This is a genomic window from Merdimmobilis hominis, from assembly GCF_016901855.1.
In the GTDB taxonomy this organism is placed as follows: Bacteria; Bacillota; Clostridia; order Oscillospirales; family Ruminococcaceae; genus Paludihabitans.
In genome coordinates this window covers 1-115,343 of record NZ_JACJKY010000007.1, presented here as the reverse complement: position 1 = coordinate 115,343, position 115,343 = coordinate 1, and the positions used below count along the sequence as shown (strand labels likewise).

At 46.4% G+C, this 115,343-nt stretch carries 103 protein-coding genes, 5 tRNA genes, 1 pseudogene and 2 other annotated features (1 of these 111 running past the window's edge); of the genes and pseudogenes, 47 read left to right on the top strand and 62 right to left on the bottom strand.

The window, feature by feature from the left end; all coding sequences use genetic code 11:
- Together H6A12_RS06095 and H6A12_RS06090 are read left to right on the top strand one after the other, a co-directional pair.
- Positions 1 to 499, top strand: partial view of an RluA family pseudouridine synthase gene (locus tag H6A12_RS06095; protein WP_204445899.1) — the 3' portion only. The gene continues 461 nt to the left of window position 1, outside the view; the window shows 499 of its 960 coding nt (coding positions 462-960); its start codon lies off the left edge, out of view; the stop codon is at positions 497 to 499.
- A 25-nt stretch (positions 500 to 524) separates the two neighbouring features.
- A complete protein-coding gene (locus H6A12_RS06090) occupies positions 525 to 1,175 on the top strand; it encodes an SGNH/GDSL hydrolase family protein (RefSeq protein WP_204445897.1) in 651 nt (216 codons plus the stop codon).
- Positions 1,176 to 1,233: 58 nt separating this feature from the next.
- Here the strand turns inward: H6A12_RS06090 and H6A12_RS06085 are convergent, their stop codons facing one another.
- The 8 genes from H6A12_RS06085 to H6A12_RS06050 all read right to left on the bottom strand — a co-directional run bounded on the left by H6A12_RS06085 (position 1,234) and on the right by H6A12_RS06050 (position 9,628).
- A complete protein-coding gene (locus H6A12_RS06085) occupies positions 1,234 to 1,794 on the bottom strand; it encodes a nucleotidyltransferase family protein (protein ID WP_204445895.1) in 561 nt (186 codons plus the stop codon).
- On the bottom strand, positions 1,791 to 4,070 hold the full coding sequence (locus H6A12_RS06080) for a xanthine dehydrogenase family protein molybdopterin-binding subunit (RefSeq protein ID WP_204445893.1): 2,280 nt from the start codon (positions 4,068 to 4,070) through the stop codon (positions 1,791 to 1,793). The genes H6A12_RS06085 and H6A12_RS06080 overlap by 4 nt, the downstream gene beginning before the upstream one ends.
- 3 nt (positions 4,071 to 4,073) lie before the next feature.
- The gene (locus tag H6A12_RS06075) at positions 4,074 to 4,532 is read right to left on the bottom strand and encodes a (2Fe-2S)-binding protein (RefSeq protein ID WP_204445891.1); all 459 of its coding nucleotides are present in this window, start codon (positions 4,530 to 4,532) and stop codon (positions 4,074 to 4,076) included.
- A gap of 3 nt (positions 4,533 to 4,535) precedes the next feature.
- Positions 4,536 to 5,294 (bottom strand): FAD binding domain-containing protein, encoded by a 759-nt coding sequence (locus tag H6A12_RS06070; protein WP_204445889.1) that lies wholly within the window; start codon positions 5,292 to 5,294, stop codon positions 4,536 to 4,538.
- 13 nt (positions 5,295 to 5,307) lie between these two features.
- A complete protein-coding gene (locus tag H6A12_RS06065; RefSeq protein ID WP_204445887.1) occupies positions 5,308 to 6,072 on the bottom strand; it encodes an ABC transporter ATP-binding protein in 765 nt (254 codons plus the stop codon).
- Positions 6,069 to 7,067, bottom strand: coding sequence for a FecCD family ABC transporter permease (locus H6A12_RS06060; protein ID WP_204445886.1), 999 nt, complete (start codon positions 7,065 to 7,067; stop codon positions 6,069 to 6,071). The genes H6A12_RS06065 and H6A12_RS06060 overlap by 4 nt, the downstream gene beginning before the upstream one ends.
- A 34-nt stretch (positions 7,068 to 7,101) precedes the next feature.
- The gene (locus tag H6A12_RS06055) at positions 7,102 to 8,136 is read right to left on the bottom strand and encodes an ABC transporter substrate-binding protein (RefSeq protein WP_204445885.1); all 1,035 of its coding nucleotides are present in this window, start codon (positions 8,134 to 8,136) and stop codon (positions 7,102 to 7,104) included.
- A 139-nt stretch (positions 8,137 to 8,275) separates the two neighbouring features.
- Complete coding sequence (locus tag H6A12_RS06050; protein WP_204445980.1) at positions 8,276 to 9,628, bottom strand: solute carrier family 23 protein; 1,353 nt, start codon at positions 9,626 to 9,628, stop codon at positions 8,276 to 8,278.
- Between the two features lie 273 nt (positions 9,629 to 9,901).
- Here H6A12_RS06050 and H6A12_RS06045 point away from each other — a divergent pair, with 273 nt between their 5' ends.
- The 4 genes from H6A12_RS06045 (at position 9,902) to H6A12_RS06030 (ending at position 11,463) form a co-directional block, all read left to right on the top strand.
- A complete protein-coding gene (locus H6A12_RS06045; protein WP_204445884.1) occupies positions 9,902 to 11,101 on the top strand; it encodes an MFS transporter in 1,200 nt (399 codons plus the stop codon).
- 126 nt (positions 11,102 to 11,227) lie between these two features.
- Positions 11,228 to 11,303, top strand: a tRNA-Phe gene (locus H6A12_RS06040).
- 6 nt (positions 11,304 to 11,309) lie between these two features.
- A tRNA-Gly gene (locus H6A12_RS06035) sits at positions 11,310 to 11,385 on the top strand.
- 4 nt (positions 11,386 to 11,389) lie between these two features.
- Positions 11,390 to 11,463: transfer RNA gene (locus tag H6A12_RS06030), tRNA-Cys, on the top strand.
- A gap of 78 nt (positions 11,464 to 11,541) precedes the next feature.
- Here H6A12_RS06030 and H6A12_RS06025 read toward each other — a convergent pair.
- Both H6A12_RS06025 and H6A12_RS06020 read right to left on the bottom strand, forming a co-directional pair.
- Positions 11,542 to 12,714, bottom strand: a complete 1,173-nt coding sequence (locus H6A12_RS06025; RefSeq protein WP_204445883.1) for an ABC transporter permease — start codon at positions 12,712 to 12,714, stop codon at positions 11,542 to 11,544.
- A gap of 1 nt (position 12,715) precedes the next feature.
- Positions 12,716 to 13,699 (bottom strand): efflux RND transporter periplasmic adaptor subunit, encoded by a 984-nt coding sequence (locus H6A12_RS06020; RefSeq protein ID WP_204445882.1) that lies wholly within the window; start codon positions 13,697 to 13,699, stop codon positions 12,716 to 12,718.
- A gap of 131 nt (positions 13,700 to 13,830) precedes the next feature.
- On the opposite strand from H6A12_RS06020, the gene H6A12_RS06015 reads away from it, so the two are divergent.
- The gene (locus H6A12_RS06015) at positions 13,831 to 13,980 is read left to right on the top strand and encodes a hypothetical protein (RefSeq protein ID WP_204445881.1); all 150 of its coding nucleotides are present in this window, start codon (positions 13,831 to 13,833) and stop codon (positions 13,978 to 13,980) included.
- 34 nt (positions 13,981 to 14,014) lie between these two features.
- On the opposite strand, the gene H6A12_RS06010 is transcribed toward H6A12_RS06015, so the two are convergent.
- From H6A12_RS06010 to H6A12_RS05920, 19 genes are all read right to left on the bottom strand, one after another.
- Positions 14,015 to 14,728 (bottom strand): peptidylprolyl isomerase, encoded by a 714-nt coding sequence (locus H6A12_RS06010; protein ID WP_204445879.1) that lies wholly within the window; start codon positions 14,726 to 14,728, stop codon positions 14,015 to 14,017.
- A 20-nt stretch (positions 14,729 to 14,748) separates the two neighbouring features.
- Complete coding sequence (locus H6A12_RS06005) at positions 14,749 to 15,486, bottom strand: peptidylprolyl isomerase (protein ID WP_204445877.1); 738 nt, start codon at positions 15,484 to 15,486, stop codon at positions 14,749 to 14,751.
- A gap of 152 nt (positions 15,487 to 15,638) precedes the next feature.
- Positions 15,639 to 17,036, bottom strand: a complete 1,398-nt coding sequence (gene cysS / locus H6A12_RS06000; RefSeq protein WP_204445875.1) for a cysteine--tRNA ligase — start codon at positions 17,034 to 17,036, stop codon at positions 15,639 to 15,641.
- A complete protein-coding gene (gene epsC / locus H6A12_RS05995; RefSeq protein WP_204445873.1) occupies positions 17,023 to 17,709 on the bottom strand; it encodes a serine O-acetyltransferase EpsC in 687 nt (228 codons plus the stop codon). The genes cysS and epsC overlap by 14 nt, the downstream gene beginning before the upstream one ends.
- 37 nt (positions 17,710 to 17,746) lie before the next feature.
- Positions 17,747 to 17,952 (bottom strand) — a binding site (T-box leader).
- 54 nt (positions 17,953 to 18,006) lie between these two features.
- On the bottom strand, positions 18,007 to 18,576 hold the full coding sequence (pgsA, locus tag H6A12_RS05990; protein WP_204445871.1) for a CDP-diacylglycerol--glycerol-3-phosphate 3-phosphatidyltransferase: 570 nt from the start codon (positions 18,574 to 18,576) through the stop codon (positions 18,007 to 18,009).
- A gap of 12 nt (positions 18,577 to 18,588) precedes the next feature.
- On the bottom strand, positions 18,589 to 19,929 hold the full coding sequence (gene rimO / locus H6A12_RS05985; RefSeq protein ID WP_204445869.1) for a 30S ribosomal protein S12 methylthiotransferase RimO: 1,341 nt from the start codon (positions 19,927 to 19,929) through the stop codon (positions 18,589 to 18,591).
- 20 nt (positions 19,930 to 19,949) lie between these two features.
- Positions 19,950 to 20,579, bottom strand: coding sequence for a regulatory protein RecX (locus H6A12_RS05980; RefSeq protein ID WP_204445867.1), 630 nt, complete (start codon positions 20,577 to 20,579; stop codon positions 19,950 to 19,952).
- Positions 20,576 to 21,730 (bottom strand): recombinase RecA, encoded by a 1,155-nt coding sequence (recA, locus tag H6A12_RS05975; RefSeq protein ID WP_204445865.1) that lies wholly within the window; start codon positions 21,728 to 21,730, stop codon positions 20,576 to 20,578. The genes H6A12_RS05980 and recA overlap by 4 nt, the downstream gene beginning before the upstream one ends.
- A 32-nt stretch (positions 21,731 to 21,762) precedes the next feature.
- A complete protein-coding gene (prmC, locus tag H6A12_RS05970; protein WP_204445863.1) occupies positions 21,763 to 22,608 on the bottom strand; it encodes a peptide chain release factor N(5)-glutamine methyltransferase in 846 nt (281 codons plus the stop codon).
- 1 nt (position 22,609) lies between these two features.
- Positions 22,610 to 23,566 (bottom strand): DUF1385 domain-containing protein, encoded by a 957-nt coding sequence (locus H6A12_RS05965; protein ID WP_204445861.1) that lies wholly within the window; start codon positions 23,564 to 23,566, stop codon positions 22,610 to 22,612.
- A 5-nt stretch (positions 23,567 to 23,571) separates the two neighbouring features.
- On the bottom strand, positions 23,572 to 25,062 hold the full coding sequence (locus H6A12_RS05960) for a sensor histidine kinase (protein ID WP_204445859.1): 1,491 nt from the start codon (positions 25,060 to 25,062) through the stop codon (positions 23,572 to 23,574).
- 24 nt (positions 25,063 to 25,086) lie between these two features.
- Positions 25,087 to 25,782 (bottom strand): response regulator transcription factor, encoded by a 696-nt coding sequence (locus H6A12_RS05955; protein WP_204445857.1) that lies wholly within the window; start codon positions 25,780 to 25,782, stop codon positions 25,087 to 25,089.
- A gap of 15 nt (positions 25,783 to 25,797) precedes the next feature.
- Positions 25,798 to 27,141: a hypothetical protein gene (locus H6A12_RS05950; RefSeq protein ID WP_204445855.1), complete on the bottom strand. Its 1,344-nt coding sequence runs from the start codon at positions 27,139 to 27,141 to the stop codon at positions 25,798 to 25,800.
- A 248-nt stretch (positions 27,142 to 27,389) separates the two neighbouring features.
- Complete coding sequence (locus H6A12_RS05945) at positions 27,390 to 29,231, bottom strand: TasA family protein (protein WP_204445853.1); 1,842 nt, start codon at positions 29,229 to 29,231, stop codon at positions 27,390 to 27,392.
- A 166-nt stretch (positions 29,232 to 29,397) separates the two neighbouring features.
- The gene (locus tag H6A12_RS05940) at positions 29,398 to 30,741 is read right to left on the bottom strand and encodes an HdeD family acid-resistance protein (RefSeq protein WP_204445851.1); all 1,344 of its coding nucleotides are present in this window, start codon (positions 30,739 to 30,741) and stop codon (positions 29,398 to 29,400) included.
- A 12-nt stretch (positions 30,742 to 30,753) separates the two neighbouring features.
- The gene (locus H6A12_RS05935) at positions 30,754 to 31,518 is read right to left on the bottom strand and encodes a Nif3-like dinuclear metal center hexameric protein (RefSeq protein ID WP_204445848.1); all 765 of its coding nucleotides are present in this window, start codon (positions 31,516 to 31,518) and stop codon (positions 30,754 to 30,756) included.
- Positions 31,515 to 32,210 (bottom strand): class I SAM-dependent methyltransferase, encoded by a 696-nt coding sequence (locus tag H6A12_RS05930; protein WP_204445846.1) that lies wholly within the window; start codon positions 32,208 to 32,210, stop codon positions 31,515 to 31,517. The genes H6A12_RS05935 and H6A12_RS05930 overlap by 4 nt, the downstream gene beginning before the upstream one ends.
- A gap of 82 nt (positions 32,211 to 32,292) precedes the next feature.
- Entirely contained in the window at positions 32,293 to 32,493 is a 201-nt protein-coding gene (locus tag H6A12_RS05925; RefSeq protein WP_204445844.1) for a DUF1858 domain-containing protein, read from the bottom strand.
- Between the two features lie 136 nt (positions 32,494 to 32,629).
- On the bottom strand, positions 32,630 to 33,904 hold the full coding sequence (locus H6A12_RS05920; RefSeq protein WP_204445842.1) for an MFS transporter: 1,275 nt from the start codon (positions 33,902 to 33,904) through the stop codon (positions 32,630 to 32,632).
- A 122-nt stretch (positions 33,905 to 34,026) separates the two neighbouring features.
- On the opposite strand from H6A12_RS05920, the gene H6A12_RS05915 reads away from it, so the two are divergent.
- Positions 34,027 to 34,230, top strand: a complete 204-nt coding sequence (locus H6A12_RS05915) for a hypothetical protein (protein ID WP_204445840.1) — start codon at positions 34,027 to 34,029, stop codon at positions 34,228 to 34,230.
- 76 nt (positions 34,231 to 34,306) lie between these two features.
- Here H6A12_RS05915 and H6A12_RS05910 read toward each other — a convergent pair whose 3' ends face one another.
- Complete coding sequence (locus H6A12_RS05910; RefSeq protein ID WP_204445838.1) at positions 34,307 to 35,554, bottom strand: hypothetical protein; 1,248 nt, start codon at positions 35,552 to 35,554, stop codon at positions 34,307 to 34,309.
- Positions 35,555 to 35,709: 155 nt separating this feature from the next.
- On the opposite strand from H6A12_RS05910, the gene H6A12_RS05905 reads away from it, so the two are divergent.
- The gene (locus tag H6A12_RS05905) at positions 35,710 to 36,477 is read left to right on the top strand and encodes a zinc-ribbon domain-containing transport protein (RefSeq protein ID WP_204445835.1); all 768 of its coding nucleotides are present in this window, start codon (positions 35,710 to 35,712) and stop codon (positions 36,475 to 36,477) included.
- Positions 36,478 to 36,740: 263 nt separating this feature from the next.
- On the opposite strand, the gene H6A12_RS05900 is transcribed toward H6A12_RS05905, so the two are convergent.
- Positions 36,741 to 36,817: transfer RNA gene (locus tag H6A12_RS05900), tRNA-Val, on the bottom strand.
- A gap of 119 nt (positions 36,818 to 36,936) precedes the next feature.
- Here H6A12_RS05900 and H6A12_RS05895 point away from each other — a divergent pair.
- Positions 36,937 to 37,452 (top strand): cysteine hydrolase family protein, encoded by a 516-nt coding sequence (locus tag H6A12_RS05895; RefSeq protein WP_204445833.1) that lies wholly within the window; start codon positions 36,937 to 36,939, stop codon positions 37,450 to 37,452.
- Between the two features lie 173 nt (positions 37,453 to 37,625).
- Here the strand turns inward: H6A12_RS05895 and yihA are convergent, their stop codons facing one another.
- The 4 genes from yihA to H6A12_RS05875 all read right to left on the bottom strand — a co-directional run bounded on the left by yihA (position 37,626) and on the right by H6A12_RS05875 (position 42,903).
- The gene (yihA, locus tag H6A12_RS05890) at positions 37,626 to 38,240 is read right to left on the bottom strand and encodes a ribosome biogenesis GTP-binding protein YihA/YsxC (RefSeq protein WP_204445830.1); all 615 of its coding nucleotides are present in this window, start codon (positions 38,238 to 38,240) and stop codon (positions 37,626 to 37,628) included.
- A gap of 14 nt (positions 38,241 to 38,254) precedes the next feature.
- Positions 38,255 to 40,672 carry an endopeptidase La gene (lon, locus tag H6A12_RS05885; protein ID WP_204445828.1) on the bottom strand — a complete coding sequence of 806 codons (2,418 nt, stop codon included), beginning with the start codon at positions 40,670 to 40,672 and terminating at the stop codon, positions 38,255 to 38,257.
- A 31-nt stretch (positions 40,673 to 40,703) separates the two neighbouring features.
- Positions 40,704 to 41,159, bottom strand: coding sequence for a GNAT family N-acetyltransferase (locus H6A12_RS05880; protein ID WP_204445826.1), 456 nt, complete (start codon positions 41,157 to 41,159; stop codon positions 40,704 to 40,706).
- Between the two features lie 256 nt (positions 41,160 to 41,415).
- Complete coding sequence (locus tag H6A12_RS05875) at positions 41,416 to 42,903, bottom strand: DUF1846 domain-containing protein (RefSeq protein WP_204445824.1); 1,488 nt, start codon at positions 42,901 to 42,903, stop codon at positions 41,416 to 41,418.
- A gap of 250 nt (positions 42,904 to 43,153) precedes the next feature.
- Here H6A12_RS05875 and H6A12_RS05870 point away from each other — a divergent pair, with 250 nt between their 5' ends.
- The 6 genes from H6A12_RS05870 (at position 43,154) to H6A12_RS05845 (ending at position 50,954) form a co-directional block, all read left to right on the top strand.
- Positions 43,154 to 43,750: a hypothetical protein gene (locus H6A12_RS05870; protein WP_204445822.1), complete on the top strand. Its 597-nt coding sequence runs from the start codon at positions 43,154 to 43,156 to the stop codon at positions 43,748 to 43,750.
- 32 nt (positions 43,751 to 43,782) lie between these two features.
- Entirely contained in the window at positions 43,783 to 45,063 is a 1,281-nt protein-coding gene (locus H6A12_RS05865) for a DUF1015 domain-containing protein (RefSeq protein WP_204445820.1), read from the top strand.
- 187 nt (positions 45,064 to 45,250) lie between these two features.
- Positions 45,251 to 47,188 (top strand): aconitate hydratase, encoded by a 1,938-nt coding sequence (locus H6A12_RS05860; protein ID WP_204445818.1) that lies wholly within the window; start codon positions 45,251 to 45,253, stop codon positions 47,186 to 47,188.
- A 28-nt stretch (positions 47,189 to 47,216) separates the two neighbouring features.
- The gene (locus H6A12_RS05855; RefSeq protein WP_204445816.1) at positions 47,217 to 48,425 is read left to right on the top strand and encodes an NADP-dependent isocitrate dehydrogenase; all 1,209 of its coding nucleotides are present in this window, start codon (positions 47,217 to 47,219) and stop codon (positions 48,423 to 48,425) included.
- Positions 48,426 to 48,456: 31 nt separating this feature from the next.
- A complete protein-coding gene (locus tag H6A12_RS05850; protein WP_204445814.1) occupies positions 48,457 to 49,110 on the top strand; it encodes a redox-sensing transcriptional repressor Rex in 654 nt (217 codons plus the stop codon).
- A gap of 122 nt (positions 49,111 to 49,232) precedes the next feature.
- The gene (locus H6A12_RS05845) at positions 49,233 to 50,954 is read left to right on the top strand and encodes an ABC transporter ATP-binding protein (protein ID WP_204445813.1); all 1,722 of its coding nucleotides are present in this window, start codon (positions 49,233 to 49,235) and stop codon (positions 50,952 to 50,954) included.
- Positions 50,955 to 50,962: 8 nt separating this feature from the next.
- Here H6A12_RS05845 and H6A12_RS05840 read toward each other — a convergent pair whose 3' ends face one another.
- On the bottom strand, positions 50,963 to 51,544 hold the full coding sequence (locus H6A12_RS05840) for a GNAT family N-acetyltransferase (protein ID WP_204445812.1): 582 nt from the start codon (positions 51,542 to 51,544) through the stop codon (positions 50,963 to 50,965).
- Between the two features lie 138 nt (positions 51,545 to 51,682).
- Between H6A12_RS05840 and H6A12_RS05835 the strand changes: the two genes are divergently transcribed.
- The 3 genes from H6A12_RS05835 to H6A12_RS05825 all read left to right on the top strand — a co-directional run bounded on the left by H6A12_RS05835 (position 51,683) and on the right by H6A12_RS05825 (position 54,184).
- Positions 51,683 to 51,759: transfer RNA gene (locus H6A12_RS05835), tRNA-Val, on the top strand.
- Positions 51,760 to 52,228: 469 nt separating this feature from the next.
- Positions 52,229 to 52,786, top strand: a complete 558-nt coding sequence (locus H6A12_RS05830) for a flavin reductase family protein (RefSeq protein ID WP_204445811.1) — start codon at positions 52,229 to 52,231, stop codon at positions 52,784 to 52,786.
- A gap of 201 nt (positions 52,787 to 52,987) precedes the next feature.
- Entirely contained in the window at positions 52,988 to 54,184 is a 1,197-nt protein-coding gene (locus H6A12_RS05825) for a radical SAM protein (protein WP_204445810.1), read from the top strand.
- Positions 54,185 to 54,322: 138 nt separating this feature from the next.
- Here H6A12_RS05825 and H6A12_RS05820 read toward each other — a convergent pair whose 3' ends face one another.
- The 13 genes from H6A12_RS05820 to H6A12_RS05760 all read right to left on the bottom strand — a co-directional run bounded on the left by H6A12_RS05820 (position 54,323) and on the right by H6A12_RS05760 (position 67,746).
- Positions 54,323 to 54,541 (bottom strand): hypothetical protein, encoded by a 219-nt coding sequence (locus H6A12_RS05820; RefSeq protein WP_204445809.1) that lies wholly within the window; start codon positions 54,539 to 54,541, stop codon positions 54,323 to 54,325.
- 286 nt (positions 54,542 to 54,827) lie between these two features.
- A complete protein-coding gene (locus H6A12_RS05815) occupies positions 54,828 to 57,215 on the bottom strand; it encodes an endonuclease MutS2 (RefSeq protein ID WP_204445806.1) in 2,388 nt (795 codons plus the stop codon).
- Positions 57,212 to 57,985 (bottom strand): DNA repair protein RecO, encoded by a 774-nt coding sequence (recO, locus tag H6A12_RS05810; protein WP_204445801.1) that lies wholly within the window; start codon positions 57,983 to 57,985, stop codon positions 57,212 to 57,214. The genes H6A12_RS05815 and recO overlap by 4 nt, the downstream gene beginning before the upstream one ends.
- Positions 57,930 to 58,100 carry a hypothetical protein gene (locus tag H6A12_RS05805; protein WP_204445797.1) on the bottom strand — a complete coding sequence of 57 codons (171 nt, stop codon included), beginning with the start codon at positions 58,098 to 58,100 and terminating at the stop codon, positions 57,930 to 57,932. The genes recO and H6A12_RS05805 overlap by 56 nt, the downstream gene beginning before the upstream one ends.
- A 91-nt stretch (positions 58,101 to 58,191) precedes the next feature.
- On the bottom strand, positions 58,192 to 59,103 hold the full coding sequence (era, locus tag H6A12_RS05800) for a GTPase Era (protein ID WP_204445795.1): 912 nt from the start codon (positions 59,101 to 59,103) through the stop codon (positions 58,192 to 58,194).
- Positions 59,090 to 59,596: a diacylglycerol kinase family protein gene (locus H6A12_RS05795; protein ID WP_204445792.1), complete on the bottom strand. Its 507-nt coding sequence runs from the start codon at positions 59,594 to 59,596 to the stop codon at positions 59,090 to 59,092. The genes era and H6A12_RS05795 overlap by 14 nt, the downstream gene beginning before the upstream one ends.
- A gap of 3 nt (positions 59,597 to 59,599) precedes the next feature.
- Positions 59,600 to 60,094, bottom strand: a complete 495-nt coding sequence (gene ybeY / locus H6A12_RS05790) for an rRNA maturation RNase YbeY (RefSeq protein WP_204445787.1) — start codon at positions 60,092 to 60,094, stop codon at positions 59,600 to 59,602.
- Between the two features lie 3 nt (positions 60,095 to 60,097).
- Positions 60,098 to 61,060, bottom strand: a complete 963-nt coding sequence (locus tag H6A12_RS05785) for a PhoH family protein (protein WP_204445782.1) — start codon at positions 61,058 to 61,060, stop codon at positions 60,098 to 60,100.
- A gap of 222 nt (positions 61,061 to 61,282) precedes the next feature.
- Complete coding sequence (locus tag H6A12_RS05780) at positions 61,283 to 62,374, bottom strand: hypothetical protein (RefSeq protein ID WP_204445778.1); 1,092 nt, start codon at positions 62,372 to 62,374, stop codon at positions 61,283 to 61,285.
- Between the two features lie 13 nt (positions 62,375 to 62,387).
- On the bottom strand, positions 62,388 to 63,398 hold the full coding sequence (locus H6A12_RS05775) for a phosphodiester glycosidase family protein (protein WP_204445775.1): 1,011 nt from the start codon (positions 63,396 to 63,398) through the stop codon (positions 62,388 to 62,390).
- Positions 63,395 to 64,747 carry a PIG-L deacetylase family protein gene (locus H6A12_RS05770; protein ID WP_204445773.1) on the bottom strand — a complete coding sequence of 451 codons (1,353 nt, stop codon included), beginning with the start codon at positions 64,745 to 64,747 and terminating at the stop codon, positions 63,395 to 63,397. The genes H6A12_RS05775 and H6A12_RS05770 overlap by 4 nt, the downstream gene beginning before the upstream one ends.
- 119 nt (positions 64,748 to 64,866) lie before the next feature.
- The gene (locus H6A12_RS05765) at positions 64,867 to 65,613 is read right to left on the bottom strand and encodes a hypothetical protein (protein ID WP_204445770.1); all 747 of its coding nucleotides are present in this window, start codon (positions 65,611 to 65,613) and stop codon (positions 64,867 to 64,869) included.
- 231 nt (positions 65,614 to 65,844) lie between these two features.
- A complete protein-coding gene (locus H6A12_RS05760) occupies positions 65,845 to 67,746 on the bottom strand; it encodes an alpha-L-arabinofuranosidase C-terminal domain-containing protein (protein WP_204445768.1) in 1,902 nt (633 codons plus the stop codon).
- Positions 67,747 to 68,124: 378 nt separating this feature from the next.
- Here H6A12_RS05760 and lexA point away from each other — a divergent pair, with 378 nt between their 5' ends.
- From lexA to H6A12_RS05740, 4 genes are all read left to right on the top strand, one after another.
- Complete coding sequence (gene lexA, locus H6A12_RS05755) at positions 68,125 to 68,703, top strand: transcriptional repressor LexA (protein ID WP_204445766.1); 579 nt, start codon at positions 68,125 to 68,127, stop codon at positions 68,701 to 68,703.
- A gap of 76 nt (positions 68,704 to 68,779) precedes the next feature.
- Positions 68,780 to 69,007: a hypothetical protein gene (locus H6A12_RS05750; protein WP_204445763.1), complete on the top strand. Its 228-nt coding sequence runs from the start codon at positions 68,780 to 68,782 to the stop codon at positions 69,005 to 69,007.
- Positions 68,988 to 69,299: a YbjQ family protein gene (locus tag H6A12_RS05745; protein ID WP_204445761.1), complete on the top strand. Its 312-nt coding sequence runs from the start codon at positions 68,988 to 68,990 to the stop codon at positions 69,297 to 69,299. Before H6A12_RS05750 ends, H6A12_RS05745 begins: the two co-directional genes overlap by 20 nt.
- Positions 69,300 to 69,353: 54 nt before the next feature.
- Positions 69,354 to 69,606 (top strand) — a binding site (T-box leader).
- 86 nt (positions 69,607 to 69,692) lie between these two features.
- The gene (locus H6A12_RS05740; protein WP_204445759.1) at positions 69,693 to 72,224 is read left to right on the top strand and encodes an AMP-binding protein; all 2,532 of its coding nucleotides are present in this window, start codon (positions 69,693 to 69,695) and stop codon (positions 72,222 to 72,224) included.
- A gap of 91 nt (positions 72,225 to 72,315) precedes the next feature.
- Here H6A12_RS05740 and H6A12_RS05735 read toward each other — a convergent pair whose 3' ends face one another.
- From H6A12_RS05735 to H6A12_RS05715, 5 genes are all read right to left on the bottom strand, one after another.
- Entirely contained in the window at positions 72,316 to 72,549 is a 234-nt protein-coding gene (locus tag H6A12_RS05735; RefSeq protein WP_204445757.1) for a hypothetical protein, read from the bottom strand.
- A 17-nt stretch (positions 72,550 to 72,566) separates the two neighbouring features.
- Positions 72,567 to 74,300 carry a hypothetical protein gene (locus H6A12_RS05730; protein WP_204445755.1) on the bottom strand — a complete coding sequence of 578 codons (1,734 nt, stop codon included), beginning with the start codon at positions 74,298 to 74,300 and terminating at the stop codon, positions 72,567 to 72,569.
- Positions 74,301 to 74,589: 289 nt separating this feature from the next.
- On the bottom strand, positions 74,590 to 75,498 hold the full coding sequence (locus H6A12_RS05725) for an ROK family protein (RefSeq protein WP_204445753.1): 909 nt from the start codon (positions 75,496 to 75,498) through the stop codon (positions 74,590 to 74,592).
- Positions 75,499 to 75,673: 175 nt separating this feature from the next.
- Positions 75,674 to 81,601: an endo-beta-N-acetylglucosaminidase gene (locus H6A12_RS05720; RefSeq protein ID WP_204445751.1), complete on the bottom strand. Its 5,928-nt coding sequence runs from the start codon at positions 81,599 to 81,601 to the stop codon at positions 75,674 to 75,676.
- Positions 81,602 to 81,834: 233 nt separating this feature from the next.
- Positions 81,835 to 82,599: a DeoR/GlpR family DNA-binding transcription regulator gene (locus H6A12_RS05715; RefSeq protein ID WP_204445748.1), complete on the bottom strand. Its 765-nt coding sequence runs from the start codon at positions 82,597 to 82,599 to the stop codon at positions 81,835 to 81,837.
- Positions 82,600 to 82,794: 195 nt separating this feature from the next.
- Here H6A12_RS05715 and H6A12_RS05710 point away from each other — a divergent pair, with 195 nt between their 5' ends.
- From H6A12_RS05710 to H6A12_RS05690, 5 genes are all read left to right on the top strand, one after another.
- Positions 82,795 to 84,054, top strand: coding sequence for an MFS transporter (locus H6A12_RS05710; protein WP_204445746.1), 1,260 nt, complete (start codon positions 82,795 to 82,797; stop codon positions 84,052 to 84,054).
- A gap of 158 nt (positions 84,055 to 84,212) precedes the next feature.
- The gene (locus H6A12_RS05705; protein WP_204445744.1) at positions 84,213 to 85,928 is read left to right on the top strand and encodes a sensor histidine kinase; all 1,716 of its coding nucleotides are present in this window, start codon (positions 84,213 to 84,215) and stop codon (positions 85,926 to 85,928) included.
- Between the two features lie 12 nt (positions 85,929 to 85,940).
- Positions 85,941 to 86,732 carry a response regulator transcription factor gene (locus H6A12_RS05700; RefSeq protein WP_204445742.1) on the top strand — a complete coding sequence of 264 codons (792 nt, stop codon included), beginning with the start codon at positions 85,941 to 85,943 and terminating at the stop codon, positions 86,730 to 86,732.
- On the top strand, positions 86,729 to 88,174 hold the full coding sequence (locus H6A12_RS05695; RefSeq protein WP_204445740.1) for an ABC transporter substrate-binding protein: 1,446 nt from the start codon (positions 86,729 to 86,731) through the stop codon (positions 88,172 to 88,174). The genes H6A12_RS05700 and H6A12_RS05695 overlap by 4 nt, the downstream gene beginning before the upstream one ends.
- Positions 88,175 to 88,314: 140 nt before the next feature.
- On the top strand, positions 88,315 to 88,446 hold the full coding sequence (locus H6A12_RS05690; RefSeq protein ID WP_204445738.1) for a sporulation transcriptional regulator SpoIIID: 132 nt from the start codon (positions 88,315 to 88,317) through the stop codon (positions 88,444 to 88,446).
- 232 nt (positions 88,447 to 88,678) lie between these two features.
- On the opposite strand, the pseudogene tnpA reads toward H6A12_RS05690, so the two are convergent.
- A pseudogene (gene tnpA / locus H6A12_RS05685) lies at positions 88,679 to 89,114 on the bottom strand (IS200/IS605 family transposase).
- A gap of 15 nt (positions 89,115 to 89,129) precedes the next feature.
- On the opposite strand from tnpA, the gene H6A12_RS05680 reads away from it, so the two are divergent.
- Together H6A12_RS05680 and H6A12_RS05675 are read left to right on the top strand one after the other, a co-directional pair.
- Positions 89,130 to 89,570, top strand: coding sequence for a helix-turn-helix transcriptional regulator (locus tag H6A12_RS05680; protein ID WP_204445735.1), 441 nt, complete (start codon positions 89,130 to 89,132; stop codon positions 89,568 to 89,570).
- A 310-nt stretch (positions 89,571 to 89,880) separates the two neighbouring features.
- The gene (locus H6A12_RS05675; RefSeq protein WP_204445733.1) at positions 89,881 to 90,258 is read left to right on the top strand and encodes a TnpV protein; all 378 of its coding nucleotides are present in this window, start codon (positions 89,881 to 89,883) and stop codon (positions 90,256 to 90,258) included.
- A gap of 62 nt (positions 90,259 to 90,320) precedes the next feature.
- Here the strand turns inward: H6A12_RS05675 and H6A12_RS05670 are convergent, their stop codons facing one another.
- From H6A12_RS05670 to H6A12_RS05645, 6 genes are all read right to left on the bottom strand, one after another.
- Positions 90,321 to 90,926, bottom strand: coding sequence for a hypothetical protein (locus tag H6A12_RS05670; RefSeq protein WP_204445731.1), 606 nt, complete (start codon positions 90,924 to 90,926; stop codon positions 90,321 to 90,323).
- Positions 90,927 to 90,972: 46 nt separating this feature from the next.
- The gene (locus H6A12_RS05665) at positions 90,973 to 92,889 is read right to left on the bottom strand and encodes a TIR domain-containing protein (RefSeq protein WP_204445729.1); all 1,917 of its coding nucleotides are present in this window, start codon (positions 92,887 to 92,889) and stop codon (positions 90,973 to 90,975) included.
- Between the two features lies 1 nt (position 92,890).
- Positions 92,891 to 95,125 (bottom strand): TIR domain-containing protein, encoded by a 2,235-nt coding sequence (locus H6A12_RS05660; protein ID WP_204445727.1) that lies wholly within the window; start codon positions 95,123 to 95,125, stop codon positions 92,891 to 92,893.
- A gap of 52 nt (positions 95,126 to 95,177) precedes the next feature.
- Positions 95,178 to 96,821, bottom strand: coding sequence for a DUF6273 domain-containing protein (locus H6A12_RS05655; RefSeq protein ID WP_204445725.1), 1,644 nt, complete (start codon positions 96,819 to 96,821; stop codon positions 95,178 to 95,180).
- Between the two features lie 13 nt (positions 96,822 to 96,834).
- Positions 96,835 to 97,953 carry an SPFH domain-containing protein gene (locus H6A12_RS05650; protein WP_204445723.1) on the bottom strand — a complete coding sequence of 373 codons (1,119 nt, stop codon included), beginning with the start codon at positions 97,951 to 97,953 and terminating at the stop codon, positions 96,835 to 96,837.
- A 349-nt stretch (positions 97,954 to 98,302) separates the two neighbouring features.
- Positions 98,303 to 99,148, bottom strand: coding sequence for a tyrosine-type recombinase/integrase (locus H6A12_RS05645; RefSeq protein ID WP_204445721.1), 846 nt, complete (start codon positions 99,146 to 99,148; stop codon positions 98,303 to 98,305).
- A gap of 300 nt (positions 99,149 to 99,448) precedes the next feature.
- Here H6A12_RS05645 and H6A12_RS13420 point away from each other — a divergent pair, with 300 nt between their 5' ends.
- From H6A12_RS13420 to H6A12_RS05565, 15 genes are all read left to right on the top strand, one after another.
- Positions 99,449 to 100,354 carry an RNA polymerase sigma factor gene (locus H6A12_RS13420; protein WP_243415313.1) on the top strand — a complete coding sequence of 302 codons (906 nt, stop codon included), beginning with the start codon at positions 99,449 to 99,451 and terminating at the stop codon, positions 100,352 to 100,354.
- A gap of 227 nt (positions 100,355 to 100,581) precedes the next feature.
- Positions 100,582 to 101,508: a ParM/StbA family protein gene (locus tag H6A12_RS05630; protein WP_204445719.1), complete on the top strand. Its 927-nt coding sequence runs from the start codon at positions 100,582 to 100,584 to the stop codon at positions 101,506 to 101,508.
- Positions 101,505 to 101,792, top strand: a complete 288-nt coding sequence (locus H6A12_RS05625; protein ID WP_204445717.1) for a hypothetical protein — start codon at positions 101,505 to 101,507, stop codon at positions 101,790 to 101,792. The genes H6A12_RS05630 and H6A12_RS05625 overlap by 4 nt, the downstream gene beginning before the upstream one ends.
- 87 nt (positions 101,793 to 101,879) lie before the next feature.
- Complete coding sequence (locus H6A12_RS05620; protein WP_204445715.1) at positions 101,880 to 102,185, top strand: hypothetical protein; 306 nt, start codon at positions 101,880 to 101,882, stop codon at positions 102,183 to 102,185.
- A gap of 35 nt (positions 102,186 to 102,220) precedes the next feature.
- Entirely contained in the window at positions 102,221 to 102,580 is a 360-nt protein-coding gene (locus tag H6A12_RS05615; RefSeq protein WP_204445713.1) for a plasmid mobilization protein, read from the top strand.
- A 15-nt stretch (positions 102,581 to 102,595) separates the two neighbouring features.
- Positions 102,596 to 103,960, top strand: coding sequence for a relaxase/mobilization nuclease domain-containing protein (locus H6A12_RS05610; RefSeq protein WP_204445710.1), 1,365 nt, complete (start codon positions 102,596 to 102,598; stop codon positions 103,958 to 103,960).
- Positions 103,961 to 103,962: 2 nt separating this feature from the next.
- A complete protein-coding gene (locus H6A12_RS05605) occupies positions 103,963 to 104,802 on the top strand; it encodes a ParB/RepB/Spo0J family partition protein (protein ID WP_204445708.1) in 840 nt (279 codons plus the stop codon).
- Positions 104,803 to 104,814: 12 nt separating this feature from the next.
- On the top strand, positions 104,815 to 105,036 hold the full coding sequence (locus tag H6A12_RS05600; RefSeq protein ID WP_204445706.1) for a hypothetical protein: 222 nt from the start codon (positions 104,815 to 104,817) through the stop codon (positions 105,034 to 105,036).
- Positions 105,033 to 105,170: a hypothetical protein gene (locus tag H6A12_RS05595; RefSeq protein WP_204445984.1), complete on the top strand. Its 138-nt coding sequence runs from the start codon at positions 105,033 to 105,035 to the stop codon at positions 105,168 to 105,170. The genes H6A12_RS05600 and H6A12_RS05595 overlap by 4 nt, the downstream gene beginning before the upstream one ends.
- Positions 105,143 to 105,475 carry a hypothetical protein gene (locus H6A12_RS05590; protein ID WP_243415312.1) on the top strand — a complete coding sequence of 111 codons (333 nt, stop codon included), beginning with the start codon at positions 105,143 to 105,145 and terminating at the stop codon, positions 105,473 to 105,475. The genes H6A12_RS05595 and H6A12_RS05590 overlap by 28 nt, the downstream gene beginning before the upstream one ends.
- 21 nt (positions 105,476 to 105,496) lie before the next feature.
- Positions 105,497 to 106,480 (top strand): MobV family relaxase, encoded by a 984-nt coding sequence (gene mobV / locus H6A12_RS05585; RefSeq protein WP_204445704.1) that lies wholly within the window; start codon positions 105,497 to 105,499, stop codon positions 106,478 to 106,480.
- Positions 106,481 to 106,745: 265 nt separating this feature from the next.
- Positions 106,746 to 106,916 carry a hypothetical protein gene (locus H6A12_RS05580; RefSeq protein WP_204445702.1) on the top strand — a complete coding sequence of 57 codons (171 nt, stop codon included), beginning with the start codon at positions 106,746 to 106,748 and terminating at the stop codon, positions 106,914 to 106,916.
- Positions 106,917 to 107,012: 96 nt separating this feature from the next.
- On the top strand, positions 107,013 to 108,548 hold the full coding sequence (locus H6A12_RS05575) for a recombinase family protein (RefSeq protein WP_204445699.1): 1,536 nt from the start codon (positions 107,013 to 107,015) through the stop codon (positions 108,546 to 108,548).
- A 49-nt stretch (positions 108,549 to 108,597) separates the two neighbouring features.
- Positions 108,598 to 108,699 carry a sporulation transcriptional regulator SpoIIID gene (locus H6A12_RS05570; RefSeq protein WP_345941228.1) on the top strand — a complete coding sequence of 34 codons (102 nt, stop codon included), beginning with the start codon at positions 108,598 to 108,600 and terminating at the stop codon, positions 108,697 to 108,699.
- A gap of 125 nt (positions 108,700 to 108,824) precedes the next feature.
- Complete coding sequence (locus tag H6A12_RS05565) at positions 108,825 to 110,081, top strand: PepSY domain-containing protein (protein ID WP_204445697.1); 1,257 nt, start codon at positions 108,825 to 108,827, stop codon at positions 110,079 to 110,081.
- Positions 110,082 to 110,142: 61 nt separating this feature from the next.
- Here H6A12_RS05565 and H6A12_RS05560 read toward each other — a convergent pair whose 3' ends face one another.
- Complete coding sequence (locus H6A12_RS05560; RefSeq protein WP_204445695.1) at positions 110,143 to 111,576, bottom strand: alpha-L-arabinofuranosidase C-terminal domain-containing protein; 1,434 nt, start codon at positions 111,574 to 111,576, stop codon at positions 110,143 to 110,145.
- Between the two features lie 231 nt (positions 111,577 to 111,807).
- Between H6A12_RS05560 and H6A12_RS05555 the strand changes: the two genes are divergently transcribed.
- On the top strand, positions 111,808 to 113,226 hold the full coding sequence (locus tag H6A12_RS05555; protein WP_204445693.1) for an MATE family efflux transporter: 1,419 nt from the start codon (positions 111,808 to 111,810) through the stop codon (positions 113,224 to 113,226).
- 36 nt (positions 113,227 to 113,262) lie between these two features.
- Positions 113,263 to 115,200, top strand: coding sequence for a DUF4091 domain-containing protein (locus H6A12_RS05550; RefSeq protein ID WP_204445691.1), 1,938 nt, complete (start codon positions 113,263 to 113,265; stop codon positions 115,198 to 115,200).
- The last annotated feature ends 143 nt before the right edge of the window (positions 115,201 to 115,343 follow it).

Here is a 115,343-nt window from a genome sequence, read left to right as displayed (position 1 = left end):
TGCCGCCAAAAACGCCGAATCCCTCCGTATTTTAAACGAGCGGATCAAGGAAAGAGAACTGAAAAAATACTATCTCTGCGTTGCAAGCGGCCATTTTGCGCAAAAATCGGCGACGCTTTCGCATTTTCTTGTCCGCAACGAAAATGAAAGCCTCGTCCGCGTATTTGACAAGCCGCAGAAAAACGGACGCACGATTCTCACAAAATATAAAGTATTAAAAGAAAGCAAAGAAAACAGCCTGGTAGAAGTCGAACTGTTAACCGGCCGCACCCATCAGATCCGTGCGCATTTCGCCTATGTCGGACATCCGCTCATCGGCGACGGCAAATACGGAAGCAATGCAATAAACCGCAGATACGGCCAAAAGTATCAGCTGTTGTGCTCATACAAGCTGACATTCGCGTTTTCCGATACCGAGCACCTGCTCGGCTACCTAAACGGACGGACATTCACCGTCAAAAACGTGTGGTTTGCCGATGCATTCAGTCAAACATTTTAATGTTTCATAAAAAGGAGCGTTTTTTATGTCTACGCCCATCAAAACTGTTGCCATCTACGGCGACAGCATTTCCACACGAGATTACGACGGCGGATACGAGCCGCTTTTAAAATCAGCGCTCTCGCTCGACACCGTATATAATCACTCGATCGGCGGAAGCGGGCTTTCGCTGACCACACCGGACAATCTCGTTTCGCTGTTAAACGCACCCGAACGACTGCATCCGGACGCAGATCTCATCATCCTCTGGCACGGCACAAACGACTGGTACTGGGGTGCACCGCTCGGCACGCCCGACAGCGATGATCCCGCCACTTTTTACGGCGCGCTTTCGTTCGCAGTCGATACATTGCGCAAATCCGCGCCAAACGCCGAACTCGTGATGATGACGCCGCTTCCCCGCTGGCAGGTACCCGACCGCTGTACGGAATGCACCGAAGCGTATGAAACAAAAAACACCTCCGGACACACACTTCGCGACTACGAACAGGCGATTTTCTCCCGTTCGCGTTCACTCTGCTTTCCGGTTGTCGATCTGCGTACTGCTGCGAATATTCACGCGTATAATCATCCGCACTACCTGCTCGACGGTATTCATCCGTCTGCGGCAGGCTACGAAAAAATCAACCGCATTTTAGTGAATCACCTGCGCCTCTGGTACGGTGAAAACGACTGAAGTAAGAAAATCTGCACATAAAACATCCGGACATGAGTTTCATGTCCGGATGTTTTTATTATGATTCTTTTTCCCAAGGCGTATCGTAATCCAAAAGCGCTTCTTTCGATACCGAAAACCGATAAATCTCATGTTCTCTGCCCAAAAAGATCTGTTTTCCGCCGCTGTCACCGGTCAAACGAAGCAGTTCTGTACGGAATTCTGCTGCAAACACTGCCGGATTGCCCGGCGTTTCGCCCGAATACACACGTCCGAGCGGTTTTCCGCTTTCTAAAAAGCCAAGCAGAAACGCGCGCAGCAGTTCTCCGGTAAAATGCGGCTGATCACACACCATCAAGCACACTGCCCGCTGTGCATCCGTTGCCGCAACACCAGTCCGAATCGAAGCCGCAATGCCTTCATCGGGCGGCGGCGCATTCACCACAGAAAACCCCATCTCCCGTGCTGTCGTGCGCAGTGCTTCCTCGTTTGTCACCACTGTGACACGGCAAAGATCCTTCACAGCACTCGCCGCATCAAACGCATAGGTATAAAGCGGTCGGCCATGAAACAGCGCAGTGAGCTTTTTTCCGCCAAACCGTCTGGACGCTCCCCCGGCCAACAAAATCAGATCGATCATTTTTTGAGTAATCCCAAAGCGATGTCCTCTGCACGTACCGGCAGTGTATCGAACCACAAGCCTGTTGCGTTATAGATCGCATCGACGATTGCCGGCGACGGCGTATTGATGACAAGCTCGCCGATCGATTTTGCACCGAACGGACCGGTCGGCTCGTAACTGCTTTCAAAATCAATACGGATCGTGTTCAGATCAAGGCGCGACGGAATCTTATACTGCATGAACGAGTTGTTCTGCATCGTGCCGCGTTCGCTGTAACGGATATCTTCGTACAGCGCCATGCCGATACCCTGGACGATACCGCCCTCCGTCTGCACGCGTGCAAGGTTTTTGTTGATGACCGTTCCGCAGTCAACGACGCCGACATAGTCCACAACGTTCACCTCACCGGTCAGTGGATCAAGATCGATTTCCGCCATACCGACCATGAACGGCGGCGGCGAAACCGGCGAAGAATGTGACTCACTCGCTGACAGACAGTGATTGTGTCCCTCATAACTTGCATAGCCGATTTCGGAAATTGTGACCGCGCGGCTTTCGTCGCCGAGTACATAGACACGCTTGCCGTCAAACGCTACTTCATCCGCAGTTGCACCGAGCATGGAAGCGCCCATTTCTATGATCTTTTTACGCAGTGTTTCACACGTCTTGACCACTGCCATACCGGTCACATATGTTGTAGATGACGCATACGAACCGGTGTCGTACGGTGACTGATCGGTGTCAACGCCGCGCACTGCAATATTATCGATATCGCATTCGAGACAGTCTGCCGCCATCTGCGACAAAATCGTATCACAGCCGGTACCCATATCGGTACAGCCGACCAACAGCGTATAAAATCCGTCGTCATTCAAACGGATTTCCACACTGCCAATATCTACGCCGGAAATACCGCTGCCCTGCATTGCCATTGCCACGCCGACACTGCGGATATGTCCGTTTTCAAGCACCTTGCGCGGATATTTCTCGTTCCACTGCATCATCTCTTTTGCTTTCTGCATGCACCGGTCGAGCGCACAGCTGTTGCACGGTTCGCCGTAATACGTGTGCATGATCTGTCCCTCTGCAACCATGTTCTTTTCACGGATTTCGCACGGGTCCATCGAAAGTTTTGCGGCAAGCTCGCTCACAGCCGCTTCCACGGCGAAAATACCCTGTGTTGCGCCGTATCCACGGTAGGCGCCGCCGCCCATCGTGTTTGTATATACGACGTCACACGCAAACCGTGCCGCCGAAAGGCCGCCGTACAGCGAAAGCGATTTATGACCCACCAGACCGATTGTTGTCGGGCCGTGGTCGCCGTATGCGCCCGCGTTCGACAGCGCATACAAATCGATGGCGCGAATCACACCCGATTTATCCGCACCAATACGCACGGTCATCTGCATTTCGTGACGCGGTGAACCGTTTGTCATGCTCTCCTCACGGGTGTAAATAATGCTTGCCGGACGGCCTGTTTTCATCGTGACAAGTGCGGGGAACAGCTCGCTCACAACACTCTGTTTTGCACCGAAACCGCCGCCGATACGCGGCTTAATCACACGGATCTGCGATTTTTTGATTTCCAGCGCATTCGAAAGAATTCGCCGCACATGAAACGGCACCTGTGTCGAGCTCACCACTGTGAGGCGTCCGTATTCATCAAGATAGGTAAACGTGCGGAACGTTTCCATCATTGCCTGACTGTTTGCTTTTGTATGATAGGTGCGGCTGCACACGACATCGCATGCTGCCAGTTCTTTTTCTACATCACCGATTTCGAATACATCGGTACTGCACAGATTTCGTTTATTGTCTGCACCAACCGGGCAGAGCGCTTTAAAATCGTCCTCCGGATGAACAAGAATCGGATTGTCCTTCGCTTTACGAAAATCAAGGAGAGGCTCTCGTACATCGTATTTGACTTTAATCATCCGCACCGCACGCTCTACCGCCTGTGCCGTTTCCGCCGCAACAATCGCGACCGGATCACCTGCACACCGCAGATGGCGATCGAGGATCAGACGGTCATACGGGCTTGGCTCCGGATACGTCTGTCCTGCTGTTGTAAAGCGGGATTTCGGTGCATCCTCGTGTGTGAGAATACACACAACGCCCGGCACTTTCATCGCCGCTGTTTTGTCAATCGAGGTGATGAACGCATTTGCGTGCGGACTGCGCAGAAGCTTTATTACCAGTGCATTTTTAGGAATCTGGTCTTCCACATAAACCGGTTTGCCGGTCACAAGGCTCATTGCATCCTTTTTGCGCACCGGCGCATTCACATATGCCATTCCTCAGCCCTCCTTTTTCGAAGTGAGATACTTGCGGATTGCACGAAGCTGACTCTGATAACCGGTGCACCGGCAAAGATTTCCCGCCAAGTATTCGCGGATTTCCTCGTCGGTCGGATCGGAGAGCTCATGCGCCATTGCAAGCACGTTCATGATAAATCCCGGGCTGCAAAAACCGCACTGCTCACCGCCCTCGTCTGCCAAAAACGCACCGAACGCACGCGCTTCTTCTTCAAGGCCCTCAAGCGTTGTCACCTGTCTGCCGTTTGCACGCACCGCCAGCACGCTGCACGAAAGCACCGGTTTGCCATCCAGATGCACGGTGCACAGTCCGCAGTTCGATGTTTCGCATCCGCGTTTGACGGAGAGACATCCCTTGCTGCGCACATAATCAAGAAGCGGCAGATCAGGCGATATATCGTCCGTATATTTTGTTCCGTTTACTGTAATCGTCACAACCATCCGTTATCCCTCCCTGATCGCGTTATAAGCGCGTGTTAAAAGCACCACCGCCAGATGACGGCGGTATTCCTCGCTTGCGCGCATATTGCTGCCGAACGAAAATGCATCCACTGTTTTGCTGATCCAGTCAGGATCTACCGGATCGAACGAAACAGCCATTGCACGGGCAGGACGTGCGCCTACGACCGCGCGGTATTCGCCGTTTAACACACTCACCGCACAGGCGAGCACCGGAATATCGGTTTTTGTCTGGCGAACCGTCTGATAAACAGCGCGGCGGCCGTTTTTCTTCACATACAAATATACGAGCACATCGCGGTCAGGCTTCATCGCCGCATATTCGCAAAGCGGCATCCGTCCCGCATGGGCAAGCTCCACTTCACAGTCGAGCGCCAGCAAAAACGTCAGAATATCGGAAAAACCGAACCGTGCCGCCAGGCTGCCGCCGATGGTTGCACAGTTTCGGAACTGAACGCCCACGATATGGCGCACCATCTCGTAAAATCCGTCGCCGAACGACGCACGCAGCGCATCATTTGTTTCCACATCACGCAGTGTCACCATTGCGCCGATGCGGAATTCTTCGTCAAATTCTTCGATCTGATCAAGCGACAGCGCCGACAGATCAATGAGTGTGTGAATGCGTTTTTTGGAAAGCCGCAGAAAACAGCCGCCGCTCAGAATCGCATTCGCTTTTTTCTGATTGAGCGTATAGGCCTCCTCCAGCGAGGATGCCATCACATAGTTTTGTGCTGTAAACAAAAAACCGCCTCCTTTATCTTTTTTCCCAGTAAAAACAGGTTTCATCCAATAAACAAAGCTGCGTGCCGTAAATCGGGCGCAGTGCCGAAAGCAGTGCCTGTCCGAACGATTCGTCCCGCTTGATGATCGAGAGCGTTCGGTTATGCAGCAGATAGACCTCGTCCGCATAGGAAAGTGCCAAATTCGGGTCGTGCACGCTCAAAACTGCACATTGTCCCGTTTTCTGAATCAGCGATGAAACGAGCGAGAGATATTCCTGCTGATGCTTCACATCAAGTCCCGCTGTCGGCTCATCCAAAAGCATGAGCGGCGTGTGCTGCATCAACAGCCGTGCCAAGCACACCAGCTTCTGTTCGCCGCCCGAAAGTTCCGAAAACATCCGCTCGCCAAACGACGCACAGCCGACCTCTGAAAGCATTTGTTCTGCTTCACGGCGGTACGACTCGCCCGGTACCTCCGCAAACGAGAGATACGGCGCCGCACCGAGTGTTACAAAGTCGATCACCCGCATCGAAGCCTGCGGCGTCTGCTGCGGAAGATACGAAATCTGCTTGGCACGCACACGCGGCTTTAACGATTCGAGCGGCTGACCGTCGCACTGAATACTTCCGGCTGACGGCGCATGAAGCCCTGCCATCACACGCAGAAGCGTCGATTTTCCCGAACCATTCGGTCCTAACAGAAAGACCATACCGCTTTCGGGAAGTGTAAACGACACATCGGAGAGCACTTCGCGCTTTGAAAATCCGGCACACAGCCCGTTTGCCGAAAATCTCAAAACAGACCGCCCCCTTTTTTCATTCTGCCGAACCGCACGAGCAATACCGCCAAGAATGCGGCGCCGAACAGCGATGTAAAAATACTCACCGGAATCTCCACGCCAGAAAGCGACCGCGCACACAAATCCGCCAGCAGCAGCAAAATTGAACCGCACAAGCAAACCGTTCCCGTCTGCCCGTTTAAGTCTTTGGGTCCCATCAAACGAACAATATGCGGCGCCAGCAAACCAATCCAACTCACGACACCGGCTACCGATACAACGGCTGACACCAAAAGCGTCGCGCATGCAATCGTCAAAAGCCGTACGCGTCCGGGTGAAACACCAAGGCTTTTCGTCTGATCGTCACCGAGTGACAAGAGCCGCACGCGAAACCGCAGCAGATACAGCACAATTCCTGCCGGAACCGTCACTGCGGTCACCACAATCACCTGCTGCCAGTTTGCATTCTGAAAACCGCCCATCAGCCAGTATTCGATCGCAGGCAGCTCATGCGTCGGGTCAGCCAAGAACTTAAACAGCATGAGCACCGCCGAAGCAAGGCTTCCGACCACAATGCCTGCCAAAATCATCCCGACCACACGGTCACGCCGTACAAAATGCGCAAGCCAGATGCAAAATACAACAACCAGAATTCCGCACAAAAACGCGCTTGTCTGTACAAACAGCGCACCTGCCGGCAAAAACAGAATTGCAAACACTGCGCCAACCGACGCACCGCTTGTCACACCGAGCACATCGGGCGACACGAGCGGATTTAAAAATACATTCTGAAAAGCAAGTCCGGACAGTGCCAATGCGCCGCCGCTTACCGCTGTGAGCAGTGCACGCGGCAGACGAATCGAAAAAAACACAGCCGACGCCATCTCAGACGGTGGATTTCCCGAAAGAATTGCCAGGATATCCGATACTGAAAGCGGATACCGTCCGATACAAAAAGAAAGGAGCAGTGATGCACACCAAAGCAGGAATAACATCCAAAACCGTTTGTTCATGCAGCACGCTCCTTTTTATTTGTATTGTTCCCTTTTATGCGGCAGTTTCCACCGAAACAGAAATGCCGAAATAATTCTGATAAAATTCTTCGGTTGCAGTGTTGACTTCATCCGCTGTCACAACGTCCGGATGCAGTGCGTTTGCAAGCCAGAGAATACCGAGAACACTCGAAGCAGTCGGATAATCCCACGGTTCGATATTGCTCGGGAATGTGAATACCGCATCATTTTTGACTGCATCTACAGCGCCAAACTGTGCGGCAAAGTCCTCTTTGCTGCTCTCACAGTACGAAACGAGATACACCTGAGAAGGATTCCAGGAAAGAAGCTGTTCTGCCGAGATCTCCACCCACTGGCTGTCCTCAATCGAACCTGCCGCATTCACACCGCCGCAGAGTGTGATCAGATCATCCTGATACATGCCTTTGCCTGCAGTCCGCAAAAGATCACTGCCCGCAAGATAGACGGTCGGTTTGTCGGTGAGATCTTTTGTCCGTGCGGACACGTCTTCCATCACTTTTTTATAGTAGGAAATAAATTCATCTGCTTTTTCTTCGCATCCGGTTGCTTTGCCGAGCATCTCAACGGTTTCTAAGAAGGTGTCGAGTGTTTCCGGATCGATCACGATGACCGGGATATTGAGTGCTTCAAACTGCGCTGCGGAATCAGCAAGTTTTTTCGGAAGCACCACCAGATCCGGCGAAAGTGCCGCGGTTTCTTCAACGTTGATGCCTTTGCCCGAACCGACTGCCGGCAATTCCAAAAATTCCGGCGCTGCCAGTTTATAAAGCTCGCGGGTGTCTGCTTTCATTTCGATACCGACAACTTTTTGGCGTGCACCGATCGCAATCAGCAGCGAGCTTGACAGATAATACGCAGAAACAACTTTCTCTGCCGGTTTTTCGAGTGTCACTTCACGGCCTGCATGGTCAGTAATCGTAATTTCAGTGCTCTGCACGGAAGATTCCGGTGTACTAGGGCTTTCCACAGTCTGCGGTGCTCCGCATCCTGCCAGCAAAGTCATGACGAATGAGAATACAAGAATCAACGAAATCAGTTTTGTTTTCATAAGATGAATCCCTTCCTCTCCAGTTTTATTATATCGGGAATTTTACCATAAAACAAGGGCTGTCCTCAACAAAAGACGCTCTTTTACGCCCAGCATTGAAGACAGCCCCGGGAATCCTGCCGTTTTGATTCAGTTTTGATTACTCGGAAACCGTTTCTTTGATTTCCTCGTTATTTTCTTCCTTTTTGACTTCCTTATCTTTCGGAAGAATCAGGTTTGCAACGGTTGCAATGACAAATGTCATGATGATGCCGTTTTGTGCAAAGATCTGACCAACCCAAGCCGGAAGCAGGCCGAGCGAATCCGGCACCATACCGATACCAACGCCCAAGCCGAGTGCGAGCGCCACGATCATACCGTTACGACCTTCAAGGTTTTCACGCTGCAGCGAACGCATACCGCTGACAAGAATCATTGCAAACATGATGACAGCCGCACCGCCGAGCACCGACTGCGGCATCACGGAAAAGATTGCCGACAGCTTCGGAATGAATCCGCACAGTACTAAGAATACTGCACCGGTCATGATGCAGAAACGGTTGACAACTTTGGTGACTGCGACAAGACCGACGTTCTGGCTGAACGAAGTGTTCGGAAGCACACCGAACAGTGCCGCGATCAAGCTGCCGACACCGTCTGCAATGACGCCGCCCGAAAGCTCTTTGTCAGTCGGCTCACGGTCAAGACCGCCGTTTGTAATACCGGAAATATCGCCGACTGTTTCGACCGCTGTTGCCACGAACATAATCGCCATTGCAATGATTGCCTGCCAGTTAAACGACATTTCGACCGGCATCAAACGCGGCAGACTGATCCAAGCCGCTTCTTTGACCTGTGTAAAGTCAACCATGCCCATGCAGATTGCCACGATATAGCCGACCACAATACCGATAAGGATCGAAGAAACGCTCAAAAACCCTTTGGTATACTGTTTTAATACCACGATGGTGATGACGACAATCGTACCGATGAGCAAATGACGCGGGTCGCCGAAATCTGCAGCGCCCGATCCACCTGCAAAATAGTTGACGCCAACCGGCAGAAGTGACAAGCCGATCGACATGATGACAAGGCTTGTAACAACCGGCGGGAACAATTTTTTGAGCGGTTTAATAAAGAAACCAAGCACAATTTCGAGCAGTGCGCCTGTGAGCGATGCACCGATGATTGCGCCGTAACCATATGTTGCACCGATACTTTTACATGTACCGATAAAGCCTGAGCTTGTACCCATGACAACCGGAAGCGCACAGCCGACTTTCCAGATCGGATACAGCTGAATGAGTGTTGTGATGCCTGCAATGAGCATCGCATTTTGAATCAAACTGGTTTTGAGCGCCGCATCCATGTTGAGCAATCCGCAGATGATCAAAAGCGGTGAAACGTTGCCCAAAAACATGGCGAGCACGTGCTGAATGCCGAGCGGGATCGCTTTTCTGAGCGGAACCACGCCATTGAGCTCGTAAATACTGCCCTGTGCCTGTTTCATAATGATAAAACTCCCTTTTCCTTTTTTGCGTTTTCCTCTTGATCTTATCAGCAAGAGGTGCACAAACATTTAAAGTTTATCATATGACCGGTGGATTTTCCAGTGAATATTCATCTTTTCTTAACACAAAATTAAAATTCAGTACCATGCATTAAAACGGCAGAAAAACAAAGTCGGTTTTTGTCGTTTTTTACAGGCGTGTTTTTATAGCTTTTCATGCAGCACAATGGTATCATAGATAGCAGATTGCATTTCCTTTTAGAAAGGACGGATTTTATGTCGATCCGCACGAATTTTAATCACACGATTGCCGCAAGTTATCTCGGCTATATCTCACAGGCAATCGTTGTTAATTTTGCACCGCTTTTGTTTTTGACGTTTCAGTCGAGTTTCTCGATTCCGCTTGAGCAAATCACTCTGCTCGTTACGCTCAATTTCGGGCTTCAGCTGTTTGTGGATTTTGCGTGCGCAAAGCTCATTCATCGAATCGGTTATCGGGCTGCCGCCATTGCCGCACATCTGTTCATCGCATGCGGCCTTTTTGGCATGGCGATTTTCCCGGATCTTCTGCCCAGTCCATATATCGGATTGCTGATTGCTGTGATGCTTTATGCAATCGGCGGCGGGATTGTCGAAGTTGTGGTGAGTCCAATCGTGGAAGCGTGTCCGACCGAACGAAAAGAAGCTGCAATGAGTTTACTGCACTCATTCTACTGCTGGGGATGTGTTGCCGTCATTCTGCTTTCCACTGTGTTTTTCACACTGTTCGGTATTCATTCCTGGCGGATTCTGTCGATTCTCTGGGCACTCCTTCCTGCGGCAAACGCTGTTTATTTTGCATTTGTTCCAATCCGTACGCTCGAAGAGAGCACCGGAACCGATACACCGCTCAAAAAAATCCTGCGCGCACCTGTTTTCTGGGTGTTCATGCTGCTCATGGTATGTGCCGGCGCATCGGAACAAGCAATCGGCCAGTGGGCTTCTGCGTTTGCAGAAAGCGGTCTGCGTGTATCAAAAACGATCGGTGATCTTGCGGGACCATGTATGTTTGCTGTACTGATGGGAACGTCCCGTGCGCTGTATGCAAAGCTGAGCGAAAAAATCGATCTGACCAAAGCAATGTTTACAAGCGGTGCACTCTGTATCATCTCATACCTGATTGCTACCCTTTCTCCTTCGCCTGCACTGTCGCTTGTCGGATGCGGATTGTGCGGACTGTCGGTCGGTCTGTTCTGGCCCGGTACGTTCAGTCTTGCTGCCAAAACGCTTCCGGGAAGCACCGCGATGTTTGCTTTGTTTGCATTGGCGGGCGATCTTGGATGTTCGGTGGGCCCGACCGTGGTCGGCGGCGTATCGGGAATGTTCGACGGCAGCTTAAAAACGGGTCTCCTGGCTGCAATCGCGTTTCCTGTCCTTTTATGTATCGGTCTTTTTCTGTATCGCCGCCACAAAACGCACCTGAACAATGAGAAATAAAGCAGCTGAAAAATAAAAAAACTTTTTTCAAAAAACATATTGACAATCAAAAACGAATATAGTATAATAATTTTCGTCGCTGAGAAAGACATCAAAAAATGTAGCGATCAGCGTTCCGGTTTTTGGGCCTCTGTAGCTCAGTCGGTAGAGCAGAGGACTGAAAATCCTCGTGTCGTTGGTTCGATTCCGACCGGAGGCACCAATTTTTGCGGATGTAGCTCATCTGGTAGAGCGCCACCTTGCCAAGGTGGAGGTAGCGAGTTCGAGCCTCGTCATCCGCTCCAATAAGGCGCTATAGCCAAGTGGTAAGGCAGAGGACTGCAACTCCTTCACCCCCAGTTCAAATCTGGGTGGCGCCTCCAAAGTAAAAAAGCATGAACGAATCGTTCATGCTTTTTTGTTTATGAAGCAAAAAGAGAGGACGTTTGTCCTCTCTTTTTTTATTCTACCCGAAGTGCATCCGCAGGAGAAAGTGCAGATGCTTTCGCAGCAGGATAAACGCCAAATACCACGCCCATCCCGACTGCAAAAAGGATACACAGCAAAACGGAATTCAGATTCACAGAAAACGGAATTCCCATCGTGACACATCCGATCAAACCGACAGCGCCGCCGAGCAGCGCACCCGTTAAACTGCCAAATACCGAGAGAAGAAATGATTCCGCCAAAAATTCAAACAAAATCATTTTTCTGGTGGCGCCAATCGCCTTTTTAATCCCGATCTCCCGCGTGCGCTCCCGGACTGTCACAAGCATGACCGTCATAATCGATAACCCTGCCACAATCAGCGAAATGCCGCCGATTGCCGACAGAATCAATGTTACAATATCCATAATGCCATTCAATCGGTCTTTTTGCTGATTCAGATTTTCCGCTTGATATCCTTGCGTGACGCCCGCCTGTGTATCAAGTGTGGCAAGTACAGACGCACACGCTTCCGTTTCATTCACTTCCTGCGAAAGCTTCGCTACAATTTTCGTAATCTTTTGCCCTGTAAGCGCAGAATAAGGTGCATATAAAAAGGTAGGTACCACATCGCCCATCAATCCCTGCAAAAGCGAGCCGCCCGACCGCACAACTCCTACCACAGTAAACGGCTGATATCCGCTGTCTGAAAGCAGCTCAACCGTCTTTCCGACAATGTTTGTACGTTTATAATGCATTTGCGCAAAACTCTCGTCTACAATACAGACAGCCGCTTTTGTGCGAACATCCTCTTCACTGATGAGTCTGCCATGTACAAGCTCAAGCGATACAATCTGTGCTGCATTGCTTCCAATTCCCCACACAACAGACTGCGTTTTTTTGGTACACACACGAATGGAGATCATTTTGGTTAAAAGCGGCGTCGCTTCGTCGACATAAGGATTTTCCTGAACCGCTTCAAGAAGCATATCGGAAAATTCCTTCTGCTGATTCTGCTCTGCTGCGCTGATGCACAATCCGCCGATTCCCATGCTGTCAAGCTCTGCATTCACAGCCTTTTTCCCAACATCGCCAATGATCGAAACGATCACCACCGATAACACACCGATCAAAATCCCGGCGATCGTCAGCATTGCACGCACTTTCTTGCGAAAAATGTGACGTATCGCAAACGAAAACACCTCCATGTCAAGATGCCTCCTTTTGGGTGACTCGTACGCCGTCGCGCAGGATTTGTGCGGCTTCGCCGATGATTAAATCTTCCTTGTCGATTCCGCTTTCAATCGCAACACAATCGGAAAATTCCTTTCCCGTCACTACATCACGGCGCACCGCTCTTCCGTCTTCATATACATACACATATTCCTGACCATCATCGTCTTGCGCCACCGATTCATACGGCACAGTCAAAACCGTTTTTTGGTCTTTCTTTTGAATTTGTGCGGATACGGAATATCCCGGCCGGAGCTCATCCGCCTGCGACGACAAACATGCCCGAACCTGTACGACTGTTTGCTGCTGTGTTCCGGAAAAGACCTGCTGTGCTGCCGGTGCAATCTCCGTCACAATCCCGCCGTATTGCTTGCCGCCTGTTGCCGATGCTTTCACAATCACCCGGTCGCCAACTGCAATCGATTCCACTTCAGACTCGTCCACTTCCAAAACAGTTACCAATGTATCGCCGCGCGCAACAACTGCCACGGTATCAGTAGGCGATGCCATCTCTCCTACAAACACGCCCACTGACAGCACCGTCCCATTCGCCGGTGCATATACAGCTGGCGGAATCACCGAAGAGAGCAGCGATTCATCAAGTTTAATATTCGAAAGCACGTCTTTGTATTCCTCAGGGATAATGCTTGCTGTCTGTGCGAGTGTCAACAGCATTTCTTTCGTCTGCATTACATCCACATAGGCAATCACATCACCAGCCTGCACCGAATCGCCCGGATATACGGCATACTCCTTGATGACAACCGGAAATTCCGACGTTACATTGATCTGCATCTCTTTTTCAATCCGGCCGGATGCCAGAACACCGGCAGAATCGTTTGTCTGCGTGGGATATGAAAACGAAACCGGCGTAACAGCAGATCCGACAAATAACGGCAAAGAAAGAAAAAACGCTGTTATCAGAATGGCCGGCAGCAAAACCAACAACCTTTTTTTCAAACGGCAACCCCTCACTTTTTGCTTCATATTCTGTGTTTTATTGTTACAAAAAGCATGTATTTTATTACGAAAAGAATTTGGTATCTTTTTTTAAAAAGCGGGCATGTTATGAGAAAAAAGGAGGGATTGCGATGACCTTGATCACATGTGCCGCAGACTGTGTGCATCAACAAGAGGGATATTGCCAGCTATGCGGCGGCGCACCGGTTTCCTGCACTGCCGCACACGAATGCTGTCATTATCAAAAAATCAAGCCGAGTGCACCAAAACTCTCCCGATAAATAAAAAAGATGCGGATGTCCGCATCTTTTTTATTTATCCCTGATATTCAGAAATTTTGATCGTTTCAATCACAACATCGGTGAGAGGCTTTGCACTTTCATCCGTTTCCTGCTGCATGATTTTTTCGACAATATCCAGTCCTTCATACACCTGACCGAATACGGTATGAACATCGTCAAGCCACGGTGCACCGCCGACTTCGATGTATTTTTCGATCTGCTCTTTCGGATACTCGATCGACTCATGACCCTGCTGTACACGGGAAATGGTATTGTAATAATCAAATTCGTCCTGACTGCTCATTTTCGGGCTGCACATAATGAAGAACTGACTGCCGTTTGTGTTCGGGCCGGAATTTGCCATCGAAAGCGCACCGGTAAAGTTGCGAAGCTGATCGGAGAATTCATCCTCAAACGGTTCCCCCCAGATGCTTTCACCACCGGTGCCATCGCCACCCGGATCGCCGCCCTGAATCATAAAGTCGGCAATCACACGATGGAATGTAAGACCGTCATAATAGCCGTTTTTTGCATGGGTCACAAAGTTTTCGACTGCTTTTGGCGCCTGCTCCTCAAACAGCATGATTTTAATCGAACCATAATCTTTGACGACCATCTCGGCGACTGTCTGTCCTTTTTTCGGCGGCTCGAACTGGATGAGCGAAGAACTGTTGCTGCATCCCGAAACCGACAGCAGCATTCCTACCGCAAGCAGTGCTGCCGCAATCCGTTTTCCCCAATGTTTCATGTTTGTTTCCCCTTTTCCTGTTATGCGCTTGTTTCCTCTGCACTATGATACGTCGACATCTCTGCTTTTTCAATCACAACATCGGAAAGCTCTTTATAGTTGCCGGTCGTTTTCATTTCAGACAGCGTATCCACAACATCCAGTCCTTCATACACCTGTCCAAATACAGTATACGCACCCGTATACTGCGGATAACCGCCGTGCTCTTTATATGCATTGATCACTTTCAGCGGATAACCGTACTCTTCCATATCGGTAACCATCTGCGTGGTCGGCTCCACATTGCCGATGATGAAAAAGCGGCTGTCACCGACATAATCCTGCGAAAAACGGTTTTCCTGATAACCAAGCACAGAAACTGCACCGCTGAAATGCCAGAGGTTCGGCGTTGTTTCGCATTTGATCGGTTTTTCGTCTTCCGTCACAAGTTTACCCTGTCCACCGGTTTCATCGGTTGCACCGGAAATAATGGTATGGCTATCTGCCTCTGCAAAAATACGCATGTTCGTGAAAAAGCCCTCGTTTACAAGCTTTTTAAAATGTGCAACCGTATTCGGTGCTTCTTCCGGGAACAAAACCATTTTAATTGTGCCGACGGATGTTGTGATCTCCACCGTCTCCCGTCCTTCTTCAATTTCATCAAACTGAATAAAATGAATCTGGCTTTCGTCAAGCGGTGCTGCATTTGAACTCATACAGCCCGTCAGCAGAAAAACAGCCGCCAATAAACACAATGCAATTTTTCCTTTTTTCTTCACGTTTGCTTCCTCCAATATTCAAATGAAATCCACTGCGAAAAGAGCAGTACACTCCGATTGTTTCATATGGGTTTTATTATATCATATTCACCGATTTTCTTGTCAAACGAAACGGTAAAAAAATATGAATAATTCATGAATATTCGAGAAAATCAGCCTTTCTTGCTGATTCGTGTTCCCTGACGTGTTTCTTCCACAACATAGCCTTTCTGTGCGATCTCATCGCGGATCTGATCGGCAAGCGCAAAATTCTTCGCTTTTCTTGCATCAGCACGTGCCTGCACCAAGTCGAGAATCTCCTGCGGAATCGGTTCTTCCTTTTTCTGATATAAAAGGCCCAGAACACCGGTCAGTTCTTCAAACAATCCGGAGAACGCTTCTACATATCCTTTTGTCGGTGCTTCACTGCTCTGCACATTCGTGTTGATCTCGCGCACAAGATCAAAAATAACCGAAAGCGCATCGGCGGTATTCAAATCGTCGTCCATTGCCTCGATAAAACGAGTACGGAAGCTTTCGAGTGTTTCACGCTGTTCTGCGCTCAGCTCGCCGTCGACTGCATGCTGTTTTGCAAAATCGATGTTTGCACGGCAGTTATAAAGACGCTCAAGCGACGCGGCACACGACTCCACAATCTCCTGCGTATAGTTGATCTGGCTGCGGTAATGCGCCTGAATCATCAAAAGACGCAGCGGTTCATAGCCGAACTGCTCACCTGCTGCACGCGTTGTGATGAAGTTACCGAGTGATTTCGACATTTTCTTATTGTCGATATTGATGTATCCGTTATGCATCCAGTAGTTTGCAAACGGCGCGCCGTTTGCGCATTCACTCTGTGCAATTTCATTTTCATGGTGCGGGAAAATGAGATCCTGACCGCCACAGTGAATATCAATCGTTTCACCTAAGAATTTGCGCACCATCGCGGAGCATTCGATATGCCAGCCCGGACGTCCCTCACCCCAAGGCGATTTCCAGCTCGGCTCGCCCGGTTTTGATGCTTTCCAAAGCGCAAAATCCATCGGATCTTCTTTGACAGAGTTCACTTCAATACGCGCACCTGCTTCCAGATCCTCGAGCGGCATGTGCGAAAGCTTCCCGTATTCCGAAAAGCGATGGGTTCTGAAATAAACATCACCGTTTGCCTCATATGCGAAGCCGTTATCAACGAGTGTTTTGACGATTTTGATGATCTCGCCCATATTCTGTGTCACTTTCGGGTGAACCGTTGCATCCATGACATTCAACGCATGAGCATCTTTTAAATACTCGGCAATATACCGCTCGGAGATCACAGACGACTGAACGCCCTCTTCATTGGCACGTTTGATGATCTTGTCGTCTACATCAGTGAAGTTCTGAACGAACTCCACCTCATAGCCGCGGTATGTCAGATAGCGGCGCAGTGTATCAAACACGCAGATCGGCCGTGCGTTTCCGATGTGGATGAGATTATAAACGGTCGGACCGCAGGCATAGATTTTGACTTTGCCCGGTGTAATCGGCACAAACTCCTGTTTTTCTCTGGTCAGTGTATTATAAATTTTCATCGTTCTCGTTCTCCTTTTTCTGATTGTTTAACTGATGCCGTTCGCTCGCTTCCCGAAGTGCGCGCTGCAATTTGTCAATTTCCATTTGCAGCCGGCAAAATTCCATGGAAACAGGGTCTTTGATATGAATCTGATCCATATTCTCGCAGATTTTCGTACCGTTTTTGCGCACAATCCGCGCCGGAACACCGACTGCTGTAGAATCCGGCGGCACTTCATTGAGAACCACCGCACCTGCCGCAATACGGGCATTATCGCCGACTGTAAACGGCCCTAAGATTTTCGCACCGCTGCCGACCAGCACATTGTTTCCAAGTGTAGGATGGCGTTTGCCGTGTTCCTTGCCGGTACCGCCCAATGTCACACCCTGATAAATCGTGCAGTCGTCGCCGATGATCGCTGTTTCACCGATAACCACGCCGCTGCCGTGATCGATAAACAGCCCTTTTCCGATCTGTGCACCGGGATGAATTTCAATGCCGGTAAACCATCTGCCGGTCTGTGAACACCACCGTGCCAGGAAAAAGCGATGATGCTTATAAAACCAATGTGCCACCCGATACCAAAGCAGCGCATGCAGTCCTGAATACAGCAAAAACACCTCAGCTGAGCTGCGTGCCGCGGGGTCACGGCGCTTGATCGACGCAATGTCATATCGCAATCGTTTAAACATAATTGCCTCCTTCTAAAAAAGAAACCGCCTTCGCATAAACGAAGGCGGAGATTCCGCGGTTCCACTTCATTGTTTCACTCAATGCTCCGATAACGGGGAGAACCCGGGCAGCGATACTGTATGTTCCCGCCGCCGGCTCACAGACGCACTTCACAAGCGCAAAAACCGCAGCGCTCTCACCTATTCGCCGCTCTCTGTTGATTTTCAAACATGCTTGTTACTCTTTCTGTTCATTGCCTTTTTGATTTGTATGTAATGATAGCACAATTTTTTTAAAAACGCAACTGCTAACCGAAATTATTCAAACTGACTGACAAGCTTTCTGTTCTTCCAAAGGTATTCGCCGCCGGAAATGACCGATGCAATCGCCGAAATCCACATGAGCGTTTCAGCAATCACCGGAATCGACAGCCACTGCGGCAGTGTCACAAAATCGGATACTGCACAGAGCAGCAAAATTGCAGTCAAGCTCACCATCTGGATAACGGTTTTGATCTTACCTAAAATTCCGGCTGCAATTACCTTGCCGCTGCCCGCCGCCGCAACAAGCCGCAGTGAAGTCACCATAAATTCCCTTGCAATCATGATCACGACAACAATCGCCGACACATATGAAAGCTCTACAAAGCAAATCATCGCCGACAGCACCAGAATTTTATCGGCAAGCGGATCTAAAAACTTTCCGAATGTGGTGATCTGATTATTTTTTCGCGCCAGATGTCCGTCGAGCGAATCGGTAATCGACGCCACGATAAACACGATCAATGCAAACACATTGTGATACGGAAATGCACCGATCAGCAAAAATGCCAGAAACACCGGAACGAGCAAAATACGCAGAATTGTCAGTTTATTAGGTGTATTCACACCGATTCCTCCTTATGCACGCTGATACGATACACATTCACCGACCAGATCATAGTCCATGACTTCATCGACGCGGACTTTCACGAAATCGCCGGCAGTCAGATGATCCTCGCTTGTGAAAAAGATTTTTCCGTCAACATCCGGTGCATCTGCGGCAGTACGACCGAAGTAACATTCGCCGTAACGGTCAAAGCCCTCCACGAGCACCTGCACACGCTCGCCGATTTTTTCGGCATTTTTCTGCTCCATGATGACCGACTGCTGTGTCATAACGACTTCTTCGCGGCGGGTACGCACCGACTCTTCCACCTGATTTTCCATCTGTGCAGCAGCAGTGCCTTCCTCCGGCGAAAATGCAAAACAACCAAGGCGGTCAAACCGTACGCTGTCGATAAATTCGCAGAGCGCTGTGAACTGCTCCTCGGTTTCACCCGGGAAGCCAACCATGACTGTCGTACGCAGTGTAAGTCCCGGAATGCGCTCGCGCAGTTTTGCAAACAGTGCACGCAGCGATGCTTCATCCATCGGGCGGTTCATGTTCGCAAGAATCTCCCCGCAGCAATGCTGAATCGGAATGTCGAGATATTTGACAAGCTTCGGCTCAGACGCAATCACATCAATGAGTTCATCGGTGATTTTATCCGGATAGCAGTAAAGCGTGCGAATCCAGCGCAGTCCTTCCACCTTACAAAGCTCACGCAATAATTCTGCCAGACGATATTCCCCGTAAAGATCTTCGCCGTAGCGTGTGGTATCCTGCGCCACGACAACCAGCTCTTTGACGCCTTGGGATGCAAGCCATTTTGCCTCTTCGACAAGTTCTTCGATCGGACGGCTGCGGAATTTGCCGCGGATCTGCGGAATTGCACAATAGGTGCACCAGTTGTCGCAGCCCTCTGCAATTTTCAAATAGGAATAATACGGCATCGTCGTCAGCACACGGTCGCCACCGAGTGCCAACTTCTCTTTTTCATCATATGCACTCATGACCTCGCCTGCTGCTGCTTTTTTGACTGCTTCGCAGATCTGATCGTTTGCGCCGATGCCCAAAACGACGTTCACTTCGTCCATTTCTTTCAAAATCTCATCACGATAACGCTCTGCCAAACATCCGGTCACAACAATACCGCGGATGGTACCCTCTTTTTTGAGGGAAGCCATTTCGAGAATATTTTCGATTGCTTCTTCCTTTGCGGACTGGATGAATCCGCAGGTGTTGATGATGACAACATCACTTTCGGACACATCGCCGACAAGCGTAAAATCATTTTGTGCAAGCGTCGCCAGCAAATGCTCTGCGTCCACCTGGTTTTTGGAACATCCGAGCGATATCATTGATACTTTGGTTGCCATAATTTCCTCCATTGCATTTGTTATTCTTCGTGTTCTTCTTCCCACTGTGCATACTGGTCGATTGCCGCATGCACATCGTCAAACGAATAGCCGCGCCGCACCAATGCAGCTGTAAGCTTCGACCTGTTTTTATAGTCCCCATCGAGAAGATGGGTGTATTTTTTATAGATAATTCCGCAGATCTGATCGACCGGATCGGTTTCGACCGATTCGATTGCCTCTCTGGCGGTTTCCTTGTCGATGCCGCGGCGAACCAGCTCATACAGCGCCCGCCGTGCACCAAACTGCTTCGTTTTTACATAGTACTGCGCAAGCTTTTCGGCACAAGCTTCATCGTTTATGTACCCCTGCTCTGTAAGAAGCGCACATACCTGTTCTGCCGCCTCTGGCGAAACCGATCGGCAAAGCTTGTCATACAGTTCCTTGTGTGTATGATCGCGGTACCCGAGCAGCTGATACGCCTTCGCCTTTGCCCGACAACACTGCGACGAAAAATCGAGTTCATTCAAAAGTGCACTGTCTACTTCACAGTTCGGCCGAATATGATGCGCGGCAATGACTTCATCTTCGAGTGTACAGAGAAATCCTTCTTCTGTGTAAATCCGGTGACGTCCTGCCTTCTTAGACGGCTCTAACGCAGTGATTCTCATTCAAAATCACTTTCATCCGCGTCGATATCGATATCCACATCCATCTCAACCGGTGCAGCCTGAATAACCGGCGGTTTCGGCTCGGAAGAAGATGCGGTTGTACGGTTTTTTTCCATGAGCTCCTGGCTGTGTGCACGGACTTTCTCCGCAATTTCTTCGCAGAGCGCCTCGTTTTCTTTCAAGAGCTGCTTGACTTTATCTCTGCCCTGACCGAGCCGCTCGCCATTATAGCTGAACCATGCGCCGCTCTTTTCGATGATGTCCGCTTCTACTGCATAGTCGATGATCTCGCCTACACGGGAAACACCCTCGCCGTACATGATGTCAAATACGACCTCTTTAAACGGCGGTGCAACTTTATTTTTGACGATCTTACACTTCGTCTTGTTGCCGATGATCTCTGCGCCGTTTTTGATGGCTTCGCCGCGGCGAACCTCAATACGCACCGACGAATAGAATTTAAGCGCACGGCCGCCCGGTGTTGTTTCCGGATTACCGTACATGACACCGATTTTCTCACGCACCTGGTTGATGAACACTGCCACACAGTTGGAGCGGGATACAACGGAGGTGAGTTTTCTGAGTGCCTGCGACATCAAACGTGCCTGCAAACCGACGTGTGCTTCGCCCATTTCGCCGTCGATCTCGGCTTTTGTCACCATTGCCGCAACAGAGTCCAATACAATGACGTCAAGTGCACCGGAACGAATGAGGGCTTCCATGATTTCGAGCGCCTGCTCACCGGTATCCGGCTGCGAAACGAGAAGCGAGTCGATGTCAACACCCAGCGCCTTTGCATAAATCGGATCGAGTGCGTGCTCAACGTCGATAAACGCTGCTTCACCGCCTGCTTTCTGTGCCTGTGCGACAATCTGAAGCGCAACGGTCGTTTTACCGGAAGATTCCGGACCGAACACCTCGATGATTCGTCCGCGCGGTACGCCGCCGATGCCAAGCGCCATATCCAGTCCGAGCGAACCGGTCGAAATCGCATCGACCTGCATCGTGGTTGCCTGGCCGAGTTTCATCACAGCACCTTTGCCGTACTGTTTTTCAATCTGACTGATCGCCGTTTCCAGCGCTTTTTTCTTATCCTCCGCAGTCACCTGAAGCTGTACCTGCGGTTTTCCTTTTTGCTGTTTTGTTGCCATATTGCTTCTCCTATCTATATATACTTCTTTATTTACGCGTTTATGTCTTCTTCTGCACGTCTGGCAAATACCACCCGTATTATACCACACAGATCTTTCTCCGTGCAAATTTCAATGAATCCATTTTGTTCCAGAATGGCCGCCACATCATCATGCTGTCCCATTCCGATTTCATATAAGAGCCATCCACCCGGTTTAAGCGATGATTTCCAGCGTTTTGTAATCGTACGGTAAAAAGAAAGCCCGTCTTCCGCCTCGCCATAAAGCGCCATTGCCGGTTCAAACGATACCTCACGCTGCAAGTCCTCCATATCTGCTTTGGTGAGATACGGCGGATTCGATACGATCATATCGTACATCCCGGTACTCTCTGCGCAGACATCCCATAAAACGGCCTTACAGTCTGCGCTGTTTTTTTTGATATTCTCCTGCAAATATGAAAATGCATCTTCACTTTTTTCATAGCAGTCCACCGGAATGTCAAGCTCGCACGAAAGCGAAATACCGATGCATCCGCTTCCCGCACATAAGTCGGCGGCATTGTTTACACCGCTTTGTCTGGCACATGAAATCGCCGTTTCCACAAGCACCTCTGTATCCGCCCGCGGAATAAGTACGCCGGGACCGACTTTATATTCCCTGCCGAAAAAGCTCCATTCTCCGACAATATACTGAAGCGGTTCACCATTCGCTCTGCGGTCAAGGCACGCCAAAAATACTTTCTTTTGCTGGTCGCTTAACTGTTTTATATTGCACAACACATCCGTCTTGGACAGATCCGCGCAAAAACGCAGCAGCTCAAACACTTCAAACGAAGCACTGTCACTGATCGATGAAAGGGCTTTGCACCCGATTTGATATGCTTCTTTTGTGTCCATCTCACCACTGATCCTCTTCGCGGTTTGTCGGCAGTACCGGCTCAAGCGATGCGATTGCCACTTCAATCTGACTGTCATCCGGTTCCGAGGTCGTCAAATGCTGCATGCACATGCCCGGCCACGAAATAATGCGTGTGATGATGTTATCATACCGTCCGGCGAGTTTAATGAGCTCATAGCCGATGCCCATAATAAGCGGAAGTGTGATGATTTTCAGCAACACGCGAATCAGCATATTGTCCCATGTCACAACCGACGATACCACGATACTGATAATCAGAATCAAGATCATAAAGCTTGTGCCGCAGCGCGGGTGGAAACGTTTTTGTTTCCGCACATTCTCCACTGTAAGCGGCAGTCCGTTTTCATAGCAGAAAATCGACTTATGCTCCGCGCCATGATACTGGAATACACGTTTCATCTCTTTCATCCGCGAAACAACCGCCAGATATCCAATGAAAATCGCCATTTTGATGATGCCCTCCAACAGAGACTTCGTCCAGCCGAGCGGAACAAGCATATCAATTCCTTTAACAATGAGTGCCGGCGCAAGAATGAACAGCAGAATACAAAGCGCAAGTCCAAGTACCATCGAAGTTCCCATCAGTACTTTCATGAGATGCTCGCCGAATACCTTTGTAAGCCATTGTTCAAATTTCGATTCCGGTTCTTCCTCTTCCTCTGCCATTCCGGAGATTTCAGCCGATTTCGCAAGATAGCGGTAACCGGTCACAATACTCTGTACAAACATCACCACACCGCGTACAATCGGGATTTTGCCTGCAATCCGCAAAGCATTGCTTGTATGAATTGCCTCTTTTGACACGTCAATCGTGCCGTCGGGCTTACGCACCGCCATTGCAGTGTGTGTCAGACCCCGCATCATTACACCCTCAATCAGCGCCTGTCCGCCGATTCGGCTCTTAATCACTTTTATGTTCTGCTGTTGTTCATCCATTTTCTTTAAACCGATTCCTTTCCCTGTTGCATTGTTTCTGTCTGTTCTGCCGGCGTTGTGATTTCTGTTTCACGAATCTCACCCTTTTTCAAATTGACCGGCAGACGAATTGTCACGGTCGTTCCTTTTCCAACTTCACTTTCTATCTGAAGTTCACCGTCGTGCATCTGCACAATTTCATCTGCCACCGCCAATCCGATTCCGGAACCGCGGCGTGTATGATTGGCTTTAAAGAATTTTGTTTTGACTTTCGGCAAATCCTCTGCCGAAATTCCGCAGCCGGTGTCTGCAACCGAAATGATAATGATTCCATCCTGCATGCGTGCCTGAATGGTTACTGTATCACCCGAATCACTGTATTTTAACGCATTGTCAATGACATTGATAAATACCTGCCGCAGCCTGTTTTTATCACCGAACATCGGCATCATTTCCATCGGCTCTTCATAGATCAAATGGATTCCTTCACGCCGCGCTCGTTCTGCATACATCAAAACGGCATCGCCTAACTCCGCCAAAACGTCCATGGTACTCTTAACAAGCGTCAGCCGCCCGCTCTGCATTCTCGAAAAATCGAGCAGTTCCTCCACCATTCCGGAAAGCCGCTCCGTTTCGCCGGTAATGATTCGCATGCCCTTTTTCATGGTTTCTTTATCCTCGGGAGAATCACCGAGCGTCATCAGCGTTTCACTCCAGCCTTTGATCGCAGTCAGCGGTGTTCGCAGCTCATGCGACACAGAGGAAATAAACTCGTTTTTCATATCTTCAGACGCTGAGATTTCAGACGCCATAAAGTTGATGACATCTGTTAAATCGCCAAGCTCATCGTCCGATTTTTTGACAATACGCGTCGTCATATCACCGGTTGCAAACCGCTTTGCCGCCGCACTGACTTCACGCACGGGAATCACGATTGACTTGACAAAATAAAGACCGGAAATCATCACTAATGCAATCACGATCAGCGCAACCAAGAAAAACACCAGTACATAAATAATCAGCAACATGTTGATGTTTTCAAGCGACACCACATAGCGAATCGCCGAATATTCCGTCATCGTATTCGGCAGCATCAGTGAAACAGCCATAATACTTTCACCCGATTGATTCTTTCCCACATAATAGCCCATTCCGTCCGCACTGGTCAGTGCTTCATCATAATCAGGCATAGGCTCCTGCCGTGTGTAAGAAAATCCGCTTGATGAAAGCGCCACCTGACCGCTGTGATTGATCGCTGTAATTTCAAACTGATCTTTTTCATCCGAGTTTTCCACAATATCACGAAGCTCCGCCGTAAAATCGACGGAACTGTCATCCGCCATGCGCAGCAGAACACCTGACACCACGTTCACACGCGATGTAATGGCTGTCCGTGCGGCTGTGTAATAAAAATTCTGAATCGAAAAAGTAAATGCAATCGCAGACAGAAGAATCACAATCAAAATGACGCTCAAGCTATTGATGATCCATCGCTGCGTAATACTTTTAACCGCCATCTTTGTGCTGCCCCTTTGTGTCGTTTATTCCTGCCATTTATATCCGTATCCCCAGATTGTGAGCAGGTGGGTCGGTTTGGACGGCTCATCTTCGATTTTCATGCGAAGCCGCCGAATATTCACATCCACTACCTTTACGTCACCAAAATATCCTTCTCCCCAGATTGCCGAGAGAATCTGATGCCGCTCGAGTGCAACACCTTTATTCTTAATAAACAGCTCCATCAGCTGATATTCCACCTGTGTCAAATCAACCGGAACACCATTTTTGGTGAGTGTTCTGCTTTTGGGATTTAACAAAAATGTTCCCGACGCAATGGGTTGTGCCACTTGATTCATTGATCTTGACATGGAAACACGGCGATAAATGGCATCCACGCGCGCCACAAGCTCTGATGGCGAAAACGGTTTTACCACATAGTCATCTGCACCGAGCATCAAACCGCGCACCTTATCCATTTCCTGTGTTTTTGCAGTAAGCATAATAATACCTAAGTTGTCGCTGCGTGAGCGAAGCTCCTTGCACACTGCAAATCCATCCATTCCCGGCATCATAATATCGAGCAAAACAACATCAATTTCACCGTTTTCTTCTTCAAACAGACGAAGCGCTTCTTCACCGTTTTCTGCTGCAACCGTTGTATATCCGCTGCGCTGCAAATTGATTACCACAAAATCGCGAATTGCTGCCTCATCTTCACAAACAAGTATTTTTTTCATGACTCAATCTCCTTTTCAACGCGCATACAGCTGAAAATTGCGTTTTACTGTTTCTGCATCCACCAAAAGCGCACGAGCCTGCTCTGATAACGCTTCATCTGATGAAAAATTGCAGCCATAAATCAGCTGCCCATTGTTTTGCAGCAACAAATAATCTTTTCCATCCGTCTCATACTCATTGCTCTTAAAAACGCGAATAGACAACAGCCGTTCCTGCGTAATCGTATCATCCGTATAATAATAAAACGACAGTTCATTTGTATTTGCAGAAAAAACCGGCGCGACCTGTCCCTCCCATTGATCGGGCAATTCGAATAAATACCCCAGCGAATAAGAAACATAGGTAAGGCTGATCCGTACCAATTTGCCTGCATCATACACATACCATTCGGTCAATGCTTCCTGCGCATGTTTTTCAGCCGTTTCATATCCAAGTGCTGCTCGGTGAACAGGGATTTCAATCATTCCGTCTCCGTTAATGTCTGCACAAACAGCACCGCTGCTCCGGGTTGTCATTGAAACAAGATCAATTCCTTTTTCTTTGTCATACAGCAGATTCTCAAGCGTTTGTGTGTGCTTATCATACATTAAAATCTCTGTAGTATATTGATTTCCGGCACGAACACCGTCGAGATAAAATGCTTTATTTCCGTCATTCAGCTCGCCGACACAGACATGCGGATATGCACTCACACCCGGATCAATGGGACATTCCCCAATTTCACGAATCTTCCCGTAACTGGAGATTTCATAAAGCAATGCACGCGGGATTTCTTTTTCAGAATGCGCCGGAGAAATTGCCAGAATCTCAGAATATCCGTTTGTATCAATATCGGAAACTTCATAGCTTGTGCAAAAAACGGGTGCATCTGTCTGCACAAGCTGTCCATCCTGATATTGATAAACCAGAACATTTTTTTCTGTGTTGGATGCCACAGTCACCCCAACGACGATGAACAAATTTAAATTTGACTGTACAAAATTCACTTTTTCCACTTCATTTGCAGCCACGCCAGCATCATAAACGGACACCCATTCTCCTTCGCGCTGGTCCAACACATTGATCCGCAGTGTATTGGTGGCATTGACAGTGTCTTCTCGCATATAGAACACAATCGCTTCCTGCGTTGATTCACTGTCAATGTTGTTGATGAGAAACGCAGAAGTGAAATCGCCTTTTTTCGGATAGACCAAACGGATATTGCTGCCCGTGCTTGCCTGAAGCGCAGAATAAATCTCATTTTGTTGTTCGGAAAGTTTCGGCGGCTTTAACAGATCCTCAACGCCTGTCTGTGTGTAGTTACAGCCTGAAAAAAGAAACATAACACTGATACACAGCGCAAACAATTTTTGCTTCATCGTTTCCCCACCTTTTTATCGCGTAATCTGTACTTATTTGGATTTATTATATCATAAAAGAGACAAAATGCATATGGTGAAAACAGAGAAAAACAGTTGTTCTTTTTTATATTTTTATGAACAACATGACCTGTAATTTTTTTGCGCAGTTTGAAAGAAATAAAAAAACAGGACGGAAAACCGTCCTGTTTTTTATTCGAATTATGATATTTCGTATTCGGATAAACTGCGACACATAGAACACAGTATTAGTATCTTACAAAGTATACTGTACCGTCTGTGTGCTCCATAACAATCGTAACGATTGTATCCGGATTCGATTCTTTCGTTGCAGTCATTGCAGTTGCATTCCAATAAGCACCGTCGCTTGCACCTCTGGTAAGGAATGCATTGCTCATCCAACCTTTTGACCAACTCTCCGGATATGCACATGCGCCATCATCGCCAAACAAAAGCTGATCCAATTTTGCAACTTTAGTTTGCAGAACTTCTTCTGTTGATTGATCTTTCAAAGAAGCCACCAAAGCGTTGATTGTTGTTGTGTTCGATTCAGCTTTTACTGCATCTAAACCGGTATTTGCTTTATTCACTGCCCAACCAAAGTCAAAAGTTGTATTGTTTGTCCAGCCGCGATTTTGTCCAACAAGAAAATCAGTACCGACACGAATTTCTTTTCCGCCAACTGTTGCTACCAGTCTGTTTTTCAGCTGCTCTGCTGTCAAACCGGAATGCGGATCAGAATTGATATATTGTGCAAGCAGAACGGCATCTAAATTCTGACCGTCCAGTGTATTTGTTTCATCAAACTCGAATACACCGCTTGCTACACGATGGCGCAGAACATTCGCTACATTTTCAAAGGTATTGCCGTTCACCTGGACATTTGCCATTGTCAATGTTGCCGGACTTGTCCATGTGGTATTGCCGATTGCATAAGAAACGCAGTCTTTAAAGGTGTTATTTTCAATAACAATATTACCACCAGCATTTGCTCTGCTTACAGTTTCTGCTGCATTTACGCTATCAAGTACGATGCAGGAATCCTCTTCAAAAGTATTGCCGGAAACCAAAACATTTCCTTTATCACCGCTGAAATACAGCGAACCGACACGAACAGTGCAGTTTTTCATAGTAAAGTTTTTGCCCAAAACTTCCACATTTTTATTTACACTTGCTCTTGGCTCGATAATCAGGTTTTCCAATGTAACATTATCTGCAAAAACGGTAATTACGTTCTGTGTTGCCCATGCACCATTGCCGGAAGCGTCATCAGATTTAATGACAGTGTTTCCATCACCTTTGATTGTAATACCGTCCTGTGTAATCGGCATAAGCCATCCAGACTGTCCGGATACAGATTCTGTGCCAGCAGGCAGATTGTATACACCTCCGGAAACAAAAATTGTAGTGCCTGATTTTGCTTCTCTGAGTGCATCCTGCAATGCTTCACCATTTTTATTTTCGTCATTAGTTGCTTCAACGTTAATCTGCTCATACAACGCGTCTTCATCATACTTGTTCGAACCAAAGCCGTCCGCTTCATCCGGTGTCTGCGCTGCTTTCAGCAAAATATCAAATGATGCGAATGCACCCTGATAGTCGTTGTCAGCGTCTTTCTGCATCTCAAGTTTAACTTCGATCTCTTCGCTGTGTGTCTCACCATTCACAATCGTTCCGGCAAACAGGTTTTCGCCTTTCATGAACTGTGCCAGCGTACCTTTATTAACGTTATTCACGTAGACATCGATTACATTCTCGATCTCTTTGGTTGTTACGACGTTTTGAAGCTCAAGCTCATATTTGACAGAAAGTGTGCCTTTATTTTCTACTCTAAATGTTGCGCCAGTGGAATATCCCGGCTCCCATTTATCATAATTGAACACAGGAACTTGGCTTTCCGTGATATTTGTCCACGTCGTTTCCAGTGGCCCTTTTTTCCACAACTCTACTTGCAATGAACCTGCTTCAATGCGATTGTTTTTGTTCACAACACTGTCTGTAAACCACGCGAATGTTGTGCCCAGAAGCATTGCTACACACAGGCAAAGCGACAATGCGCTCAGCCAAAGACTTCTTTTTATTCCTCTCATTGCCTACACACCTCTCTTTTTCTCACAAGCCATGACACTTCTTATGTATAGTATAGCACGTTTTGTATGGAAATTCAAGTTAAATATCCATCTATATAATCGTTTTATTTCTATTTAGTGTAAAAAATACGGTAAGAGATCGACAGATTGACCTCTTACCGTATCGTTACGCCTCTGTTTTTGGGGTATCTTTGGTATCTGATGGACTGCAGTGCTCCAGCTGATACACATGACGTGTCACAACCATACTATCTTTACGCAGGAACTGTGATTCCAAATACTCATAAAGCGTTCCCGGCGAAATGATGCCGCTCAAGCTCAAAATATCCGTTCCTGCTTTGCAGATGATGCTGTCGACCAGAAGCACACAGTTTGTGGAAAGCACGAAATACTTTTTAAATTTTCCGCGCGAGAATTTATAAAGCCGTGCACCGGTTTCTTCCACCAGCCGGCTTGAAAATTCATTGTGCTGTTTGGCTTCTTCCATCTTTCCGGCTTTTTGTGCCGCCTGCTTCGGCGGGTCCCAATCAACAAGCTCCGATTTAATTTCCTGCACGCGTTTGCGAACTGCTTCTTTTTGTTCTTCATCCAATCGGATGCCAAACGAAAAAATCGTCGTTTTGTTATACTCCAAGCAAAACGGAATATAGCTTTCTTTTTTTGCGATAATCAGCACACCATCGCCTGTTGCAATCGGTGACGAAGACGATTCATCATAGTTTCCATAAGCAAGAAGCTCTCCTTCAAACGCAATATCACTGTGTCCAATCACACAAAATCCATCTGATGACACATGAATAAATATTTCAATATCCGGTTCGCCGTCGATCTTTTTCTGCGTAACATCCTCAAAGTCATCCACACTGTTTTGCTGAATCATCAAATAGCGGTTGAGCTTTGTCAAAACCGTATGCGGCAAAAACGCCGCCAGAAAAATGGGAAGCGAGATTCTCAAATACCGTTTTGCTTTATTTTTCGTCGGTTCCGGTACAATGCTCCGCACAAAATCGAGGATATAAGTGGTACCAAACAACACCGCATAAATTCCGATGATTACTAAGACGCTTTTTAGATAGTAAAGCGGCGAAAACGCCAAAATCCCACCGAATGTAAAATAGGCGATGCACGGAACAAGCGACAGCAAAAGATTTTCTGCTTTCGTCCGAATCACAAGCACACAGTCCACAAGCTTTACGCATCCGTTTAGCAGCAGATACACTGCAAACAGTTCGGGGACAATCACCTGCGGCAAAATCGGGAAAAAGAGCATTGCACCGCCAAGCGCCATCGATGCAAGCGATTCAAAAAAAAGCCGCCACTGCCGCGGCTTTGTAACAACAGCAGTCACTGCTTTGGCAAGTGAACTAACAAGCACAAGCACCGCGACCAGAATCATCGCCGTTTCAAACACAAGCAGCTTTCCAATCAGCAGTGCCATTCCAACACCAAACGACACAACACCGATAATCAGCCGGTTAATATTTTTTGCATTGTACTTTTTTGGTTGCATTCCGAAACCTCCTCAGCAATAGGATACAGGCTGCTGCTCATATACATAAAATGAAACTGTTTCAAATTCATCCGCAAGCATCCGAGCGAGCGGACGCAGCACAACCGATTCCGTTTCGGCATGACCTGCACATACCACCGTTAACCCGAGTTCCCGTGCAATCAGCCATTCATGATGACGAACTTCTCCGGTTACATATGCATCGGCGCCGCACGCTGCCGCCGCTGCAATCAAATCGCCGCCGCTTCCACCAACCACTGCAACCGTTTCTATCGGTTTTGTTCCCGCACAAAACGAAACATGCCCATTTGGTACCAGCTTATGCTTGACTTCTTCGGCAAATTCCTGTGCCGTCGTGGGATGCGGCAAACGGCCGATCCGTCCGAGCTGCTCCTCATTTTCAAACAGACGAACTTCACTGAGTCCGAGTGCATCTGCGAGTGCATCATTTACACCGCCGTTCGCCAAATCAAGATTTGTATGGGCACTGATAATACTCATCGATGCACAAACTGCCTGCCACACAACACTCTGTTCTTCAATCGCTTTGAGCGGAGAAAAAATCACCGGATGATGCGAGATAATCAAAGACGCACCCTTTTCTTTTGCAAATGCAATGACCTCAGGTGTAACATCGAGTGCTACGACGCATGACGTTACCGGTACATGCTTCGCACCGATCAGAAATCCGCTGTTATCCCACGAAAGTTGTGTGGAAAACGGTGCAATGCGCTCAAGCGCTTCGTAGATATCCTGATGTGTTACGTTTTTGTTCATACAGTCTCCCATCCTTTCAGCAACGCATTGATGTTTTCCGCCAGTGCTCGATTCGCCTGCACCCGCTCATCCTGTGGATTGCTCATTTCAATTCCCTGTGCAATCCGCATCAGGCGGCTTGCCTGTGTGTTTAAATACCGATAGGACTGCGGTGTTTTTTCGTCCGGCAGCCGTCCGACCATACAAAACAGTTCGTCCGGTGTAGTGCAAACACCGGTATACCGACACTGCATCACCGTATAGCAGTGCTGCGCATCACACGCCGCCTTTTCGCATTCAATAGAAAACCCGTGTTCAAGAAGATATTGGCGCAAAAACGGAATCTGTGTCATCGGCTGGAGAATCAAGCGGCGGTCACCTTCCTTTAAATAACCGCACGCACCGATAATGGACGCAATCAGCTCGCCTCCCATTCCGCAAATGACCACATCCTCTGCGTATTCTTTTGGAACAGAAGTGAGTCCGTCCGACAGCACAAGTTTCATCTGTCCGCACACGCCGTAACGTTCTGCATTCTTCCTTGCCGCCTCAAGCGGCTTTTCGTTGACATCACACGCAGTGACAAGCGGAGAGATTCCCTCTTTGATCAAATATACCGCCAAATGCCCGTGATCTGTTCCCACATCGCAAACCGCTTTTCCGCGCCGCACAAATGACGCTGCCGCCATCAGTCTTTCGTCCAATTCGAACATAACTGCCTCCTTTTGCCGATCCTTCGCCGTAAAATAAACGCCCGGACTTCTCCGGGCGCTGATGCATCTTTCCTTACATTATTTATTTGGAAATATGTGCATTGAGTTTTTCGAGAATTTCTTCGACATCTACGCCGTGAACCTCGCATGCTTCTGCGACAGACTCACCTCTGGAAGCCGGGCATCCAAGGCAATGCATACCCATTTCAAAGAAATACTGTGCAGTTGTCGGATCTGCGTCCAAGATATCGCCGATAATTGTATCTTTTTCAATCTGTTTCATTTGACCGATTCCTCCCGTTTACAGACAGAAGCCGTATCAATCATCCATACAGCACCCTGTCGATTTGATTTATTATACCACAGTTTCAAGGCATTTTGCAACAATTCCGCATCATTTTCTCGCCTTTCGGCGCATTTTATGTCGTTTTGTGGCGCTCCACTGCCCGAAGTGTCAATTTTGCAAACAAAACAGTCAAAAACTGAGTGAGCACGAGAACACACAGACTGACAATCGACCAGAAATTGCCCGATGGCATCACCATAATCAAACAAATGCCCACAATTCGTCCGAGATCTTTATAACATTCGCTGATCGACAGCACTTCGCGCTTATACGCGGCACTTTCCGGGAAGTGATCAAACACCGTATACAGCGTTGTGGTCACCGGGTTATTGATAAACACCCCCGCAAACGAACTGACTGCCGACAAAAGAAGCACAGTAAACGGATTGAGCTTTAAAAACAGCACTGCGGTCACCGCGAACAGCGCCGTAACAGACGCGGTCATCAGCTTTAAGCGGTTATTCGGACGTGCAATCCGCGCCGCAACACCGCACGAAAGCATCGAAACTGCACCGGCCATAAACGTGTTCACGCCCACGAGCACCTCACTGCTGATGATTGAAAACAACAGCACATTCAAAAAGAAGCTGAACGCACCGTCACGCAGTCCGCGGAAAAAGTCCATGTGAAGCGAAAAAAACCAAACTTTTTTCGTATATGTAAGCTTTACAACATACAAAAACTGCGTCTTTTTGTGATCGACTTCTTCGGGAACAAGCCGCAGTGCAAGCCATGCTGCCAAAAATGCCATCAATCCGCAGATACCAAACAGCACGTAATATCCTGCATAGCTGTTGCCGGTCGCTTCGCTCATTGCACCGATCAAAAAGCCCGAAATGAGCGGAAGCACCAGCGAAATGAATCCGGAAAAAATGCCGACAAAATTGATAGCTGCATCCCGGTTATCATCCGTGCTGTACTGAAGCAATGCATCGGAGTACGTGATCCAATACAAACCGGTCGCCACACCGTGCACCGCAGCGACCAGCGCATACAGTGAATCGACTGTATCCATAAAAAACAACACAATGCCGTATACCGTCATCGACAGCACAATGCCAACAACAATCACCGTTTTCCGGCGGACATGGTGGAGCATTTTTGCTGCAATCAACATGGACAATGCGATGAATACATAATGCACCATGTTATATTGCAGTGCAATGCTCTGATTGCCCGCAATTCGCATCAGCAGCGTGTTGACGAACGTCGGCGTTACCACCGTTGCCAGAATATAAATTTCATGCATCAGCGTGAACTGTTTAAACTCCTTGCTGATGCGGTCAGCGCCAATCGACATCCCGACTGCCTGTACCATACGTTTGACTGCCAAAAAAAGATTTGACACGCGTCTCTCAATCCCTTCCCCAAATCATTACTACGAGTAGTATATCACAAGAAATCATAGTTGCAAGCATTTTTTTATTTTCAAGCGAAATTCGGAAACACTACAAAAAAGGAGTTGAGAATATGGAGAAAAAACATCATCCAGATCAAGAAAATCCTACAGCCGATTACGAACCGATTGCTTCCGCCACAGAATGCACCGGTTTGATTCCTGCCGGCTCTTCGTTTGACGAAACGGCAGAATCATATCGGGCGATTTTCCCGATTCCGCTCGCTGAGGAACCTGTGATGCCAAGCGAAAAAGCGCGCACATCTTCAAAAGAATAATCCAATCCAAAACAAAAAGGTCAGCGAACACACTGCGGTGATTCGCCGGCCTTTTTTAATGTTATTTCCCCTAAAATTAAGGACGCCACCAGGTCTCATATGCCTCACGAATCAGCGAAACATATCGTTTGACTTTGTCTGGCGTATTATGAATATGATATACATCGCGCTGTGCAAATTCGAGTGTACAGCCGCATGCCGCCTGTGCAGTCTGTTTAAAATGTGCACGCACAGCATCTTCATCCAATTCGGACTGCACACCGATCAGATTCGGGCTCGGTTTTCTCAAATAGACAATCTGTTTGCCGCGCAGACACTCACCCATAAACGCTTCATCGCACCACGGAGAGATCGAAATTTTTCCGAGATTCTCAAATTCGTGCAGACAGCTGTCAAACAGCGGATGCACCGGCTCACAGCAGCCATACGAAAGCCGTCCGAACCGATCACCGAGCTTTTTGTAATACGGCCAAACAAATTCTTTGAACATATCAGGAGAAATACTCGATGTCTCCTGCGAATCAAGATATCCCCAAATATCAGACACTTTTACGTGTTCTTTGTCGGACGGGAGCGCATCGGTAAAACAATAGCTGCCCTGGCAAAGATGCTGTTCTGCTGTTGTCGGCAGCAGGGTGTCTTCAGCCTCCAGCAAATCAAGATAGCGCATCATATCATCGGTCTGCATCTGCATCATCTGATGGAACTCATCCGGATAATCGTACATTGCCATATACATATCTTCCATGCTCATGATATGCACAATGTTCTGCATCGGCGAAAGATTGATACTGTTACACACGCGTTTTGTCGGCAGAATATCCCCGAACAAATCGAAAAGACGTGCTTCTTCTGTTTTGACCGCTTCCCAGTTTACCGACATCACCGATGGTTTTAACAAATGAAAATCATCAGCCAGATCATGAATCACAGAAATAAAATGATGGCCGAGGTCACCGCCTGTGCTGTCGTTTGCATGCTCTGTTTTCACTTCAATACCAAACGGCACAAATGTGCTTGGTACAGTAATCGGCCAATAGGGGCGAACGATGCTGTCATCATCAAATAACACATGATTGGCAAGATTGCTGCGCAGCTGCCATTCGATTGCACGCGCCTCTTCATTTTCACACTCCATCATCGACGGAATGATATCCTGCGAAAACGTCCACAGTTCAATCGTTACCATGGGCCGGCGATCTGATGCAAACGAACCATGTTTTTTCCAATCGGACATGAGTTTGCTCATCTGCGCACTCTCTGCAATTTCTCTTTGAGAAAACGCAAGTCTGCGCAGAATTTCTTTTTCCTTTTGTGTAATCATGAAACGACTTCCTTTCTTTATATTTCATGCATGTATATACATTTTCATTATATCGAGCGCTGTACAGAAAAACAAGTAGCCGCAAAAATTTTGTTGACTTCATTTTTTACGGTCCCGTATAATAAAAGAAAACGCAATCTGAAAGAAGGAGTCCCATGCCATACATCCCGATCATCATCGCGATTGTGCTTTTGATTCTTGCAGCACTGATTTACTATACAGTCAAAAAAGCCATCCGTTATGTAAAACGCACGCTTCGCACTGTTTCGCGCACTGCATTCAACGCCGCTTCTATTATGCAGGGAATTGAGCAAAGCCGAAACGAACAACTATCGTCAAAAAAATCAGTCAGCGGTATGACCCGCATTTATCTGCCGCAAATTGAACGTGATTTTCCGACATTTCACTACGAAGCGTGCAGGCAAAAAGCAGAGACACTGCTCAAAAGCATATTTCTGTGCTTGAGCAGCGGCGATGTGCAGCTGCTCAAGCACGCTTCCGACGCACTGAAACAGCAGGTTACCATGCAGATCGAAGCGCTTCGGCAGCAAGGGATTCGCACACATTATTCAGATATCACGATTCATCAAACCGAAATCGCCGAATACATCAAGCAAAACGGCCGCTGTGTCATCGTTTTGCAGTCTGCAGTCGGATATGTCCATTACACCACGCAAAACGGTACACTGGTCGCCGGATCAAAAACGGCAACCCAGCAGGAAAAATACAATATCGAACTGCATTATGTGCAAAATGCGGAAGAACTTGCTGACTACGCAGAAAGCCGCGCAATCGGCCTCACCTGTCCGAATTGCGGCGCACCGATCGAACAGCTCGGACAAAAAGCATGTGCATACTGCGGAAGCGGGATTATCGAACTCAACGCATATGCGTGGGAATTTTGCCGGTATGAAAAAATTTAAATTGACAGTTTGTCAAAAAATTTATTTTTCCTATTGACAACAGTGTGTCGACATGTTATAATAAAATCCTCAAATATCCCCTCTCTTCTCTCTGCTGGCAGTTTCTGCCGCAGGGAGTTTTTTTATATTTTTCGACCTTTGCATTTTTCCGATGATACTATAAACCCATCAAAAACAGCCGAACAGGATCATCCCGTTCGGCTGAAAAAATAATGATTTTTTAAAAAAGAAAAGGAGATGTATTGTTAATACATCTCCTTGTTTGGTGAGGACAAGTGGACTCGAACCACCGACCCCTTGCATGTCAAGCAAGTACTCTAACCAGCTGAGCTATGCCCTCATTTCTGTTGCTCGTATATAATACCACAGTTTCAGTCAGGAGTCAAGCATTTTTTCAAAAAAATATTGCAAAGTTATAAAAATCGTGTTACTATAAGAACAATGAAAGGAGTGGGTTCCATGAAAGTCCTTGTCGTTATTGATATGCAGAACGATTTTGTTGACGGTGCACTCGGCACAAGAGAAGCGGAAAAAATCGTTTCGCGCGTTGCGCAAAAAATTCGTCACGCCAAAGAACACGGTGTCCAGGTCGTATTTACACAGGATACACATACCCCTGATTATCTGCGCACACAGGAAGGGACTCTGCTCCCGGTTGTGCACTGTGTCAAAGGAACAGGCGGCTTTGAGCTGTGTGAACCGATTGCCGCACTGGTTGGTGACAGTGTCGTTTTTGAAAAAAGCACATTTGCCTCTGTGGCACTTGCGAAATATCTTTGCAAACTCCGTCCTGATGAAGTAGAGCTGGTCGGTTTATGCACGGATATCTGCGTCATTTCCAATGCGTTAATGATTAAATCGTTTTTATCGGAAACAAAGGTGACCGTCGACGCAAGCTGCTGCGCCGGCGTCACACCGCAAAGCCATGAAAACGCATTAAACGCGATGAAGATGTGTCAGGTTTCTATTTTATAATTGCGTACTTCTTCGCCATTCCTTATTGCTATCAGCTTTTTCTCCTCTTTGACCAAAACGGAATGGCAGTTTAAAAGGCAGACAATATAGGGCATCAAAAGCCTTATATTTGTCTGTTTTTTCATTTCTATAGCAAAACACCCCCGAACCACAGACTGATTCGGAGGTGTTTTTCATTTTTCTATCGATTCATTTGATGTACATTCCTGCAGGGCAATTTCTTCGATGATGGCATGAACCTCGTCCACACCCTCGCCTGTTTCACCCGAAAACGGAATGATTGTAAGCTGATCGCCGCACGGCAATTCCTCGCGGATCAGCCGCAGCCGTTCTGTGCGCTGTGTTTTATTGAGTTTATCACTCTTTGTCAGCAGAACAATAAACGGAATTTCATTTGTGATCAAAAAATCAACCATCTGCACGTCAAGTGCTGTTGCAGGATGACGCATATCAACAAGCTGCATCACAAGATACAAGTTTCTGTCCTGTGCAAAATAGCCTTCAATGAGTTCCGACCAGCGATGCTTTTCCGTTTTTGCAACTTTTGCATAGCCGTATCCCGGAAGATCGACAAAATGGATATTTTCCACGCCGTAAAAATTGATCGTTGCCGTTTTTCCCGGCACAGCACTCACGCGCGCCAAGTTTTTGCGGGAAAAAATCTTGTTGATGGCAGTTGATTTTCCGACATTTGAACGTCCTGCAAACGCAATTTCAATCCGATCGGACGGCGGAATCTGTGACGAAATACCATAGGAGCACAAAAACTGTGCACGATTATAATTCATCAAACTCCCCCTTTTCAAATGCGTACCGAAGCCGGCTCACACGTCGGCTCGCTCTCTGCCCATACCTCAGACTGCTGATCGGCATGCTTTGCTTTAATCAGCGCGATATCGAGCACTTCGCGGATCGTTTTCACCGGCATAAAGGTGATTGCCTCTTTGACAACAGCATCCACTTCGTGCAGGTCGGGTGCATTCTCATACGGAATGACGACAATTTTTTTATTCTCGCGATATGCTGCCATTGATTTTTCACGCAAACCGCCAATCGGCATCACACGTCCACGCAGCGAAATCTCGCCGGTCATTGCCACATCGCCGCGTACCGGCATTTTAGACAGTGCGGAAACAAGTGCTGTCACCATTGTGACACCTGCGGACGGGCCGTCTTTCGGCACAGCGCCCTCCGGTGCATGAATATGAAGATCTTTTGTCTTGTAAAAGTCTTCGCTGATGCCATATTGTTTTGCGACGGTGCGCACATAGCTTACTGCGATTTCAGCTGATTCCTTCATCACGTCGCCCAAACTGCCGGTCAGCTTGATTTTCCCGTTTCCTTCCATGACTGCACATTCAATCTCGAGCATTTCACCGCCGACACTTGTCCATGCAAGACCACCGACAACGCCCACCTGATCTTCACAAATGGCATCGGGACGACGGAATTTCGCCGGACCGAGCAGCGATTCAAGCGACGGTTTCGTCACGGTCACGCGCTTTTTCTCGCCCGACACGATCATTTTTGCAGCCTTGCGGCAAACCGCACCGATCTGACGCTCTAGTGTACGAACGCCGGCTTCCTTGGTATACCCATCCACAATTTCATACAGCGCGTCGTCGCGTACCGAAATCATACGGGAGGTGAGTCCGTTTTTCTCAACCTGTTTTTTCACAAGATGGCGTTTTGCAATCTGGAATTTTTCCTCTCTCGTATAGCTCGGCAGCTCGATGATTTCCATACGGTCGCGCAGCGGACCGGGAATTCCCTGCAGGCTGTTTGCTGTTGTGATGAACAATGCACGGCTTAAATCAAACGGAATTTCAACATAACGGTCGACAAACGCCACATTTTGCTCCGGATCGAGCGTTTCAAGCATTGCCGCCGCCGGATCGCCGCGATAGTCGTTTCCGAGTTTATCAATCTCATCGAACAAAACGAGCGGGTTGTACGTTTTTGCCTGACGGAACGCATTGATAATACGTCCGGGCATGGAGCCCAGGTATGTTTTCCGGTGACCGCGGATTTCGCTTTCATCGGTTACACCGCCCAAAGATACCCGCACATAACGACGGCCGAGCGCTTTTGCAACCGATGCGGCGATCGATGTTTTACCGACACCCGGCGGGCCCACCAGACAAATGATCTGTCCTTTTAAATCAGGTGCAAGTGCACGCACGGCGAGCAATTCAAGAATACGCTCTTTGACTTTTTCCAAACCGTAATGATCTGCCTCAAGCTGTGCGCTTGCCTTTTTGATGTCAAGCACATCGGTGGTGTACGTATCCCACGGCAGATCAAGGCACACCTCAAGATACGACTGAATCACATTCGCTTCCTGCGACTGCATCGGCAGCCGATTCAACCGCTCGCATTCTTTTAACAGCTTTTCACGCGATTCGTCCGAGATATTTTTGATCGCACGGATTTTTTCTTCGAATTCTGCAGCTTCTTCCTGCGGCAGCTCCGCGCCTTCGCCGAGTTCCTCCTGGATGACACGCATCTGCTCTCTTAAAAAGTAGTCGCGCTGATTTCTGTCCATTTTCTCTTTGACTTTTTCAAAGATATCGTGCTCAATCTCAAGCAATGTGCATTCGTGATCGAGCACCTCAGCGAGCGCTTCTAAACTTGCGTATGCACCGGTCTGCTCCAAAAGCACCTGTTTATCCTCATATGCACACAGCAGATTCGGGACAATCGCTGTGAACAATTCTTCGGGCGTTTCTTTTGCCATGGCACGCGAAACAATATCGCGCGACACATTCGGAAGCGCCGCACAGTACTGTCCGAACATCGTTTTCACCAAACGCATCAGCCCTTCCATTTCCTCGGCTGTGTGCTTTTTGCGCGATGTTTTCGGCATTTTGCGGATATCACAAAGCAAGAACGGCTCTGTGCTCAATACACTTACAAGCTTTGCACGATATTTTCCCTCGATGAGTACACGAATCGTGCTTTCATCTGTTTTCAACAGCTGTTTGATGGTGCAGACGACGCCGATCTGATACAAATCCTCTTCATTCGGGTCCTCTGCTTCGATATTTTCCTGTGTTACAATAAATAGCTCTCTTTGCAGATCCATTGCCGCTTTAATCGCAAGGATTGACTTCGGCCGTTTCACATCAAAGTGCATGGTCACATCCGGAAACGCCACCAGTCCCCGCAGTGCGAGTGTTGGCATTGCCTGGACAGATCTGCTGTTTCTCTCTTGATCCATTCCTTTTCCCTTTCTTTATTTCAAACATTTCTTAAAACTGGCTCTCATCCAAGCGCCAGACTGTCCATTCATCCATCGGTTTTGCACCCATATGGCGGTAAAATGCAATGGACGGCTCGTTCCAATTCAGGCAGCTCCATTCCATTCGGCCGCAGTGCTCCGCTTTTGCAGTGGCAATCAGCGTTTCTAAAAGCTTTTTGCCGTATCCGCCTTTGCGGTGTTGTGGTTTGATGTACAAATCTTCAAGATATAATCCTCTGCGTCCTTTAAACGTCGAGTAGTTGTAAAAATAAAGTGCAAAGCCGACCGGTGTGCCGTCCGCTTCCAGCAAAAACGCAAACACCTGCTCTTTTTCAAGGTGATCATAAAGCATTTCGGCAGTACCGATCACATCATTTGTCATTTTTTCATATTCTGCAAGCTCACAAATCATCGAAAAAATAGCCTTTGCATCCGACGGATTTGCTTTGCGAATTTCGTAATTCATAAAATAACCCTCCAAAAACTATACCCCAAAAACAACCATGATCAAAACGCCGGCAACACTGCCGAGCAGCATGATACCCGCCATAATTCCGGCAGCAAGTTGTACTGTACGCTTTTTCATTGTATCTTTCCTTTTGATATAATCTTGTTTATCATATCATGATAATGGATTCCTGTAAATAGTTCAAGCATATTCTGTGAACAAAACGGGCGAACCGGTCATCGGTTCGCCCGTTTTTACAGACTGTGTCTGCTTTTTATTGATAGAACAGATCTTTTGTCGGGAAATGCGGCTCGCAGGTTAAGTTGACCTGCAATTTTTTAAGCGCCGAGTCATCGTCCTGTCCGATCATACGCGAGCAATGCGCCTCGCATCCTGCAAGAGCCGGAAGTTTTGACATCGCAAATGCTACGATTTCATTGGAGGCAGCACTAACAGCAAGTGCAAGCAGCACTTCTTCTAAACTCAAAACCGTCTGCTTCATACGCAGGACATTTCCTTTTAAATCAATAATCGGTTCAATGACGTTCGGGGAAATCAAATGCAGTTCATCGGGCAGGCGTGCGAGCACCTTGATACAGTTTAACACAGCAGCTGCAGCTGATGTCATGAGGTTCGACTGCTTGCCTGTGACAATCTTGCCGTCAGACAGCATGATCGCCATGACCGGAACACCGCTCTCTTTGCTCTTTTCGTTTGCCGCAGCAATGACCGGACGATCTTTTGCGCTGATCGACAGCTGTTTTAAGATCAGTTCAATACGGCCTGCTGTTTCCTCGTCAGCAAGTCCCTGACGCACATCACAAAGCGCTTTATAACGGCGGCGCAGAATCTCCTGTTTTGCAGCTTCCGAAACAACTGCGTCATCACAGATTGCAAAGCCAGCCATATTGACACCCATATCGGTCGGAGAACGATAAATATCATCTCTGCCGGTAATGCGCTCGAGAATTGCACGCACAATCGGGAATACCTCGATGTCACGGTTATAGTTGACGGCTGTTTTGCCGTATGCTTCCAAATGGAACGGGTCGATCATGTTGACGTCTTTTAAGTCAGCAGTAGCCGCTTCATACGCCAGATTCACCGGATGTTTCAGCGGAATATTCCAAATCGGGAATGTTTCAAATTTTGCGTAGCCTGCATGAACATCGTTTCTGTATTCATGGTAAAGCTGCGACAAACAGGTTGCCAGCTTGCCGCTGCACGGACCCGGTGCTGTGACAACAACGAGCGGTTTTGTTGTTTCAATATACGGGTTTGCACCGAATCCCTCATCGCTTACAATCAAATCGACCTCAGTCGGATATCCCGGTGTGGAACGGTGCAGATAGGTGCGCAGTCCGCGGGATTCGAGTTTTTGTTTAAAGCTGTCTGCTGCCGGCTGATCACTGTAGCGTGTGATGACGACGCTGCTCACAAGCAAACCCATACCGCGCAGATTGTCGATAACGCGCAGCAAGTCAAGATCATACGTAATACCAAAGTCTGCACGAATCTTTTTCTTTTCAATGTCTCCTGCATTGATACAGAAGATGATTTCCGCGCTGTCCTTAAATTCCATCAGCAGTTTTACTTTTGCACTCGGATCAAATCCCGGAAGCACGCGTGATGCATGAAAATCATCAAACAGCTTTCCGCCAAACTCCAAATACAGCTTGTTGTCAAACTGTTCAATTCGTTTTCTGATATATTCCGCCTGTTTTTGGACGTACAATGCATTATCAAATCCGATTTTCGACATATTTCCCATCCTTTTCCGCCTATCATACACCGGCTATTTTTCAATTCAGTCTATTTTATCATTTTTGCATGTCGATTACAAGCGTGTTTCTTCGGCATAATTTTATTTAATTTTCATATTTTTAATGACACGTCCGACTTTTTGCGGTATAATGTTTTTGAGTATTTTTCTCTGAAATCTTAATGTTATATTTTGCAGATTTCCATTTTCCATTCATTTCATCTGTATATGAGTCACAAGGAGTTTTTACATGAATGAATATATGAACGAACCCCAAAACGAAGCGCAGGACGCATCGTTTGATATACCGCCTGCACAGCAGGAGGGCCGTGTTTGTCCGTATTGCGGCGCGCCTGTTCGCGAACGTTTCTGCGGCTTGTGCGGTCACGATACCATGCAGGATCAGCCGAACAGCTTTGTGCATGAAATGCATCTGCCCCCGCAAATGCCTCCGCGCAGACGGCTTCACACCGGGCTGATTATTTCGCTGACCGTTCTTTGTGTGCTTTCCGTTTTTCTTTTCATTTTGACTGTTTCTCAGCTTCGTTTGTTTTCACCCTCGTCGCCTTCTGTGCCGGAGGAATCACAAACGCCTTCCGCGCAGCAGTCGCAGAATGTAGGCGGAATCAGTGCAGAGGAATATGCGAAAATTAAAAAAGGAATGTCGTATGCACATGTCAGTGCTATTATCGGTGATGACGGTGTTTTGGCGGATAACGGTACTACTGTTCAGGGAGAAGCATATTATACCTATGGCTGGTACGGCGAAAACAATCAATCTGCCGAAGTCTACATCACGTTCGTAAACGACGCTGTATCTGAAATTACCTTAAACGGAGAATTATAATTTTTTCATACGACAAGGAGCTGTTCTTTATTATGAACCGATTTGTATTTTCCCCTGCTGATATCTTGCTTTATAACGGCGAAAATCCTTCCGCTTTCAGCGTGGTTGCCTGTGACCAATATACTTCTGAACCGCAGTATTGGGCGGAGGTACGCGAACTCGTCGGAAAGCATCCGTCTGCACTGCACCTGATCTTTCCGGAAGCAGATTTTAAAACGGCAGATTTCGACGCACGGATTATGTCAATCAACGTCGCAATGACAAACTATTTGAATGCCGGACTGTTCTCGACATATCCAAACGCAATCATTTATACCGAGCGTACTTTAAAAAACGGAAAAATCCGCAGAGGTCTGATCGGAAAAATTGATTTGGAAGAGTATCAGTACACACAAGGTTCAACCAGCCGTGTCCGTGCAACTGAAGGAACCGTGCTTGAACGGATTCCGCCGCGCGTCCGCATCCGCAAAAATGCGCCGCTCGAGCTGCCGCACGTGATGCTGCTCATTGACGACGCTTCCCGTTCGATTATTGAACCGCTTGAAAGCTGGTCACAGACGCAGGATAAACTGTATGACTTTGATCTCATGATGGAAAGCGGTCATCTGCGCGGCTATTTATTGGATGATACACAAAAACAGCGTGTTGTCACGGCACTCGAAACGCTTGCCGACGAGGAAATATTTTTCAAGAAATACGGCATCACCGGCGCACCGGTGCTACAGTATGCAGTTGGTGACGGCAACCACTCGCTTGCCACTGCGAAAAAAGCATATCTTGAATTAAAAGAACGCATCGGTGTGGACGAAGCACTTCAGCATCCGGCACGGTATGCGCTTGTCGAAGTCGTAAACCTGTATGACGAATCGCTCGAATTCGAGGCAATCCATCGTGTGCTGTTTGATATCGAGCCGCAGAGGGTGTTAAACGCGCTTGAAATCGCATTCTCCCCGTCGGATACACCGGTTCCGGGCGCTCACAAGCTTACCGTTGTACAAAACGGTGAAAAACGCACCGTTTATCTCACAGAAACGGCCCACAGCTTGGCAGTCGGCGATTTACAGTCGTTTTTGGATGAATATTTAAAGAAACGGCCGGGCGAGGTCGACTATATTCACGGCGAAGATGTCGTATTAAAGCTCAGTGAACAGCCGAACACACTGGGATTCATCTTAGAGCCGATGAAAAAAGAGGAGCTCTTTCCTTCAGTAATTGTGGACGGTGCACTTCCGAGAAAAACATTTTCCATGGGCGAAGCGTGCGACAAACGCTTTTACTGGGAAGCCAGAAAAATCAAACAAACACAAGAATAAATAAGGAGCAGCCGCATGGCTGCTCTTTTGCTTTAGCCCGTTAAACTATTGACAAGCGACTGGGAATCATATAAAATAAAATGGATGGATTCTAATAAAAAATGAACGTGGAAATCGTGCAGATTGCACACCGGACCGGCGCCCGGATTTCCAGTTTTTCATCCGCACCGGAGAAACGGAGTTTGCTATGGGACTTACAATCGCAGAGAAAATTCTGTCGGCGCACGTTGTTGACGGAACCTTCGAAAAAGGCAATGAAATCGGTTTGAAAATTGACCAGACACTCACGCAGGATGCCACCGGTACAATGGCGTATCTTGAGTTTGAGGCAATGGGCGTAAAACGTGTTCAGACAGAACGAAGCGTTGCATATATTGATCACAATACGCTGCAGTCGGGTTTTGAAAATGCTGACGACCACCGTTTTATCGGTTCGATCGCCAAAAAGCACGGCATTTATTTTTCTCGTCCGGGCAACGGTATCTGCCACCAGGTACATCTCGAGCGCTTTGCAAAACCGGGCAAAACGCTGATCGGTTCGGACAGCCACACCCCGACTGCCGGCGGCATCGGCATGTTTGCAATGGGTGCAGGCGGTCTTGACGTAGCAGTTGCAATGGGCGGCGGCGCTTACTACATCACCGCACCGAAAATGGTTCGCATCAATTTGACCGGCAAACTTCGTCCGTGGGTTGCCGCAAAAGATATTATTTTGGAAGTACTGCGTCTGCTGTCTGTCAAAGGCGGCGTCGGAAAAGTAATTGAATACGGCGGCGAAGGCGTCAAAACACTCTCTGTTCCGGAGCGTGCAACGATCACGAACATGGGCGCAGAACTCGGCGCAACCACTTCGATTTTCCCGTCTGACGAAATCACCCGTGCATTCTTAAAAGCACAGGGCCGCGAAGAGGACTGGTGCGAAGTCAAAGCCGATGACGACGCAGTCTATGATGAAGTATACAACATCGACCTGTCTGCGATTGCACCGATGGCAGCTTGTCCGCACAGCCCGGATCGCGTCAAAACAATTCCGGAGATCGGCAAACTGAAAGTCGATCAGGTCTGCATCGGCTCGTGCACAAACTCCTCGCTGCTCGACATGATGAAAGTTGCTTATATTTTAAAAGGAAAGACCTGTCATCCGGACGTAAGCCTTTCGATTGCGCCGGGTTCGAAGCAGGTATTCCAGATGATGGCGCAAAACGGCCTCTTGGCAGATCTGATTGCGGCAGGCGCGCGCATTCTCGAATGTGCATGCGGTCCGTGCATCGGCATGGGACAGTCGCCGAACTCCAAAGGTGTTTCGCTCCGTACATTCAACCGTAACTTTGAAGGACGTTCGGGCACTGCCGACGGCCAGATCTATCTTGTAAGCCCGGAGGTTGCCGCTGTATCGGCGCTCACCGGCTACTTGACCGATCCGAGCGAGGTGCTCGGTGAAATGCCGGCGTTTACCCTGCCGGAGTCGTTCTTAATCAACGACAACATGATCGTTCCGCCGGCTTCCGAAGAAGAGATGGATTCTGTCGAAATCCTGCGCGGTCCGAACATCAAACCGTTCCCGGTGACCACCCCGCTCGACGAAACAATCGAAGCACCGTGTGCACTGAAAGTCGGCGACAACATCACAACCGACCACATCATGCCGGCCGGTGCGAAAATCCTGCCGCTTCGTTCGAACATTCCGGCGATCTCCATGCACTGCTTCACCGTGTGCGATAAAACCTTCCCGGAGCGTGCGCTCTCATTGAAACAGAGTATCATTGTCGGCGGCGCAAACTACGGACAAGGCTCCTCGCGTGAACACGCTGCACTCGCACCGCTGTATTTGGGTGTCAAAGCTGTTTTGGTGCAGTCCTTTGCCCGCATTCACCGTGCAAACCTGATTAACGCCGGCATTCTGCCGCTCACCTTCAAAAACGAAGCAGATTACGAGAAGATCGATCAGGATGACGTGCTCCTGCTTAAAGATATCCGCAAGACAATCGAAAATGACGGTGAAATCGTTGTCGAAAACGTGACAAAGGGCATTCAGATTCCGGTTTCGTGCGATTTGTCCGGCCGTTCGAAAGATATCATTCTTGCAGGCGGCTTATTAAACTATACAAAACAACAGCTCGGCTGATTTTCATACGATAAGGAGGATTCGTCCCATGGAAAAAATCAAAATGACAACGCCGCTCGTCGAGATGGACGGCGACGAGATGACCCGTGTCATCTGGAAAATGATCAAAGATATCCTGTTAACACCGTATATTGATCTCAATACGGAATATTACGACTTGGGTCTCGTACACCGCAATGAAACGAATGATCAGGTCACGATTGACTCTGCAAACGCCACCAAAAAATACGGCGTTGCTGTCAAATGCGCGACGATCACACCGAATGCAGACCGCATGAAGGAGTATACCCTCAAAGAGATGTGGAAAAGCCCGAACGGCACAATCCGTGCGATTTTGGACGGCACTGTATTCCGCAAACCGATCATTGTCAAAGGCATTGAGCCGTACGTTTCCACCTGGAAAAAACCGATCACGATCGCCCGTCATGCATACGGCGATATCTATAAAAACACAGAGCTCCGCGTCAAAGCCGGTGCAAAAGCGGAATTGGTTATCACCAATCCTGACGGCACAGAGGAGCGCGCGCTCATTCACGACTTTAAAGGCGACGGCATTGTGCAGGGCGTTCACAACCTCGACGACAGCATTAAAAGCTTCGCACGCGCTTGCTTAAACTTCGCGCTCGACCAGAAAGAGGACATCTGGTTCGCAACAAAAGACACAATCTCCAAACAGTATGACCACCGCTTCAAAGATCTCTTCAACGAAGTCTACGAAACCGAATACAAAGAGCGGTTTGAAGCGGCAGGCATCGAATATTTCTACACACTCATCGACGATGCAGTTGCACGCGTCATCCGCAGTGATGGCGGCTTCATCTGGGCATGCAAAAACTATGACGGCGACGTTATGTCCGACATGGTGGCAACCGCATTCGGCTCGCTCGGCATGATGACTTCTGTGCTCGTTTCACCGGACGGCGTGTATGAGTATGAAGCAGCGCACGGCACCGTTACTCGCCACTACTACAAATACTTAAAAGGCGAAACAACCTCCACAAACTCGATTGCAACGCTGTTTGCATGGACGGGCGCTTTATATAAACGCGGCGAGCTCGACCAAAACGAAGCGCTCATGACGTTTGCGAAAAAGCTTGAACAGGCCGCTGTTCAGACGATCGAAGACGGCGTGATGACAGGAGACCTGTATCGCTTATCCACACTCGAAACAAAGCAGACCGTTGATACCGAAACATTCTTAAACGAGATCAACGTCCGCCTGCAGGCGCTTCTTTGATTTTTTACCACACAGAAAGGTCTTTTGACACATGGCACACGAAAAAAATATCTCAAAAGCGGTGATTAAGCGTCTTCCCCGTTACTACCGGTTTTTAGGCGAGCTGTTGAATCAAGGGGTCACCCGAATTTCTTCCCGTCTTTTGTCAGAAAAAATGGGGATTACAGCCTCGCAGATCCGTCAGGATTTAAACTGCTTCGGCGGATTTGGTCAGCAGGGATACGGATATAACGTCAATGTACTCTACGAAGAAATCGCATCAATTCTCGGACTTGACCGTCAGGTGGATGCCATTTTGATCGGTGCAGGCAATCTTGGCCGCGCAGTGGCAAACCACATGGAATTTGAACAGCGCGGATTTCGGCTGATTGGCATTTTTGACGAAAATCCGGCGCTGATCGGTCAAACAATCAAAGGCGTTTTGGTACGTTCTACCGATAAAATTGAGCCGTTCTGCCGTGTCTATCATCCGACTGCTGCCATTTTGTGTATTCCAAAAACGGTAACAAAAGAAATCAGTGATCGGTTGATCGATGCAGGCGTAAAAGGATTTTGGAACTTCAGTCATTATGACCTTGCTTTAAACCAAAAAGAACGCGGTATCGTTGTGGAAAACGTTCATATGAGCGACAGCTTGATGACACTAAGCTATGAGCTCAAGACGCTGCTGTCTGAAGAAAACTAAAAAAGATTCACAGCCAAAAAAGAACCGGCAGTCCTAAGATTGCCGGTTCTTGCGATTCTTGACGAAAAATTTTGAGCATGATACAATAAAACAAAAGAAAAAGAGAAGAAAAGAGGGGCTTTATGATCAAACGATTTATTTCCTATTACAAGCCGCATCTGCCGCTGTTTTGCCTTGATATGTTCTGCGCATTGATTGCGGCGCTGTGCGATTTGTTTTTTCCAACGATCACGGGTGATATGATCGACAAATATATCCCAAACCGGCAGCTCAATTTGATGCTCATTTGGGGTGCTGCACTGCTTGGCATTTTTATTTTGAAGGCATGCATGAACTATATTGTGCAGTACTATGGCCACTGTGTCGGCGTGCGCATGCAGGCAGCGATGCGAAAAGAGATCTTTTCGCATATGCAGACACTCCCTTTTTCCTTTTTTGATACGCACAAAACCGGTGCGATCATGTCGCGGATTGTCAACGACCTGATGGAGATTTCCGAGCTTGCACATCACGGTCCTGAGAATTTGTTTATCTCAGCGATCATGTTTATCGGAAGTTTCTGCATTTTAATTACGATCAATCCGATTTTAACGGTTTGCATTTTCGCACTGATTCCGATTCTTTTGCTGTTTGCTATTAAAATGCGCAAACGAATGGGACGTGCATTCAAACAAACGCGTGTGGAAATCGCAGAGGTCAACGCCGATCTTGAAAACAGCATTGCAGGCATCCGTGTTGCAAAAGCATTCACAAACGCATCCCATGAAGAACGGAAATTTTCAAAAAGCAACCGTGCCTTTTTAAAAGCGCGGGAATTCGCCTATCGCACGATGGGTGAGTTTCACTCCGGCATGGGACTGCTCACCGACATTTTAAACCTTGTCGTATTGGTGGGCGGCGGTCTGTGCTGTTTCTACGGGATGATTACGACCGGTGAATTTTTCAAATACATGCTCTACATCAATCTTTTCTTAACCCCAATCCGCCGCATCATCGACTTTATCGAACAGCTGCAAAACGGTATGAGCGGATTTGAGCGTTACTGCGAAATCATGGACACGAAAAGTGAAACAGAATCCCCTGATGCACTCGATGCTGCGCATCTTGACGGAAACATCACGTTTGACGATGTCACATTCACCTATGAAGAAGACGGCGCAGCCGTTCTTTCACACGTCAGTTTGTCTGTTCCCGCCGGAAAAACGGTTGCGTTTGTCGGTCCGTCCGGCAGCGGCAAAACAACACTTTGCCACTTGATTCCGCGGTTTTACGAAATTGACGACGGCGCGATCACGATTGACGGCATGGACATCCGCTCTCTCACGAGAGATTCCCTGCGCAGAAACATCGGCATTGTGCAGCAGGACGTATTCCTGTTCACCGGAACCATCCGCGACAACATTGCTTACGGCAATCTGGATGCTTCTGAAGAAGAAATTATTCATGCGGCGAAGCTTGCCAATATCCACGATTTTGTTTCCACACTTCCTGATGGATACGATACATTCATCGGAGAACGCGGCGTGAAGCTTTCCGGCGGCCAAAAACAGCGTCTTTCGATCGCACGGCTGTTCTTAAAGAACCCGCCGATTCTGATTCTTGATGAGGCGACTTCAGCACTTGACAACGCAACCGAACAGATGATTCAGTCCGCGCTTGATACATTAAGTCAAAACAAAACAACGCTCGTGGTTGCACACCGCCTGTCAACAATCAAAAACGCCGATTTGATCGTTGTGCTCACATCCAACGGCATTGAAGAAACAGGCACACACGAAGAACTCTTACAAAATCACGGACTGTACGCACAGCTGTATGAATCTCAGTTTAAGAATCTTTCGTGATTTTCCCGTTATCGTCCACGTTTTTTGAATACCAGAACATCTGCGGGTTCTCCTGTATTTCTGCACGCACCGTCTTGTCGTGTGGATGTATGGGAAAACCCGCATTTTTTCAATACACGCACAGATGCTTCGTTTCCGGCAAATACCTGTGCCGAAAACTGTTTCACGCCAAGATGAGAAACCGCCCATTCCATCACTGCTTCAATCGCTTCCGGCATGATACCTTGTCCCCAGAGTACACGTGAAAGCGCATAGCCAAGCTCAGCCTCTTTTCGCATCGAATCAAAGCGAACAATACTGACGGAACCCATCGGTTCTCCCGCTGTTAAACGATTTTCATCACACAACGCACGGTTTGGCACGATTGCCCAGTGAAGATTTCCGCGGCTGCTGTGATAACAAAAGCTTTCCAGCACACCGCGTGTGATTGCAGGGCTGCTGTGCGCTTTTCCCGCCATAAATCGTGCAACTTGAGGATCGGATGTCCAGTTTTTAAACATTGCCTGCTCATCTTCCATGCAGAATGCGCGCAAGATCAAACGTTTTGTGACAATTTGTTCCGGTACGATTCTATGTTGAAACTGCCTCATACATCTCCCTCCTTTTTTGTTTTCTTTACTTTATTATATCATATTTAAACTTCCGCAACTGAATAAAAAATCATTTGATTTTCTCAAAAAAAGCTTGCAAAAAGCATGGTGCTGTGGTATAATAATTTTTGTAAGTTTGGAGGCGTAGCTCAGCTGGTCAGAGCGCACGGTTCACATCCGTGAGGTCGCGGGTTCGAGCCCCTCCGTCTCCACCAGACTGAGTCTGGAGCCAATTCGCGCTCCAGGCTTTTTATTTTGCCTGAAAGTTAGATGCTCGCGCCGAGAATATGAGAATGCAATCAGTCTTGGCCTGCCTGCGGTGAGCAATTCGCGCTCCGCAGGTTTTTTGTTTTTGTGGAGTGAAACACTCTTGCTGTGAGTTCGACGCGGGAATCAAAGTAAGAAAGGGTGCAGCCACTGCCCGCGCGAAATCAAAGCGGCTTAGCCGCCGCGCTCCGCAGGTTTTTTATTTTGCCTGAAAGTTAGATGCCCGCATCGAGAATATGAGAATGCAATCAGTCTTGGCCTGCCTGCGGTGAGCACGTACTCCGCAGGTTTTTTATTTTACTGAAATAAAGTTGTCCGTATAAAGAATTTACCTGTGATCTTTGCGTAAGGGATTGTTCTACCGCAGATTCCGTTGTATAATAAAAGAAAACGCTCTGTTCGAAAGGAAGGATTCCTATGCGCAAAAATTTCGGAACAAAATCATGGTTTTATCCGCTGCCGGTATTGATTATCGGAACATACGGCGAAGACGGTACCCCTGACGCCATGAACGCTGCATGGGGCGGACTGTATGACGAAGACAAAGTGGTGATCTGTTTAAGCGCAGGTCACAAAACAACCGCAAACATCAAACAAACCGGCGCATTCACCTTAAGCTTTGCTGACGCTGATCATGTCGCAGAGGCCGATTATGTGGGAATGGTTTCCGGCAATACCGAACCGAATAAGGTCATAAAATCTGGTTTCCACACCACCAAAAGTTCGTTTGTCAACGCGCCGCTCATTGATGAACTGCCGGTTGCGCTCGAATGCGAACTGATTAAAGTGAATGAAGACGGCAACGTCATCGGCAAGATTGTGAACATCAGCATTGATGAACGTGTGCTGAATGAATCGGGCAATCTCGATCTGAACGTGTTCCGTCCGATCTCCTTTGAACCGGCAAACAACGGCTATCATGTGCTGGGCGAGCGAGTCGGCAACGCATTCAAAGACGGCAGTAAATTAAAATAAGTTTACCTTTTTAACCCAATTTTAAAAAGCTGTCTGTACTTCAGTACAGACAGCTTTTTATATGTAATCTCAATTCATTATTGTTTGGGTGTATCATTTGTCTTTACATTTCGATTTGAATGCGCTATAATGACAGCAAAACGATCGATTTGTCACCCCGAACGGAGTGACTTTTTAAACGAATAAAGGTAAGGGATTTCTATGATGAAGTACATCTATCAAAACCGTGAAATTGATTCGGTGGAACTCAAATGTCTGGTTGTCAGCCACGGACTGACCATCGACAAAGCAGTCTATCAGCGTTTTTCACCGACGCACCGATTAAACGCCAACGCACTGACCTGCAACTGTTTTAAGCTGCCGGATGAAACCATCGTCATGGCAACCGACATGGGATTTCATCTCTCGACACTGTCATCCATGTTTTCCTGGGACAATCTAAAGCTGTTTCGGTATCTCTCCGACATGAAAACGGATTTTCGTATCCGGCTTGTCGATGAAACGCCCGTCCTGTGCAGCGGAGAGGAAGTGATCTGTCCGGTCACCTTTTTGCCGCACACGGATTTTTACAAGCAGAAAACAGCTTCCGGAATGCCATATATCGGCAACGCCGTATTGCAGGGATGCGATTGGGTCGCGTTTCAATGTCTGTGGCCGTGTGAATACGCGCAGGCAGGAAAGCCCTGTCAATACTGCTTCTCAGGCGGCCAGTTCGAATCGCTTGCAAAGCGCGGCAAGCCGATGCCGTTTATCCCCTCGCCCGAGGACGTAAGTGAAGTGGTAAACTACGCCATCGACCATTGCAGTACAAACAGCGTGCAGATCACCGGCGGTTCCACGTTTGACGCAAACAAAGAAGCCGCACACATCACCCGATATCTTTCCGCACTGCCGCGAAAACGATTAAACGGCGAAGTGCTTCTCTATATCACACCGCCTGAATCGCATGAAATCATCGACCGCTATTTTTCACTGGGCGCAGACCGAATCGCGTGCAGCCTTGAAGTCTGGGACGACGAACGTGCCGCGGTCATCACACCGGGCAAGCGCTTGTTCACGACCAAACAGCGGCACTTGGACGCGCTTTCTTATATCGCGGAGAAATACGGACCAAACCGTGCCTTTTCAAACTTTATCATCGGATTGGAGTCGATCGAAGCGCTCAAACAAGGCGCTGCATTCTTAGCGGAGCGCGGGATTATTCCGTCGGCTTCCGTGTGGATGCCGTTCGGCAAACCGGTCATGAACTCGATGACACCGCCCGACCTCGACTATTTCCGTGCAGTCAAAGAAATGCTTGCGGAATTGTATGTAAAATACAATCTAACGCCCGCGGGCGGCTGCGGATTAAATGTCTGCGTCGAACGCGACATCTGGCGGTACGCGACGCAGTCATAACACGTATGTTACAGCATGTCTGCCACACAAACAGACAGAACAGACATACAAGACAGCATAATAAATCGGCACAGCCAAACATTCGGTTGTGCCGTTTTCGTTTCGTTTGATGAACGCTTCAATCCTCCAAGCATATTCTCATGAATTCTTCGCGGATTTCATCATTTGCTTCATCATTTTCGCATGGTTTACAATATGCAAAATCACCAGCACAATAAACAGCACACCCGATGCACTGTGCGTAATCGCGAACGCCTTTCCCCCTGCAAAATGAACGGCAAAACCGCTTGCCGCCATCACGACAAAAACGACAATGAGTAAACTATCAATCAATAATGCTTTTTTTCGATTGAACATTTTAATGCCCCTTTTCCTGATTCATTTTCGCTTTATGGCATGCCGAAGTTCGTAAGTTTTAAACACACACCGATTAATTTTGACTCTGGCATTCCGATAGAAACAAGGTTAGTCGCAACTAACATCAAGTATTATACGGAACTTCTCGCGGTTTGTCAATCCCTTTTTTAGGGCAGGAGCATTTTCCAATCGATTTTGTCTGCCCACATGATTTCTTTTCCAAAATAAAATAGCACAGCCAAGCAATTTGGCTGTGCCATTTTTTCTTTCTTCAGGTTTTCTCTTTTTATTTAAAGGTTACGATCGTAACACCCGTTTCACCCTCGCCGTATACGCCGAGACGGAATGTTTTGACCTGCTTGCAGTGTTTTAGGTAATCATGAACTGCACTGCGCAGTGCGCCGGTTCCTTTGCCGTGGATGATCGTCACCTGCTCAATATGCGAAAGCAAGCTGCGGCTTATAAACATATCAAGCTCCATGAGTGCCTCCTCGACTGTCTGCCCGCGCAAATCAAGCTCCATCATACCGCGTGCCGTTTTCGCCCCTTTATTCGACGAAATCGTGCGGATCGACGCACCGTTAAGCTTCGGCTTTTTCGCCTTTTCGTCAAGCCGCAGATTCGACACCGGCACGCGCGTTTTCATAATACCCGCCTGTACGAGCACATTCCCCGATTTGTCCGGCAGTTCAAGTACCGTTGCCGTCTTGTCGATATCCACAATCAGCACTGTATCGCCCTTTTTGAGCGGACGCGGCAGCACATAGCCCTCATTCGACCGCTTCACCACCGGATTTGCTTGATCGGATAACTTATCAAGCTTTCCGCGCAGCTGTGATTTTGCCTCACCGGTTCGCCGGATGAAGTCCTCTTTCTCCTTTTCACGACGAAGCTTCTGAAGTTCATCCATAATGAGGTTTGCATCAAGCTTCACTGCATCCACGATGCGGCTCGCCTCTTTGCGTGCCTGCTCGATGATCTGCTCCTTTTGAATGATCGCATCGTGGTTTGCCGTACGCAGTGACTCGCGCTCCTCTTTGAGTGCTTTGATCTGTGCTGTTAACTCGCGGTTTTTCTCCTCATTCTCCTGCCGCGATGATTCAAGCCGGTCAATGACATCCTCAAAGCTCTTTTTGTCGCTCTCCACAAGCGATGATGCCCGCGAGAGAACCGTCTCACTGATACCAAGCCGGCGCGAAATCTCAAACGCATTCGACCGGCCGGGTGTGCCGATCATCAGCCGGTATGTCGGCTGCAATGTCTTTACGTCAAACTCGCACGACGCGTTTTCAACACCCTCCGTTTCGAGCGCGTAGACCTTTAACTCCGCATAGTGTGTCGTCGCCGCGACGATGGCGCCCTTTTGGAACAATTCCGTCAAAATCGACTGCGCAAGCGCCGCACCCTCGACCGGATCGGTTCCGGAACCGAGCTCATCGACCAGCACCAGACTGTGTCCGTCGGCTTCGTTTAAGATCGATACGATGTTCGTCATGTGCGCCGAGAAAGTGGACAGGTTCTGCGCGATGCTCTGCTCATCACCGATATCAACGAGAATCTTCTTGAAAATCGAAATCGTACTGTGATCGGAAACAGGCACAAGCAGGCCGCACATCGTCATGAGCGTGAGTAAGCCGATCGTTTTAAGCGTAACCGTTTTACCGCCGGTATTCGGACCGGTGACAACGAGCGACCGATACGACTGTCCGAGCGAAAGTGTGATCGGCACGACCTTTTCTTTCGCAATCAGCGGATGGCGCGCGCGGTTTAACACGATCTGCCCATCCTCGGTAATCCGCGGAAGCACCGCGTTCATCTGCTCGGCAAGGCGTGCCTTTGCAAAGTAGAGATTGAGTGCAATGACCGTTTCAAAGTCGGACGCGATCACATCTGCCTGCTCGCCGCACAGCGCGGAAAGCTCCGCCAAAATGCGCTCGATCTCGGCTTTCTCCTGCGATTGCAGCACACGGATTTCATTGTTCGCCTCGACAACTGCCATCGGCTCAATGAACAGCGTTGCACCCGAAGAGGAGGTGTCATGCACCAAACCGCTCACGGTGCTCTTGTACTCCGCCTTAACCGGCAGTACATACCGTCCGTCACGCATCGTGACGAGGTTTTCCTGCAACGCCTTTTGATACGTCGATGAGCGGATCATTTTGTCGAGTGTTTCACGAATCCGGCTGCCTGCCGAACGGATTTTGCGCCGGATGGACATGAGCGTATCACTCGCCGTGTCGCTTACTTCTTCCTCGGAAATAAACACGGACGCAATCCGTTTTTCAAGCGGGCGGTTTGCCATAAGCATGGAAAACACCGGCTTTAATGTATTCTGTACATTGGCGCACTGCTCGTACCATTCAAGCAGCGTACGCGCCTGTTTTAAGACGGCCGCGATATTCAAAATCGCGCGCGGTGTTAAAATACCGCCCACCTGTGCAAGCTTTAAGTGCTCGGAGGGGTCGTCCATTTTTGTGAACACGGGCGTGCCGAAATGCGCCGACAGCAAAAATGCGTCGTTCGTTTTTGCCGTTTCATCCTTTACAATCGAAAGATTGTCGTTCGGCTTTAGCGACAGCGCACGCTGACGCGCCGTTTCACAGCAAGTCAGTTCGGAAAGTCGGGTGAGGATTTTGTCAAGTTCCAGCACCCGGCAATATTTTTCGTTAATCATATGTTACCTCTGTCAAATAATGTATTAAAAATCGTCCAGGATTTAAGTTCTGTTTCGGTGTGCATCTGCGTATAGACTTCCGCTAAATCGTAAAGCTGTCGGCGGCATGTTGCGGGAATCTGGAACGAAAACAGTTTCTCAAAAGGAGAAAACACAATATGCCGCACTGCTGCAAGCACCGCCGGATGCAGATGCACGCACATCGTATCAGGCGACGCATATTCGGACAGTTCATAGCATTCTTTGCACATCAAACGTCCGTAAAGCGGCAAAAAAACCATTTCGTCCGATTCATACGCCGCACACCGGTCACATGCCACGACATTCGGCATAAACCCGCTTAAGGAGAGAATTCGCAGCTCAAACACCGGCTTTAAATGCGCAATCGAATACGTTTCCTTCTCCAAAAAATAGCAGGTGTTTAGCAGCAGCCGCAGTACCTCGGCGCAGTTTTCCTCTGTCGGGGATAAAAACGCGCAGAGCTGCACAAAATAGCCCGCAAGCGACAGCTTTACCACATCAAGTCGCAAATCATAAAACGATTCAATGATCTCCGCGCTGTCCACCGTTTCATACGATTTTCCCTGAAACAGGCAAAACTCGCTGTAGCACAGAACCTGTGTCGCACCGGTCAGCGGACTTTTCGGCGAGCGGCTGCGTCTTGCACAGACTTCAATCAGTCCGCGATCCGCCGTCAATACCGTGAGAATCCGGTCATTTTCCCCGATGTTCCGCTCCTTTAAAATCATTCCCTTTGTCTTTTTCTGCATCGCTTATCATTCCCGTCAAATCGCCGTGTACGCACTGCGCATACAACAGATAGTCGTCAATCTTTCCGCTTTGTTCAAAGCGGTTCCAAAGCATCGTTTCTTTTTCCGTCTGCACGAAAACACCTCCGGACAAAAATCACCGATCCGTTTTTGCGGATTATGATTACTTTTTGCACCGGAGGAGCATTCATTCATGGAAATGATTGTTACGAATCATCCGACAGCCCGAAATTGCGGATCATACTTTCCTGATTGCGCCAATCCTCCCGCACCTTCACCCAGCACTGAAGATTGACCTTCGTATCAAGGAATGATTCGAGATCGGCTCTTGCCGCGGAAGCGATCCGCTTTAACGACTGGCCGCCCTTACCGATAATCATTCCTTTATGGCTTGCCTTTTCGCAATAAATCGTCGCTTCAATATCGAGAATCGGACGATCTTCGCGTTCACGCATTTTCTCGATAATCACAGCGGTGCCGTGCGGAATTTCCTGCTGCATAAAAAGGAGCAGCTTTTCACGGATAATCTCCGCCGCAATCACGCGCTCCGGCTGATCGGTGAGCGTATCGTCCGGAAAATAGTGCTCGCCTTCCTCTGCGTAATTCGTAAGCTCAGAAAGCAGCGCGTCGGTTCCCTTTTTCTCCGCAACGCTCAGCGGAACGACTGCGTCAAACGGATACAGCGCCGTAAGCTCCGCAATCCGCTCGGCAACCACCGACTTATCCGCATACAAATCGGTCTTGTTAATCACCAGAATCGCCGGAATTTTTGCGGCTTTGATATTTTCAATAAGTGATAGCTCCGATTCGGTCAGCGCGCCGCGCGGTTCGACCACAAGCATGACAATGTCCACGTCCTTGATCGAAGTGGTCACGACGCGGCGCATGGTAGTAGAAAGCTTTGTTTTCGCCTTATGAAAACCGGGCGTATCCAAAAACACAAACTGCACTGCACCTTTTGTCAGCACACCCATAATCCGTGTACGGGTCGTCTGCGGCTTGCTTGTGACAATCGCAATTTTCTCGCCCAGCAAAAGATTCAAAAGCGATGATTTTCCGACATTCGGTTTGCCGACAATCGCGACAAACGCTGATTTTGACTGATTATTCTGTTCCATTTGTTCCTCTGTTCTCTTGTTTCATTTCGTTTTGCGGAATCGGAATGACAAACACGACGACCACCGATAACAGCATCAAGCATAAAAGCCCAATCCATCCGGCCGGTATCGTCATCATCGAATGAAGCGCGGGCAAAAACCGATCAGTCCACACAAATAAACATAGTCCAACCAGTACACTTGCAATCGCCGCAATCAACACAGCACCTGCCGCTGCGTCTTTTGCCAAACGAATGGCAGGATGAATATCCGGATGAAGCCGGTCTGCCAGCGATTCGACCGCCGTATTCGCCGCTTCTGCACCGATCACCAAACCAAAACACAACATTAAAATCGCAAATTCTATTCGGCTTGGCCTAAAAAACAGGCAGAAATAAAGCACCAGTGCAACCGCGCAAAGATGTACCCGCATATTTCGTTCCCGTTTGATACACGAACCGATTCCGTGCGCAGCATATGAAAAGCCGCGCAAAAATCTAATAAATGAGTTCATTGATTATACAATATAGCTTCCCGTTCTTGAAAGGCCAAGCAGCTGCAGCACGTTTTCTTCTTTTTCACGCATCTGACGTGCAGCCAAACCGCCGTCCTCATGGTCGTAACCCAACAGGTGGAACATTGAATGCACGGTCAAGAAGCCAATTTCACGCTGAATGGTATGGCCATACATATTCGCCTGTTCAAAGGCTTTCTGCGCTGAAATCACGATATCGCCAAGCATGTATGCACCGGTTTCCTCGTTTTTATCCCACTCGCCGTTTTCGCCGAGCGGAAATGACAGTACATCGGTCACAGCATCTTTATGACGATACTGTTCGTTGAGCTGTTTGATTTCATGATTCGAAATGAACGAAACGCTGACCTCTGCGCTGCCCTCAAAGCCTTCCGATACCAGCACTGCGTGGCAGCAGCGGCGGATCAGCAAGCGGATTCCGGAGGGGATTTTCACTTCCTTTTGTCTGTTGCTAATCAGTACCTTGAGCTTATCCATGGTTCATCGTTCTCCTTTTTTCTCAAATTTTGCATACGCTTTGATAATTTCCTGTACAATCCGATTCCGGACGACATCCTTGTCATTAAAGAGCACTGTGTCGATATCGTCGACATGTGCAAGCACCTTCATGGCGTCAATCAAGCCAGATTTCCGCGCATCAGGAAGGTCGATCTGTGTCACATCGCCTGTGATCACTGCTTTGGAGTTTGCTCCAAGACGCGTCAAAAACATTTTCATCTGTTCCCGCGTTGTATTCTGTGCTTCATCAAGAATAATAAACGAATCATCCAGTGTACGGCCGCGCATATATGCAAGCGGCGCCACCTCAATCACACCGCGCTCCTGCTGTCTTGCAAAAGCCTCCGCACCGAACATATCAAACAGCGCGTCGTACAGTGGACGCAGATACGGATCAACCTTCATCTGCAAATCACCGGGCAAAAAGCCAAGCTTTTCGCCTGCCTCAACTGCCGGACGGGTGAGAATGATACGGCTGACCTCCTGTGCACGAAATGCGCGCACTGCCATTGCGACCGCCAGATATGTTTTACCGGTACCCGCAGGGCCAACACCCAAAACGATTGTATTGTTCTGAATGCTTTCGATATACTTTTTCTGACCGAGTGTTTTTGGACGAATCGGTTTGCCGTTTGCCGTCACACAAATACAGCTGTCGGAGAGATGCTTCGCACGCTCCACCTGAGATTCATCGGTCAATGACACGAGATACCGCACCGCCTGATCGGTGATCGCCTCGCCGCCGCGCGCCATCTCAAACAGCGCATCAAGTGCGCGGCATGCCTGATTGATCGAATCCGGTTCGCCCGTGATTTTGAGCTGTGTATCACGGCTGATAATCTGCACATGAAACGCCTGCTCAAGCTGATGCACGTGTTCATCGTACGCGCCAAATACCGCCGAAAGAATTGCAGGTGATTCCACTGAGAGTAGTTTTTCTGCCATGATGCCATCCCTTTCAAAGACCATACTCAAAAAAGCACAGAGATTCTGTTGTAAATTATTATATCATACTGTTTTATTTCTTGCAACTAAAATTCTGTACAAAACACACAGTATTTTTACCGTTTCCTTTTTGCAATAAGCGAAATACCCAAAATCTGTCGTGTTTTTTTGCATCAAAAAAGAGGTGCATAAATTCTGCACCTCTTTTTCAGAAGAAAAATATCAAAGCACTTCAATATTGACAAGTTTTATCTCACCATCAATATTCATAAACGACAAACGATAATGTGTCGGATACACCTGATTGATGTTGCCCTGTGCGCGCTTGACGCGATAATCAAACGTGACTTCTGCCGAAAATACATCTTCTGCATATTCCGTATAGTTAAAAAGTTTCACATTTTCCGCTTCAGCGCTGTCATGATCGATATACCAATAACTGGAGTACGTCTTGATCGAATCGTAAAACGCCGTTTCCGGATACAAAAGCGCCGAAACATCTTTCATCTGCGCATCACCGGAAATGAATGCCGCATACGTTTTTGCGGCGTTTACAATCATTTCTTCACGCGATGCTTCCGGTGTTTTGAGCGAATCGGTAATCCGCACAGTGTTTTCTTTTTCATCATAGACAATCTCTGCATTTTCCGCAGTAACGACCGGTGTTGTATACAGTCCTGACACTTCATACACCGCAAGTTTCGGTGCGATAGAATCGTCTTTAAGTGTTTCGAACGGTGTAGGAATCATCTTCTCATCAATCCGGTATGACTCATCCAGCATAACGTCATCCACCGCAATCACAACCTCTTGCGGTGCAATAATTTTCCATGTTCCGCCGCTTCCCAAATCGATTTTTACAGAATAGCTCGAAAAGCCAAATCCAAGTGTATTCGGTTCTTCAGTCAAAATAAATTTGATTTCTCCGTTTTTACCGACCACACGGTAATGACGTTCATTTTCCTGTGTCGATTTCATTTCCAGTACTTTCAGATCTGTCGCATCACCAAGCACTTCTTTGACATACGATTCAAACCGCTCAAATGTAAAAAATGTCGTTTCTTCAAAACCCGATCGTTTGGCTGCTTCTTCATATTGCTGATCCTCTAAAAGCGCTACCACCTGATCCAAGTAATAACGCGGGTCGGAACGCTCATAATTGCCGAGAAAATTCCAAAGCACCAGCAATACCGTGATAATCAAAACAACCATGACGCCCACAAACGTCCACGCCGCTTTAAAGAACGTAGAGTGCGGTTTTTTCTCTTTTTTCGCTGTTGTTTGTTCCTGCTGCATTTTAGATGTCTGGCTCATGTCATGCCTCCTCTTATTTCACCAAAATTGCCGTCGGAATCCGGCGCGGTCCGTACAAAGAAGAGCAAACAGTTTTCAGTTCGCCTTCATAATACATCATAGAAGAAGAGCCGCCATCCAAGTTGCAGGCATTCACCGCTTCAAAATCGATCATAACATCCACTAAATCTTTATGTGTCGCACCAAGGCTGTGCGGCTGACGGCCGTCGATGACCAAGATCAGCACAGAACCGTCTTCACGCTGACCGATTGCTGTACGCGGATTGAGTCCGCCGCCTGTTCCGCTTGATTCCATCGGATTTCCGTTGACAACAAGCGCCGGTCCAAAACTGACTGCATCACGCAGTCCTTTGTCCATCGCCTGCTGACCGGTCATCGTTCCGACATGGAGCATATTCTTTTGGTCAAATCCAACCACAGTAAACGGTGTGTTCAATCCACCGTTTAACAGTTTTCCGTTTTTAATCACAAGGCCTATTGGCATACCGCCGTTTCCAACACCGCCGTCATCGACAAATCCACCGGCATTTACACCGCCGACTGCACCTTCATCTGCAATCATTTGATCGAGTTTTTTGCCGCCCTTGTCTGCGCTGAATGTGTCCGACGAAGTTCCCACCACAACGCGGGAAGGATCTTTGACAATCATCATTTTTCCTTTATAGGTTGCGCCGACCACATCCACAATTTCAATATCCGGCTGACTCTTATCCTGGTTATCCACATTGGTATAATCCTGCTGGCCGACCGTTACTTCACCGTTATCAACAATTCCGTTCGCCTCGCGAATTTCTTCAATCTGCGCAGATGACATCACAAGCGGCGGAAAATATTTTAAAAAGCTGGTTTCCATACACGTATTCACAAACAGATCACGCGCACGCGGCGACGGACCGTAACAAATCACGAGCATCGCTGTATAGATGAGCACCAAAATCGATGCCAAAAAGATACCGAGAATAATCGCAGTACGCCCAATGACGCGTTTAACGCTTCCTTTTTTTGTCGACGACCGAATCTTCATCTATGTGTTCTCCTTTTCATTCTTTGTAAAACAAACAGCACAATCGCACAGACAACGACAGCGCCTGCACCAATGCCTATCCACAAAAATACCGGACTGCGCTGTGTTTGCGCCTGGTTTGCATCCTGCTGTTCGGCAGAATTCTTTGTAATCGTCAAATCACCGACGCGTTCCATTGTCTGTTTTGTATCGGTTGATTCCTCGATATTCTCAAACAAATCGCCGCTTCCCGTATCCAATCCGACTGTAGTCCGATACAGTCCGAATTTCCGGCAATCATATTTCCCGCTTTTTTCAACGGAAAACCACTTTTGCTGCGAACGGTGCTGTGCAAATCCTTCGACCGCCATCTCGTAAGCCGTTTTGCCGCCGAATGCAGAAAGCGGCTCGTCTACATCCATCACGAATGCATTTTTTTCGTACAAATGCAAATACGTTTTTGGCACATCGAATGTTCCGTACTTCTGTGCAGAATCGGCAAATGCGTTTGGATCTCCGCTTTGCTCCACCGCCTGCATCAACAAATATGTATTGAGCTGATGCACGCCGTGTCCATACTCGCCGTTTATATCATGCCCGATGACGACTTCCGGCTTAAACCGCCGCAGAAGTTCTACCTGATAGGCAAGCATTTGTTCTGTATCATACAATGTTTTCGCATGATCGAGCGACATCGAATACAAATCGTTAAATTCCGAGATCACAGGATATGCGCGAATCCCGACGGTCCACAGTCCGTTGAGCAGTTCATGCGGGCGATATGGTTCGCCCCAGTGATTTGTCAGATATGCAACCTGCACCTTTTTGCCCTGCTGTCCTGCATAGTATGGCATGATTCCGCCGAAGAAAATGTGCTCATCATCCGCATGTGTCGGCAGCAAAAGAAGGTCACAGTCGTCATACGGTTTGTTCCAGTCCTGTACAAAATCAGGAAGCGCGCCTTTTGAAAATGCATATACGTCACACAGAATAGATTCCGACAGATAAATCGTAAGCTCTGTCTGCGGATTTGGAATATAGATGGTTTCATGCAAAAATCCGTTTTCACCGCAGTGAATGATCGTTTCTCCGCTTTGTACGGTATAAGGTGCAGGCGGACGATCAAAAATCAAATACAGCGCACCAATCGGCGTATCAGATGACAGTGTAAGTGTATCGCCAGTCTGCATCTGGATCTTCGAAGTATAGGACGCATCCGTAAGCTTCGAGAGCGCACTCAGCCGGCTGTGCGAAAGTGTCAGTGTATCTGTCAGTTCTTCTGCTGTTTCCGATGCCGCAAACACAGACTGCGGCACAGCGGATAAACAAAGCAATCCAATAAGCAATATGCAAAAAATCCGATATTTCATTTCATCACCTGCTTGACTGCACAAAGGACACTGCTTCTTTTCGCTGCGCGTTTTAAAATGCCAAAAGCCGGAGCGTTTCTTCCCCGACTTTTTATCGACACACAGGCGTTTTTTATCAATCAGGAAGCCGGTGCAATCAGTTTTTCAAAAAATTCCCGCTGGTTTTCATAAATCGTTTGATATTCCGGATCAGACTTTAATTTCTCTGAATACGCATCAAAGTCAGCAAAACACAAAAACAATTCTTCGCCGGTATCTGAAAAATGAATCAGCTCTGCGGCTGTTGTTCCATCGAGCATATACCGGTCACCCTGCGGTTCACTACTTCCCGTAAACACAGAAATATCCTCAAATTCAATACCGAGATTGGTCAAAAAGTCATGTCCGACTTCATCCAAAAGGAAAATAAAATCTTTCCGGTTTGTCACGCGTCCGGTCAGTTTTGCATAGTTCATTTGCCCAACCTCCGGCGAAACGTTTTGCCCTTCCGCAGCACCGAGTTTAAAAATGCTGACTTCTACTTGTTTTTCGCCGTTTTGGTCATAGTCATCTACAATGCTTTCAAATCCCGGCTCGAACAATGGCTCCAATCCTTCCAAAGATGTTTCCGAAGCCACAACCACCGAGACATCAAACGCAGGACGATTCAGCATCTGAATCGCAACAATTATAATCAAAACCGCAAGCGCTGCGCCAACAACCACAAACCATTTATAATGATACCAAAAATTCTCTATTTTTTCTTTTGGCGTCTGCGGCCCAACATAAGCAACGGTCTGTGCTTCACCGATTTTTCCTTCCGCTTTCTGACGGCGCGCCTCGATCATTTCCTGACGTTCTTTGTTGTATTTTTTCAAATCCGCCATGATTGTGCATCCTCTCTGTTCATCAGTTATCAAAAGATTTTGTTACTCTGCGCATCAAGTTGCCCCGTCATCAAACAAATACAGCAACTGCATTTGTGATCCCCTGATACCAAAACAGCCATTCCGCATATTCGGAGATGGCCATGTTAAGCCTATTATACCCGATATTTCGTTCCTTTTCAAGCATTTTAGCAGGTTTCTTTCGCAATATGCACAAAAACCATCGCTTTTTTACATCTTTTCAGCAGTTCCCCTGACACATGTCAATACATATACGCCGTAAGGCTTCATCAAAAACGACGCAGACGCAGAACATGTGCAAACACTGACACGCTGCGGCTCTTCCACACTGTTTTCCGTTTCCGGCATCTCTGCAAACACCGCATATAACCCAGCCGGTGCATATCCATCCGGTACATTGACGCAGATTTCGGTTTCCTCTCTTGAGAAATTAGCGATCTTTATAATAAGTGTACCATCTTTCGCCACTCCTGCATTCGCCCGGATCTGTGCTTCACCGGTAAATGAATCCACGGAAAACGATGTTTTAAGCATCGTCTGCGGCCGGTTGTTTGAAAACAGCTTCTGCACATGATAAGACGGAATACCGAACACATGGTCATCCGCAAAACAAATGAGATTCACCGGCCATTTCCGGTCGTTGACATGACACAATAACGGCGCATACGATGCCATTTTCACCACATCGCCGTTTTCTTCCATGTGAATCAAAAATGCCGCTTCTGCGCATGCCGCCGCCATATTGCCCCGTCCTGCTTCCTGATTGGCTGCATATTCTCCGACATACACGCCTTTTCCGTTTCGCGGATACCGGTCATATCGGTCTGTCATCACCAAAAAGCGCTCCGGCGTCACATAAAAATGCTCATCAATCAAATCATATTCCGGATGCACATCACTGCGCTGTGCACCATAGTCATTGATGATGTAAACAAGCGAGGGGAACCGCTGTTTGAGCGTATCAATAAAGAGCCCGTACCGTGCAAGGTATTCGTCTCCCCAGTTTTCGTTTCCGATTTCAACATATGCAAGCGGAAACGGTTCTGGATGTCCGGCCTCTGCGCGCCGTGCTGCCCACACGCTTGTATTCGGATCACCGATGGCATATTCAATCGCGTGAATCGCTTCCTGCAAAAAGGATTCCACCTGCTCTTTTGTGCCATACTCCGCCTGACGTGCCTGACACGACATGCCGCAGTTTACAACATACATCGCCTTTGCGCCGATATCTTCACAAAACGTCAGATATTCATGATACCCGATACCGTCGGTACGCCGGTATCCCCACAGATTATATTTCCCGGGACGATCCTCCACAGGACCCAATGTATCGGCAAACGAAAACGCATTGCTCAAATTGATGCCCTCGACGATGCATCCGCCGGGAAACCGGAAAAAGGACGGCGACAAATCGGCGATCATCTGTGCGATATGCGGTTTCATACCGTTTTCTCTTGCCCAGAATGTATCTTTCGGAAACAAGGATACGAAGTCAAGCATCAAAACACCGTCGCAGCCAGCCGTTAATCCAAGTCTGCATCCGCTTGCGCGGCGGGAAACCGTGAGTGTTGTTTCAATTTTTGAAAACGATTCACCGATTCCGCTCACCTGTGCTTCAGCCGCTGTTTCACCATAAGGCGTTTCCACGAATGCACGAACAGACGAAATCGTTCCGCGTGCAATCACAGTGAGCCGATACGTTCCCGGATGCACGGTCATTCCCCAGTATCCTGTATTATACACGGTGACTTCGCCGCAATCGGTTTGGCTTGCTGTGAGTTTTAGCTGATTCGGCACACGCTCGTTACGCGGCGACTGCGTTGTCCCCTGCATTTCACCTTTGGCATGTCCCGTCACATGAAGCCGCCATCCCGGCAAGGGATCATCCATCGGCCAGGGTTCCACATGTCCGTTTTCTGTTACGGCGCGTCCTTGATACCATGCAGTATGCTCCGGTAAACGTGCATCCATAAAGTTTCGGTTTCTGACAAGCTCCGCATACAGCCCGCCGTCGCCGGCATGATTGATCTCCTCATAAAATACACCGTAAAAATCAGGTGACAGCTCACATATTTGCTGATTTTCGAAAATATCCATCTGCGCACGATTCATTGAAAACGCCCGCTCCTCTCTTTTTTATACATTTTTATTCACTTTTATCATAGCAAAACAATCAAAAAAGTCAATTCTCTTTTTATGTTTTGATAAAAACAACAATGCACAGCAACTGGGGCGGTCGCTGTGCATTATTGTTCAATAGGTATTATTGAGGAGGGGTGAAAATTTATACTTTTAGCTTGCCTTAAAAGTATGGTCTTAGTATAGCACGGGATGATCAAAAGGGTGTTACTCTCATATGAAAAGATCATGAAGATTTAAGCGATAAATTATGATCGGCTGTTCATAAATGAATGATTGACAAACACATGTTCTTTCTTGTATAATAAAATCATAAAGGAAACCAAAAAAACTGTACGGGAGTGAAAACCCATGAAAGAGATTTGCCAAAAAATTTATGCACTGATCAAAAGCGAGGCCGGATCAGCCGGCACACTGAGTGTTCGTGACATCTGCACGCGGCTTCAGATCAAATCGACTTCGACGGTTCACCGGTATTTAAATGAGCTTGAAGAAATGGGACTCATTTGCCGCACAAATGACAAACATCGATACATCACGCTCCCCTCTGCGCCGACATGCCAGGTACCGGTGATCGGCACCATCACCGCCGGACAGCCGATCACTGCAATCGAAGAAATCGAAGGCTACATTCCGCTTGCCGATTTTCACGGTGACAGTTCCGATTTGTTTGCATTAAACGTTCACGGCGACAGTATGATAGAAGCAGGGATTTTAGACGGTGACATCGTCATTTTACGGCAGACACCCGTTGCGGAGAACGGACAGATTGTCGCGGCAATGATGGACGGCGAAGCAACGCTCAAGCGGTTTTATAAAGAAGATGGTCATTTCCGTCTCCAGCCGGAAAACAGCGCAATGGAACCGTTTATTGTGGACGAAGTGGTTGTTCTGGGCACACTTGTTGCACTGTACCGCCGCTACGACTGATTTTATGCTTGCTTTTTTCATGAAACGCGATACAATAAAAGCAGTATCTTATGCATCATGAAATGAGGGATTTTTCATGAAACATCTCAAAAAAATGATTGCACCCATTCTCATTACAGTCATTTCGCTTGCGTATCTGATTGTTTTCGGCGTGATATTTATCACCGTGCCGGGACTTCCCTTTTTGCTTTCGGTTACCGGCGGGATTTTGTGGCTGTTTTTAGCCGGTGTGAGCATTTTTGTATTCGTGGAACGCATCAAAGAAATAAGGAGCGGCGAGGAAGATGATCTTAGTCAATACTGATTACATCACAGGAAAAGAACTCGAAATGATCGGCCTTGTCAAAGGCAGTACGATCCAATCCAAAAACATCGGCCGTGATATCACCCAGAGCTTCAAGACACTCGTGGGCGGCGAACTCAAGGCATACACGGAAATGATGAATGACGCACGCGCACTGGCAACCAAACGCATGGCGGAGGAAGCAGAAGCGCTCGGCGCTGATGCAGTGGTGAATATTCGCTATGCATCGTCCGCTGTCATGGCAGGCGCTGCCGAAGTGATGGCATACGGCACGGCTGTCAAATTCAAATAAAATTGAATTCCACACTTTACAACAGTAAAAAAATATGATACAATATTCGAAAACACAAATGCAATGAAAGGGCTTCGTTGATTCAATATGCCACAGAGAGCCGCGGGGTGGTGGAACGCGGTGCGGACGGAATTGACTTCTCCCCCTGGAGCAGCCGGCTGAAACGTTTTTTTCGGATTAAGTCAGGACGGGGTTCCCGCCGTTATCAAGGGATGGTATTCCAAAACGGGATGCCGTGAGTGGGCGTGTGTTTCGCCAAAAAGAGTGGTACCGCGGAAGTATTGTAACCAAAGCTTTCGTCTCTTGCATAAAGCCGGAGATGAAAGCTTTTTCTTTTTGTTTTCTCCGGCAGAAAGATTTTTTCATGCAAATGAAAAGGGAGGAACACAAAAAATGAAACTTGCATTCTCAACACTCGGATGTCCCGATTTTTCGTGGACAGATATCTATGCCATGGCCAAAGACTTCGGTTTTTCCGGCATTGAAATGCGCGGCCTTGCAGATGAAACATTTTCGATTCGCGCAAAATTATTTGAAGAAGATCAGCTTTTAAAAACAATCGAACAGCTCAAAAAGAAACGACTCGAAATCTGCTGTCTGTCAGCAGGATGTGCACTGCGATTTGCCGAAAAACGCGAGGAAACAATCGCTGAACTGCGCACCTATATTGATCTCGCCGGAAAACTCGGCACCCCGTTTATTCGCGTACTCGGCGATCTGACAGCAGCACCGGTCGACGAGGTTGATGACAGCGTCGTACTCTCGGCTTTACAGGAACTCATCCCCTATGCAGAGGAGAAAAACGTCACACTGCTTGTTGAAACAAACGGCGTCTATGCAAACACAGCACGTCTGCGCGAGCTGCTCAATCAGATCGAAAGCGATAACATCGGCGCATTGTGGGACCTGCATCACCCCTATCGCTATGCAGGCGAATCACCGAGCGAAACCGTACAGAATCTCGGTGCATACATTAAATATACTCATGCAAAAGATTCCGTGATTGAAAACGGCAAAACCGTTTACAAAATCATGGGTGAGGGTGACTTGCCGATGAGCGAAATCATGCAGGCACTTCGTTCCATCAACTATGAGGGCTATGTATCGCTCGAATGGCTCAAAAAATATGCACCCGATTTAAGCGATCCGGGCATCGTATTCCCGCACTTTGCAAACTATATGGAACAGTACATGGACGGCCCGCACGAAATCCGCCGCCTGTACGATAATCACGCAAAAACCGGCAAATATGTCTGGCCGAAAGAGCATTTGATCGATCTCACCTTCCCGCAAGTGCTTGACCGCATGGTCGAAGAATTCCCGGATCAATATGCGTTCCGCTATACAACACTCGATTACACCCGCACGTATTCGGAATTCCGCGATGATGTGGATACCTTTGCACGTTCGCTCATTGCAATGGGCGTTCGCCCGGGCGATCATGTGGCAATTTGGGCAACCAACGTTCCGCAGTGGTATATCACATTCTGGGCAACCACAAAAATCGGTGCTGTACTCGTTACCGTGAATACCGCATATAAAATTCACGAGGTCGAATACCTGCTCCGTCAGTCGGATACCCATACACTCGTCATGGTGGACGGATACAAGGACTCCGACTATGTCGGCATCATCAAAGAATTGTGTCCGGAACTGGAAACTGCACAAAAAGGACGTCCGCTGCACTTAAAACGGCTGCCGTTTTTGCGCAACATCATCACCTGTGAATCGCAGCAGAAAGGCTGCTACACATGGGAAGAAAGCTTGGCACTTGCTGACTGTGTTCCGGTGGAAGAGGTGTATCGCCGCGCAGCTGCCATCAACAAACACGATGTCTGCAACATGCAGTACACTTCCGGTACAACCGGTTTCCCGAAAGGCGTCATGCTCACACACTGTAATGTCGTCAACAACGGTAAAGCCATCGGCGACTGCATGGATCTCTCAACGGCTGACCGCATGATGATTCAGGTGCCGATGTTCCACTGCTTCGGCATGGTACTGGCAATGACTGCGTCAATGACACACGGCGTCACAATGAGCCCGATTCCGGCATTTTCACCGCGCAAAGGTCTCGCATGCATCAATCAGGAGAAAATCACCGCATTCCATGGCGTACCGACGATGTTCATCGCAATGCTCGGACATCCTGACTTTGAAACGACCGATTTCAGCTACATGCGCACCGGCATCATGGCAGGAAGTCCCTGCCCGATTAAAGTCATGCAGGATGTCATTGAAAAAATGCACATGTCCGAAATCTGCATCACCTATGGTCAGACGGAAGCTTCTCCGGGCTGTACAATGAGCAAAACAACCGATTCGATCGACGTACGCGTCAATACGGTCGGCTCTGCGATGTTCGGCGTTGAGTGCAAAATCGTCGATCCGGAAACAAACGAAGATCTGCCGGACAATGTCGACGGCGAATTTGTCGCACGCGGCTATAACATCATGAAAGGCTACTACAAAATGCCGGAAGCAACTGCCGCTGCAATCGACAAAGACGGCTGGCTGCACACAGGCGACCTCGCACGCCGTGACGAAAACGGAAACTACAAAATCACCGGACGCATCAAAGATATGATTATTCGCGGCGGTGAAAATATCTATCCGAAAGAGATCGAAGATTTCATCTACACCCATCCGAAAGTGTCCGATGTACAGGTCATCGGTGTGCCGGATAAACAGTACGGCGAGGAAATCATGGCATGCGTCATCTTAAAGCCGGGTGAAGAGATGACAGAAGAAGAGCTCAAGGAATATGTACTCTCTCATATGGCGAAACACAAAGTTCCGCGATATGTTTCGTTCGTGGACGCATTCCCGATGAATGCTGCCGGAAAAATCTTGAAATACAAGATGCGTGAACAGGCTGTGCAGACGCTCAAACTGCAGGAAGCCAGCCGGATTGAAACCGCATAATCTCTGACTCTTAAATTTATAAAAAACTTCTGAAACAAAACACGTCCGATTGCGTTTGCAATCGGACGTGTTTTGTTAACCTCTCATTTTCTTAACTTCTAAGAACCAACAGATCATATTCATTGGATTCCAATGTCTGTAAGCCATTCTCGGCACGCTGCAAATCAGAACCAGTCTCTATGACATAACGCGATTCCAAATAGCCGGCACATTGCGTGCGGAAATTGGTTTCCCATTTATTGTTTGTCAGCCACGAATACACAGGACCCGTTGTATCTGCCACTTTTGAATAATCCCAAAGCTTCAGCCCATTCACAGCCATCATCGGGGTATCCAATGAGTTTACCGCAATTCCCAGCTGATCGCCTGACAGCACAAATCCTCTGTGAACCGAATAATAATCACAGCATCCGCACGGCAGCTGCTCTCCCGGTTTAAAGTAAGCGCCTGCTTTATCCAAGTATCGTTGTGCACGATTGAATGAATTCCATCTGCTCCGTATGTAAGTGTGTAGTATGCATTTTGATGTACGCTGTCTGTGGTGATCGGTTCGTTTTTCCAATCATTTTTCTCTTCAATGTCCGAGGAAATCCGCAGAGAAAGCGTTTTTCGTTCATGCGGCTCCAGTGTGATCTGGCAGGCAATCATACTTCCGCGCAATGTGCGTGTTTTTTGCGACGGATACACCACTCCATCTGCATCTACAACCTGAACGCCTTTTTGATCGAAGTATCCCTCTTCCCAAAAATCATACGGCAGATAGATGACGTCGCTCTTTTTAAACCCATGCGGGTTTAATACGTGATACGTAAATGGCCGTTTTGATGTGAACTCTCCTTCGCCAAGTGTTCTTGAAAGTTTATCGAGCAATTTGCTTGACAGCACGTCTGCATCAATTGCAAGTTTTGCTTTTCTCATATCCAGCTGAGTGACAAGCAGTTTGTACGGATCGGTCAGCGAATTCGAGTGTCCCCAGGTGTGCTCTGCATAGGTAATCAACAGATTTTGCACTTCTTCATGTTCTTTGTCTGTGATGATGGCGCGTTCCGGATCTAATTTGTCGATCAAATCCTCTGTTCTCTGTGCGTTGCGGAATAATTTTGTTTCATTCGGTGTGGAGAGAACGCCGTCCGTCCACCAGTCATTCCAATCGCCGCGGTAAGATGCAAATGCAGCACCGCACGCTTCAAGATGTGCAAAGAACTCACCAAGTGTTGCAGTTGTGATTTCAATTTCGTCACCGTATTTTTGGTTAAACGCCGCAATCAATTCGCAATGTCCATCATCAACCGGGCTGTTATCCGTATACAGTCCCGAACCCATAATGGGCATGAAATCATACTCATATCCATTTGCCACCGTCGCCTCAATCATCTGCGATATGCGTTTATACGCATAATCCGGATCTTTGACCTCGACAAACGGTGCATTTTCCGGCAGCATTCCAGGAATGCCCGGATTTCCGCCCGGTGCAAAGCCCGGAATCAGGCCAAGAATATTTGCTTTATGATATGTAAGGCCGTTCCACACCAAAAGCTTATTGCCTTTCGGCGTTTCCCACCAAAACGGAACAAGCGGTTTTCCAAACGGCGCATTGCCATGATGGGTATTGATATTGGTTTCTAAATATCGGATGCCATGATCGTACAATGCATCAGCATATCCCCATGAAAAACCGTTGATGTCGCACGCCATCGCCACATCAATCGGATTCAGATGATTTTCTTTTGCAAATACCTGCGAATAGTCCAATGAGTGAGATGAATTTTTATAATTGAGAAGTTCCGCCATATGGAAATAGCCGCCGGTCAACTCAAAACATCCGCTGTTGATTGCCTGAATCAGCTCTTTCTTTCCCTGCTCGCCGTATCGTTTCAAATACTGCTCAACTGCCCAAAAACCTTCTGCGGTAAATCTGAATTTCGACCGTTCATCCCGTTTTTCCTGCTTTTCGGAGATACAAGCTTTGACGGCTTGGTTGATAAAATCAGCCTGATAGACTGCCATTTTCTCCTGCCGTTCCGTATATCCGATATCAATATGGCTGTGATAGATCAAAAAGATTTTAAATTTCATGGAAAAAAACTCCTGCGTATAAAACACCACGCTTTATGATGCGCATATCTTAGCACATCATTTTTACAGTGTCAATATGTAAACACATTTTAATTGTATTCTTTTTTAGCCAAAGAAATCGAAACGCAATTCATCCCCGATGTCACCAAGGCAAACATCAAACATATCGGCTTAATAGATGTTTGAATACAGATAATCATCTCGAAACAAGATCTGTCAAGCGCTCATTTTTTCTATAACAAAAACACGGAATCCATAAAAGATTCCGTGTTTTTGTTCAGTGTATCTCTCAATATTCCCGTTCGTACATTCCGATTTTTGTTTTAAACGCAATGACAGAAGCGCCGAGCAATCCTGCAGTATTTTTCAGTTCCGCTTTGACAACGCGAAAATCCGAATAACTCTGCATGACGCGCTTGTAAATTCGTTTATTGATTTCGTTTTCGATATACGGCTCTGCCAGAATACCGCCGCCCAAAATAATGCCGTTCGGATTGAAAATATGCACCAGGGTGACAAGACCGAATACAATCTCATCAATCCAGTCATCAACGATCATACGGATTGCTGTGTTTCCCTTATGCCATTCTTCAAAGATCAGCCGTCCGTTATACAGCGACGGATCAACTTTTCTGGCTTCGCGCACAAGTGCTGTGGTAGACGCATACTGCTCATAACATCCATGCTGTCCGCATCCGCACTGACGGCCGTTTGGATGTGTGATTAAATGTCCAAACTCGCCTGCTAAGCCGTGTGCACCGCCGTAGATCTGCCGATTGATGACAATCGCTCCGCCGACACCGGTACCATACGTAATACAGAGCAGGTCGCGAAGTCCGCGTCCCGCACCATAATGTGTTTCACCTACTGCCGCACAGTTGACGTCATTTTCCACGCAAGTGAGCTTGTGAAACTCCTGTTCAAAAATTTGTTTCACGTTTGTTCCTGTATAATTCGGCACATTCTCATTGGCGTATACAATGATCCCACGCTTCGGGTCAACCTGTCCGGTTGTAGAAATGCCGATACAGTCGAAATCTTCATATCCATGCGCAATTTCCAGTGCCGTTTTCATAACGGCAGGACCACCTTCTTTTGCGTTCGTCGGATGCTCCCGCAGATCGGTGATCTCTCCTTTTTCATTCGCAATGGCAGATTTAATCGCGGTTCCGCCAATATCGATTGCTAAAATCCGCATAAAAAACGCCCCTTCTCCTTTTGATTTTTATTGTCTTCTAATAGTTGTTATTATATCGAATCAATTTAAAAAAATCAATTCCCATACGTTTTTTTCCTTTAGTTATTAAAAAAATGCGGCAGGCAAATTGCCTGCCGCGTTTTTATTTTGAAAGGAAACTAAGAGAGAATAACAATCATTTTACTGCACGTTTACGAATGATGAAGATTGCTCCTGCTGCAAGAACCAATGCCATCGGTACTGCATACGGAATCGAGTCATCTGTATCCGGATTCTCTTTGTCCGGTGTGGTTCCCGGCTCTTCCGGTGTCTCGCCTGCATCCGTCAGAACCAGTCCGTTCAGTGCATTTTCCAGTTTTTCTTCTGCTGCTTTCACTTCTGCTTCCGTTGCTTCTGCATTTGCAAACACAATGCTTGCTTCTGCCATTGCTGCTTTCAGCACGCCATAGCTTGCTGCTGTGTATTTGCTCTCATCCACTTCTGTTGCTTTGTTCAGCAGATCTTCCAAAACAGATTTGTCCGGGATCAAACGCAGATCAAAGATTGCTTTCTGCAAACGGCTGTATGCATCATAGATCTCTTTTGCTGTTGCATCTGCGTCTTCAAACACTGTTTTTGCGTTTTCAAGTGCGCCTGCAAAGTCGGTCTTACTGCTCTCTAAGTATTTCGTCAGATCGATTGCATCCGCTGCTTCGATCAGTGCTTCCAGTGCAGCTTTGTCTACTTTCAGTGTAAGTCCCTCAACTGCTGCTTTCAGTTCATTGTATGCTTTGTCGATTTCTGCCTGCAGTGCATTTTCGTTGTCAAGAACTGCTTCTGCTGCTGCCATTGCAGTATTCACTGCTTCTGCAGTTTTCTCGGTGTAGTACTCAAGCTCCAATGCGTCTGCCAAATCATAGAGTTCTTGCAGTTTATCGTGCGAACCAACGAACGACAGCATCCAGGTTGCTTCAAGCAGTTCGTCATATGCTGCATTGATTTCTGCCTGTGTTGCATCGATATCGCCTGCTACGTTCCGTGCATTTTCCAGCGCTGCTTCAAATGCTTCTTTTACTGCCGGTACGACATCCTCATACTCTGCTTTTTCTTTCTGTGCTTCTGCATAAGTGATCAGTGCGTTCAGGTTTGCATTGTCTCCGCGCTCGACCAGTGCTGCTGCTGTACGCTCGAGCTCTGCTTTTGCTGCGTCAATATCTTCCTGTGCTGCGCCTTCTGCTGCCAGTACTTCTGCTGCTTTGTCCAGTGCTGCTTTGAATGCTGCCCATGTATCAGAGGTGTAATCATCTTCTACACGGTCTTTGTTCTCATCATACACTGCCTGGAGTGCCGATTTGTCTACTTCCGGTGCTTCGACCTGCTGTTCATACAGATAGATCTCGTGAACACGGATTGCACGGTTGCTGTCTGCTACACAGTTATCGTCGATGCGCAGACGGAAATACTGACCTGTAACAGCTTCTGCAAGGTTGCTGTAGTACTCGCCGCGGTTCGGCTCGTCATAAGACGGAACTTTGTCTGCATTCGAGTTATCAACAAACTCTACTTCAACCCAGTTATTATTATCTGCAAGATACGATTTGTCTGCAAGCTGATCTTCTGTTGCATTCGGATCTTTCAGAACTTCAAGTGCAAATTTTGCTGCGTTATCCGGAATATCGTCGCCGTATTCGCCGAGAACAACGCCCCATTTGTCGATTGTAACCGGTTTATTTGTGCGAACCACTGCCCAGCCGGTTTCATCCATTGCACACCATTTTGTCGATTTATCTTCGTCGACGATCATGGTTTTGTGTTCGCTATAGGAACCGTCTGCAGAAGCTTCCACGAAGCTAAGCTGAAGCGGTCCAACATATTTGACTGCCGAAACGGTCATCGATGCAGATTTCTGCGGGTCGCGGACAGATGTTGCAGTAACAGTCAGTTCTGTTGCGGTTTCATCGGATGCAACACTTAAAACGCCGTTTTCATCAATGGTTGTTTCTGCAGATGTATTGCCGGAAACGCTCCATGTGACTGCTTTTTCCGTACCGTTGCTGGTGAAAACTTCTGCAGCAAACTGCGAAGTTCTTCCGTAGTATACTTCTTGCGGTCCGGTTACTGTGACATTTGTCACTTCGATCTCAATAATTTCGTCGCCTTCAAACAGCTCGATTTCTTTACCGCCCCATGTGTCATAGTAGGAATACATTTTATAACCTTCGTCAATTCTCAGACGGAAATAACGGCCGGTAACGAGCTCTGCCAACGGACGGTTGACAATCTGGCTCTGTGCTTCACTGTTGTCGACAAACTCAACTTCTGTCCAGTTTTCATTATTTGCAAGATATTCTTTATCTGCAAGCTGATCCTCTGTTGCGTTCGAATCTTTCAAAACTTCGAGTGCGAATTTTTTGTTTGCATTTGTGCCAGAACCGATGCTGACAAATTTCCAACGGTTGATGGTATAGGTATCGCCCAAGTCGAATGCAACCCAGCCGGAATAACTTCCGTTCCACCAGCTTGCCTCATAACCGGTTTCCTCATCACCGTCGAACATTGCCGAAACATCACTGTCATCGGAAACGCCCAGCACTGTTGCGCCCTGTGCAACGTCACCGATCAGTGTTTCTTTCACGGTTGTGGTCACCGATGCGCTCTGTGCTTCGTTTGCTTTGCGTACAACTGTTACTTTGATAGAGGTTGCACGCTCATCCTGTGCAACAGTCAACACACCGTTTTCGATTGTGGTGCCTTCTGCAAGTTCTGCAACTGCTTCGTCTGCGCTCTCAACGCTCCAGATAAAGTCTTCTGCGTTTCCTGCCTCACCCTTATACGATGCGACATAGTTTGCATCTGTACCGGTGAATACAGGGCCGCTCTCTTCTTTTTCCACAGACACTGCATTTTTAACTGTGTAAGTTGCAGTGAGTGTCAGTGTTTCGGTTGTTTTGCTCTGTGCTTTTACGGTGATCTGATATGCAGTTTCATCACCTGCAACAGTCAGCAAACCGTTTTCGTCAATGGAAGTTTCCTCTGCCACTGTCGAGGAAATACTCCATTCAAAGTTCTCTGCACCCATATCGACGCCGAGTTTTTCAGCGGCAATCTGAAGTGTTTCACCTTTGTATACATCACCTTTTTCCGGATTCAGAATCATTGCCGGGCTAATGGTGATTGTTTTGCTGCCCATAAAGCGGACATCTTCTACAGAAGCTGCCGATACAGTCAGCGATTTTGCTGTTTCATCTTCTGCAATTGTCAGCAAACCGTCATCCGAAATCACAGTATTCGGTGAAGTATTGCCTTTGACAGACCATGTAACGCTGTCGTCGGTGTTATAGTTTTTCACAGTTGCTGTAAACTGTGCCGGTTCGCCGCCAGCCTGGAATACAGTTGCGTCTGTTTCAACAGTGACGGACATCTTACCTTTAATATAAACTTCCTCGGAAACGTTTCCGTTGTAGTCTACAAGCCAGACATATGCACCGTCTGCACTGTCAGGAATCGGCTGGAACATTGCCCAGTCATTGTTGAGCTCGTTATGCGATGCAACACCGCGGGTGTACGAATCTTCTTCGCCGCGTTCGCCGTTTGTGACAACCTGATAATGGAGTTCATGCCATTCACTTGTGCTCGGCTGAATAAAGCGTCCGTCTGTCCACAGTTTTCCGTCATACGGTGCGCAGTATTTATCCGGGAGTGTTCCGTCATATGTCGAGAATCCGCCTGCAGCTGTTTCGATGGTCATGGTGTATTCTGCACCGTTTGCATCTGCGCCGTTCGGAACTGTTACGACTGCGCTGCCATCGCCCGAAGCTGTCCAGGTGCGTGCTTCTGTTTCATAAGAAGTGGTCACAGTGATATTTGCTTCGCCGCCGTCCCATGTAACAGTCAGTTTGCCGTCTTCGCTGTTGTCGACATTGATGTTGCTTGCTGCTTTTGCATAGTCATATGTAACTTCTGCAGCATCACTTTCTGTGCCGTCTGCGCCGACTGCTTTTACTTTAATTGTAACTTCGCCTTCTGCATCATACAGATCTTTTACATAGTAGATATCGTCATAGATACCGCCCATGTACATTTCTTCGCCGTTGATGACAGCATAGACGTTGTACTGTTTGACTTCGCTGTAGTCAGCGATATCCCAAGAAATAACCATTTCATTGGTGTTGCCGTATGCTTTGTCGATGGTCAGACCTGTCGGTGCAGCCGGTTTTTTCGCTTCACCGGAGGTGTATTTCATCTGACCGATGTTCATCTGGTAATCATCCGATGTACCGTTGAACACCAGACCAAATGCTGCGATCTGTTTGCCTGCATATGCAGAGAGATCCACTGTAGATGTTACCCAGCTGTCGCTCTTTGCAGCAGAATCTGCAACGTCAAGTTTCACGATGGTATCGGTATCATCCTCAAAGATTACGCCGAGCTGCATGGTTGCTGCATCGTCCGAAGTCTTTTTGAATGTGATTTCCATCTGGGAATTTTCAGAAACGCTCAGATCGCTCTTATACAAGTGCAGGAAGTTTTCTGCATCCAATGCACCATACACTGCCAGCGAGCTGCCGCCGTTGTATGCGCCGACCAGATCGAATCCGAATTCACCGAATTCGCCGCCGTTGTATGCTTTTTTGTACTGCGAGCCATAGTCAAACTCTGCTTTCAGTTTGGTGCCTTCTGTTTCAAACCACCACTGCCATGTCGGAAGAATATCCTGAATGTTGATGTTCGACCATTCGTGGGTGTTGGAAACTTCACCGTTTACTACATATTCCAAACCGTGACCGGTGTTGAAGTTTGTGTAGAATGTGTCGCCGTTGACAACCGAACGTTCTGCAATATAGTTGGAAACGCCTTTGAAGTTTCTTGCTTCAATTGCAGAAGTACCCTCTGTCAAACCTGCATCCAAAACGCTGTCGCCGTTATTGTTGCCTGTCCACCACAGACGTTCGCGCTCGAATGCCATCCACTGATACTCATCAAGCTCACGTGTAAACAGGTTATAACCGGTTTCTGCATCAACGCCGGCTTTTTGTTCCAAACCAGTCTGCACGAAGTCGGTACCAAGCGATGCGATGGAACCGTTCATGATGCCGCCGGACAGCAAACGCTCAAAGCTGTTGCTCCAACGATTTGCGCCTGCCTCAAAGCCGTTGAATGCGACTTCAAATTTATCAAGGCCATACGGTGCAGTTCCTTCATCACCCGGAACAGAGTGACCGTACTCGATGAATACCGAGTTTGCATACAATGTTGCATCCTCGTAATTGTTTTCTGTTGCAGAAGTCAGCATGTCAGTGTTGAAGCTGCCTGCGTTGTACCACTGAATGTACATGCCGTCTGCGCGCATCTGAGCAAAGAACTCTTTTAACTGCTCTCTTGCCTCATTGCTGTAAGAACGGCCTTCCATGTTGAAGAACCAGCCGTCGAAGCCATAGTATTTTGCCATTTCCGTCAGTTTATCTGCAACCGGATAACGGCCGTTTTCATCTGTATAAAGCATGACCTCAAAGTTCTGGTATGCACGCGGCTGGAACATACAGCCAAGCGACAATACACCGTTTTTATGTGCTGCGTTGGTGTATGCCGGGTTCGGCAGGTTGACAAGACCAAACTCGAAGTAACGGCGTTTCCAAGCGTTTCCGTCTGTTGCGTTACGTTCGTCTTCGATATCGTTCAACTCTTCCGGTGTTCCGACAGACGGCATGCCGTGCCAGGATGCATACTGGTCAACATACTGCCAGAAGTTGAATACATGCGTACTGAATTCGTTGGTGTAAGAATAGCTGTTAAAAAATGCGTTTCCGTAGTCACCTGTCAATGTCAGGTACTGCGGATCTGCCGAAAGAGACGGATTTGCCTGTGTTGCGGCAAATGCCTCGTTACGGTTCTGCAGCGGAACTTCTGCTTTCAAAAGTTCAGCATACGGATCCGTTTCCGGACTCCAGTCCATAATGTCTTCCACACGATAGCCGTGCTGATACGGTTGGTTTTCCCCTTTTGCCGCTTCGCCCACATACGGATATGTGTCGCCGGCATAAACCGTCGTTGTGATTGTCGATGCTGTAATCGCCATTGCCAAAGCAGCAGCAACAATCCGCTTTCCATTCTTTCTTCTTTTCATTGTTTCTCCTCCATAAAACAATTTGTGTTCGAGCACAATCCTATTTTCTTTTTAGCTATACACCTCCTGGGCACATACTTGGTTTTATAACTATACTATTATTTTACCTATTTTATCTTTCAAAACAAGTCAGAAAACCGGACATTATAGTATAAAAAACGGACATTTTCAATACAGAAAATATCCGATTAGGCGTATTTTATTTGTTTTACTAATTTATCACACTTTCAACCTTAAGGTGTCAATACCGCAATTCCGGCGGATTCGTATCGTTCTCGAAATTCCTGCGGCAGCTCTGAATCCGTTACAATCTCTTCTACACGAATCAAGTCACATACTTTCACCAATGATGCACTGTCAAATGCACCGCTTTGACAAAAAACAACTACATGATTTGCAATCTCTGCAAATGTACGCTGAATCTCTGCTTCTCTTAGATCATAAGACGTTACCCCTGAATGGAGAGAAATGCCGCTTGGTGTTAAAAAATAACGATTTACCCGATACTGCCGAATCTGCTCCACGCAGACACCTCCGACAACCGCTTTCTCCTCCCCATATACAGCGCCGCCTGCCAAAATCACTGAAAATTGCGGCTTGTCCATCAATTCACATACAACCGGAATCGAATTCGTTACAACCGTCAGCGAAGTATACTGCGATTTTAACACACGTGCGATCTCAAGGCTCGTGGTTCCTGCATCCAGCGCAATCGAATCCCCTTCTACGACCAATTTGCATACAAGCTGTGCCAATTCTTTTTTATTTTCAGAAAACAGATGTTTTCGTTCCTCAAATTTCGGTTCATATGTTTGGATCTGTTCTAAAACAGCACCGCCATGTACCTTTTTTAAACAGCCCTGCTGCTCCAACACATCCAAATCTCTTCGAATCGTTTCTGCCGATACCGCAAGCTGCTGCGCCAAGTCGCATACTTTCACCACTTGTTCCCGACGAAGCTGTTCCATAATCCTCCAATGTCGTTCTTGTGCCAGCATCTTTTTTCCTCCGTTGCTGTAATTCTTCTGTTTATCAGTATAATCATATAAACAAAAAAATCAATACAATATAAAACAAAAACAAACACAATCGTTCAAAATATCACTTGAATTTTCTCTTTAAGAGGTATATAATCCATCTTATCTTTTAAAATGTTGTTTTTTGTTGTTTTATTTTTGTTTCGGAGGCATATTATGAAGAAGTCATTCAATCAATCACTTTCTGCTTGGCAAAATCGAATCTTGTGGCTTTGCTGGATCGCATATGCGCTTTCTTATCTTTGCCGCACCAATCTCTCCATTGCGCTGCCCACTATGACAGCACAATTTGAATGGAGCACTTCCGCAGCGGGAATGATCGGCAGTGCGTTCTTTTTAAGCTATGCGGTTGGCCACTTAGTAAACGGATTTATGGGAGATCGAATTCCAATCAAACGGTTTCTGCTTCTTGGGTTGATCGGAACTTCATTATGCAACCTGATCATCGGATTCTTTCCAAATTACATCGTCATTTTTATCGTTTGGCTTGTAAACGGTCTGTTTCTGTCAACGTTGTGGGGACCGATTATCCGTGCGATTGCATGCTGGTACCCTTCCAGTGAACGCAATACACCTGCAATCATCATTTCGTTTTCCTCTTTGGCAGGTTATCTGATTTCCTGGGCTGGTCTTGGAGTACTTGTATCTTTGACCGGATGGCAAGCCGCATTCTTTTTTCCGGGAATCCTGACGATCTTGTTTACTTTGTGGTTTGCATTTCGCATGAACGATAATCCCGCTTCTGTGGGATTTTGTGACTATTCTTCTGAAACAGCTGATGCAAAAACTGAAACACCACCGGCAACCGCCTCTATCTCTTTGTGGCAGTTGATCTGCCGGGAGAAACTGCTCTGGTTTTGTGTCGCAGCCATTGCGCAAGGCATTATTAAGGACGGTATTACACTGTGGGAACCGACAATGCTGACTGCAATGTATGATGCACCCACTTCACTGATTTCTATTGTATCTGCCGCCATTCCCATTTTCAGCTTCATCGGTGTTTTGCTGTCCGGAAAATTGATGAATCGTTATATCGGTCATGAAAAAATCCCCGGAATGCTTCTGTTTTTCATCACAGCAATCGCATGTGTTCTCTTTTATCTATTGATGGGCCGCATTTTATGGCTGGATGTTCTCTTTTTCGGGATTATTTCCGCACTTTTATGCGGAATCAATGCACTTCTTCTGACGTTTATTCCGCTGCGTTTATCTTCTTACGGACGTGCCTCAACGGTTGCAGGAATGTTTAACTTCAGTGCTTATTTAGGCGCCGGCTGTTCGGGAATCCTTTCGGGGTTTTTGGCAGATTTATTTGGCTGGAGCAGCAGTATTGTTTTATGGATTTTCCTTTGTGTGATCGGTATTGTTTCTGTTTTCTTGGGATTTGCGCCGTCACACGCAGCTGACACTAAATAAACACCTGCTCGTTTGCTTTATTATGTATTTGTTCTATCGGCAGACATAAACAAAAGCCAGAGGTACAATATAAAAACTTTTCGCGGCATGTTTCCTTTTTCCGGATTATCAGTTATAATGAAAACCGTAAAAGCGATTCCTGCAAAAGGAGAATGACAATGTTTTATTTTATGTCGCTGAAAATTTACCGCAGAACCTTTTTTCAATATTTGATTTCTTTTATTTTTTTGTTTTTGCTGTCAATCTCGTTTGCATTTTTTCTCTTGCTGCAAAACGAAGAACAAAAATATTCCGAACAATCCTCTCTCGCGTTTTCTGAATGTGAGGAAACACTTTCCCGATGTACCGATGCGGTCGATCGATATATGAACCGTATCTATATGAATCCGCAGTTGCTGGAAGATTTTTTTCGCTTCTTCGGAAATGATGTGGAATCTTATTTGACTTCTCATCTATATGAAGCAAATCCGGACAGTATTTCTTTTTCAGAAGATATCAAACAGCTGACCAAGGAAACGGATTTTCTCATTCGTTCGATTGTGTTTTTATCTGAATCATCCGGAAATATTATCACATACTCAAGCACCGGCGCTGCCTCTTATTCTTTTTGTATTCCAATGTCTGAGATTGGCGTTGAACAAGATGATCTTTCTATCGGATATGCCTATAAAAAAGCAATCACAAATCCTGAAAAAATGCAGGAAACACTCGGAACGATCATTTTTGTGATTGATCTGCCGCGTATATTTGAGCAATCCGTCCCTTCATCCATAAAAAATGCTGTCGCCGTGAATGAATCAACCGTTTTTCCGATCATTTCAGACGACAATATTTTTCCAAATGACCCTTCGCTCTATGTTTCCGAAACCGATTTTTCTAAAAGCGGACTGTTGGAACCGATGAAAGTTACCTTTCATGCTTCTTCCGAGCACGGATACATGCTGTATACTGCTGCAAATATGTGGATGCTGTTGTTTGAAAATTGGTTTGCACCGCTGATCACTTTTTTGACGATTTTTTTCCTATGGACGATTGTCTTTTTCATGATTCTTCTTCATCTGAATAAAGATGCCCGTGCTTTTTCTGAAATTCTGCGCTTTATCCACTCCGCTCAAAACGGACAGTTTAAAGAAATTCATCCAAACGGAAAACAGGACGAATACCACACCATTGCAACAGAACTCGATGAAATGGGAAGACGCATCAGCGAATATATCGAACGCGAATATGTGCTGACCCGAAGGCAGCAGCAGGCGCTTCTGCTCGCTATGCAAAACCAAATCAATCCACACTTTTTATACAACACGCTTGAGATCATTCGAAGCCGTGCGCTCCAAAACAATGATATCGAAGTTGCCAACGCACTCCAAAGCTTGGGTTCTCTGTTCCGCGAAATCGTGAAGGGAGATCTGATTATTTCGATCGATCAGGAACTCTCTCTGACTGAAAAATATCTTTCCTTTATGAAATTCCGCTATCATGACCGATTCACCTATGACTTTTTCGTTGATGATGAAGTCCGCAAAATGGAAACCGTAAAGTGCTGGATGCAGCCGATTGTTGAGAATTATTTTAAGCACAGCTTTGATAAAACAAACGAATTTAATTTCCTGTCGATCGAAGGCACGATGGAACAGGAATATGCGGTGATCTGCATTTCACACAACGGATTTCCGGCAGATCCCGAAGTTTTGAAAATTTTAAATCAGGATTTTGCACGCGATGACCTGCAGATTGAATCCGATTCAATCGGTCTTCGGAATATTTGTGTTCGGTTAAAATCATTATACGGCAATGCACTTTCCATGCATATTGAAAATCGCTCGCCGCAAGGATTTCAAATCACGGTAAAAATCCCAAAACAGCTCGCGTAAGGATGTGAAAATATGTTTCGTGTACTGATTGTTGATGATGAACCGGATGTCATCGCAGGACTTCGCCTGCTGATTCCCTGGCAGTCTTTTTTGGTCACACAAATAAAATCGGCGTTAAGTTATGACGAAGCCGTTCAAACAGCACTGACATTTAAACCGCATATCACCATTTCCGATGTCCGAATCGACAAAGAATGGGGATTCGATTTGGCAAAGCAGTTTTCCGATTTAGGTCTGCACTGTTCGTTTGTCATGATCAGCGGATATGATGATTTTGAATATGTACGAAAATCCATGGTGGTCGGCGCCAGAGATTATTTGCTAAAACCGATTGCAGCCGAAGAACTTGAACGTGTACTGTACCAAATCATCACCGAGGAATATGATACACCGCTTAAGCTGCAGGCAAACAACGAACACGATGACGAATCCATCGATCCTGTGACAAAAAAATCGTATTCAAGTTACACAAACTTAACCAACAAAGTCATTCAGGTCATCCACCGTGATTTCGGACAGCCCTTATCATTAAAATTGTTTTCCAAACAGTTTATGGTGAGCGAACGTCATCTCGGACGTGTGTTTTCACAGGACACCGGTCTTAAGTTTTCGGAATATTTATTCGTGTTCCGACTTGAGAAAGCTAAAAGCATCCTGCTGTCGACAGATTATAAAATTTCAGATATCGCTGCACTCGTAGGATATCCGCACCCCAATTATTTTCATCAACATTTCCGAAGCTATTTTAATCTTTCTCCGACCGAACTGCGTTCTTCATATCAGTCAAAGGAGGAAGCTCCATGAAATTTCGTTTTATTTTGTGGTGTGTGACAATCTGTTTACTGCTGACCTCGTGCTCAAATGTCAACAGCATCGAATCCCAGGATGACTCGGTTCCCACACTGATCTATTATACAATCGGCACACCGGACAAAGATCTTGCTCTGGTCAATCAAAAGCTCAATGAGATTTTAATTCCCAATTATCACTTTGCAATTGAATACCATAAAATTCCGTTTGATGATTATGGCAATCAGCTCAACACATTGATTGGCAGCGGAAAATTTGATATTGCTTTTACAGCGGGAAAAACGCAGGGTGACTATTTAGGAAATGCCAAAAATGGCACCTGGCTTTCACTCGATTCTTATCTGGAAGATCAGTACACCACTTTATATAATGCCGTTGATCCGCTTTTATGGAAAGGCGTTCGTGTCAATAAACAGATTTACGGTGTTCCCACAAACAAAGAACTGGCTGTACCGGAATGGTTTGTTTTTTCATCGGAACTCGTGGAAAAATATGAGATTCCCGTTGAATCATGCACAGACTTTTCCTCTTTGCAGCCGTACTTGTATTTGATCAAAGAACATGAGCCTGACTGCACCCCGTTTTTGCTGGATTCATTTTCCCACAACTTTTTCGCACTCAACGGATATGATTATTTAATCGGAACAGAACTCCCGCTCATGTTTCAGTTTTCAGAAGATCATCCAAATGTCGTGAATATCCTGGAAACAGAAGAGGGAATGGAAACATTGCAGACCATCCGCCGCTGGTATGTAGATGGTCTAATCAATGTCGATGCTGCATTGCGTGATCCAAACGATATTGATGAAACCACGCATCTTTTTTGTACAATGTCCTCAGGCGGACCGCTGTCTGAACGCATCTGGGAAGAATCGTTTCACATGCCTGTACAGGCTGTATGTGTTTCTGAGCCGATCGCAACAACCAACTCCGCAGTAGGCGGTATTATGGCTGTGCGTGCACGAACCAGATATCCGGAGGAATGCCTGAAATTCTTAGAGCTTGTCAATACCGATCCTGTCATTCGCAATCTGCTAAACTATGGTGTTGAGGGAATTCATTACGAAAAAACAGAAGATAATCAAGTGCGCAAGCTCACCAATACATACTCCGGCATTCAATATACGCAAGGAAACTGGTTCATTTTGGACACACTCGAAGGTGAACCTCTCAACAAATGGGATACTTTCGCTGAATTTAATAAAAACTGCACTGCCTCCTCGCTGCTTGGATTCTCTCCTGATCTCTCCTCATTAAAATCAGAGATTGAAGCCGTTTCCGAAATATGGATGCGCTATTTCCCCGCCATTATGACCGGAAGCATTGATCCTGACGAGCATGTGCCGCTTTTAATCGAACAACTCAAAGCAAACGGTATCGATACAATTCAAGCACAGCTGCAGCAGCAGATTGATGAATGGCTTTCGATACAATAAACATCTGAATATATTAAGCGGAACCGACTGCATTGCAGTCGGTTCCTTTGTTTGAATGCAGTATCTCGTTTTTCCGTTGGGAAACTTTCTGCTTTTTTTGCATATGATGTACAAACACACTCAATCTGAGGAGGGTACTCATGCATTACAATGGGGAATATCGTGAAATCGCATTGGCACATCACATGATCGAAACAGGCGATACCGTGCGAGGTACTGCAAAACACTTTGGAATCAGCAAAAGTACGGTACATATAGAAGTTATAAAATAGAACGTTTTATTTGGATAATAGGTTAAGGAAACTAAGAAAGAACAAACCACGAGAGAATTAAAAGAACGTATACATTTTTGAAAACGGCAATCATGAACGCACTAAAGCAAATTCCGATAATATGACTAATAAATATCCGTCGGTATATCTGGCGATTTTTCATATGCGGGTATACCCCGCTGTTACTAGCGGCCATTGCAGGTTTATACGGTCTGACATCTGCAAAAAATTATTACTTGCTGCCATTAAAAAAGTCTTCATACTCTCTAAACGTCAGTTGAGCTTGTAACTTATCCTCCTCCAACTGATTCTGAAGGTATTCTGCCATCTTTTTTGTATTCTTGCCCACTGTGTCTACATAATATCCTCTGCACCAAAATGATCGATTTCCATGCCTGTATTTTAAATTCGCATGCCGCTCATGTATGATCAAGCTACTTTTTCCCTTTAAAAACCCCATGAAACTTGACACACTCATTTTCAGCGGTATTTCTACCAACATATATATGATCAACACATACTTCTGCTTTGATTATATTCACTCCTTTCCATGTGTATAACTCTCTTAATATTTTTCCGATCTCTGCTCGTTTTTCTCTATAGAATATTTTCCTTCTGTATTTCGGCGCAAACTCAATACTATCCTCAATCACACTGAGGTGTATCATTTCGCCAAAGGCAAATTGATACTGCATTTACGGTATGATTTTGAGAATAGTGATAACTGTGATACCGTAGGTAAGACTTTAAGATATTACCGATTACATAGAAGGTATTCTACCCGTGAACTTGCCGAAAAGGTCGGCGTTGTTCCTGCCACAATTACCCTTTACGAAAATGACAAGCATCCCATAAAGTATAAAACCGCTGTTTTACTCGCCGAAGCGCTTGGTATTGACCGCAAGCTATTGTTTGACGAGTATACTTCCTTTGTGGATTATCCGTGCGATATGCTTCTGCGAGAGATGCGGAAACGGTTATCACTCAATCAATCACAAATGGCGCAGGAAATCGGTGTTGCTCAAAGTGCTTATTCTGCTTGGGAACGAGCCGCCCGAACACCACGCAGGCAGGAATATGAAAAGATAGTTCCACTTATTAAAAAAGCCAATATCCATAGATAAAGAGCAATCCGAGAAGAACCGTAAAAGTTTTTCTCGGATTTCTTTCTTTCAATCGGTACATTCGACCATAATGCCTTCTGCGAGTACAATTAAGGCAGAAGCTCAAAGGAGGTCGCAATATGCGGGGCAAAAAGTATTACATAGCACTTGATGATTCTGAACGCAACTTGCTAATCAACTGTCTGAATGACTTAAGGAACAGCCTTATCTCGGAGGACAGATACACAGACGCGGTTGACGGGGTGCTGCTTAAAATCATCAATGCACCAATCAGGAAGTTCAAAGTAATTTGCAAGGGGGAATAAGACCCATGAAGAAATCATTATTCGAACAAATAGGCGGTACATACACACAGCAAGGAGATTATATTTTGCCTAATCTCATATTGTCTGCCGAAGAAGGAAAACAATACATCGGCTTATGGGGACAGCGGCACGCACGGTATTTGAAACAGCACAACAGAATTCTGTATTATAACCTGCTGACAAGCGGGAAGCTGAACGCTCATCTTACCGAAATCGACCGGCAGGCAGAGGAAATGTTTTCCCGGCTGGTAAAACAGATGGCAGAGCGTGAGGGCGTAACGGAGCAGCTAAAGGCGGAAAATCAAATGGAATGGGCTCGACGGATGAACAATATTCGTAATGCCGCTATAGAGTATGTAAACAATAAAATTATTTGTCTCTAAATAAAACCACGGACAGCGCTGTAGCATGAAAAGCTTAGTACTGTCCGTTTTCTTGTATTTTCTTAATCCAGATCAGACCAATGGATCAGTTCCCAATAAAATGGGATCTTTTCATCTTCCGTCAAAGTCTTATCCTGAATTAAGGCTTTTCGAATGCTTTCTTGATAGGAACGGTATGTATTTTCATTCCATTTACTCCAGCCTGAATTTGGCCATTTTATATTATATTGATTATGAAAATTTTTAATCACTTTAAAGTCAATTGGCATGTCCATAACTTCAATTAACTTTTGAGAAAATAAACACTGATATTCTTCAACATCGTAAACATATAGATATTTCAAAAGCATATTCAGCCATTTTTGTGATTGTCCATAATAAAATAAATAAGGCTTATAGCAATCAATAAGTTTATTGCAAGATTCTTTGTGCCACGATTGAAATGAACATTGACTGATAGCTTTCATGTTTTTCAGATTTTCAATGCATTCCTTTAGAACTCTTGTTGCTTCCGATTTAAGATTACTTCGAAGCTCGCTGCCGACATCTATGCGGAGTGTTCTACGTGCCATATCTGCGTAGGCTTTATCAGATGCAAACTTAAAATTTACATTTCCAATTAAAAACCTGTCGGCATATTTATTAATCTGAATTGTTGTTTTTTCCATTAATGTGCATATCCTTTCTTTTGCCTTTTATGAAGCCCTTTAAAAATTATAAAAACTCATCAAACAATTCCGGATAATTTTTCCACATATCTGTTTGCGTAAAATAACTGTCACTAAACAGTTCCGTGACAAACTGTATCTCGCCGGTCTCCATATTCTTCTTGTAATAATAATATTTATTAGCGCAGTCAGGACAATTACAATCAACACATATTAAAACCATATTCGATTTTTCAGCTACCACTGTTGCAGAAGCATAGTATTGTGATGTTTCCGAGTGCGTTTTTTTGAATTGTGAAAGAACCGAAGCTTCTATAAAATTTGAGTTTAAATCTCTTTCAACCCAACTGAAATTCTCTCCAATTAAGGCTTGAGATGTAATACCGATCATACTGTTACTGTCAATACCTGCATTTGCTTCACTTTCATTGAAAGTAAAAAACACGCAGTACTCAGGTGACCCAGATTCAAAGTCTGACATCAATATAAAATCCTGTACATTTGGAGCGTATAAAATTTTGTTTTCATCATATACATGAGGAGTTCCACCGATTTCCTGAGGGCAGACAAGTTCAGCCGGAGCAATAACACCGACAATATAAAAATCATCCAATGGATATTTTTCCATATCATTATAAGACTTTGCAGAAGATAAATCAAAATCTGCTAACAAGAGTTTAATATCAGTGTTTTCAATGTAATAATTGGCAAAATGATTATTGATTCCGCCACCAGCGGTCATGTTTTTATCAAACGCCACCTGATATCCAGTCCGATTCAAGTCGCTTAGAGAAGTTTGATTTGTCATCCATTGTATGAGCGTTTCGGCGGTAATGCTTTGTTCCATAGGCCGATCGGAACGCTGCGACAACATAAATGTCAGATCCAGATTGCCAATGAACAATGATTCGCTTTCAGATTTTAATATTGTTGTTATGTGGATACCATCATTATTTAGCGTGACGGTCATTTCACCGGTGTTATTTTCCGAATCGGTGAAAGATGCTGTAATAATGTTGTTGTTTAGCACAGATGATTCCTCTGTACGCACTTTTTGTCCATTTATTGTTTTTTCAAGAATAAGATCGGCTGTTGTTGAGCTTTGAATATTGATGTAAAAAGAAACACTTTTATCCTCCGAAAGATAATAACCATCGTATCTGTTATAAATTTCGTCCAACAGGTTTGTACTGTTTCTAAAGTCCGGAATGGTTGCAAACAAATCAGCCGCTCCTAAATAGTCGCCAGATTCCATCAGCGTCTGTGCGTTGTCATAAATTTCCTGCGAGGTTAATACAGGTTCTGATTCCGGCTCATCCACTGGTGATTCCCGAAAAAGCACCAGAACAGCACCTGCAGCAATACCTATAATTAAAAAGAGAGAAAGAGAAATTGCCACAATCTTTTTTCTTTTTCCAGTGCGTTGATGTAGTTCTTCGAGATGAATTTCCTTTTCTCTGCCGAGAAGCCTTAAAATCCCGTTGAGCAGATCGGCTTCTGCGCCTATTGTATTATAGTTCAGCGCCTGTACTCGATTCAGTTCGGGTGGCAGGCCTTCGGGACGGATATCTGTGTAAACCGGAATGACGGTCTTTTTGCTAAAATACTCTTTATACTCTGATATCAAATGCTCAAAATGAGCAGTAGAAGCGCCCACAATAAGGACGATTTTTGCATGATAAATCGCCTGATAGTTGACTGCCTGTAAATCGTCGCCAGCCAAGTAGGGGACGGATTTGCGCTCATAGAATGTATGTATTTTTTTGCTTTCCAGCTTTTGATACAATTCATCCGCTATGATACTGTCTTTGGTACGTCTGCCCTGAGCATCGCTTTCCGTATAGCAGATATACACTTCCGTGTTTTCAAAGCCGTAATCAAAATGATAGGTGTTTTTACAGTTTTCACATACACCCATACCGTTTTGAAAAATCAGTTCCCCGCCGCAATTTTTACATTTCATATCAATTCAACCTCGCAAGCCATTCATCATATACTATAGACTTTCCACTTTCTGACCATTCACTGATGGATAAGTCATAATAATTTAATGTGCAGGAGTACACTATTCCTGAACGGGTGATTACATTACCAATGATGTTATTGATAGAAATAATGTCATGTAGCGCAATATTTTTGCTTCCCAATTCAGCGATATCTCCATTTTGATATAAAAGAATGGGGGAAGATGCGCTAAATGATACATCACAAATATTGTCTGCATCCATTTCAGTAAACGTTCCATCTTGATATATTTGCAGTTTTCCATCTTTAGTCAGAGCAATAATCTCTATTGGATTTGGATCATACGAAGTGATATTAAAAGCTAAAGTTCTCACATTACTAAATCGTGCAACAATTTCCTGTAGTTTTTCAGTAGTAAATGTACTGAACGTAATACTACTATTTGAACTTTGTTTTCCAGTGTTATTATCATTATAAACCGCACATAAACTACCATCTGATTTTATCCCGATGATAGCTCCAGTTCCATCAGAATAGGCTCTGCCATTCGGATAACATAATTTAAAATCAACAATATCTGTCCATTCAGATATGCCTTTGATCCATTCGTCATTCCACACTTCATCAGAACCTGTATTACCATAGAACATCTTACCGTCTGAACGAAGAGCGATGTTAGTATTTTCTAATTGTCTTGAGATTTTCACAATATCATGCCATTCCGAATCATCAGACAGTTGATTGTTTTCTTTTGCATTGCTGACATATCCGTCCTCGTGCAATGCATATAACTTATCCGCAGAAGGTGTTATAGAAATAATCCTTCCATGATTCTCAATGGAAAGATCAGAATGTGCTGAACCGCTAGTTCCGTCCACCGTTCCATTTTCGTTTATGATATAATAGCTGGTCGAATATTCGTCAAAATCATCCGTCGCAACCGTTGCCAGACTTTTCCGCCATGAAAGTTCCGCCTGTTCTTTCTGCTCGGCAGCATCCCCATAATCGCCGAGGGCTTCAAATGCCCATGTTGCCTCAGCATAATCTCCGTCGTAATAAAGCTGCATCGCCGCATCGTACCCCGGCTGGATCGCGCACTTTTCCACCATTTCCGCCGAATCCTTATAATCGCCCAGTCCCGAAAAAGCTGCTGACGCACCTTCATAATCGGCATTTTCAAACATTGCAATAGCCGTCGTGTATTGTTCTTCCAGTCGTTGTGCTTTTATATAATTCGGCAACACTATGGCCGCAACGATTGCGGCTGTTACACATACCACCGCTGCGGTAATTCCTGCCGTTTTTTTAGCTTTTTTACGCCTTGCCGCTTTCATAATGGGCAGGGGGATCAGCTTTTTAATACCACGGAGCAATTCTTGCTCAAAACCGTCAACTTTCATATCATAGGATGAAAGCAGTGCAAATTCATCCGGCAGGTCTGCTTTGGACATATCAAAGTAGAGCGGAATCAGTGCTTTGCCTATGTTGTTTTGGCGCAGCGTTAAAAAACGACTCCACTCATTTCTTACCCACGGGGATTCAATGTTTTCTTTCGAGGAGCAGACAGTCAGCATCACCTTGCTGGAATAGAGCGCAGCATAAATATAGGGTTCATATTCTGTTCCGATCTTATTCTCCAAAGTGATTCGGGAGAAGAACACCTTATATCCGCTTTCGGTCAATTCTTCGTAAAGCTTTTGAGCGGTAATGCTGTCTTTCGTGCGGTTTCCTTCACTGTCGGTTTCTTTATAGGAAATAAAAACATCAAAGGGTTTTTCCTTTTTTGAAACGGTAAGAATGCCTTTTTGAATATGATTGATCGTTTCGGCGTTTTCACGATAAAACTCCATCTGCTCCGCATCTGAATATTTCAGTGCATTCTGGTAATTTTTATCGTTTAAAACAGATTCGTAATGAGTGCGGTTGCAGGTGGGGATATATTTTTCCGTTTTCGGATCCTTTACAAAAGTCACGCCGTACTTGCACAGAACAAGATCCCAATATATTTCGGCATCCTGCGGGTTAATTGCCAGAAGCTGATTAAACACAGCCTCCGCTTTATCGTATTCCCCATTTTGCAGATAGTGATGCCCGCTTTCATAAAGCCGCTTGGAACTATTGTCTGAAAACTGCGGCAGCACCTGCTTTGTTCCGCAGTATTCGCAGACTGCAATGCCGGTAGCTCTGTCTACGCTGACATCGCCTCCGCATATTTTACATTTAAAAACTTGCATTATCTTTTCTCCCTATTCTTATCCCCGATTGTTCTTGTCTATTGAAAAATCTTTATTTCAAATTAATCCAAATACAAGGACGCACGCCCTTGGCACGGACAACAGTTTCGCCGTCCTCAACAATTTCGCCGGAAGCTGTTACATACACAGCGTTTACATCGGACTTTGTGCGAAGCCACCAATCTTTTTCGCTGGAGAGGACTGATTCGTCCTCCAAATCTTCCGCTTCTTCCTGACTGAGCAGATAGACCTTGCAGTCAGCGCCGCCAACGTTTGTCGTCAAAATATCGGCCAATTGGTCTTCAGAAAATGAACCGATAAATTCATTATTAAGCCAGTTGCAAAGGGAACTTTCCTGCCATGTGACATCTTTTATTTCGTCGTTATACGGCAGCTCACAGATTGCTTCCTGCGCTATCAGCAGCATTCTGTCATCTTCCGTTTGCAGAACACGCCATGCGATCGGCTGGTTTTGGTAAGTACCGTAATAAACAGCGCCATCAGTCGCAAGACGGTTTTGAATCTGCTCAATTTTCTGTTTACAGTCTTTGTAATCTCCAAGTTCAGTGTAGAGCTTCATGGCCTCAAGATAGTTCTGGCTTTCAAAATAATCTTCGGCTTGTATGTATTTGTTTTCAGTCACCGTCTGCTTTACAGACTCAATCATCTCCTTACTGTCCTTGTAAGTACCCAAGCTTTCAAAAGCCTGAATTGCCTCATCATATTTCCCTTCTTCATATAGCTTCTGGGCATCTAAATACTGCTGTTCGGTAATCGCCGTTTTGCACGCCTCAATCATTTCGTTGCTGTCGCTATATCCATTCAGGCTTTCAAACACTACCCTTGCTTCTGTGTACTGCTCGTTTTCATACAACGACATCGCGGTCTTGTAGGTATTGTTTGGAACAATAACAAAGCAGATAACTAACGCCACGGTTGCCAGCGCTCCCAAAACGCCAACAGTCACAGCAACGTACTTTACACCGGAAGAGTCCTCGGCTTTTTTCTCTTCCTTCACATTTTTCAGCATCCGGCATTTCTGGTTTCGCTCTTTTAACAGGTCGCTGATACCTTCGATATCCGCCATTGCTTTCTCTTTATCTGAAACATCTGCCTTTAAAAGAATGACTTTTGCTTCGATTTGCTTTTCCAGTTCGCTAAGCATGGAATGGCTCATAGGATCGCTAAATTTAATATCTTCCGATAAAGTATGGATTTTTTGAGTGACCTCTTCATCGTCTGTTTTGACAGACGACAGAAGAAGCTGCATATTATTGATAAAATACACTTTTTCCGCAATGTGCGCTTCCTGCTTTTCGATGGATTCGCCGGCGGCTTTTGAAGCCAAAAGGATAATAATAAAAAATCCTGCCAAACAACCGTTGATAATCAGCGCCGGCACATAGGGAAACACCGGACTAAAAATCTGCCAAAGGCCAACGATTGTTTGCAGGATCAGATAAATCCATGCAGTGGAAATCAGCGGAAGGCGCAAAAAGGTCCTTTTTTTATCTTCCGAATCAAAAAGAAACAGCATAACTGCCGCAAATAAAACGACAGCCAAAGTCACAAAACTGTAACCCAGCCAAAACGTTATGCCGCGCCCCGTCGGCAGAAGAAAAACAAGCACATTAAATAAAGCCAGTAAAATCAAAGCCGCTGCTACGGATATCCCTTTTTTTCTGTTAAAACTCATTGTCATACTCTCCTTATAAATTTTTGAGAAGTTCCTGCTTTGCTGCGTTGAACTCTTCTTCGGACAAAATACCGCTTTCTTTCATCAATTTCATTTTTTCCAGCTTCATTTTAAAAGCGTCAAGTCCCCCTGTACTCTGAGCGGGAGCGGATGTTTGTCCGATGGCGTCGTTCATCATGCCGCCTACCATTCCGCCGACAGCACCACCGACGCCTGCCATCGTGCCCAAGCCGACGCCCATATTGGTAAATTCACCGACCGCTTCATTTTCAGCCACCTTTTCTGCGACATCAAAGCCACGCTCCTGCTGATAGGTATATCCCTCCTGTGCACGCTTTGTTGCCATTGCCTGCGATTCAATGACGGTCTTTTTCGCCTCGGTCTCGGCGTGGATGACATCGGTTTGCTGCTTCAGCTTTGCCTCTGCGATATCTGCATATTGCCGGATATGTATCTCCTTGAATTTTTCATAAGCCGCTTCGCCGTCCGGCTTGGCGATCGTCGTAACAAAAAACTTATCAAGGCTAATTCCGTATTCATTGAAATCCGGTGTTAACGCGCGTTTTAAAGCAGACGAAAATTCGTCCATATGCGCGTCCACTTCAAAAATACTGTAGGGAGCGCTTTGCATCGTTGCCGCAATATACGGCTTGATTTTAGACATCAGATAAGAACGAAACTGCGCAATCAGCCCGCTTTGTGTCAGGCTGGATTCTGTTCCGACCAGTTTGGTGAGAAGCCTGCGGGAATCGTTGACAGAAAGCGTCATTTCGCCGGAAGCGCCGATCTGCAACGGAAATTTGTATGTAGGCTCCATATACTGTACTTGACTGTCTGTACCCCATTTAATTGCCATCTGCTGCGTTTTGTTTACAAAGTATACCTCGCAGTGGAACGGCGTTTTTCCGCCAGTAGGCAGATTCAAAAAGCGCCTGAGCAACGGGATGTTCTGTGTTTCAAGCGTATATCTTCCTGCTTCAAACAAATCTAAAGCCTGACCGTTTTTGAAAAAAACTGCCTCCTGAGATTGATGGACGATAAGCTGAGACAAAGTATTAAAATCTTCAATCGGGGATTTCCAGACGAAGGTGGAATTGTCACCCTCGTATTTGATTATTTTTGCCAATGCCATATCTGATTCCTCCCTCGGTTAACGAAATGCAACATAATCCGCATTATGTAATAAACGCAATCGAAAAATTGCCGTCTAAATGTACTGAGTCTTCACAGAACATGGTCTTTGTCACAGACCAAATCTAAAAATGAGCGTAAAAAATCAAGCCTTTTCAGAATTTGCCTTGAAAAGGCTTATTTGTGCTGCTTTGCTTCGACAATATCCCGTAAAATCATACTTTTCTTCGCCAAACTGTTTGAATTTTCTCTCGAACTATGATATAATAATGTAAATAAAATGGGTTTGGTATGTACATTTGCAGCATAATGCGGATTATGTAATAAACTGCATTTCGGGGCGGCGTTTTTCATAAAATCAGCCGCATATGTTCCATCCGTCTGCGATGCTCATCACCTGTTGAGATAATGTAAATGCGAGTGATGTTGATACTGCTGTGACCGAGAATATCCGCCAGCTTGGCAATATCCTTTTCAATCCCGTAAAACACTCTTGCGAACAGATGGCGCAAATTGTGAGGAAAAACTTTCTGCGGATTCACGCCTGCGTACTCACAAAGGTTTTTCATTTCCCGCCAAATGTTGGTGCGGCTCATCGGTCTGCCCGTTCTTGTAATGAAAATTGTACCTGATGTTATTCCTTGCTCCGCTGCATAGCGGAGCAAATTTTTTTGCAGTTCTTTGACAAGAAAGACAGACCGTGTTTTGCCTTTGAGAGATACGATTGCTTCTCCGTTTTTGACAGCCTCCACCGTTATGTATTGGAGTTCGCTCACCCGAATCCCTGTGCCGCAAATAGTCTGCAAAATCAAGTTCAACCGTTCGTTACCTTTCTGCTTTGCGGTATTTACAAGCCGCATATATTCCGCTTTGGTTAGTTCTTTTTCTTCGGGACAGTAGATCTGCCGTTGTAACTTGATCGACTTCACCCTGCAATCCATCCAACCTAAAAATACAAACAAACTGTTCAGACTTGCCAGCATGGAATTGATACTCCGCACAGCATAGTTTTTAGAGGTCAGGTTGCTTTTATAAGCGATAACCGATTCTTTTGTGATTTCCGCACCATTCATGTATGTAGTAAATGCCCATACATCTCGCATATACTTTTCGATTGTATTATCGCTTTTTTCTTCCTCTCTCAGATATTTTTTGAAGTTTTGTATTGCTTCACTTGTTAAAATTCGTTCTTTCATTCTGATGTACCTCCGGATATATTTTACCCGAAAAGTATGATTCAAGAATTGTCCTCTCCATTTTAAGGAAGGATAACCCTTAAATCGAATGTGCGGATTTTGGGTATAAAGGCAGCCCCGTTAGGTTAGCGGTACAACCTGCTTTCCTGGCGGTGCTTTTTGTGTTTATGGACAATTTGAGAGTTTCTTTTAAATCCACTCAAAATATGCTATAATATTTTGAGTTTTATAGGAACAATATGCTAATTTTGCGTCGTTAAATAAATGGAGAGGATGTTCTCTGGAAAGGAGGCACAAAATATGCCGATATTATTAAAAAGACAAAACGGCGAGGTCACGCCGTTTCGCAATGCGGACTTTATTCCCGCATTCTACTTTATTCCGAAATCCATATTGGACAAGTGTGGTTCAGAACTGAACAGCATTCCACGCAATCCGTTTAAGCTACTCCATGACTGGGATGCAATCGCTATGGTGGAAAGCGATTTGTTTCTGCTTGCCATTATTGACGCTTATGCATTTATGGTCTGGCCCTTTATGGGACTGGGTGCAAAGCGTGAAATCTATTCCGGTTATGAGCCGTCATGGATTTTTGCTCATGCAGCGCCGTACTGGATTCAGGAAATGCAGGAGGAAAAGATTCTTCCAGCAGCAAAGGAACTGCTAAAGGACGGAGGTGTGGATGAAACCTTCGGCTATGTGTCGGAAGAAGAAATCTCTGATCTATTCAGCTGGCTTGTTCCGCAGACAATGGCGCACCATAATATGAAAGCTGTCATTGATACCGCAAAAGAGTTCCGCTGTTTTGAAGATTTTGATTATCGGAACAGCCGGCAGAAAATCGACCATTACCGCAAGTGGTATCACACCCGTGTAAAGAATATTACGGTTGAATCTCTTGATGAACTCAAGGAACGGTATGCTGAAAATAATGACGGTATGGACTGGGACATCCCCGATGAAGACAGCGATATGAATCGTACCGTTTTAGAACCGATGGCAGTAAGCGAGTTTTTAGCTTCGCTCAGCGAAACAGACAGACAAATCCTCATCATGCGTATGGAAGGCATAACGCTTGAGAAAATTGCAGAAAAGCTCGGATTCAAAACACACAGCGCCGTTCACAAGCGCATCCGAAAAATCGGCTTGGCTTACGAAAAATTCAGCGGCGAAGATTTTGGATTCAGCCAAAAGAAAATCATCTGATAACACCTATTGATGTAAAAATCGGTAGGTGTTATTTTTTCGCCCAAAAACAGAAAAGGAGGACTTTATGACATAGTGCCATCCGACAAAATCGGAACAAAGCAAAATTAAGAACACCCTATATATGCAGTGCGGACACCAAAGCTGTTTGATGATAACCGACGGTGCCTGCTCCGCTCTTTCGGAAAGTAAACAAAAAATCATTAAGATTCAGGAGGACAATCACAATGAAAAAATATAAAGAAACCTATATTATCGGTATCGACCACGGCTACGGAAATATGAAAACTGCAAACTGCTGTTTTCAGACAGGCGTAACCGTCTATAACAAAGAACCGATTTTCGAAGACAATCTGCTTGTTTGGAATAACAAATATTATCTTATCAGCGCAGAGCATAAAGAATTTTCAGCGGATAAAATGCTGGACGAGGATTATTATGTTCTGACGCTTGCCGCAATCGCACGGGAGATGAACATTGCTAAAATCTATTCTGCTGATGTATTGATTGCCGCCGGACTTCCGCTGACTTGGGTAAGCGAACAGCGAGAAGAATTCAAACGATATTTGCTGAAGAACGAAACAATCGATTTCAATTTCAAAGGCAAGGATTATCATATCCGCATTATCGGTGCAGATATTTATCCACAGGGATTTGCCGCTATTGTCAATCACTTATCCGATTTTTCAGGTGTAAATATGCTCTGCGATATTGGCAACGGCACGATGAATATTATGTTCGTCAATGATAAAAAGCCGAACCCCAACCGCTGTTTTACCGAGAAATTTGGAACACACCAGTGTATGCTCCAAATCCGTGAAAATCTGATGAGAGTTCATCACGCAGATCCACCTGAAGAAATGATTACCCGTGTGCTTCGTTTCGGCACAGCAGATATTGACGGTGACTATTTGAAAACAATAACCAATACTGCAAAAGAGTATGTGGAAGGTATTTTCCGCAGACTGCGTGAACACGGCTATGATTCAAAACTGATGAAGCTGTATATTGTCGGAGGAGGCGGTTGTATGATCCGCAACTTTGCTGAATATGACGAAAGCCGTATTACTGTAAACGATGATATTTGTGCTACTTCTAAAGGTTATGAACGAATGCTGGAAATGAAATTGATTAAAAACGGCGGTGCGTTATGAGTATCAAACGAATGAGCCTTAGGTTTAACTTGGATAACGAAGCTGATCGCAAGGCTTGGGAGTATTTGAAAAATATAACGGATTCAAAAAACAAAGCGGTTATTACTGCCGTTAATCAGTTTTATGAGCCGCACGCAGAAATTACAGAGACTATTAAGGAAACCATTCGAGAGTGCTTGCAGAATCTTTCTGTGATACAGACGGAATCACCACAACCGACCGAAACACTCTCCGAAGAAGAAAATCTGTTATTGGATTCCCTCGATGATTTTCTCGGAGACTGACGGCATTAAAATGATGCCGCTTTTTATTTTCTAAAATGCCCTATGGCATTACTTTGACATTAAACAGAATTAAGGAGGATTTTTATTATGAGAGCCTATTCATCATTAAGACAGATGCAGGATTCAGGCATCTGCGTTGACAACTATAAAACAAACGAGCGTGATGGTGTTTTTGCTGCAAGACTTGATTACAAACGCTGGGGCAAGAACCGCAATATCCTTGCTTACTTCACTTTTGAAGACGGCAATAAGGTCATGGCTTCCGCTTGGCAGAACACCGGCTATCTCGGTATCCCTGAAATTGAAGAAGGAGCATTGCTAACCCTCACCTTTGAGAGAGCGAAGAACGGCATTTCCTATTTGAGAAAGGTTGAAAGAAACGAGGGACAATAATGCATGTCTCATACTGTAACAAGCAGGGACTTTGTGTGCCAAAGTCCCAATCAAAAGCCGCAGATTTTCTTGCAGCTTTGCTCTTTGGGGGCTTACCGCCCCCAATCCCCCGGAAAGGAGAGATGTATATGGAGAAAGATATACGAATCGCCGTGCGTGTCACGGCAAAAGAAAAAGAGAAAATACAATCAAAAGCTAGAAAGTGCGGGATTTCCACAACCGAATATGTCAAGCAAAGAGCGCTAGGGTATGAGCCGAGAGGTATTCCGCCTGACGCTCTTTTTCTTTGCCTTGAAAAGCTCGGCGAACTTGCCGACAAAGCGAGTTCACCGAAGTTGGACAAGGAAATCAGTGATGTACTGAAAGGAATAACAGCGGTATTTCTATTGCCGTGAAAGAGGTGATACGATGTGGCTGTATCAGGCTTTTGGCCGATATATAAAAACTTAAAAGCGACACTCAACTATGCCGACAATCCCGACAAAACCACTGCAAGAGAATATCTTGACGATGATCTGTATGCGGCGCTTTCATATGCCGAGAACGACAACAAAACCGACCGCAAAATGTATGTTGGAGGTATCAACTGTTCAAAGCAAAATGTCTATGCCGAAATGGTTGCCGTACAGCAACGGTTCGGGCTTCGTGGCAAGGTGATCGGCTATCACGGAATACAAAGTTTCCGTGAAGGCGAGGTCACACCGAAGCAGGCGTTTGAAATCGGCAAGGAAACAGCAAGAAGAATGTGGGGTGACAGGTATCAGGTGCTTGTGACTGTTCATTTGAATACAGATAATGTGCATTGCCATTTCGTTGTGAACCCCGTTTCATTTAAGGACGGTGCAAAATTTCAAAATAAAATCGGTGACCACAAAGAACTGCGCAGAGTATCAGATGAAGTATGCCGGGAACACGGTTTATCTGTTCTTGAAAACAGTAGCTTCTACGGCGGGCACAAAAAAGATTATTGGCGGCACAAAGCCGGCAAGAAAACACATCGGGACTATCTCCGTGAGGATGTGGAATACTGCCTGTCTTTTGCTACTTCTCCGAGAGAATTTGAGAATCAGCTTTATGCACTCGGTTATACGCTAGATCCCGTGCGCTTTTCTGTAAAGGCAAAGCACTGGGAGCGTTCCGTTCGTCTTGCAAACATCGGCTTTTCAAAAGAAATCGTGCAGGCGCAGTTGGACAGGAACGCCGAGAGCAGATACCACTTATTCACCTTGGAGTACCGTCCGCCGTACAGGCCGAAAAAGTTTCCGCTGGAAGATGAACTGCGAAAGCTTGATTTTGTCATTGACCACAGCTACGATGCAGCGACGGTTTTAGTGGATATGATTTTCTATATCATAATAACGGTCATCCAAATCACCGCCGAACTTGCTGAGGTAATTCTGTTATCACCCGATTTAAGGACGGCGGAAAAGGATTTGAAAAATCTTGTAGCAGATTATCATTTTCTCAAAGAAAATGACATTCACACCGTAGCCGATTTGCAAGCAAACATCGACGAGAGAAAAACACAGTTATCCGATTTGGAGCATGAACGCAAAGAATTAAGCAATCGTATACGCCGTCCGAAATCGCCGGAGGATGAGAACCAAAACAAAGAGCGCCGCAAGGCGATCAGCAAACAAATGAAGCCTGTTCGTGAAAGGCTTCGCCGTGCGGAGAAGATTTTGGAGAAGTCTCCGCATTTATATGAGTTATTAAAACAAGAGCATGAGCTTGAAAGAAAAGCCCGTGCAAGATATTTAGATAGGAGTAGATGAAAATGAAAAATACAAGAAATCAGCCGGTAAATATTCCGGTTTCAAAACTTCGCCCGTTTGAGGGGCATCCGTACAAAGTTAAAGATGATGAGGAAATGGATACGCTGATTGCAAGTATTCATACAGTTGGTATTTTGTCGCCGCTGATTGTCCGACCGATTGAAAGCACAGAGGAATATGAGGTGATAAGCGGACACCGCCGCTTACACGCCGCAGTTAAGGCAGGGATTACAGAAATCCCTGCCTTAATTTATGCTCTCGACCGTGATTCCGCCGCTATTGCTGTGGTGGACAGCAACCTACACAGAGAGCATATCCTACCCAGCGAAAAGGCGTTTGCTTACAAGCTGAAAATGGAAGCAATGAAGCATCAAGGTATCACTTGTGGACAAGTTGGCCACAAGTCTCGTGACGATGTTTCAGATACAGAAAGTGGTCGTACCGTTCAGCGTTATATCCGCCTAACCTACCTGATTCCCGAATTCATTGACAAGATGGATAACGGCGAAATTGCCTTATCCGTTGGAGTGGAGCTTTCCTTCCTTGATGAGCAGAGCCAGTATGATGTTTTGGAACAATGTGAAATCAACGACTGCACGCCCTCTTATTCGCAGGTTTGGCGTATGCACAAGGCAGACCGTGAAGGATTGCTTACCAAATCCTGTATTGAAGGTATTATGTGTGAGGAAAAAGCAAACCAACGGGAGATGTTTAAAGTCCCGATGGAGCGTATTCGCAAATATGTCCCTAACGCTAATGCAAAGCAGGCAGAAGATTTTGTTTTGAAAGCCTGCGAGCATTACCGCCGCTATCTGCTTCGACAGCGTGACCGAGAGCGATGAGAATGTGCGCCTATGGATTTTAAAATGAATGCCGTCATTCACCGTGGCAACAACTACAATAACGCCCTCCGTTCTTTTCAGCACAAGCGAATGGAATTTCTGGAACAGGAAATCCGAGCGCTTAACAGCGAAACGCTGTGGTTACTCTTACGCCAGCTTTGCAAAACGGTCGCACATTGGAAAGCGTCACCGGGCTGGCTGTATAATGAAAAAATAGGAGGACTGGTTTTATGACAAAGAAACAAAAATACAATACTGAGCATAACCGAGGTGTAGCCATCTACGCCCGGAAATCCCGCATCACCAACAAGGGAGACAGTATCGGCGTGCAGTTCAAACAATGTGCCGAGTACGCTATGTTCGTTTGAAAGCGGATATGTCTGCCAGCTCCAAAGAGCTGTATGAAGCATACCAGATTTACTGTGCCAAAAACAACCTGTCCGCTTTTAAACCTGGCAGCTTCAGCGAAGCCCTGATTGCCTGCCAGAGCCGCTACAATTTAGAATACTGCAACAATGTAACCAATGCCGCCGGACGGCGAGTACGTGGCCTTCTGGGGATCGAAGTATTAGTCAAAAACAATATGTCGGTGTTTTCTGGAAATTCAAAGCGTATGTACGCTTTGATTGATCGTTGTTCTCCCTTTTACAGCAATTCATACACAGTCATTTGAGAAGTCAACAAGGAGGAAAATATGGGAAATCCGCAATATGCCATTCTCCGTTTCGCCAAATACAAGGGACCGGAAATCGGGAGCATTGAAGCCCACGATGAACGTATCAAAGAGAAATATGCCAGCAACTCCGATGTGAACATCAGTAGAAGTAAGTATAATTTTCATCTGATCGAGCCAGAACGAAAATATCGAGCAGAAATAGAACGCCAAATCAAAGAAGCTGGTTGCCGTACCCGTTCAGATAGTGTTCATCTAGTAGAAGTTCTCGTGACTGCCACACCGGAGTTCTTTCAGGAAAAGAAGAAATCTGAGATCAGAGACTATTTTCAAGAGGCGTTAACGTTTATCCAGCAAAATCAAACCCCAAAAACAATCATATCCGCCGTGGTGCATATGGACGAGAAAACGCCCCATATGCACCTTTCTTTCGTCCCGCTAACCGAAGATGGCAGGCTCAGTGCTAAGGAGATTGTGGGTAACAAGAAAAAACTGACCCAATGGCAGGACAAGTTCTGGAAACACATGGTACTGAAATACCCTGACTTGGAACGAGGCGAAAGTGCCAGCCAGACTGAACGAAAGCATATCCCGCCCAGGGTATTTAAAGAAATGACCCGCCTCACCAAGCAGAAAGCCAAACTTGAGGAGTTACTTGCCGGTGTTAACGTATTTAACGCCAAAAGTAAAGCTACTGAAATTGGTGTGCTACTGGACCAATACATTCCTTCTGTAGAGAAGATGCACGACACTATCAAGAAGTATCAAGTGGCATTCACAGAAACCACCACTGAGAACAAAAAGCTGAAACAGAAAAACGCACATCTGAGACAGTCCCTAGAAAAATCGACGCAGGAAAGTATTTTAAAACAGTTGTCCGATGCCAAGCTGCAACGAGACTATGAAGATGCTCTGGCGGTTCTGGATCGTATTCCAAAAGAAATTCTGGATATGTATGCCCGTGGTGGCCATAGGAGAAAGGAACGGACTATTGAAGAACGTTAAGCAGAAAAACGCAAACGATTATAGACGCATCATCCTGCAGCAAGAAATAGAGATGATGGCATGTACGCTGTTGTCAGAAATCAAAAACTTGAAGAACAGAGGCAGTTTCCGCATTGGAACAAGGAACAGCTGCTCAATCAACAATCCATGACATTATCCGATCTTTCTGATTCGTGGAGATACTGAATATTTGGAAGGGATATTTTGGCACAACTTTTCATAGAGATAGAAAAGAAAACAGACAGAGAGGAGGCGGCGTTTCATCATGAAAAAACGAAAACTGAATTACCGATTCCATGATCCCAATACAACAGAAACAGCCGCCGATTATCTGCTGAAGGTATTGATCAAGGCCAACACACCAAAAGTAGAGCGGGCTATTCAGCAAAATGCTGACAGCCAAATTGAAGAAAAACAGAAAGAGCACCTTGTGTGAATATACAAGGTGCTCTTTCCTTGTTTACATTTTCACTTTCTGTGGTATAATAAGGACGTAACAGAACGAAATAGATGTAACAAGGAGGTCCCGCACATGAATATAGCCGCTTACTGCCGTGTGTCCACAGATAAATCCGATCAGCTCAACAGTCTGGAAGCACAGAAAACCTTTTTTGCAGAATATACTCAACGCACTGGGGATAACCTTGTGCGTCTATATGCCGATGAAGGTATTTCCGGCACCAAAATCAAAAACCGCAAGGAATTTCTGCAGATGATGACAGATGCAGATCACGGCCTTTTTGAAATGGTAGTGGTCAAGGATATTTCCCGCTTTGCTAGAAATACCGTTGACCTTTTGCAAAATGTCCGTAAACTTAAATCGTTGGGAATTGAAACACAGTTTCTCACCGCCAATATGACCAGCATGGGCAACAGTGAATTTGTCCTGACGATCTTCGGTGCGCTGGCCCAAGAGGAAAGCGCCAACACCTCCAAGCGAGTGAAGTTCGGCAAGAAGATGAACGCAGAAAAGGGCCGTGTTCCCAACATCGTCTATGGGTATGACAAGACAATTGGCGACTACTTCAACTTAACGATCAACGAAGAAGAAGCCGCTGTTGTCCGCCAGATTTATCATTGGTATATCCAGGATGGGTATGGTGCGGCAAAAATCTCTAATTTTCTCAACGAGCGGGGCCTTAAAACCAAGCGAAACTGTCGGTGGAGTCAGAACGGTGTCTGCCGTATCCTCACCAACGAACTTTACACCGGAAAAATCATCAACGGTAAACAGGAAGTCACTGATTTTCTCACTGGCCAGCGGGCCGACAAGGATGAAACGGACTGGATGGTAGTAGAACGGCCGGATCTTCGCATCATTGACCCGGAAACCTTTGAGCAAGTACAACAGATCATGCAGTCCCGTGGACAGGCTTTTAAGGTGGATAAGGAACGGCAAAGCAATAAACACCTCTTCTCTACCCTTATCAAATGCAAAGAGTGCGGCTGGTCTTTCAGGCGCACCGTCCGCACTTACAAGAACACTTATGTCCGCTGGGTCTGCTCTGGCCACAATGGGCGTGGTGCCGACAACTGCCCTAATGCAGTGACAGTGGATGAGGATGAACTGATTGAGGTTTTGCAAGAGTACTTTGCAGGGGTACTCAAGTCAAAAAAAAATGTCATCCGCTATGTCACCCATGAGTTTCAGCGATTATATAAAGCGAAGGACGAAAATCTGAACTACGAAAAAGAGTTGACCGCTCAGCTTGCCAAACTGCAAAAGACCCGCCAGAAATACATGGATATGTATGCTGATGACCTGATCAGCCGAGAGGAACTGAACGACAGGATCGGCGGGATGCGAAAAGAGATTGAGCGTCTGGAAAATGAGCTGAAGATGGTATCCTATCACCTCACAAAAGGCGAACAAGTGGAAGCCATCCTGAACCAAACCTTCCGGGAGATCGAGGATATCGCCGATGTACGGCAAATGACCAATGCCCAGCTCAAGCGCATTATCCAGAAGATCGAGGTGGACAAAGACGGAAATGTGGATATCTATCTGCGTTTGTTCGGTGATTTGGGATTGGACGAAACCGTTCTGATTCATCACAACGAAACATAAAGACGTTACAGAACGATTGCAGAAAACAAACCATGCACTTTATCTGGATGTGCAGAAGGTTTTAGAAAAGAATAAGCAAGAGCGCCATATCCGCGGTGGAATTGCTACAAGACAAAAATTTTTAAACGCCAAAAAGGCCGATCACGCCTAAAAAAAGCGTATACAAAAAAATTTTTATAAAAAATTTTTTCTCCACCCCGTTTTTTAAAAACCTCCTTCGTATTCTATAGGCGTAAACCAAACCTAACAAAACAAAATACAAAGGAGGTTTTTCTTATGACACTCAAACGGAAATACACATTGACTGCTTCGGCACTGTTCCTTTCAGCATCCCTTTTACTCACAGGCTGCAACAGCAGCAAAACACCCAAAACAGGCGGTGAAATCGTTTCACTCGGCTCAGACACCGGAAAAATTGTATTGAGCGTGAATCCGGAAATCACAGTTTCTTATGATAAAGATGGTCATGTGACCGCGCTGGACGGCGTAAACGATGACGGAGAAAAAATCGTTTCAGTGTATGGTGAAGCAGACGGAAAATCGTGCGAAACTGTTGCATCAGATCTGGTACGTGAAATCTATGAAGCAGGATATTTCGACGATGACGTAGACGGAAACGATAAAAACATTGTCGTACAGCTCGTTCGCGGATCTGCTGTCCCGCGCGAATCGTTTCTCTCTGATATCAAAACTTCTGTGATGGATACGACAAAATCGTTTTCACTGAATGCAAGTGTCATTGACATCGACGATGATGACTACGATGAATCCTACACAACAGCTGATCGCCTTTCCCCGTATATCACGAAAGAAAAAGCGATGCAGATTGCCGCATTACAGGCAGGCGTACCTTTCGATCAAGCACTCTTCACCGACCGGGAATTCGACTTCGACGATGGTGCTCCGATTTATGAACTGGAATTCTATTATCAGGACACCGAATATGATTATGAGATTGATGCAGTCAACGGCTCCGTTCTTTCTCATCAGCACAAAAAAATCACATCCGAATCGATTCCTTCTTCGAACACTTCCTATATCGGTACGGAAAAAGCCAAAACCGCAGCCCTCACGCACGCAGGCATCTCTGCTTCTGCTGCTGCATTCACCAAAGCGGAATTCGATTTTGATGACGGAACACCGGTTTATGAACTGGAGTTTTTCGCAAACGGCATTGAATATGACTACGAAATCCACGCTGCAACCGGTTCTGTAATCAAATTTGAACACGACCGCAATAACACCGGCACAAGCACCAGCAAACCCACCACCAGCACATCTTATATCAGTGCGGAAAAAGCAAAATCTGCAGCGCTTTCTCACGCAGGTGTTTCCACTTCTGCTGCCACATTCACAAAAGCCAAACTCGACAGCGATGACGGCGTTGCGCACTATGAGATTGAATTCTATGCAAACGGCATCGAATACGAATACGAAATTCACGCCACAACCGGCGCTGTAATCGATTTTGACCGCGACTATGACGATCATGACCATGATGATGATCATGATGACGACCACGATGATGACTGATACAAACACATGCTTCCATTGTACAAAAAAGGAATCACTGATGTGATTCCTTTTTTTGATATTATTCTGCACACAAAATCAAATTGACGCTTCCCGGTGCCAGTGTGATTTCATCGAGTGAAACAGCTGCTGTCTCTTCCTGCACACAGCAGTGTGCTGCATCGCATTGATCATACGGTGACGATGCTGTCAGCGTGGTCATTGTGCCCTTTCCTGTGCCGATACCGATGGTATACGGCTGCGAGAAATCGCGGTTTACCACGGCAATACACAATGTACCGTCTGCTTTGCGCACTGCGCTGCACGAAAGCGCTTCAATCTGTCCTGCCTCTTTTGTGTCCAAGCAGACAGACGGCACTTCTACCTCCATACGATCACCGATCATATGCTTGCGGTACAGCAAAAACGGATAGGCAATCGTCTGATAATACGAACCGTCCTTTGTTGTGACAATCGGCGCAATTACATTGACAAGCTGTGCCATATTTGCAATGGCAACCGCAGGATGACGCACAATGTCGTTCATCGCACTTGCAACCCATACGGCATCCCGCCAGTTATACTCCGCCAATAAACCGTATGTCTCATCGGGCGCAAAATTCCAGATGTTCCATTCATCCAGCGCGATTTTCACTTTTCCGCTTCTCGCCGGGAACCGATACCACGGATTAAAGTTCTCGATCGTATCCGGATACGTGTCAATCAGATCAGCCGCTTCTTCAATCATCTGAATCAGCGCCTTTTCGCCTTCAAACGGACCGTACAGTCCTTTTCCGTTTTCCGCGGAATAGTGATGCAGGGAAAGATAATCACAAAACGGATGAAGCGCATCGAGCACAGCTTTATTCCACTCCGGTTTATCGCATCCGACCAATATTGTTTTGATCGAACGATCCGTAAGCTTCATAAATTTGATAAATTCCAGTGCATCCCGCACATATAATGAAACATCATGATGGACACCGAGATCGGGCTCTGCATAGCTTTCGTTTCCGATGCACCAATATTTCACATTGAACGGTTCCTCATATCCATGGCTGCGGCGCAGCTGTGCATAGTAGGATTGTCCTGTACCATTGCAGTATTCTACCCAGTTTGCGGCCTCTTCCGGCGTACCCGACACCATATTCACACAAATCATCGGTTCCGCTCCAATCCGGCGGCAAAACGACACAAATTCTGCCGTTCCAAACGAAAGATCCAGTTCACCTCCCCAGATCAGGTTTTTGCGTTTGATTCGCTCGCTTTTCGGACCGATTCCATCTTCCCAGTGATACTGACACATCACGGTTCCGCCGGGAAACCGCAAAATCGGCGGATTTAATTCTTTGGCTTTTTCAAGCACGTCGGTACGAATTCCCTCCGCATCCGCAAGCGGACTGTCCGGATCGTAAACGCCGCCTTCAATACAGTTTAAGATATGCTCAATAAACTGTCCGTAGATCATCTCTGTTACTTTACCATTTGTATTATTCGCTTTCAGATCAATTTTCATAAAATTCCCCTCTGCTTTGATTTTATTTTATCTTATCGCATCTGACTCATTTCGTCAAGACGGACATGTCCCGGACAAAAAACATTAAAATAATGTTAAAATACAAGGAAATCAAAGGATTCGCGCGTTTTTTGCACATAATGCTCCGAAAACACATAAAAACCCTGCTCAATCCGTTTGATTTGCCATTCACATGCCGTTAAAATGATAGATATAAAGAGGAGTGATTGTATGCGGTTTCAAATTCGAAAGCCACGATATCTGATTAAACCCGATTCAAAAGCCGATAAATGGCTGTCAAAGCAATTCGGAAGTTCACTGTTTTCATATGGTGAGATTATTTCGATGTTTATCCCCATCATGCTTGACCAGTTTTTCATCAATTTCATCGGTGTTTTAACAACTTCCATGATCAGTGCGTCGAGTCAGGAATCTGTCTCTGCAGTCAGTCTCGTCAGCCCTGTTTACATGATGATTTTTGCCATTTTTAACGCAGTTTCCGCCGGCGGCACAGTCATTGTCGCGCAGTACAAAGGAAAAGGCGACAATGAAAAAATGCGGACAGCTGCCGGACAGGTTGTGCTTGCAACAACTACTGTCGCGATTGTATGCTGTGCAATCCTCGTCACATGCGCAGGACCGCTTGTCCACATTATGTTCGGTTCCGCTGACCCGGTTGTCATCAAAAAAGCCCAGGATTACATGGTGGGCGTTGGTATTTCGCTTATTTTCCACTCATTTTATATGGGTGCATTTGCAGTATTCCGCGGCGTCGGCGCAACAAAAATCTGTCTGCGTCTGACCATTATCATCAACCTGATCCACCTGCTCGGCAGTGTTCTGTTCTTAAATATCTTAAAACTTGACATCATCGGTACTGCACTTTCGTTAAACGTTGCGCGCTTGATCGGCGGTGCAATCGCCATCTGGCTTCTGCTCCATCCGCACAGCGTCCTGCGCGTTTATCCGCGTGATATATTCAAAATTTGCTGGCCGGTGTTAAAATCAGTGTTCAAAGTAGGCATTCCGTTTGCAATTGAGCAGATGTTCTTCAACGGCGGCAGCATTTTGGTACAGATGTACATCGTTACCCTCGGCACACTGAGTGTTTCTGCAAATGCTGTCACAAACTCTGCATTTGCGATCATCTATTCCGCCGGTCTTGCGGTTGGTACGCTCGCCATCACAATCGTGGGCCAGTGCATCGGCGCAGATCAAAAAGAACTGGCAAAATGGTACGGCAAAAAGATGATCCTGCTCGGCACGATTGTCACATTGATCTCGATTGCGATCTTTATGCCGCTGATGCCGCTCATTCTGATGATGTATCAGGCACCGACCGAGACACTCTCTGTTATTTACATGCTTTTGATTACCGCAATCATTCCGATGCCGTTCTTCTGGTCGATTTCAAACGTTATGCCGAGCGTTCTTCGCGCAGCAGGCGACGCAACATTTACCTCTGTTGTATCACTGATTACAATGTGGGTGATGCGCGTCGGCGTCGGCTATCTGCTTTCCATCACATTGGGATTTGGTGTTATCGGCGTATGGATTTCCATGGGACTTGAATGGGCAATTCGCTCGCTCGTATTCTGGATTCGCTATAAGAGTAATCGTTGGCTTACCAAAAAGACGATCGAAGACTGATCGTTTTATCATAATGTTCAAAGGAGGGTTCTCCCCATGTTTATTTCCCTGTCCGAATATGCAAGGCTTCATGGGAAAAATCCGGAATCCGCCCGCAAACGCGCAGCACGCGGCGGATTTCAAACAGCACGAAAAGAAGGGCGCAGCTGGATTATCGACAGCGAAGAGCCGTATGATGATTTGCGCCAGCACGACGCCAAGGAGCCTGATATGGATCAGCTTGTCTGGGCGCTTCCAAAAACAGAACAGGCAGCAAAACCGGTGTTTCGCGCCGCTTTGTTCGACGAACTGACCCCGATTTATCCGGACACCGATGTGCGCACCGGGGAAGATGCGCTCACTGTTTCCGGCGCAAACGGCACTTATGTCGGTGTACATATTGCACTTTCCGGATTAACACCGGGCATTCCTGTCGCATTTTCGGTGGAGGGTCCGCATCGTGCATACAAGCTGTTCGAGCTGATTCCAGTACCGGTGGAAGTGAATACTGGCGCTGTCCTGCGCAGTGAGTATTTAAAAAACGACAAAAACGAAAATGTAATCCGCCGTGCGCCGTTTTATATTTACGAGGCGTTGAAACCGATCTTTAACCTTGCGCGTCCGCAGTATACGACCGCTGCTTTCGCATTCCGCACCCCGATCGAATACTGCCGCAAAAAAGAAACTGCTTCTTTTACCATTAAAATCTGTCACGACGGTATGTGCCGCACGCTGACGGTACAAACCATGCGTTATCCGGTAACGGTGAAACCTGCCGCTGCCGATTCTCCGCAGTTTGTAAACTGGTTTGATTACGAAAACATTTCGCTTTGGCACAATGCACCGATGTGGTCTGCACGCTATGAAGAAATGCTGACACGTTATCTGCGCACCGTGCGCTATCTGCGGCAGAATATCATGGCAATTCCGGGCAATCTGCTGTTTACCGTTATGCCGGATGGTTCGCTTCGATTTGAGCCGCAGCGACTTGATTTGATGCTTCGTGCCGCAAAACGTGCCGGCATCACACTGTTCCAGGGCGGTGCTTTCTGCTCGCGTGCATCTTCTCTTGCAGACAACGATGAATTTTATGCGTCGCTTGACCACGATTCGTTCACCTCGCCCGAACAGATCGGCGAAGCGTTTAAACGCCGGGCATTTGATGAATTTGATTACGGTACCGATGCTGTATTTTCGCTGACGGGTGCATCCATGTCATCCGAACAAGGGCAATCGCAGTTAAAGGAAGCCCTGTGCACATTATACGGTTATCTGCGTGCACATAACCTGTGCGATGTTTGGACACAGTCGTGTCTGGACGAGCCGAACGATGCGCTGTGTGAGGTATATCACACGATTTCTAAAATTACAAGAGAAGCAATGCCGGGTATTCCGATTTTGGAACCTGTGCTTCCGACTGAAAATGTGATCGGCGCACTCGATATCTGGTGCCCGTCGCTTGATATTTATGAAAAAAATCAGGCATTTTTCGATAAACGCGTAGAAGAAGGCGACAAACTTTACGTTTATTCCTGTTTAACTCCGGGCGGAAATTACTGCAACCGTCTGCTTGATATGGAACGGCTGCGTGTTGTCTATCTTGCGTGGGGAATGATGAAATATCCGAATATCATGGGATTTTTGCACTGGGGTGCAAACTTCACCTGCGGCAATAATCCATTTGAACGGCAAGCTGCCATGTTCTCCGAACAGGTGATGGAATACCATCCGAAATATGCAAACTTCCTGCCGGCCGGTGACGAATGCATTCTGTATCCCGGATTTGAACAGCCGCTCTCCTCCACACGTGCGGAAGCACATCGAATCGGTTTTGAAGATTTGGAGCTGCTTCGTATGCTCAAACAAATAAATCCTGCGCGCGCAGACGAAATCGTATCCATGCTGTTTACGCGGTTTGACTGTTATGAAAAATCTGTCAAAGAATATCGCCGCGTACGCACTCTGCTGTTGGAAGCTGTTTGTGAATCAAAATAAATGCATAACAAAAAACGTGTCCGAAAAATTCGGATGCACTTGTCAAGAGAAAGTAGACAGTAAAAAGAATATTTATCAGAAGCCCCGTTCGGTTTTAAACTGAACGGGGCTTCTGTAACCCAATGCAGCGGCCGGACGGTGGT

What these genes read in the sequence shown, in the direction of transcription:
- H6A12_RS05830 (WP_204445811.1), top strand. Translation starts at nt 52,229, where the DNA reads ATGCGCAAAAATTTCGGAACAAAATCATGGTTTTATCCGCTGCCGGTA.
- H6A12_RS05980 (WP_204445867.1), bottom strand. Translation starts at nt 20,579, where the DNA reads ATGAGAATCACTGCGTTAGAGCCGTCTAAGAAGGCAGGACGTCACCGG.
- H6A12_RS05600 (WP_204445706.1), top strand. Translation starts at nt 104,815, where the DNA reads ATGGATTTTAAAATGAATGCCGTCATTCACCGTGGCAACAACTACAAT.
- H6A12_RS05770 (WP_204445773.1), bottom strand. Translation starts at nt 64,747, where the DNA reads ATGAAATATCGGATTTTTTGCATATTGCTTATTGGATTGCTTTGTTTA.
- H6A12_RS05630 (WP_204445719.1), top strand. Translation starts at nt 100,582, where the DNA reads ATGAAAAAATATAAAGAAACCTATATTATCGGTATCGACCACGGCTAC.
- H6A12_RS13420 (WP_243415313.1), top strand. Translation starts at nt 99,449, where the DNA reads ATGCCGATATTATTAAAAAGACAAAACGGCGAGGTCACGCCGTTTCGC.
- H6A12_RS05760 (WP_204445768.1), bottom strand. Translation starts at nt 67,746, where the DNA reads ATGAATCGTGCGCAGATGGATATTTTCGAAAATCAGCAAATATGTGAG.
- yihA (WP_204445830.1), bottom strand. Translation starts at nt 38,240, where the DNA reads ATGAATTATAATCGTGCACAGTTTTTGTGCTCCTATGGTATTTCGTCA.
- H6A12_RS05730 (WP_204445755.1), bottom strand. Translation starts at nt 74,300, where the DNA reads ATGAAATTTAAAATCTTTTTGATCTATCACAGCCATATTGATATCGGA.
- rimO (WP_204445869.1), bottom strand. Translation starts at nt 19,929, where the DNA reads ATGGCAACCAAAGTATCAATGATATCGCTCGGATGTTCCAAAAACCAG.
- H6A12_RS05665 (WP_204445729.1), bottom strand. Translation starts at nt 92,889, where the DNA reads ATGAAATGTAAAAATTGCGGCGGGGAACTGATTTTTCAAAACGGTATG.
- H6A12_RS05560 (WP_204445695.1), bottom strand. Translation starts at nt 111,576, where the DNA reads ATGAAAATTGATCTGAAAGCGAATAATACAAATGGTAAAGTAACAGAG.
- H6A12_RS05775 (WP_204445775.1), bottom strand. Translation starts at nt 63,398, where the DNA reads ATGAAGATTCGGTCGTCGACAAAAAAAGGAAGCGTTAAACGCGTCATT.
- H6A12_RS05745 (WP_204445761.1), top strand. Translation starts at nt 68,988, where the DNA reads ATGATCTTAGTCAATACTGATTACATCACAGGAAAAGAACTCGAAATG.
- lexA (WP_204445766.1), top strand. Translation starts at nt 68,125, where the DNA reads ATGAAAGAGATTTGCCAAAAAATTTATGCACTGATCAAAAGCGAGGCC.
- H6A12_RS06045 (WP_204445884.1), top strand. Translation starts at nt 9,902, where the DNA reads ATGTCGATCCGCACGAATTTTAATCACACGATTGCCGCAAGTTATCTC.
- H6A12_RS05785 (WP_204445782.1), bottom strand. Translation starts at nt 61,060, where the DNA reads ATGGCAGAAAAACTACTCTCAGTGGAATCACCTGCAATTCTTTCGGCG.
- epsC (WP_204445873.1), bottom strand. Translation starts at nt 17,709, where the DNA reads ATGTTTAAACGATTGCGATATGACATTGCGTCGATCAAGCGCCGTGAC.
- H6A12_RS05555 (WP_204445693.1), top strand. Translation starts at nt 111,808, where the DNA reads ATGCGGTTTCAAATTCGAAAGCCACGATATCTGATTAAACCCGATTCA.
- H6A12_RS05735 (WP_204445757.1), bottom strand. Translation starts at nt 72,549, where the DNA reads ATGATGGCTGTGAATGGGCTGAAGCTTTGGGATTATTCAAAAGTGGCA.
- H6A12_RS05945 (WP_204445853.1), bottom strand. Translation starts at nt 29,231, where the DNA reads ATGAGAGGAATAAAAAGAAGTCTTTGGCTGAGCGCATTGTCGCTTTGC.
- H6A12_RS06085 (WP_204445895.1), bottom strand. Translation starts at nt 1,794, where the DNA reads ATGATCGATCTGATTTTGTTGGCCGGGGGAGCGTCCAGACGGTTTGGC.
- H6A12_RS06015 (WP_204445881.1), top strand. Translation starts at nt 13,831, where the DNA reads ATGACCTTGATCACATGTGCCGCAGACTGTGTGCATCAACAAGAGGGA.
- H6A12_RS06055 (WP_204445885.1), bottom strand. Translation starts at nt 8,136, where the DNA reads ATGAAAACAAAACTGATTTCGTTGATTCTTGTATTCTCATTCGTCATG.
- H6A12_RS05895 (WP_204445833.1), top strand. Translation starts at nt 36,937, where the DNA reads ATGAAAGTCCTTGTCGTTATTGATATGCAGAACGATTTTGTTGACGGT.
- H6A12_RS05865 (WP_204445820.1), top strand. Translation starts at nt 43,783, where the DNA reads ATGAACCGATTTGTATTTTCCCCTGCTGATATCTTGCTTTATAACGGC.
- H6A12_RS05935 (WP_204445848.1), bottom strand. Translation starts at nt 31,518, where the DNA reads ATGAACAAAAACGTAACACATCAGGATATCTACGAAGCGCTTGAGCGC.
- H6A12_RS05580 (WP_204445702.1), top strand. Translation starts at nt 106,746, where the DNA reads ATGAAAAAACGAAAACTGAATTACCGATTCCATGATCCCAATACAACA.
- H6A12_RS05850 (WP_204445814.1), top strand. Translation starts at nt 48,457, where the DNA reads ATGGCACACGAAAAAAATATCTCAAAAGCGGTGATTAAGCGTCTTCCC.
- H6A12_RS05825 (WP_204445810.1), top strand. Translation starts at nt 52,988, where the DNA reads ATGATGAAGTACATCTATCAAAACCGTGAAATTGATTCGGTGGAACTC.
- H6A12_RS05765 (WP_204445770.1), bottom strand. Translation starts at nt 65,613, where the DNA reads ATGGCGGATTTGAAAAAATACAACAAAGAACGTCAGGAAATGATCGAG.
- H6A12_RS05720 (WP_204445751.1), bottom strand. Translation starts at nt 81,601, where the DNA reads ATGAAAAGAAGAAAGAATGGAAAGCGGATTGTTGCTGCTGCTTTGGCA.
- H6A12_RS06075 (WP_204445891.1), bottom strand. Translation starts at nt 4,532, where the DNA reads ATGGTTGTGACGATTACAGTAAACGGAACAAAATATACGGACGATATA.
- H6A12_RS05840 (WP_204445812.1), bottom strand. Translation starts at nt 51,544, where the DNA reads ATGAGGCAGTTTCAACATAGAATCGTACCGGAACAAATTGTCACAAAA.
- H6A12_RS05705 (WP_204445744.1), top strand. Translation starts at nt 84,213, where the DNA reads ATGTTTTATTTTATGTCGCTGAAAATTTACCGCAGAACCTTTTTTCAA.
- H6A12_RS06090 (WP_204445897.1), top strand. Translation starts at nt 525, where the DNA reads ATGTCTACGCCCATCAAAACTGTTGCCATCTACGGCGACAGCATTTCC.
- H6A12_RS05550 (WP_204445691.1), top strand. Translation starts at nt 113,263, where the DNA reads ATGTTTATTTCCCTGTCCGAATATGCAAGGCTTCATGGGAAAAATCCG.
- H6A12_RS05815 (WP_204445806.1), bottom strand. Translation starts at nt 57,215, where the DNA reads ATGATTAACGAAAAATATTGCCGGGTGCTGGAACTTGACAAAATCCTC.
- H6A12_RS05670 (WP_204445731.1), bottom strand. Translation starts at nt 90,926, where the DNA reads ATGGAAAAAACAACAATTCAGATTAATAAATATGCCGACAGGTTTTTA.
- H6A12_RS05880 (WP_204445826.1), bottom strand. Translation starts at nt 41,159, where the DNA reads ATGAATTACGAAATTCGCAAAGCAAATCCGTCGGATGCAAAGGCTATT.
- H6A12_RS05655 (WP_204445725.1), bottom strand. Translation starts at nt 96,821, where the DNA reads ATGAGTTTTAACAGAAAAAAAGGGATATCCGTAGCAGCGGCTTTGATT.
- H6A12_RS05845 (WP_204445813.1), top strand. Translation starts at nt 49,233, where the DNA reads ATGATCAAACGATTTATTTCCTATTACAAGCCGCATCTGCCGCTGTTT.
- H6A12_RS05650 (WP_204445723.1), bottom strand. Translation starts at nt 97,953, where the DNA reads ATGGCATTGGCAAAAATAATCAAATACGAGGGTGACAATTCCACCTTC.
- H6A12_RS05740 (WP_204445759.1), top strand. Translation starts at nt 69,693, where the DNA reads ATGAAACTTGCATTCTCAACACTCGGATGTCCCGATTTTTCGTGGACA.
- H6A12_RS05855 (WP_204445816.1), top strand. Translation starts at nt 47,217, where the DNA reads ATGGAAAAAATCAAAATGACAACGCCGCTCGTCGAGATGGACGGCGAC.
- H6A12_RS05960 (WP_204445859.1), bottom strand. Translation starts at nt 25,062, where the DNA reads ATGGCGGTTAAAAGTATTACGCAGCGATGGATCATCAATAGCTTGAGC.
- H6A12_RS05910 (WP_204445838.1), bottom strand. Translation starts at nt 35,554, where the DNA reads ATGATTACACAAAAGGAAAAAGAAATTCTGCGCAGACTTGCGTTTTCT.
- recA (WP_204445865.1), bottom strand. Translation starts at nt 21,730, where the DNA reads ATGGCAACAAAACAGCAAAAAGGAAAACCGCAGGTACAGCTTCAGGTG.
- H6A12_RS05625 (WP_204445717.1), top strand. Translation starts at nt 101,505, where the DNA reads ATGAGTATCAAACGAATGAGCCTTAGGTTTAACTTGGATAACGAAGCT.
- H6A12_RS05620 (WP_204445715.1), top strand. Translation starts at nt 101,880, where the DNA reads ATGAGAGCCTATTCATCATTAAGACAGATGCAGGATTCAGGCATCTGC.
- mobV (WP_204445704.1), top strand. Translation starts at nt 105,497, where the DNA reads ATGGGAAATCCGCAATATGCCATTCTCCGTTTCGCCAAATACAAGGGA.
- H6A12_RS06060 (WP_204445886.1), bottom strand. Translation starts at nt 7,067, where the DNA reads ATGAACAAACGGTTTTGGATGTTATTCCTGCTTTGGTGTGCATCACTG.
- H6A12_RS05780 (WP_204445778.1), bottom strand. Translation starts at nt 62,374, where the DNA reads ATGAGCCAGACATCTAAAATGCAGCAGGAACAAACAACAGCGAAAAAA.
- H6A12_RS05660 (WP_204445727.1), bottom strand. Translation starts at nt 95,125, where the DNA reads ATGCAAGTTTTTAAATGTAAAATATGCGGAGGCGATGTCAGCGTAGAC.
- lon (WP_204445828.1), bottom strand. Translation starts at nt 40,672, where the DNA reads ATGGATCAAGAGAGAAACAGCAGATCTGTCCAGGCAATGCCAACACTC.
- ybeY (WP_204445787.1), bottom strand. Translation starts at nt 60,094, where the DNA reads ATGGATAAGCTCAAGGTACTGATTAGCAACAGACAAAAGGAAGTGAAA.
- H6A12_RS05690 (WP_204445738.1), top strand. Translation starts at nt 88,315, where the DNA reads ATGCATTACAATGGGGAATATCGTGAAATCGCATTGGCACATCACATG.
- H6A12_RS05675 (WP_204445733.1), top strand. Translation starts at nt 89,881, where the DNA reads ATGAAGAAATCATTATTCGAACAAATAGGCGGTACATACACACAGCAA.
- H6A12_RS05820 (WP_204445809.1), bottom strand. Translation starts at nt 54,541, where the DNA reads ATGTTCAATCGAAAAAAAGCATTATTGATTGATAGTTTACTCATTGTC.
- H6A12_RS05645 (WP_204445721.1), bottom strand. Translation starts at nt 99,148, where the DNA reads ATGAAAGAACGAATTTTAACAAGTGAAGCAATACAAAACTTCAAAAAA.
- H6A12_RS06025 (WP_204445883.1), bottom strand. Translation starts at nt 12,714, where the DNA reads ATGGAGGTGTTTTCGTTTGCGATACGTCACATTTTTCGCAAGAAAGTG.
- era (WP_204445795.1), bottom strand. Translation starts at nt 59,103, where the DNA reads ATGGAACAGAATAATCAGTCAAAATCAGCGTTTGTCGCGATTGTCGGC.
- H6A12_RS05915 (WP_204445840.1), top strand. Translation starts at nt 34,027, where the DNA reads ATGGAGAAAAAACATCATCCAGATCAAGAAAATCCTACAGCCGATTAC.
- H6A12_RS05925 (WP_204445844.1), bottom strand. Translation starts at nt 32,493, where the DNA reads ATGAAACAGATTGAAAAAGATACAATTATCGGCGATATCTTGGACGCA.
- H6A12_RS05870 (WP_204445822.1), top strand. Translation starts at nt 43,154, where the DNA reads ATGAATGAATATATGAACGAACCCCAAAACGAAGCGCAGGACGCATCG.
- H6A12_RS05725 (WP_204445753.1), bottom strand. Translation starts at nt 75,498, where the DNA reads ATGCGGATTTTAGCAATCGATATTGGCGGAACCGCGATTAAATCTGCC.
- H6A12_RS05595 (WP_204445984.1), top strand. Translation starts at nt 105,033, where the DNA reads ATGACAAAGAAACAAAAATACAATACTGAGCATAACCGAGGTGTAGCC.
- cysS (WP_204445875.1), bottom strand. Translation starts at nt 17,036, where the DNA reads ATGAAAATTTATAATACACTGACCAGAGAAAAACAGGAGTTTGTGCCG.
- H6A12_RS05700 (WP_204445742.1), top strand. Translation starts at nt 85,941, where the DNA reads ATGTTTCGTGTACTGATTGTTGATGATGAACCGGATGTCATCGCAGGA.
- H6A12_RS05710 (WP_204445746.1), top strand. Translation starts at nt 82,795, where the DNA reads ATGAAGAAGTCATTCAATCAATCACTTTCTGCTTGGCAAAATCGAATC.
- H6A12_RS05875 (WP_204445824.1), bottom strand. Translation starts at nt 42,903, where the DNA reads ATGTCGAAAATCGGATTTGATAATGCATTGTACGTCCAAAAACAGGCG.
- H6A12_RS06080 (WP_204445893.1), bottom strand. Translation starts at nt 4,070, where the DNA reads ATGGCATATGTGAATGCGCCGGTGCGCAAAAAGGATGCAATGAGCCTT.
- H6A12_RS05795 (WP_204445792.1), bottom strand. Translation starts at nt 59,596, where the DNA reads ATGAACTCATTTATTAGATTTTTGCGCGGCTTTTCATATGCTGCGCAC.
- H6A12_RS05695 (WP_204445740.1), top strand. Translation starts at nt 86,729, where the DNA reads ATGAAATTTCGTTTTATTTTGTGGTGTGTGACAATCTGTTTACTGCTG.
- H6A12_RS05750 (WP_204445763.1), top strand. Translation starts at nt 68,780, where the DNA reads ATGAAACATCTCAAAAAAATGATTGCACCCATTCTCATTACAGTCATT.
- H6A12_RS05905 (WP_204445835.1), top strand. Translation starts at nt 35,710, where the DNA reads ATGCCATACATCCCGATCATCATCGCGATTGTGCTTTTGATTCTTGCA.
- H6A12_RS05950 (WP_204445855.1), bottom strand. Translation starts at nt 27,141, where the DNA reads ATGAAGCAAAAATTGTTTGCGCTGTGTATCAGTGTTATGTTTCTTTTT.
- H6A12_RS05955 (WP_204445857.1), bottom strand. Translation starts at nt 25,782, where the DNA reads ATGAAAAAAATACTTGTTTGTGAAGATGAGGCAGCAATTCGCGATTTT.
- recO (WP_204445801.1), bottom strand. Translation starts at nt 57,985, where the DNA reads ATGCAGAAAAAGACAAAGGGAATGATTTTAAAGGAGCGGAACATCGGG.
- H6A12_RS05715 (WP_204445748.1), bottom strand. Translation starts at nt 82,599, where the DNA reads ATGCTGGCACAAGAACGACATTGGAGGATTATGGAACAGCTTCGTCGG.
- H6A12_RS05965 (WP_204445861.1), bottom strand. Translation starts at nt 23,566, where the DNA reads ATGGATGAACAACAGCAGAACATAAAAGTGATTAAGAGCCGAATCGGC.
- H6A12_RS05605 (WP_204445708.1), top strand. Translation starts at nt 103,963, where the DNA reads ATGAAAAATACAAGAAATCAGCCGGTAAATATTCCGGTTTCAAAACTT.
- H6A12_RS05940 (WP_204445851.1), bottom strand. Translation starts at nt 30,741, where the DNA reads ATGCAACCAAAAAAGTACAATGCAAAAAATATTAACCGGCTGATTATC.
- H6A12_RS05590 (WP_243415312.1), top strand. Translation starts at nt 105,143, where the DNA reads ATGTGCCGAGTACGCTATGTTCGTTTGAAAGCGGATATGTCTGCCAGC.
- H6A12_RS06010 (WP_204445879.1), bottom strand. Translation starts at nt 14,728, where the DNA reads ATGAAACATTGGGGAAAACGGATTGCGGCAGCACTGCTTGCGGTAGGA.
- H6A12_RS05930 (WP_204445846.1), bottom strand. Translation starts at nt 32,210, where the DNA reads ATGTTCGAATTGGACGAAAGACTGATGGCGGCAGCGTCATTTGTGCGG.
- prmC (WP_204445863.1), bottom strand. Translation starts at nt 22,608, where the DNA reads ATGGACACAAAAGAAGCATATCAAATCGGGTGCAAAGCCCTTTCATCG.
- H6A12_RS05565 (WP_204445697.1), top strand. Translation starts at nt 108,825, where the DNA reads ATGACACTCAAACGGAAATACACATTGACTGCTTCGGCACTGTTCCTT.
- H6A12_RS05860 (WP_204445818.1), top strand. Translation starts at nt 45,251, where the DNA reads ATGGGACTTACAATCGCAGAGAAAATTCTGTCGGCGCACGTTGTTGAC.
- H6A12_RS05575 (WP_204445699.1), top strand. Translation starts at nt 107,013, where the DNA reads ATGAATATAGCCGCTTACTGCCGTGTGTCCACAGATAAATCCGATCAG.